101 protein-coding genes, 3 tRNA genes and 4 pseudogenes (1 of these 108 running past the window's edge) are annotated in these 113,474 nt (G+C 71.7%); 61 read left to right on the plus strand and 47 right to left on the minus strand.

The annotated features are described in order from the left end of the window. The 13 genes and pseudogenes from QC283_RS01730 to QC283_RS01790 form a co-directional block, all read left to right on the plus strand. On the plus strand, nt 1-1,178 hold the 3' portion of the coding sequence (locus QC283_RS01730; RefSeq protein ID WP_279559493.1) for an ABC transporter permease/substrate-binding protein. The gene continues 775 nt to the left of window position 1, outside the view; only the last 1,178 of its 1,953 coding nucleotides appear in the window; its start codon lies off the left edge, out of view; the stop codon is at nt 1,176-1,178. A 134-nt stretch (nt 1,179-1,312) separates the two neighbouring features. Then, nucleotides 1,313-2,215 (plus strand): ribokinase, encoded by a 903-nt coding sequence (locus QC283_RS01735; protein ID WP_279559494.1) that lies wholly within the window; start codon nt 1,313-1,315, stop codon nt 2,213-2,215. Continuing rightward, nucleotides 2,212-2,601, plus strand: coding sequence for a D-ribose pyranase (gene rbsD, locus QC283_RS01740; protein ID WP_279559495.1), 390 nt, complete (start codon nt 2,212-2,214; stop codon nt 2,599-2,601). The genes QC283_RS01735 and rbsD overlap by 4 nt, the downstream gene beginning before the upstream one ends. 420 nt (nt 2,602-3,021) lie before the next feature. After that, on the plus strand, nt 3,022-3,354 hold the full coding sequence (locus QC283_RS01745; RefSeq protein ID WP_107095243.1) for a hypothetical protein: 333 nt from the start codon (nt 3,022-3,024) through the stop codon (nt 3,352-3,354). 45 nt (nt 3,355-3,399) lie between these two features. Next, the gene (locus tag QC283_RS01750; RefSeq protein ID WP_279559496.1) at nt 3,400-3,711 is read left to right on the plus strand and encodes a pore-forming ESAT-6 family protein; all 312 of its coding nucleotides are present in this window, start codon (nt 3,400-3,402) and stop codon (nt 3,709-3,711) included. Between the two features lie 77 nt (nt 3,712-3,788). After that, nucleotides 3,789-4,178, plus strand: a complete 390-nt coding sequence (locus QC283_RS01755) for a DUF6507 family protein (RefSeq protein ID WP_279559497.1) — start codon at nt 3,789-3,791, stop codon at nt 4,176-4,178. Beyond that, nucleotides 4,175-6,055, plus strand: coding sequence for a hypothetical protein (locus QC283_RS01760; protein WP_279559498.1), 1,881 nt, complete (start codon nt 4,175-4,177; stop codon nt 6,053-6,055). The genes QC283_RS01755 and QC283_RS01760 overlap by 4 nt, the downstream gene beginning before the upstream one ends. Before the next feature lie 246 nt (nt 6,056-6,301). After that, nucleotides 6,302-7,171, plus strand: a complete 870-nt coding sequence (locus QC283_RS01765; protein WP_279559499.1) for a hypothetical protein — start codon at nt 6,302-6,304, stop codon at nt 7,169-7,171. An 808-nt stretch (nt 7,172-7,979) separates the two neighbouring features. Beyond that, nucleotides 7,980-8,849, plus strand: a complete 870-nt coding sequence (locus tag QC283_RS01770; protein ID WP_279559500.1) for an immunity 49 family protein — start codon at nt 7,980-7,982, stop codon at nt 8,847-8,849. A 19-nt stretch (nt 8,850-8,868) separates the two neighbouring features. Further along, entirely contained in the window at nt 8,869-9,135 is a 267-nt protein-coding gene (locus QC283_RS01775) for a hypothetical protein (RefSeq protein WP_279559763.1), read from the plus strand. A 30-nt stretch (nt 9,136-9,165) separates the two neighbouring features. Next, nucleotides 9,166-9,357 (plus strand): annotated as a pseudogene (locus QC283_RS01780) (EsaB/YukD family protein); the annotation flags it as partial. After that, a pseudogene (locus QC283_RS01785) lies at nt 9,303-10,148 on the plus strand (type VII secretion protein EccC); the annotation flags it as partial. The pseudogenes QC283_RS01780 and QC283_RS01785, both read left to right, overlap by 55 nt. Then, nucleotides 10,145-11,566 (plus strand): DUF6177 family protein, encoded by a 1,422-nt coding sequence (locus tag QC283_RS01790; RefSeq protein ID WP_279559501.1) that lies wholly within the window; start codon nt 10,145-10,147, stop codon nt 11,564-11,566. The pseudogene QC283_RS01785 and the gene QC283_RS01790, both read left to right, overlap by 4 nt. Nucleotides 11,567-11,581: 15 nt before the next feature. Here the strand turns inward: QC283_RS01790 and QC283_RS01795 are convergent, their stop codons facing one another. Genes QC283_RS01795 through QC283_RS01805 form a run of 3 tightly spaced genes read right to left on the minus strand, consistent with a single transcriptional unit; the run spans nt 11,582 to nt 14,729 of the window. Continuing rightward, the gene (locus tag QC283_RS01795) at nt 11,582-12,385 is read right to left on the minus strand and encodes a sugar phosphate isomerase/epimerase family protein (RefSeq protein WP_279559764.1); all 804 of its coding nucleotides are present in this window, start codon (nt 12,383-12,385) and stop codon (nt 11,582-11,584) included. 41 nt (nt 12,386-12,426) lie between these two features. After that, complete coding sequence (locus QC283_RS01800; protein WP_279559502.1) at nt 12,427-13,581, minus strand: dihydrodipicolinate synthase family protein; 1,155 nt, start codon at nt 13,579-13,581, stop codon at nt 12,427-12,429. Continuing rightward, a complete protein-coding gene (locus QC283_RS01805) occupies nt 13,578-14,729 on the minus strand; it encodes a Gfo/Idh/MocA family protein (RefSeq protein ID WP_279559503.1) in 1,152 nt (383 codons plus the stop codon). The genes QC283_RS01800 and QC283_RS01805 overlap by 4 nt, the downstream gene beginning before the upstream one ends. A 312-nt stretch (nt 14,730-15,041) precedes the next feature. On the opposite strand from QC283_RS01805, the gene QC283_RS01810 reads away from it, so the two are divergent. Both QC283_RS01810 and QC283_RS01815 read left to right on the plus strand, forming a co-directional pair. Next, nucleotides 15,042-16,088 (plus strand): LacI family DNA-binding transcriptional regulator, encoded by a 1,047-nt coding sequence (locus QC283_RS01810; RefSeq protein ID WP_279559504.1) that lies wholly within the window; start codon nt 15,042-15,044, stop codon nt 16,086-16,088. A gap of 218 nt (nt 16,089-16,306) precedes the next feature. Then, a complete protein-coding gene (locus QC283_RS01815; protein ID WP_279559505.1) occupies nt 16,307-17,107 on the plus strand; it encodes a sugar phosphate isomerase/epimerase family protein in 801 nt (266 codons plus the stop codon). Here the strand turns inward: QC283_RS01815 and QC283_RS01820 are convergent. After that, a complete protein-coding gene (locus QC283_RS01820; protein ID WP_279559506.1) occupies nt 17,091-17,789 on the minus strand; it encodes a GNAT family N-acetyltransferase in 699 nt (232 codons plus the stop codon). The genes QC283_RS01815 and QC283_RS01820 overlap by 17 nt on opposite strands. A 486-nt stretch (nt 17,790-18,275) precedes the next feature. Between QC283_RS01820 and QC283_RS01825 the strand changes: the two genes are divergently transcribed. After that, a complete protein-coding gene (locus QC283_RS01825) occupies nt 18,276-20,123 on the plus strand; it encodes a glycoside hydrolase family 3 protein (RefSeq protein WP_279559507.1) in 1,848 nt (615 codons plus the stop codon). A 158-nt stretch (nt 20,124-20,281) separates the two neighbouring features. Beyond that, nucleotides 20,282-20,977: a hypothetical protein gene (locus tag QC283_RS01830; RefSeq protein ID WP_279559508.1), complete on the plus strand. Its 696-nt coding sequence runs from the start codon at nt 20,282-20,284 to the stop codon at nt 20,975-20,977. Nucleotides 20,978-21,025: 48 nt separating this feature from the next. Here the strand turns inward: QC283_RS01830 and QC283_RS01835 are convergent, their stop codons facing one another. The 7 genes from QC283_RS01835 to QC283_RS01865 all read right to left on the minus strand — a co-directional run bounded on the left by QC283_RS01835 (nt 21,026) and on the right by QC283_RS01865 (nt 29,174). After that, nucleotides 21,026-22,450, minus strand: a complete 1,425-nt coding sequence (locus tag QC283_RS01835) for a S28 family serine protease (RefSeq protein WP_279559509.1) — start codon at nt 22,448-22,450, stop codon at nt 21,026-21,028. A gap of 120 nt (nt 22,451-22,570) precedes the next feature. After that, nucleotides 22,571-22,966, minus strand: coding sequence for a hypothetical protein (locus QC283_RS01840; protein ID WP_279559510.1), 396 nt, complete (start codon nt 22,964-22,966; stop codon nt 22,571-22,573). An 86-nt stretch (nt 22,967-23,052) separates the two neighbouring features. After that, nucleotides 23,053-26,802: an ABC transporter ATP-binding protein gene (locus QC283_RS01845; protein WP_279559511.1), complete on the minus strand. Its 3,750-nt coding sequence runs from the start codon at nt 26,800-26,802 to the stop codon at nt 23,053-23,055. A gap of 246 nt (nt 26,803-27,048) precedes the next feature. Then, a complete protein-coding gene (locus QC283_RS01850) occupies nt 27,049-27,318 on the minus strand; it encodes a hypothetical protein (RefSeq protein WP_279559512.1) in 270 nt (89 codons plus the stop codon). A 43-nt stretch (nt 27,319-27,361) separates the two neighbouring features. After that, nucleotides 27,362-28,390: an esterase-like activity of phytase family protein gene (locus QC283_RS01855; protein WP_279559513.1), complete on the minus strand. Its 1,029-nt coding sequence runs from the start codon at nt 28,388-28,390 to the stop codon at nt 27,362-27,364. 170 nt (nt 28,391-28,560) lie between these two features. Further along, the gene (locus tag QC283_RS01860; RefSeq protein ID WP_279559514.1) at nt 28,561-28,842 is read right to left on the minus strand and encodes a hypothetical protein; all 282 of its coding nucleotides are present in this window, start codon (nt 28,840-28,842) and stop codon (nt 28,561-28,563) included. Further along, nucleotides 28,839-29,174 carry a hypothetical protein gene (locus QC283_RS01865; RefSeq protein WP_279559515.1) on the minus strand — a complete coding sequence of 112 codons (336 nt, stop codon included), beginning with the start codon at nt 29,172-29,174 and terminating at the stop codon, nt 28,839-28,841. The genes QC283_RS01860 and QC283_RS01865 overlap by 4 nt, the downstream gene beginning before the upstream one ends. Before the next feature lie 162 nt (nt 29,175-29,336). On the opposite strand from QC283_RS01865, the gene QC283_RS01870 reads away from it, so the two are divergent. From QC283_RS01870 to QC283_RS01890, 5 genes are all read left to right on the plus strand, one after another. Continuing rightward, complete coding sequence (locus QC283_RS01870) at nt 29,337-30,131, plus strand: helix-turn-helix domain-containing protein (protein WP_279559516.1); 795 nt, start codon at nt 29,337-29,339, stop codon at nt 30,129-30,131. Further along, nucleotides 30,124-30,342, plus strand: coding sequence for a DUF397 domain-containing protein (locus QC283_RS01875; RefSeq protein WP_279559517.1), 219 nt, complete (start codon nt 30,124-30,126; stop codon nt 30,340-30,342). Before QC283_RS01870 ends, QC283_RS01875 begins: the two co-directional genes overlap by 8 nt. Before the next feature lie 100 nt (nt 30,343-30,442). Next, nucleotides 30,443-31,066 carry a TetR/AcrR family transcriptional regulator gene (locus QC283_RS01880; protein WP_279559518.1) on the plus strand — a complete coding sequence of 208 codons (624 nt, stop codon included), beginning with the start codon at nt 30,443-30,445 and terminating at the stop codon, nt 31,064-31,066. 129 nt (nt 31,067-31,195) lie between these two features. Beyond that, nucleotides 31,196-33,391 (plus strand): ArnT family glycosyltransferase, encoded by a 2,196-nt coding sequence (locus tag QC283_RS01885; protein WP_443032525.1) that lies wholly within the window; start codon nt 31,196-31,198, stop codon nt 33,389-33,391. 168 nt (nt 33,392-33,559) lie between these two features. Then, nucleotides 33,560-34,384, plus strand: a complete 825-nt coding sequence (locus tag QC283_RS01890; protein WP_279559520.1) for an endonuclease I family protein — start codon at nt 33,560-33,562, stop codon at nt 34,382-34,384. Nucleotides 34,385-34,388: 4 nt separating this feature from the next. Here the strand turns inward: QC283_RS01890 and QC283_RS01895 are convergent, their stop codons facing one another. From QC283_RS01895 to speB, 4 genes are all read right to left on the minus strand, one after another. Then, nucleotides 34,389-35,024, minus strand: a complete 636-nt coding sequence (locus tag QC283_RS01895; protein ID WP_279559521.1) for a class F sortase — start codon at nt 35,022-35,024, stop codon at nt 34,389-34,391. 89 nt (nt 35,025-35,113) lie between these two features. Continuing rightward, complete coding sequence (locus tag QC283_RS01900; protein WP_279559522.1) at nt 35,114-35,629, minus strand: hypothetical protein; 516 nt, start codon at nt 35,627-35,629, stop codon at nt 35,114-35,116. A 500-nt stretch (nt 35,630-36,129) separates the two neighbouring features. Continuing rightward, complete coding sequence (locus QC283_RS01905; RefSeq protein WP_279559523.1) at nt 36,130-37,827, minus strand: thiamine pyrophosphate-binding protein; 1,698 nt, start codon at nt 37,825-37,827, stop codon at nt 36,130-36,132. Continuing rightward, nucleotides 37,824-38,813, minus strand: a complete 990-nt coding sequence (speB, locus tag QC283_RS01910) for an agmatinase (protein ID WP_279559524.1) — start codon at nt 38,811-38,813, stop codon at nt 37,824-37,826. Before speB ends, QC283_RS01905 begins: the two co-directional genes overlap by 4 nt. A gap of 292 nt (nt 38,814-39,105) precedes the next feature. Between speB and QC283_RS01915 the strand changes: the two genes are divergently transcribed. Continuing rightward, nucleotides 39,106-39,894 carry a phosphatase gene (locus QC283_RS01915; protein WP_279559525.1) on the plus strand — a complete coding sequence of 263 codons (789 nt, stop codon included), beginning with the start codon at nt 39,106-39,108 and terminating at the stop codon, nt 39,892-39,894. Nucleotides 39,895-39,939: 45 nt separating this feature from the next. Here QC283_RS01915 and QC283_RS01920 read toward each other — a convergent pair whose 3' ends face one another. The 4 genes from QC283_RS01920 to QC283_RS01935 form a co-directional block, all read right to left on the minus strand. Beyond that, nucleotides 39,940-40,923: a cation diffusion facilitator family transporter gene (locus tag QC283_RS01920; protein ID WP_279559526.1), complete on the minus strand. Its 984-nt coding sequence runs from the start codon at nt 40,921-40,923 to the stop codon at nt 39,940-39,942. Nucleotides 40,924-40,928: 5 nt separating this feature from the next. After that, complete coding sequence (locus QC283_RS01925) at nt 40,929-41,801, minus strand: acyl-CoA thioesterase (RefSeq protein ID WP_279559527.1); 873 nt, start codon at nt 41,799-41,801, stop codon at nt 40,929-40,931. A 10-nt stretch (nt 41,802-41,811) separates the two neighbouring features. Continuing rightward, the gene (locus tag QC283_RS01930) at nt 41,812-42,969 is read right to left on the minus strand and encodes an acyl-CoA dehydrogenase family protein (protein WP_279559528.1); all 1,158 of its coding nucleotides are present in this window, start codon (nt 42,967-42,969) and stop codon (nt 41,812-41,814) included. Between the two features lie 97 nt (nt 42,970-43,066). Further along, nucleotides 43,067-43,678: an SACE_7040 family transcriptional regulator gene (locus tag QC283_RS01935; RefSeq protein WP_279559529.1), complete on the minus strand. Its 612-nt coding sequence runs from the start codon at nt 43,676-43,678 to the stop codon at nt 43,067-43,069. 113 nt (nt 43,679-43,791) lie between these two features. Between QC283_RS01935 and QC283_RS01940 the strand changes: the two genes are divergently transcribed. The 10 genes from QC283_RS01940 (at nt 43,792) to QC283_RS01985 (ending at nt 56,781) form a co-directional block, all read left to right on the plus strand. After that, on the plus strand, nt 43,792-45,408 hold the full coding sequence (locus QC283_RS01940) for a carboxyl transferase domain-containing protein (protein WP_279559530.1): 1,617 nt from the start codon (nt 43,792-43,794) through the stop codon (nt 45,406-45,408). Between the two features lie 37 nt (nt 45,409-45,445). Continuing rightward, nucleotides 45,446-47,377, plus strand: a complete 1,932-nt coding sequence (locus QC283_RS01945) for an acetyl/propionyl/methylcrotonyl-CoA carboxylase subunit alpha (protein WP_279559531.1) — start codon at nt 45,446-45,448, stop codon at nt 47,375-47,377. Then, entirely contained in the window at nt 47,374-48,339 is a 966-nt protein-coding gene (locus QC283_RS01950; protein ID WP_279559532.1) for a hydroxymethylglutaryl-CoA lyase, read from the plus strand. Before QC283_RS01945 ends, QC283_RS01950 begins: the two co-directional genes overlap by 4 nt. Before the next feature lie 5 nt (nt 48,340-48,344). Next, nucleotides 48,345-49,505 carry an acyl-CoA dehydrogenase family protein gene (locus QC283_RS01955; protein WP_279559533.1) on the plus strand — a complete coding sequence of 387 codons (1,161 nt, stop codon included), beginning with the start codon at nt 48,345-48,347 and terminating at the stop codon, nt 49,503-49,505. Nucleotides 49,506-49,637: 132 nt separating this feature from the next. Continuing rightward, nucleotides 49,638-50,684, plus strand: a complete 1,047-nt coding sequence (locus tag QC283_RS01960) for an ABC transporter substrate-binding protein (protein ID WP_279559534.1) — start codon at nt 49,638-49,640, stop codon at nt 50,682-50,684. A 34-nt stretch (nt 50,685-50,718) separates the two neighbouring features. Further along, entirely contained in the window at nt 50,719-51,579 is an 861-nt protein-coding gene (locus QC283_RS01965) for a siderophore-interacting protein (protein WP_279559535.1), read from the plus strand. 187 nt (nt 51,580-51,766) lie between these two features. Continuing rightward, nucleotides 51,767-53,209, plus strand: a complete 1,443-nt coding sequence (gene desA, locus QC283_RS01970; RefSeq protein ID WP_279559536.1) for a lysine decarboxylase DesA — start codon at nt 51,767-51,769, stop codon at nt 53,207-53,209. Further along, complete coding sequence (locus QC283_RS01975) at nt 53,193-54,485, plus strand: lysine N(6)-hydroxylase/L-ornithine N(5)-oxygenase family protein (protein WP_279559537.1); 1,293 nt, start codon at nt 53,193-53,195, stop codon at nt 54,483-54,485. The genes desA and QC283_RS01975 overlap by 17 nt, the downstream gene beginning before the upstream one ends. Further along, nucleotides 54,482-55,012, plus strand: a complete 531-nt coding sequence (locus QC283_RS01980) for a GNAT family N-acetyltransferase (RefSeq protein WP_279559538.1) — start codon at nt 54,482-54,484, stop codon at nt 55,010-55,012. The genes QC283_RS01975 and QC283_RS01980 overlap by 4 nt, the downstream gene beginning before the upstream one ends. Further along, nucleotides 55,009-56,781, plus strand: a complete 1,773-nt coding sequence (locus tag QC283_RS01985; RefSeq protein WP_279559539.1) for an IucA/IucC family protein — start codon at nt 55,009-55,011, stop codon at nt 56,779-56,781. Before QC283_RS01980 ends, QC283_RS01985 begins: the two co-directional genes overlap by 4 nt. Before the next feature lie 63 nt (nt 56,782-56,844). On the opposite strand, the gene QC283_RS01990 is transcribed toward QC283_RS01985, so the two are convergent. Further along, complete coding sequence (locus QC283_RS01990) at nt 56,845-58,455, minus strand: beta-N-acetylhexosaminidase (protein WP_279559540.1); 1,611 nt, start codon at nt 58,453-58,455, stop codon at nt 56,845-56,847. Nucleotides 58,456-58,544: 89 nt separating this feature from the next. Between QC283_RS01990 and QC283_RS01995 the strand changes: the two genes are divergently transcribed. The 3 genes from QC283_RS01995 (at nt 58,545) to glmS (ending at nt 61,628) form a co-directional block, all read left to right on the plus strand. Beyond that, a complete protein-coding gene (locus QC283_RS01995; protein ID WP_279559541.1) occupies nt 58,545-59,432 on the plus strand; it encodes a DUF4429 domain-containing protein in 888 nt (295 codons plus the stop codon). An 88-nt stretch (nt 59,433-59,520) separates the two neighbouring features. Continuing rightward, a complete protein-coding gene (locus QC283_RS02000; protein WP_279559542.1) occupies nt 59,521-59,778 on the plus strand; it encodes a hypothetical protein in 258 nt (85 codons plus the stop codon). A gap of 32 nt (nt 59,779-59,810) precedes the next feature. After that, the gene (gene glmS / locus QC283_RS02005; protein WP_279559543.1) at nt 59,811-61,628 is read left to right on the plus strand and encodes a glutamine--fructose-6-phosphate transaminase (isomerizing); all 1,818 of its coding nucleotides are present in this window, start codon (nt 59,811-59,813) and stop codon (nt 61,626-61,628) included. 75 nt (nt 61,629-61,703) lie between these two features. Here the strand turns inward: glmS and QC283_RS02010 are convergent, their stop codons facing one another. After that, on the minus strand, nt 61,704-62,231 hold the full coding sequence (locus QC283_RS02010; RefSeq protein ID WP_279559544.1) for a universal stress protein: 528 nt from the start codon (nt 62,229-62,231) through the stop codon (nt 61,704-61,706). Between the two features lie 295 nt (nt 62,232-62,526). Between QC283_RS02010 and QC283_RS02015 the strand changes: the two genes are divergently transcribed. From QC283_RS02015 to QC283_RS02030, 4 genes are all read left to right on the plus strand, one after another. Continuing rightward, nucleotides 62,527-62,925 carry a hypothetical protein gene (locus QC283_RS02015; protein WP_279559545.1) on the plus strand — a complete coding sequence of 133 codons (399 nt, stop codon included), beginning with the start codon at nt 62,527-62,529 and terminating at the stop codon, nt 62,923-62,925. Between the two features lie 378 nt (nt 62,926-63,303). Next, nucleotides 63,304-64,491, plus strand: a complete 1,188-nt coding sequence (locus QC283_RS02020; RefSeq protein WP_279559546.1) for a helix-turn-helix domain-containing protein — start codon at nt 63,304-63,306, stop codon at nt 64,489-64,491. Nucleotides 64,492-64,643: 152 nt separating this feature from the next. Then, the gene (gene orn, locus QC283_RS02025) at nt 64,644-65,246 is read left to right on the plus strand and encodes an oligoribonuclease (protein WP_279559547.1); all 603 of its coding nucleotides are present in this window, start codon (nt 64,644-64,646) and stop codon (nt 65,244-65,246) included. An 89-nt stretch (nt 65,247-65,335) separates the two neighbouring features. After that, nucleotides 65,336-65,408: transfer RNA gene (locus tag QC283_RS02030), tRNA-His, on the plus strand. Between the two features lie 99 nt (nt 65,409-65,507). On the opposite strand, the pseudogene QC283_RS02035 reads toward QC283_RS02030, so the two are convergent. Next, nucleotides 65,508-65,750: pseudogene (locus tag QC283_RS02035) on the minus strand (iron chelate uptake ABC transporter family permease subunit); the annotation flags it as partial. A 214-nt stretch (nt 65,751-65,964) separates the two neighbouring features. On the opposite strand from QC283_RS02035, the pseudogene QC283_RS02040 reads away from it, so the two are divergent. After that, nucleotides 65,965-66,429, plus strand: a pseudogene (locus QC283_RS02040) (siderophore-interacting protein); the annotation flags it as partial. 159 nt (nt 66,430-66,588) lie between these two features. Here QC283_RS02040 and QC283_RS02045 read toward each other — a convergent pair. The 5 genes from QC283_RS02045 to QC283_RS02065 form a co-directional block, all read right to left on the minus strand. Continuing rightward, nucleotides 66,589-67,647, minus strand: coding sequence for a LacI family DNA-binding transcriptional regulator (locus QC283_RS02045; protein ID WP_279559548.1), 1,059 nt, complete (start codon nt 67,645-67,647; stop codon nt 66,589-66,591). Between the two features lie 178 nt (nt 67,648-67,825). After that, nucleotides 67,826-69,286: a GH1 family beta-glucosidase gene (locus tag QC283_RS02050; RefSeq protein ID WP_279559549.1), complete on the minus strand. Its 1,461-nt coding sequence runs from the start codon at nt 69,284-69,286 to the stop codon at nt 67,826-67,828. Nucleotides 69,287-69,487: 201 nt separating this feature from the next. Next, nucleotides 69,488-70,405, minus strand: a complete 918-nt coding sequence (locus QC283_RS02055; RefSeq protein ID WP_279559550.1) for a carbohydrate ABC transporter permease — start codon at nt 70,403-70,405, stop codon at nt 69,488-69,490. 13 nt (nt 70,406-70,418) lie between these two features. Continuing rightward, entirely contained in the window at nt 70,419-71,411 is a 993-nt protein-coding gene (locus tag QC283_RS02060) for a carbohydrate ABC transporter permease (protein WP_279559551.1), read from the minus strand. A gap of 563 nt (nt 71,412-71,974) precedes the next feature. Then, complete coding sequence (locus QC283_RS02065) at nt 71,975-73,297, minus strand: ABC transporter substrate-binding protein (protein ID WP_279559552.1); 1,323 nt, start codon at nt 73,295-73,297, stop codon at nt 71,975-71,977. 491 nt (nt 73,298-73,788) lie between these two features. Between QC283_RS02065 and QC283_RS02070 the strand changes: the two genes are divergently transcribed. Together QC283_RS02070 and QC283_RS02075 are read left to right on the plus strand one after the other, a co-directional pair. Further along, nucleotides 73,789-74,832, plus strand: coding sequence for a LacI family DNA-binding transcriptional regulator (locus QC283_RS02070; protein ID WP_279559553.1), 1,044 nt, complete (start codon nt 73,789-73,791; stop codon nt 74,830-74,832). Between the two features lie 151 nt (nt 74,833-74,983). Then, on the plus strand, nt 74,984-76,414 hold the full coding sequence (locus tag QC283_RS02075; RefSeq protein WP_279559554.1) for a GH1 family beta-glucosidase: 1,431 nt from the start codon (nt 74,984-74,986) through the stop codon (nt 76,412-76,414). Between the two features lie 159 nt (nt 76,415-76,573). On the opposite strand, the gene QC283_RS02080 is transcribed toward QC283_RS02075, so the two are convergent. Together QC283_RS02080 and QC283_RS02085 are read right to left on the minus strand one after the other, a co-directional pair. Beyond that, nucleotides 76,574-78,010: a sensor histidine kinase gene (locus QC283_RS02080; RefSeq protein WP_279559555.1), complete on the minus strand. Its 1,437-nt coding sequence runs from the start codon at nt 78,008-78,010 to the stop codon at nt 76,574-76,576. Continuing rightward, complete coding sequence (locus QC283_RS02085; protein WP_279559556.1) at nt 78,007-78,747, minus strand: response regulator transcription factor; 741 nt, start codon at nt 78,745-78,747, stop codon at nt 78,007-78,009. The genes QC283_RS02080 and QC283_RS02085 overlap by 4 nt, the downstream gene beginning before the upstream one ends. Before the next feature lie 132 nt (nt 78,748-78,879). Between QC283_RS02085 and QC283_RS02090 the strand changes: the two genes are divergently transcribed. Then, a complete protein-coding gene (locus QC283_RS02090; protein WP_279559557.1) occupies nt 78,880-79,455 on the plus strand; it encodes a hypothetical protein in 576 nt (191 codons plus the stop codon). A 1-nt stretch (nt 79,456) separates the two neighbouring features. On the opposite strand, the gene QC283_RS02095 is transcribed toward QC283_RS02090, so the two are convergent. Both QC283_RS02095 and QC283_RS02100 read right to left on the minus strand, forming a co-directional pair. Next, nucleotides 79,457-80,326 carry a spermidine synthase gene (locus QC283_RS02095; protein WP_279559558.1) on the minus strand — a complete coding sequence of 290 codons (870 nt, stop codon included), beginning with the start codon at nt 80,324-80,326 and terminating at the stop codon, nt 79,457-79,459. Nucleotides 80,327-80,449: 123 nt separating this feature from the next. Continuing rightward, entirely contained in the window at nt 80,450-80,842 is a 393-nt protein-coding gene (locus QC283_RS02100) for a hypothetical protein (protein WP_279559559.1), read from the minus strand. Between the two features lie 299 nt (nt 80,843-81,141). On the opposite strand from QC283_RS02100, the gene QC283_RS02105 reads away from it, so the two are divergent. Beyond that, a complete protein-coding gene (locus QC283_RS02105) occupies nt 81,142-82,548 on the plus strand; it encodes a hypothetical protein (protein ID WP_279559560.1) in 1,407 nt (468 codons plus the stop codon). Nucleotides 82,549-82,662: 114 nt separating this feature from the next. On the opposite strand, the gene QC283_RS02110 is transcribed toward QC283_RS02105, so the two are convergent. Beyond that, the gene (locus QC283_RS02110; RefSeq protein ID WP_279559561.1) at nt 82,663-83,259 is read right to left on the minus strand and encodes a histidine phosphatase family protein; all 597 of its coding nucleotides are present in this window, start codon (nt 83,257-83,259) and stop codon (nt 82,663-82,665) included. A 197-nt stretch (nt 83,260-83,456) separates the two neighbouring features. Between QC283_RS02110 and QC283_RS02115 the strand changes: the two genes are divergently transcribed. The 4 genes from QC283_RS02115 (at nt 83,457) to QC283_RS02130 (ending at nt 88,693) form a co-directional block, all read left to right on the plus strand. Then, nucleotides 83,457-84,410, plus strand: coding sequence for a phosphatase PAP2 family protein (locus QC283_RS02115; RefSeq protein ID WP_279559562.1), 954 nt, complete (start codon nt 83,457-83,459; stop codon nt 84,408-84,410). After that, nucleotides 84,307-85,629 carry a hypothetical protein gene (locus QC283_RS02120; protein ID WP_443032526.1) on the plus strand — a complete coding sequence of 441 codons (1,323 nt, stop codon included), beginning with the start codon at nt 84,307-84,309 and terminating at the stop codon, nt 85,627-85,629. Before QC283_RS02115 ends, QC283_RS02120 begins: the two co-directional genes overlap by 104 nt. Continuing rightward, the gene (locus tag QC283_RS02125; protein ID WP_279559563.1) at nt 85,629-87,257 is read left to right on the plus strand and encodes a hypothetical protein; all 1,629 of its coding nucleotides are present in this window, start codon (nt 85,629-85,631) and stop codon (nt 87,255-87,257) included. Before QC283_RS02120 ends, QC283_RS02125 begins: the two co-directional genes overlap by 1 nt. Before the next feature lie 65 nt (nt 87,258-87,322). Then, entirely contained in the window at nt 87,323-88,693 is a 1,371-nt protein-coding gene (locus tag QC283_RS02130; RefSeq protein WP_279559766.1) for an AAA domain-containing protein, read from the plus strand. A 196-nt stretch (nt 88,694-88,889) separates the two neighbouring features. Here the strand turns inward: QC283_RS02130 and QC283_RS02135 are convergent, their stop codons facing one another. Both QC283_RS02135 and QC283_RS02140 read right to left on the minus strand, forming a co-directional pair. After that, entirely contained in the window at nt 88,890-89,387 is a 498-nt protein-coding gene (locus tag QC283_RS02135) for a GNAT family N-acetyltransferase (RefSeq protein ID WP_279559564.1), read from the minus strand. A gap of 201 nt (nt 89,388-89,588) precedes the next feature. Next, nucleotides 89,589-90,029, minus strand: coding sequence for an ATP-binding protein (locus QC283_RS02140; protein WP_279559565.1), 441 nt, complete (start codon nt 90,027-90,029; stop codon nt 89,589-89,591). 219 nt (nt 90,030-90,248) lie between these two features. On the opposite strand from QC283_RS02140, the gene QC283_RS02145 reads away from it, so the two are divergent. The 3 genes from QC283_RS02145 (at nt 90,249) to QC283_RS02155 (ending at nt 92,467) form a co-directional block, all read left to right on the plus strand. Beyond that, entirely contained in the window at nt 90,249-91,100 is an 852-nt protein-coding gene (locus QC283_RS02145; protein ID WP_279559566.1) for a helix-turn-helix domain-containing protein, read from the plus strand. 1 nt (nt 91,101) lies between these two features. Beyond that, entirely contained in the window at nt 91,102-91,296 is a 195-nt protein-coding gene (locus tag QC283_RS02150; RefSeq protein WP_279559767.1) for a DUF397 domain-containing protein, read from the plus strand. Between the two features lie 70 nt (nt 91,297-91,366). Further along, nucleotides 91,367-92,467, plus strand: coding sequence for an LLM class flavin-dependent oxidoreductase (locus QC283_RS02155; protein ID WP_279559567.1), 1,101 nt, complete (start codon nt 91,367-91,369; stop codon nt 92,465-92,467). Here the strand turns inward: QC283_RS02155 and QC283_RS02160 are convergent. After that, nucleotides 92,443-94,344 (minus strand): putative bifunctional diguanylate cyclase/phosphodiesterase, encoded by a 1,902-nt coding sequence (locus QC283_RS02160; protein ID WP_279559568.1) that lies wholly within the window; start codon nt 94,342-94,344, stop codon nt 92,443-92,445. The two genes, QC283_RS02155 and QC283_RS02160, sit on opposite strands and share 25 nt — an antisense overlap. A 284-nt stretch (nt 94,345-94,628) precedes the next feature. Here QC283_RS02160 and QC283_RS02165 point away from each other — a divergent pair, with 284 nt between their 5' ends. Then, complete coding sequence (locus QC283_RS02165; protein ID WP_279559569.1) at nt 94,629-96,014, plus strand: M6 family metalloprotease domain-containing protein; 1,386 nt, start codon at nt 94,629-94,631, stop codon at nt 96,012-96,014. Nucleotides 96,015-96,077: 63 nt separating this feature from the next. Here QC283_RS02165 and QC283_RS02170 read toward each other — a convergent pair. The 7 genes from QC283_RS02170 to QC283_RS02200 form a co-directional block, all read right to left on the minus strand. Continuing rightward, a tRNA-Lys gene (locus QC283_RS02170) sits at nt 96,078-96,151 on the minus strand. Continuing rightward, entirely contained in the window at nt 96,142-96,777 is a 636-nt protein-coding gene (locus QC283_RS02175; RefSeq protein ID WP_279559570.1) for a bifunctional DNA primase/polymerase, read from the minus strand. Before QC283_RS02175 ends, QC283_RS02170 begins: the two co-directional genes overlap by 10 nt. Before the next feature lie 175 nt (nt 96,778-96,952). Then, on the minus strand, nt 96,953-97,303 hold the full coding sequence (locus tag QC283_RS02180; RefSeq protein WP_279559571.1) for a hypothetical protein: 351 nt from the start codon (nt 97,301-97,303) through the stop codon (nt 96,953-96,955). Nucleotides 97,304-97,465: 162 nt separating this feature from the next. Beyond that, nucleotides 97,466-99,040, minus strand: a complete 1,575-nt coding sequence (locus QC283_RS02185) for a pectate lyase family protein (RefSeq protein ID WP_279559572.1) — start codon at nt 99,038-99,040, stop codon at nt 97,466-97,468. 406 nt (nt 99,041-99,446) lie between these two features. Then, nucleotides 99,447-100,256 (minus strand): hypothetical protein, encoded by an 810-nt coding sequence (locus QC283_RS02190; RefSeq protein ID WP_279559573.1) that lies wholly within the window; start codon nt 100,254-100,256, stop codon nt 99,447-99,449. A gap of 127 nt (nt 100,257-100,383) precedes the next feature. Continuing rightward, nucleotides 100,384-101,115: a maleate cis-trans isomerase family protein gene (locus tag QC283_RS02195; protein ID WP_279559574.1), complete on the minus strand. Its 732-nt coding sequence runs from the start codon at nt 101,113-101,115 to the stop codon at nt 100,384-100,386. Further along, nucleotides 101,112-101,981, minus strand: coding sequence for a maleate cis-trans isomerase family protein (locus tag QC283_RS02200; protein WP_279559575.1), 870 nt, complete (start codon nt 101,979-101,981; stop codon nt 101,112-101,114). Before QC283_RS02200 ends, QC283_RS02195 begins: the two co-directional genes overlap by 4 nt. A gap of 188 nt (nt 101,982-102,169) precedes the next feature. On the opposite strand from QC283_RS02200, the gene QC283_RS02205 reads away from it, so the two are divergent. Continuing rightward, nucleotides 102,170-103,141 carry a D-2-hydroxyacid dehydrogenase gene (locus QC283_RS02205; RefSeq protein WP_279559576.1) on the plus strand — a complete coding sequence of 324 codons (972 nt, stop codon included), beginning with the start codon at nt 102,170-102,172 and terminating at the stop codon, nt 103,139-103,141. Nucleotides 103,142-103,213: 72 nt separating this feature from the next. Next, complete coding sequence (locus tag QC283_RS02210; RefSeq protein WP_279559577.1) at nt 103,214-104,608, plus strand: amidase; 1,395 nt, start codon at nt 103,214-103,216, stop codon at nt 104,606-104,608. Between the two features lie 28 nt (nt 104,609-104,636). On the opposite strand, the gene QC283_RS02215 is transcribed toward QC283_RS02210, so the two are convergent. Then, nucleotides 104,637-105,056 carry a peptidoglycan-binding domain-containing protein gene (locus QC283_RS02215; RefSeq protein WP_279559578.1) on the minus strand — a complete coding sequence of 140 codons (420 nt, stop codon included), beginning with the start codon at nt 105,054-105,056 and terminating at the stop codon, nt 104,637-104,639. A gap of 238 nt (nt 105,057-105,294) precedes the next feature. Beyond that, complete coding sequence (locus tag QC283_RS02220; protein ID WP_279559579.1) at nt 105,295-105,789, minus strand: DUF3830 family protein; 495 nt, start codon at nt 105,787-105,789, stop codon at nt 105,295-105,297. 107 nt (nt 105,790-105,896) lie between these two features. Between QC283_RS02220 and ehuB the strand changes: the two genes are divergently transcribed. The 6 genes from ehuB (at nt 105,897) to QC283_RS02250 (ending at nt 110,139) form a co-directional block, all read left to right on the plus strand. Then, entirely contained in the window at nt 105,897-106,826 is a 930-nt protein-coding gene (ehuB, locus tag QC283_RS02225) for an ectoine/hydroxyectoine ABC transporter substrate-binding protein EhuB (RefSeq protein WP_279559580.1), read from the plus strand. Further along, the gene (gene ehuC / locus QC283_RS02230; protein ID WP_279559581.1) at nt 106,823-107,527 is read left to right on the plus strand and encodes an ectoine/hydroxyectoine ABC transporter permease subunit EhuC; all 705 of its coding nucleotides are present in this window, start codon (nt 106,823-106,825) and stop codon (nt 107,525-107,527) included. Before ehuB ends, ehuC begins: the two co-directional genes overlap by 4 nt. Next, nucleotides 107,524-108,174, plus strand: a complete 651-nt coding sequence (gene ehuD, locus QC283_RS02235) for an ectoine/hydroxyectoine ABC transporter permease subunit EhuD (protein ID WP_279559582.1) — start codon at nt 107,524-107,526, stop codon at nt 108,172-108,174. The genes ehuC and ehuD overlap by 4 nt, the downstream gene beginning before the upstream one ends. Next, nucleotides 108,164-108,949 carry an ectoine/hydroxyectoine ABC transporter ATP-binding protein EhuA gene (gene ehuA / locus QC283_RS02240; RefSeq protein ID WP_279559583.1) on the plus strand — a complete coding sequence of 262 codons (786 nt, stop codon included), beginning with the start codon at nt 108,164-108,166 and terminating at the stop codon, nt 108,947-108,949. The genes ehuD and ehuA overlap by 11 nt, the downstream gene beginning before the upstream one ends. A 230-nt stretch (nt 108,950-109,179) precedes the next feature. After that, nucleotides 109,180-109,938 (plus strand): IclR family transcriptional regulator, encoded by a 759-nt coding sequence (locus QC283_RS02245; protein ID WP_279559584.1) that lies wholly within the window; start codon nt 109,180-109,182, stop codon nt 109,936-109,938. Nucleotides 109,939-110,065: 127 nt separating this feature from the next. Next, nucleotides 110,066-110,139: transfer RNA gene (locus QC283_RS02250), tRNA-Lys, on the plus strand. A 60-nt stretch (nt 110,140-110,199) separates the two neighbouring features. On the opposite strand, the gene QC283_RS02255 is transcribed toward QC283_RS02250, so the two are convergent. The 3 genes from QC283_RS02255 to QC283_RS02265 all read right to left on the minus strand — a co-directional run bounded on the left by QC283_RS02255 (nt 110,200) and on the right by QC283_RS02265 (nt 113,268). After that, nucleotides 110,200-110,808 (minus strand): lytic polysaccharide monooxygenase auxiliary activity family 9 protein, encoded by a 609-nt coding sequence (locus QC283_RS02255; RefSeq protein WP_279559585.1) that lies wholly within the window; start codon nt 110,806-110,808, stop codon nt 110,200-110,202. A gap of 96 nt (nt 110,809-110,904) precedes the next feature. Then, nucleotides 110,905-112,131 carry an SPFH domain-containing protein gene (locus tag QC283_RS02260; RefSeq protein ID WP_279559586.1) on the minus strand — a complete coding sequence of 409 codons (1,227 nt, stop codon included), beginning with the start codon at nt 112,129-112,131 and terminating at the stop codon, nt 110,905-110,907. Nucleotides 112,132-112,227: 96 nt separating this feature from the next. Further along, on the minus strand, nt 112,228-113,268 hold the full coding sequence (locus QC283_RS02265; RefSeq protein WP_279559587.1) for a peptidoglycan-binding protein: 1,041 nt from the start codon (nt 113,266-113,268) through the stop codon (nt 112,228-112,230). Nucleotides 113,269-113,474: the final 206 nt, after the last annotated feature.

The raw sequence follows: 113,474 nt of genomic DNA on the forward strand, positions 1-113,474 counted from the left end.
CCATCGCCGCCGTCGTCATCGGCGGTGCCTCGCTCGCGGGCGGCACCGGCAAGGCGTCGGGCACGCTGATCGGCGCGCTGATCCTCGCGGTGCTGCGCAACGGCCTCAACCTGCTGTCCGTCTCCGCGTTCTGGCAGCAGGTCGTCATCGGTGTCGTCATCGCGCTGGCGGTACTGCTGGACACGCTGCGGCGCAAGGCGGGGGCGACCACGCCGGCGGCCGGGGCCGGCGGGGGCGGCAAGGGCAAGCAGGCACTGACGTACCTGATCGCCGCCGTCGTCGCGGTGGCCGTCGTCGGGGCGACCTCGCTCCTGCACAACGGCTCCTCGGCCGGCAAGACGCACAAGGTCGGCCTGTCGCTGTCCACGCTCAACAACCCGTTCTTCGTACAGATCAGGGACGGTGCCGAGGAGGAGGCGAAGAAGGCGGGCGTGGACCTGACGGTCACGGACGCGCAGAACGACGCCTCCCAGCAGGCCAACCAGCTGCAGAACTTCGTCAGCGGGGGCCTGTCCTCGATCATCGTCAACCCGGTGGACTCCGACGCGGCCGGTCCCGCGGTGCGCGGCGCGAACAAGGACGACATCCCCGTCATCGCCGTGGACCGCGGCGTCAACGAGGCGAAGACGGCCGCGCTGGTCGCCTCCGACAACGTCGAGGGCGGTGAGCTGGGCGCCAGGGCGCTCGCCGAGAAGCTCGGCGGCAAGGGCACGATCGTCATCCTCCAGGGCCAGGCGGGCACCTCCGCCAGCCGGGAGCGCGGGGCGGGCTTCGCGGCCGGCCTGAAGGAGTACCCGGGCATCAAGGTCGTCGCCAAGCAGCCCGCGGACTTCGACCGCACCAAGGGCCTGGACGTGATGACCAACCTGCTCCAGGCTCACCCCGACATCGACGGCGTCTTCGCGGAGAACGACGAGATGGCGCTCGGCGCGATCAAGGCGCTGGGTTCCAAGGCGGGCAAGTCGGTCCAGGTCGTCGGCTTCGACGGCACCCCGGACGGGCTGAAGGCGGTACGCGAGGGCACGTTGTTCGCGTCCGTCGCGCAGCAGCCGAAGGAACTGGGCAGGATCGCCGTGCGGAACGCGCTGCGCGCGGCCGACGGCGAGAAGGTGGACACAATGGTGAAGGTGCCGGTGAAGGTGGTCACCAAGGAGAACGTGGCCGGCTTCGAGGGCTGACACGGTTTCAGGAGAGTTGGCGGCGGGCGGTCACATCGACCGCCCGCCCTTCTCACTCGGATCCATTCGGGTCCACTCGGTTTCACTCGGTTTCACTCGGTTTCACTCGGATCATTCGGATCGGGGAGCGATTCATGTACGACTACGACCTCCTGGTCGTGGGATCGGCCAACGCCGACCTCGTGATCGGCGTCGAGCGGCGGCCGGGTGCCGGCGAGACGGTGCTCGGCACCGACCTGGCCGTCCACCCCGGCGGCAAGGGCGCGAACCAGGCGGTCGCCGCCGCCCGCCTCGGCGCCCGTACGGCCCTGCTGGCCCGGGTGGGCGACGACGACTACGGCAGGCTGCTGCTCGACTCGCAGCGGGCGGCCGGTGTCGACACGGTCGGCGTGCTGGTGGGCGGGGCGCCGACCGGCGTCGCGCTGATCACCGTCGACCCGTCGGGCGACAACAGCATCGTCGTCTCGCCGGGCGCGAACGGCCGGCTGGCACCGGGGGACGTCAGCGCCGCCGCGAGCCTCTTCCACGCCTCCCGCGTGGTCTCCACACAGCTGGAGATCCCGCTGGAGACGGTCGTGGAGGTGGTCCGGAGTCTGGCGCCGGACAGCCGCTTCGTGCTGAACCCGTCGCCGCCGCGCCCGCTCCCGCCGGAGGTGTTGGCGGCCTGCGACCCGCTGATCGTCAACGAGCACGAGGCGAAGGTCATCCTCGGCGACTCCTGTGTGAGCGAACGCCCCGAGGACTGGGCCCGCATCCTGCTGGCCAAGGGGCCGCGCTCGGTGGTGGTGACCCTGGGCGCCGAGGGCGCGCTGGTGGCGTCGTCCGAGGGTGTCTCCCGCGTCCCCTCCGTGAAGGTGGACGCCGTGGACACGACGGGCGCGGGCGACGCGTTCACCGCGGCGCTGGCCTGGCGGCTCGGCACGGGTGAGTCGCTCACCGAGGCGGCGGCGTACGCGGCGCGGGTCGGCGCGGCGGCCGTCACGAAGGCGGGCGCGCAGGCGTCGTACCCGACGGCGGCCCAGGCGGAGGCGCTGTGAAGAGGACCGGCATACTCAACCGCCACCTGTCCGGCGCCCTGGCCGAACTCGGCCACGGGGACGGGATCCTGGTCTGCGACGCGGGCATGCCCATACCGGACGGCCCGCGCGTCGTCGACCTGGCCTTCCGCGCCGGTGTGCCCTCCTTCGCGGAGGTGGTGGACGGCCTGCTCGCCGAGCTGGTGATCGAGGGCGCGACGGCGGCGACGGAAGTCCGGGAGACCAACACCGAGGCCGCCGCGCTGCTGGACGCTCACTTCCCCGCCCTCGCACTCGTCCCGCACGAGCGACTGAAGGAACTTTCCGCCGGGGCCCGGCTGGTCGTCCGCACCGGCGAGGCACGACCGTACGCGAACGTACTGCTGCACTGCGGCGTCTTCTTCTAGACCCAGCGGCCCCAGCGGCCCCAGCAGCCGCAACAGCCACAGAGCACCGAGGAGCTTCGAGGGAGCCCAGTCGAAGACCGGGCCCCCTCGGGTTTCCCCTCCCCCTCAGAACCCCCACCGATCCCCCCGGATCCCCCCAGATCCCTCGGATCCCCCCACCGGGGTGTCCTGATGCCAAGTACGACCCGCGGAGCGACGGAACGGTTGCACCGTTCCCGCGGAAACTTTTCCGGCCGTCCGCCACAGGCACGGAACGGAGGCCGTGCCTGCGTCGTACCGCCCGGGTCGCCGGGCATGGTCGGCCGGGCCATGTCCGGATCGCGTCACGTCCTGATCAACAGCGTTGCGTCCGCAATGCCTTGTGCGACAGCATGTTCGAGCAGATTTGTGATGCGTACGCGACGCACGGGGGTGACGCACGTGAAGTTCGACATGGGGTCCACGACCCTGTCGGATCTGGGCAGGAACACGGTCGGTTCGAGCACCGACCTGGGCACGCTGATCCGCATGCTGATCCAGGCGGCCGAGCCGCTGGAGGGCAAGTTCAACGGATCCGGCAAGGTCGCGTTCGACTCGTTCAAGACGCGCGCGGACGAGATCACCGCCGCGCTCAACGGGTCGCTCAGCGCGATCCTCGAAGGCCAGGGCGGTATGGACACCGCGTTCGCCACCGGTGACACCGAACAGCAGGACAACGCGCAGCGGAACATGGGCGCGGCCAACTTCGACGCGGCCCGCTTCGGCGCGCGCTAGACCGCAGGCCAGGGCAGAGGCCGAGAAACACAGGGGGTTTTGACGATGGGCCAGAATCTGGACCGCCGCTCCTACGACACCGGGGCGTCGACCGAGGTGCAGGGTGGCTTGCAGGGAATCGTCGGGCAGTTGGAGCGCGTACTGACCGACCGCGACAAGGCCGTGAAGGCCGCCATGGCCGACTTCCAGGCCGATGGCGTCTCCGATGAGTACCACGGCAAGGAAGTGCGCTGGAACCGCGCGGCCGACGAAGTGCGCAGCATCATCCAACTGGTGCGCACGACCCTCGAGGACAACGACGGGACGGCCCAGTCGACGATGGCGAAGGCGCGGGCGGCGGTCGACAACATCGGCTGACGCGGGACGCGTCGGCGGACGCGGGAGCACGGGGGAACGGGGAACGGGGAACGGGGAACGGGGAACGGGGAATCCACATGACGGGGTGGGACATCTCGCCGTCGGGCGTGCAAGGCGTCCTCAAGGAGACGGCGCAGGCGGCCGAGGGTCTGTCGAACACCGGGAAGGCTCTCCAGGAGACGCTGCCGAGTGCGGCCGGGTCCGCCGGCACGATCCAGCAGGGCGGCGTGGAGCGGAGCGGGGTCCAGGGTCCGGTCGCCGCGGCGCTGGGTGAGTTCTTCGCCGCCTACCAGGAGAAGCTGATGTACGTCGCGGTGCGCACGTCGAACTCCCTCAACGGGGCGGCCGACGCGACCAACGCGTACGTCAAAGGTGACCTGAACATGGCCGCGCGGGCGCAGGCGAACGCGCTGAAGGAACCGAAGATCGACCTGCCGGGGGCGGACGGGCAACAGGGGGGCAAGTGAGCGCGGATCTGATCGACCCGCAGAACATCCCGCAGTTCACCGGCGATCTGGAGCAACTGGGCACGGATCACATGCTGCTGACGGGGGAGGCTCTGGTCTTCCGCCAGTCGGGCGCGGACGTCCACAGCCGGTTCCAGGGCCTGTCCGCGTGCTACACGGCGCCGGAGGCGGAGCAGTTGTTCGCCACGACGGCGCCGGTGGCGGCCAAGGCGGACGAGTTCGCGGACGATCTGGAGAAGGTCGCGACGGCTCTCAGCTCGTACGAGACGGAGATCCAGCCGCTCGTGGCCAAGCTGAAGAGCCTCAAGCGACGTGCGGAAACCTTCCGGCACCAGATAGCGGGGGACGACGACTGGCGCGAGGACGAGGACAACGTCCAGCTCAACAACGATCTAATGCACGACGTCAACGCCGCCACGGCCGCCTTCTGGCTGGCGGAGATCACCTGCCACAACAAGATCACCGCACTGGTGGGCGGCTCGACACTGATCCTCGAGGACGGTGCGGAGCAGCGCTTCATGGAGCGTGGCACCAGCGTCTACGGCTTCACCGCCGACCTGCTGAACCAGTCCGGGGAACTGCCCTGGGGCAAGACCGTGGAGAAGGAGCGGCACGGGCTCGACTGGCTGGGCCACCAGGTGTGGGAGTTCGGCAAGGGATTCGTCGTCGACGGAGTGTGGGGCACGATCCGGGGCCTCGGCACCCTCGTCGGCGTCGACGGCTGGGACGCGGCGGGCGAGGCGTGGAAAGGGCTCGGCAAGCTCGCGACCGGCGTGCTCATCACCGCGGTCCCCGTCGCGGGCGTCGCCTACTGGGCGATGCCCGAGGACAAGCTGCCCTCCTACCTGCGCGACTCCCGCAACACGGTCAAGGAGGCGGGCAAGGCGCTGGTGGCCTGGGACCAGTGGGGCGAGAACCCCGCACGAGCGGGCGGCGCGGTCACCTTCAACGTGCTGACGACGGTGTTCACCGGAGGCGCCGGAGCCGCGGCGAGGAGCGGCGCGGTGGCCCGCACGGTCGGCACGCTCGGCAAGACCGCCCGGCTGGTCGACCCCATGACCTACCTGGGCAAGGCCGCGGCGTTCGGCACGGCCAAGGTCGCCGACCTCTTCGCCGGCCTGCGGGGCGTGCACGCGGGCGCCTACGACGACATCCTCTCCGGCGCGGGACGCGTCCAGCCCGACGGCAGCGTGGTGAGGGCCGCCGACGACATGCCGGTCATCCGCGACAACGTCGTGGAGTGGCCGGACGGCACCCGCCTGAACCTGGACGACGGCTCGGTCGTCCGCGCGGACGGCACGACGGCCCCGGCGAAGGTGGAACTGTCGGCGGCGGACCGGGACCTGCTGGAGCAGAACCTCCGGCACGAGGAGAGCGTGCTGGTCGGGGCGGGCGACAATGTGACAGCACACGGCGATTTTCGACCGACGGCCAGTTACGCGGAGCCGCCGCCCAGAGACGGCGGTTCCTCGTCTCCGGCGGCACACGGCCCGAGTGGTGAAGGCAGGAGCAGCCATTCCTCGGACACCTGGTATGACAGGTCGGCACACGGCTCGTCCTCCGATCACTCATCGGGAGACCCGCAGCACTCAGGATCCACCGGAACCGCGCCCCATGGTGGACCTGACGGTGGCGGTGGCGGCCAGAGAGAGACTCAGTCCGATGGCAACCAACCAGCAGTGAGGGAGTGGAAGGCCAGCGACGACATTGTGGGTACGGCCCGAGGCAGGACCCTCCTGTACCCCAACTACCGTCACGAACTGAGTGGGGTGCGTGGTGGTTCACCGGACACGGAAAATACCGTGATCCTTCCCGGAGACAAGGCCATTGGTTCGCCAGGACATCGCGGAAATCGCCGCTGGCCGAGCACACTTTGAGCCGGACACTCAACGCTACGTCGTCAACGGCAGGCGGTACGCCATCGAACCCCATGGTCGAGTATTCCCGGTCAGCGGACCTGGATTCGTTCAGATGAACCGAGTCGAGTACACGGCTCTGAAGCACATCATGCGGGCCCAGGGAGACATGAGTAAGCTGCAGACCATGTTCAGTAAAGCGCCTCAATTCCGGGAGAACCCAGAGGCTATACAGAAGGCGCTGACCCTCTACCGGAAGTACTACTCGTGATGTACCACTTGATGGTTCGCGTCAATGACGCGCCGAAACGCCTTCCCCTGATTCTCGCCGAGGTGTTTCACGTCGCGTTGGAACAGACGGATGTGTCGGCAGAAGCAGAGTGGGAGGACCGAAACTGGGATGCCATCGTCACGTGCGAGTACGAGCGCCTGCAAGGCGACTTGAACTGGTCCCTGAGTATCTACGCAGCCCACGAAGTCGAGGCGCAACCAACAGAAGAGGAGCTGGCCTCGTCAGTGGCCCAGCACCTCTCCGCATCGGTTTTCACTTTCTGGGATGCCAAGTTCCCTTGGATCCGAAAGGCGGCCCTGCCGGACGGCGGCTTCACGCTGGCACGGGTGCTGCAACTGGAGGGCGATAGCCCGGCTTTTATGATCGACGCCACGGAATCGACAATTCCGGACTTCCCGAATGTCCCCGTAATGCAATTCCCGGAAGCAGTGCGCGCATATAAACTTCCCACCCCGATCACCGACTCGCTAGAAGGAGCAGAGCCCCGGAGGGAAACGTCCGATCTTGTCAGTCTCTTGGGAAGTTGGGAGCGCCTGTGCTCACGGCTCCGTTCCGGCTGCCCCCCGCACGGATGGTTTCCGGCAGACCTGTATCGCGAAGACCTGGAACACCGAGACCGCCTCGGAGGAGCAGTGGACAGACTTTCCCCGGAGAACACGGCGCGCGAGGTCGCAAACGCTTTGGAGCAACTCGATGAGGACTACCGGCATTTCACCATTGATGATGGCGGCACGGAACTCGCCTCAGCATTGAACGAGGGAATCACGGGCTTTCCTAACCTGCCGTGGTACTGGCGCCGTCGCCCGCTCGTCTGCCTTGGTCCGCGAACGTCGAGGAACAGGTAGGTCCGGCCGATGAGGAGACTCGCGCCCCATGACAGCCATCAGGGCCCGACTTCTTCCCGATCCGGAGAGCGTCTGGTTCACCCGTCCACTGGACGGTCACGTGAGCGGCGCGAGTGCGTAGGAACTACATATGAGCCATGAGCTCGAATTTTTCCTGCGCATCTACTTCTGGTTCCCTTGATGGCCGCCACACAACGCATCGACATCGACGACCCAGAAGTGGACATGGACGACGCACAACGCCTGCTCCACCGAGAAGCCCTTTTCACCGGGGAGGTGACAGAACACCTAGGGGGCAATCTTGTAAGTCTGGACGCATATGTGGCAGGAATTCAATGCGGCCTGTCACGCGAGTGGCATAAGGACGGAACTCCGCGATCGGAAAGCACCGTGCGCGAGGGTCTACCTCGCGGAGAATCCAAAGAGTGGCACTCGAACGGAACACTGGCGTCACGCAAAGTATTCGATGATGACGGTCTCACACTCCGAGAGGAATACCGGTGGGACGAAGACGGCCGGCCGACGCGAAGTTGGCGTCTTGACGACCACTTGCGGTAGCCCTGAGCAGGTTCCCGACCTTCGGGACGCATTGCGTCTCCATATTTTCGACGACGTGGTTTCGCGGAGGGCGGTACTCGATGGCACGGGACCTGATCAAGGCATCGCTGTACGGGTTCGACGCGTCGGCCACCTCACTCAGGATATCCCGTTTCATGAGTGCCTCGCTGATCGATGTCGACTTCAATGGGCCCACATACGCTGGGCACCAGATGAAACAGTTCGACCTCACGAAATGAGGAAACCGTTCATGTCAACGAGGGTTTCGCGGCCACCGGAAGAAGGAAGTCACCCGGATCCGGACGGACTGCGGCAGAAAACCAATGCGCGCACCCTCAAAGACATCGAAGGCCTGGAGGAGTACCCGGACAGCCTCGGCATGACGTTCAACCGGGCGCTTCACAGGGCCGCGTTCCTGTGTACCGAGGACCCCACCGCCAGCGAGCTGGAGACCTGGGAGGCCTGGGTCATGGCCATGCAGGTCGGGTCTGCCCTGTTCGCCTCGGCGACCGCTCCCGAGGGTTCCACCGTCGAGTGCATGATCGGTCATGAGGTGCGGACGATCCCCGCCGTGGGGGTCACGCACTTCGTCGACGCCGGGACCTGGCTGGAAGCGTTCTGGCTCGCGGTCGTGTGCCGGGACCAGGCACGGATGACACAGTTGTGCCAGGTACCGATCGAGACGCTGCGCGCCTCAGGCGCCGTCTTCGAGGAGTACATCTACCACTGGGTGGATGTACTCCAGACGTACTGGCTGGAGCGGCCCGGCCTCGGGGACAAGCTCGTCGCCACATTCGACGCCACCGACCCGGACCGGCTGCGGTTCATGGACCGCGAGATGATGCTCAAGGTCCTTAACCCGCCGGTCAATCTGTTCTACCGCTTCGTCAGCCAGGACACCGACAAGTTTAACGAGGCCCTCGTCCAAGGGCTCGAACTCCACAAGGAGTACTGGAATGCGAGCGAGGAACGCCAGGAGACGGGTGACGGCGACATCCCTCTCGCGATCCTCGCCCTCACCTGCCTCGCCTATGACGCCGGGCGGTCCATCGAGGTCGAATCGGAGTATCTGCCCGAGGACCTGCTCAAGCGCGCCTGGCTGGGCGAATTTCCCACGTGACACGAGGTAGATGATCAGCATGTCCGCCCAGGACTACGACAGCCAGCTCCTCGAGTCCGTCTCCGTACGGCGACGACGGCTGCGGGACGCCCTGTTGTTCGGAGTGGAGCGGCAACGGCGGGCCATGGACGAGCGGGTGGGCAAGGTGGTCGCGGGGATGGTGATCGCGGCCGTGCTGTGCGCGGGGTGCGTGGGGTGGTCGTTCGTGTCGCACCGGTTGATCGGACAGAGCAGCCCATACTCTTCCGGCGTTTCCACGCCTTCCGATAGTCCTTCAAGCCGGTGATAGGTTCGCGAACGTGATGTCTACGGGGCCTTGAGCAGGGAAACGGCCGATGGGCCGGCGCTGTTGAGCCGGGTCACGCTCGTCGGTGAACGGCGACGTGTCGACCTCGTGCTTCCGGCGCGGGAGCCGGTCGGGCTGCTGCTGCCCGAGATCATGCGGTTGCTGGACGACCGCGCGGAGGGGCGGCCCGCCCCGCGTCACCTCGTCACCGTGGACGGGGCGAACCCGCCGCCCCGGTGCGGGTGCTGCCGGCCCGGCTGCCGACGACCCGGCTGCCCTCGCCGGCCGCCGAGCCGCGGCGGATACCGGTCGGCCTCGACCAGGACGCCCTCGCCCCCGCGCTGCTCGACCTCTTCGGCGGCGACCAGCACCTGCTGGTCCTCGGCGACAACGAGTGCGGCAAGACGAACCTGCTGAAGCTGATCGTCGCGGGGCTCGTCGAGCGGTACTCCGACGACGAACTGGTCTTCGGTGTCTTCGACCCGCGCCGCGGCCTGCGCGGCGTCGTCCCGGAACCGTACCGGGGCGGCTACGCCCACAACGCCACGCTCGCCGCCGCCCTCTCCACGGGTATCGCCGCCGAACTCGACAAGCGGCTGCCGGAAACCGCCGACCCGGACGCGCCCGAGACCGGCGAACCCGCCTTCCGGGGCCCGCGGATCGTCATCCTCATCGACGACTACGACATCCTCACCACCGCCGGACAGCAGCCCCTCGCTCCCTTCCTGCCGTACATCTCCTCCGCACAGGACATCGGCCTGCACTTCGTCCTCGCGCGCCGCACCGCGGGAGCCTCCCGCGCGCTGTACGAGCCGCTCCTGACCACCCTGCGCGAGACGGGCACCACCGCCCTGGTGATGAGCGGCGACCGCACCGAGGGGCAGCTCTTCCCCGGCCTGTACGCCTCCCAGCAGCCGCCGGGCCGGGGCGTCCTGGTTCGCCGCGGCCGACGTCACCAGCTCGTCCAGACCGCGCTGACCGTGCTGACCGAGGCCGGAGGGGAAGAGTCGTGACCAAGGACGTCATCGCCCTCACCCCGAGGATGCCGGACACCTGGGCCCTGCTGGCCGGCCTGTACGCGGCCGGTCCCGAAGCGGCCGTGGCCGCCGGGTCCCGGGATGCCGTGCTGCGTCTGTGCACCCCGGCCGGCAGACCCCTCGTGTCCGTGGAAGCCCCGCTGCTCGTCCAGGTCCCCGGGGAGGCCGAACGGCTGCTCGGGCGGGACGTGCCCGTGCCGTTCTGGTGGACCGAGGTCCGGGCCTCCGGCGCCGTGCCCGAGGCCGAACGACTGGCGGCATCGGTGTGCGGGCGGCTCGCCCTGCTGCTGGGCGGCAGCACCTGGCCCGGGCCGGCGGCTAGCACCGAGGTCGTGGACGTGCGCACGGCCGTCGCGCCGGACGACGGGCAGCCGGTCGTCGACGTCCTCACCGACACCACGTCCGTCGTCCTGGCCGACCGCCCCGTCCTGGCCCTGACCACCTGGCTGTCGGAGGTGCTGCGCGGTACCTCCGAGTCGGGCCGTGCGCTGCAGATCGTCACCCCGCCGTCCGTCCGGCTCAGCGCCCCTGCCCGCGCCACCCTCCTCCAGGTGCCCAACCGCTGGGTCGTCCAGGACCCGGAACAGGGCTACTACGACGGGCTGTCCGGAGCGGTGCTGCGCTGGCGGGACGGGACGTTCACGCCCGTGCCCGGGGCGGACGGCACGGCCCCGGTCGCCGAGGCGTTCGGCCGGACGGGCCCCACGGGGGACCGACAGCTCGTCGTGGCGTTCCGTACGACGCTCCCCGCGCACGAGGACATCGTCCTGGGCGAAGCGCTCGAGGCGGCCTGGCGCGCGCTCACCGGTTCGGCCCCGGCCGGCTGGGGCACCGCGGAACCCGTCAACCTGCCCTGGTCACCGCACCGGCTGACCGATCTGGCCCGTGACCGGGCGCCCGAGCCGACCCATCTGCTCGTGACGGGGCATCCCGGCCGGCCGGCGCTGGCGTGGATCCGGGTCACGCGGACCACCGCGGGCGTCGAGCAGGACATGACGCTCGTCCTCGGGTACGGCGAGGGTGAGGAACCGCCCCTGGAGGCGATCACGGCCCTCGCCGAGACCCTCGTCGTGGAACACGGCCTGACGACGATGCTGGCCTCGGTGCGGCGGGCCTCCCGCGATCTCACCACGCCTCCCGTGCTCCAGGCACCGCCCGTCCCGGTCTCCTTCACTCTGGGCGCGCGGGACGTGCGGGGCATCGGGCTCACCCATGCCCGTCGCCCGCCCGTCGACGTGCGGCCCGTCGCCCTGGGGCCCGCCGCCGAACCCGCGCTGCACTACCCACTGGGCGACGGGTCGGACGCCGGCGCCCTCGTCGGGCTGCGCCGACTGGCGGCGCATCTGCGGGCCGGTGTGCCGGGGTCGGGGTCGGGGTCGGAGGCGGGGGCCTGACACCGTGCTCCGGGGCTACTCCTGGCCCACGTGTTCCACGAACCGGGCCGCCGTCTCGGCGAGTACCTCCCGTCCGTCCCGTGCCCACAGCCCCTCGTTGAACAGCTCGACCTCGATCGCGCCGGTGTAGCCGGCCGCCTCCACGTACCCCTTCCACTCCCGCATGTCGATCGCGCCGTCGCCGATCTGGCCGCGGCCGTTGAGGACGCCCTCGGGCAGGGGGGTGGTCCAGTCGGCGAGCTGGAAGGTGTGGATGCGGCCCTGCGCGCCCGCCCGCGCGATCTGTTCCGGCGCCCGGTCGTCCCACCAGATGTGGTACGTGTCGACGGTGACGCCGACCTGGTGGGCCGGGAAGCGTTCGGCGATGTCCAGGGCCTGGGTGAGGGTGGAGACCACGCAGCGGTCCGAGGCGAACATCGGGTGCAGCGGCTCGATGGCGAGGCGGACGCCGTGCTCCTCGGCGTACGGGGCCAGTTCCGCGAGCGCGTCCGCGATGCGTTCACGGGCGGCGCCCAGGTCCTTGCTGCCCGCCGGGAGGCCGCCCGAGACCAGGACCAGGGTGTCGGTGCCGAGGGTGGCCGCCTCGTCGACGGCGCGGCGGTTGTCGGCCAGGGCCTTCGCGCGCTCGTCCGCGTCGACGGCCGTGAGGAAGCCGCCGCGGCACAAGGTGGTGACGGTCAGGCCCGCGTCGCGGACCAGTTTCGCCGCCGCCTCGACACCGTGGGCCTGGACCGGTTCACGCCACAGGCCGACGTTGCCGACGCCCAGGTCGCGGCAGGCGGCGGTCAGTTCGGGCAGCGAGAGCTGCTTGACCGTCATCTGGTTGATGCTGAAACGCGTCAGGTCGGGCGTCGTGTCGCTCACTGGTCCACTCCGTACAGGCTCAGCAGGTTCCGCATGCGCTCCTCGGCCAGTTTCGGGTCCGGGAACAGGCCGAGACCGTCGGCGAGTTCGTAGGCGCGGGCGAGGTGGGGCAGGGAGCGGGCCGACTGGAGGCCGCCGACCATGGTGAAGTGGCTCTGGTGGCCGGCCAGCCAGGCCAGGAGGACCACGCCCGTCTTGTAGTAGCGGGTGGGGGTCTGGAAGAGGTGGCGGGAGAGCTCGACCGTGGGGTCGAGGAGGGCGCGGAAGCCCTCCGTGTTCCCCGTGTCCAGGACGCGGACCGCCTCGGCCGCCAGCGGGCCCAGCGGGTCGAAGATGCCGAGCAGGGCGTGGCTGAAGCCCTGCTCGTCTCCGGCGATCAGCTCGGGATAGTTGAAGTCGTCGCCGGTGTAGCAGCGCACGCCGTGCGGGAGGCGGCGGCGCAGGTCGATCTCCCGCTGGGCGTCCAGGAGGGAGACCTTGATGCCGTCGACCTTGTCGGGGTGGGCGGCGATGACCTCCAGGAAGGTGTCGGTGGCCGCGTCGAGGTCGTCCGACCCCCAGTAGCCGTCCAGGGCCGGGTCGAACATCGGGCCGAGCCAGTGCAGGATCACCGGTTCGGTGGCCTGGCGCAGGAGGTGGCCGTAGACGTCCAGGTAGTCGTCCGGGCTCTGCGCGGTCGCGGCCAGGGCGCGGGAGGCCATCAGGATGGCCTGGGCGCCGGACTCCTCGACCACGGCGAGCTGTTCCTCGTAGGCCCCCCGGACCTCGGCCAGGGTGCCGGTGGTGAGCTGGTCGGTGCCCACGCCGCAGGCGATGCGGCCGCCGCACGCCTTCGCCTCGGCGGCGGACCTGCGGATCAGCTCCGCCGCGCCGGCCCAGTCCAGGCCCATGCCGCGCTGGGCGGTGTCCATCGCCTCGGCGACGCCGAGTCCGTGGGACCACAGGTGGCGGCGGAAGGCGAGGGTGGCGTCCCAGTCGACGGCGGCGGGTCCGTCGGGCGTGGTGTCCGCGTAGGGATCGGCGACGACGTGCGCGGCCGAGAAGACCGTACGGGAGGAGAAAGCGCTTCCTGAGGAGAGAGCGGGAGGCGGCTCGGTGCGGGGTTCGTAGGCGCGCAGGGTGCCGTTCGCGCCGGGCAGGTGGAGGGTCACAGCGAGATCTCCGGTACGTCGAGGCGGCGGCCCTCGGCCGACGACCTCAGGCCCAGCTCGGCGAGCTGCACGCCGCGGGCGCCGGCCAGCAGGTCCCAGTGGTAGGGGGCGTCGGCGTAGACGTGGCGCAGGAACAGTTCCCACTGAGCCTTGAAGCCGTTGTCGAAGTCGCCGTTGTCCGGGACCTCCTGCCACTGGTCGCGGAAGACCTCGGTGGCCGGGATGTCCGGGTTCCAGACCGGCTTGGGGGTGGCGGAGCGGTGCTGGACCCGGCAGTTGCGCAGGCCCGCGACCGCGGAGCCCTCGGTGCCGTCGACCTGGAACTCGACCAGTTCGTCGCGGTTGACGCGCACGGTCCAGGAGGAGTTGATCTGGGCGATCGCGCCGCCGTCGAGTTCGAAGACGCCGTACGCGGCGTCGTCGGCGGTGGCGTCGTAGGGCTTGCCGTTCTCGTCCCAGCGCTGCGGGACGTGGGTGGCGGTGAGGGCCTGGACGGACTTCACGCGGCCGAACAGCTCGTGCAGGACGTACTCCCAGTGCGGGAACATGTCGACGACGATGCCGCCGCCGTCCTCCGCGCGGTAGTTCCACGAGGGGCGCTGGGCGTCCTGCCAGTCACCCTCGAAGACCCAGTAGCCGAACTCGCCGCGCACGGACAGGATCCGGCCGAAGAAGCCGCCGTCGATGAGGCGCTTGAGCTTGAGCAGGCCGGGGAGGAAGAGCTTGTCCTGGACGACGCCGTGCTTGACGCCCTTCGCCCGGGCGAGACGGGCCAGCTCCAGGGCGCCGTCCAGGCCGGTGGCGGTGGGCTTCTCGGTGTAGATGTGCTTGCCCGCGGCGATCGCCTTCCTGATCGCCTCCTCGCGGGCGGAGGTCACCTGGGCGTCGAAGTAGATGTCCACGGTGGGGTCGGCGAGGACCGCGTCCACGTCCGTCGAGACGTGCTCCAGGCCGTGCCGCTCGGCCAGCGCCCTCAGCGCGTGCTCGCGGCGGCCGACGAGGACCGGCTCGGGCCACAGCACGGTGCCGTCGCCGAGGTCGAGGCCGCCCTGTTCCCGGAGGGCCAGGATGGAGCGGACGAGGTGCTGGCGATAGCCCATGCGTCCGGTCACACCGTTCATGGCGATACGCACCGTCTTGCGTGTCACGTCATTCCCTTCGTACGGCGATGAGGCTGCGGTACAGCGGTGGTACGGCGGCGGTCGACAGCGATGCGGCGGCGGTGCGACAGCGATACGACAGCGGTACAGCAAGCGCTTTCTATGTACGACGAAGCTAGCCTGTGAACGGTGGTCTGGACAAGACCGTGTTCCGGGCGAGTTGTTCGAGTGGGCGAACGGCGGCGGGCGGTGGCCGTAAGGTCACCCGGGACTGCCGGGGACAGCCGGCTGGGGACGGATTGCCGGGGCAGCCGGCTGCGACGGCGTTCGGTACACACGGGCGAGGCGGAGGACGAGGACATGACGGTGACACTGGCGGACGTGGCGGCCCGCGCCCAGGTCTCCCCCGCGACGGTGTCGCGCGTGCTGAACGGGAACTACCCCGTGGCGGCCTCCACCCGGGAGCGGGTGCTGAAGGCCGTCGACGACCTGGACTACGTACTCAACGGGCCCGCGAGCGCGTTGGCGGCGGCGACGTCCGACCTGGTGGGCATCCTGGTCAACGACATCGCCGACCCCTTCTTCGGCATCATGGCCGGCGCGATCCAGTCCGAGATCGGCGGGCCGGGCGGCAGAGCGGGCGGCGAGAGACTCGCCGTGGTCTGCAACACCGGCGGCGTCCCGGAGCGCGAACTGACCTACCTCACCCTGCTGCAACGGCAGCGGGCGGCGGCCGTCGTGCTGACCGGCGGGGCGATGGAGGACGCGGCGCACCAGGCCGCCGTGGCGGCGAAGCTGCGCAAGCTGGCCGACGCCGGGACGCGGGTGGTGCTGTGCGGACGGCCGCCCGCGCCGGCCACCGGGGCGATCGCCCTGACCTTCGACAACCGCGGGGGCGGCCGGGAACTGACCGATCACCTCATCGGGCTCGGCCACCGGCGGCTCGGTTACATCGCGGGCCCCGAGGAGCGCACCACGACCCGGCACCGGCTGGAGGGGCACCGCGCCGCGCTCGACGCGCACGGCATCGAGGAGGACCCCCGCTGGACGGTCCACGGCCGCTACGACCGGCGGTCCGGTTACGAGGCCACGCTCGAACTCCTGCGCAGGGACCCGGACCTGACCGCCGTCGTCGCCGCGAACGACTCCGTGGCACTGGGCGCGTGCGCCGCGCTGCGCGAGTCCGGGCTGCGGATCCCGGACGACGTGTCCGTGGCCGGCTTCGACGACCTGCCGTTCAGCATCGACGCGGTGCCCGCGCTGACGACGGTACGGCTGCCGCTGGCGGAGGCGGGTGCGCGGGCGGGGCGGATCGCGATGGGGCGGGAGGAGGCACCGCCCGGGGGGATCGCCACGGTGCGGGGGGAGTTGATGGTGCGGGGGTCCTCCGGAGTGCCGCGTCCGTAGGTACGCCGTGTTTTCTGGGCGGCCCGCGTCGGTGTGGGCCTCGCTGGGGGCTGCCGCCCCCAGGCCCCCGCTTCGGCCTGGACGGCCTCGTCCTCAAACGCCGGACGGGCTGGGTCGGCCACCGCCACGCCCCTGAGCAGGCGCCGGCCGGGCCGGGGGCGGCGACACCCGGCCGGCGGGAGGAGTGGCGGAGGCGGTGGCGGGTACGCTCCGTGGTCATGAAGCTGGCGTTCTCCACCCTCGGTGTCCCCGGCCTGCCCCTGACCGACGTGCTGGGTCTCGCGACCGCGCACGGCTACCACGGTGTCGAGTTGCGCGCCCACCCGGAGGAACCGGTGCACCCGGGCCTGACTCCCGACGAGCGGGCCGCGGTCGCGGCCGGGTTCAAGACGGCCGGTGTCGAGCTGCTGGGCCTCGCGGGGTACGCGCGGGTCGCCGCCCCGGGTGACGACGACGCCGTGATCGCCGAGATCCGCGGCCTGCTGGACCTGGCCCGCGACCTGGGCGCCCCGTACGTCCGGGTCTTCCCCGGCGGTGGCACGGAGCAGAGCTCGCAGGAGGCCGACGCGACGGCCGCCCGGCGGCTGGGCACCGCCGCCGAGTACGCCGCCGACCTGGGCGTACGCCTCCTGCTGGAGACCCACGACTCGCATCGCACCGGGGCGGACGCGATGCGCGTCCTCGGTCTGGTCGGGCACCGCCGGGTCGGCGCCCTGTGGGACGTGATGCACACCTGGCTGGGCGGCGAGCAGCCCGCGGAGAGCTATCTGGCCCTCGCCCCGCACCTCGGGTACGTCCAGGTCAAGGACATCGCCTCCGCCGACGACACGACCCCTCTGCCGCTGGGCGCCGGTGTGCTGCCGCTCACCGAGGTGGTGGACGTCCTGTCCCGGCACGGCTGGGACGGCTGGCTGTGCTGGGAGTACGAGAAGCGGTGGTACGAGTCGGCCGCCCCGTTGCCCGAGCTGCTGGACGCCGGCCGCGAACACCTCGCCCGGCTGCTCAGCGACGCGGCGTGAGCGTGAGCGGGGGCGGGGACGCGGACGCGGACGCGGACGGAGACGGCGGCCTCGGGGACGGGGACGCCGCGCACCGCACCCGGTGCTCCAGCCGGTCCCGGCACCCGGGCCATTCCGCCGCCGTCACCGAGTAGATCGCGGAGTCGCGCAACCGGCCCTCCTCGCCCGGCGCCCAGGAGCGGGACCAGTTGCGCAGGACGCCCTCGAAGCGGGCGCCGACCGACTCGATCGCGGCGCGGGAACGGCTGTTGCGGGCGTCGGTCTTGAGGTCGACCCGGGACACGTGCCAGACCTCGAAGGCGTGGCGGAAGAGGAGGAGCTTGGCCTCGGCGTTCACACCGGTGCCCTGCGCCGAGCGGGCCAGCCAGGTGAAACCCACCTCGATCGCGTCGAGGGTGTCGTCCGTCAGCCAGGAGCGGGGTTCCCAGTAGGCGGTGGCGCCGACCGCCCGGCCGGTGGCGAGGGACACCTGCGCGTAGGGCGCCAGCCGTCCCGTGGCCGCCCTGGCCAGCTGGGCGTCGATGTAGGCGCCGACCTCGTCGGCCCGGGGCACCCACGTGAACGCGTAGGTGCCGCGCTCCTCCTCCGCCGCCACCGCGAGGTCGGCCGCGTGCCGCGGGCCCAGCGGCTCCAGTCGTACCAGCGTGCCCTCGAGGGCGGGGCCCTTCAGTGCGAACGTCATCCCACGGATCCTTCCGCCGTTCACGGGCGGCCGTCCAACGATTTCCGGCTGGCCGGGCGGGTGCGCCGCCCTCTCGCGCCCGCTGCCCTCCGCGCTCACGCGCCCCCGCGACCCCACGGGTACCGACTTCGGGAAAACCGGCCGATCCGGGAACCCGTCCCCCGCCCCGGTCGTCCAATCCGCACGCTGCCGGAGAGTCTTCGCGGTGCGGTGTCGGCCTCGCTGCTGGCTGCGATCGCTGACCACCCTCTCCAGCCGTACCGCGGCCGGCAGCGCCGCCGTCGGCGCTGCCCCCTCCCTGGCGCCGACGGCGGCCCCTCCCGGTTCGCGCCTCGCGGGCTTCTCCGGTTCGTCCGTCACCGCTTCGGACGACTCCTGTGCGCTCCCTTGACTGGCAGAAACTTCCCGGATATTGGTGACTCCTTGGAAGTTTCCTTCAGCAGCTCGCCAGCGATTCCCCAGCGGATCACTCCGGAAGGAGCGCACGTGCACCACAGCAGCACGGCCGGCCCGGGAAGCACCGCACACCCCTCCAGACGTACCGTCCTCACCGCGACCGCGGTCGTCACCGCGGCCCTGGCGGCCGGCGGCGGCACCGCGCACGCCGACGCCCGCGGGCCCGACGACGACCGGCTCCGCGCCCTCATCTCCCGCATGACGCTGGAGGAGAAGGTCGGCCAGCTCTTCGTCATGCGGGTCTACGGCCACTCCGCCACCGACCCCGACCAGGCCGACATCGACGCCAACCTCGAGGAGATCGGCGTCCGCACCGCGGCCGAGCTGGTCGCCAAGTACCGGGTCGGCGGCGTCATCTACTTCGCCTGGGCGCACAACACCCGCGATCCGCACCAGATCGCCGACCTGTCCAACGGCATCCAGAAGGCGTCGCTCGAGCTGCCGCGCGGCCTTCCGATGCTCATCTCCACCGACCAGGAGTACGGGATCGTGGCCCGCGTGGGCGAGCCCGCGACCCTCTTCCCGGGCGCGATGGCCGTCGGCGCGGGCGGGTCGCGGTCCGACGCCCGTACCCTCGGCCGGGTCGCGGGCGCCGAGCTGCACGCGATGGGCATCCGCCAGGACTACTCCCCCGTCGCCGACGTGAACGTCAACCCGGCCAACCCCGTGATCGGCGTACGCTCCTTCGGCGCCGACCCGCAGGCGGTGGCGGAGATGGTGGCCGCCGAGGTGGCGGGGTACCAGCGGTCCGGGGTCGCCGCGTGCGCCAAGCACTTCCCCGGGCACGGCGACACCGCCACCGACAGCCACACCGGCATCCCCGTGATCACGCACGACCGCGGGCAGTGGGAGGAACTGGACGCGCCGCCCTTCCGCGCGGCGATCGACGCCGGTATCGACGCCATCATGACCGGCCACCTCATGGTCCCGGCGCTCGACGACTCCGGCGACCCGGCCACCCTCTCCCGCCCCATCCTCACCGGCATCCTGCGCGAGGAACTGGGCTACGACGGGGTCGTGGTCACCGACTCCCTCGGCATGCAGGGCGTACGGACCAAGTACGGCGACGAACGGGTGCCGGTGCTCGCGCTGAAGGCCGGCGTGGACCAGTTGCTCAACCCGCCGCACCTGGACCTCGCCTGGAACGCGGTCCTGTCGGCCGTACGGGAGGGCGAACTCACCGAGGCCCGGCTCGACGAATCGATCCTGCGCGTGCTGCGGCTGAAGGCGAAGCTGGGGCTGTTCCAGGACGCCTACACCAGCCGTCGGGACGTCGACCGCACCGTCGGCACCCGGGGGCACCTGGCCGCGGCCGACCGGATCGCCGAGCGGACCACCACGCTGCTGGTCAACGAGGGGCGGCTGCTGCCGCTGTCCCGGCGGAAGCACCGCAAGGTGCTCGTCGTGGGCGCCGACCCGGCCTCGCCCTCGGGCACGACCGGGCCGCCCACCGGCGTTCTCGCGGGTGAGCTGACGGGGCTGGGCTTCGCGGCCACCGCCCTGTCCACGGGTACCGCACCGTCCGCCGCCGTCATCGACCGCGCGGTCGCGGCGGCCGGGGACGCCGACGCGGTGGTGGTCGCCACGTACAACGTCACCGCGGGCAGCGGTCAGCGCACCCTGGTCGCACGGCTGCTGGAGACGGGGAAGCCGGTCGTCGCGGTCGCCGTCCGCAATCCGTACGACGTGGCCCAGCTGCCGGACGTCCCCGCCCACCTCGCCGCCTACTCCTGGACCGACGTCGAGGTGCGCGCGGCGGCCCGGGTGATCGCCGGGCGGGTGAGGCCGCGCGGGAAGCTGCCCGTGCCGGTGGTGCGGGCGGACGATCCGGAGACGGTGCTGTTCCCCCTCGGGCACGGGCTGTCGTACCGGTCGTAGGGCTGTCCCCACGACGGTCGTAGAACGGTCGTAGGACGTAGCGCGGTCTACGCCACGCGCCGGGGGCGCTCCCGGCGCCCGTGCGCAATGCACCCCCGCGCGTCTGGCGTGCCCCGCCTCGGCGGGTCACGCTGGACCGGGGACCCGGGGGGATGGCGATGCGTGAGAGATGGGCCGTGGGGGTGTGCTGCGCGCTGTCGGCGCTGTGCGCCGTGCTGCTGACGGGCTGCCAGAGCCCGTCGGGCCCGGCAGGCGGGGACGGCGGCGCGAACGGGAACGGGACCGCGAACGGTACCGCGAACGGGGACGGGCTGCTCGGCGGGGAGGCCGGGTCGGGCGACGCCCCGGCCTCCGTCCGGCCGTCCGGGTACGGGGCGGTGTTCCTGGCGATCGACGAGTGCAGCTCGTTCGGGACGGTCAGCTTCACCGAGGTGCCGTGCGGCAGTGAGCGGGCGGCGGCGCGGGTCGTGGCACGGGAGGACGGCCGTGCGGACGACGGGCCGCCGTGCCCCGCCACCACCGACTTCGTGCTGCACATCAGCGAGCAGCGTCCCTCCGCCGACGAGGACGGCGACGGGGCCGTGCCCCAGGGCTACGCCTGCATGCGGGCGCTCCAGCCGCCGCACCCCGGCGATCCGGGCGGCGGGGGCGGGCCGCGCACCATCGTCGGCGACTGCGTCTACGACGCCGGGAGCGGCAAGGTCCGCGAGACCGCGTGCGACGGCGAGGGCAAGAGGAAACCGCAGTTCGAAGTGGTCGAGGCGGTCGCCGCCCGGGCGGACTGCCCCGCCTCGACCGCCCTCTACGTCCGCCTCGGCGGCGAACGCCCGGTGGGCTGCGCCCGGCCGCTGTGAGTGCCTCGAAGGCCCACGTCTCACCGGCGGCCGGGCACGGCCACCGTCCTACGGGCGCAGCGTCGGCTCGCGCTGCACGTCCCGCTCGTCCAGCTCGGCGTCGAACGTCGCCAGCGGCCTGGCCGCCGACGGGTCCTCCTGGACCTTGGCGGAGGCGACGCCCGCCCAGTCGAGGATGCGGGCCGTGGCGAGGGCCTTCTCGCCGGGCACCAGACCTGCGACGTTGGCGCCGTGGTTCATGCCCGGCGCGGTGAGGACGTAGGAGTCACGCGCGCCGTGCCCGAGGCGGAAGGGCTCGGCACCCCACGGGTCGTTCTCGCCGTACACGAACAGCATCCGGTCGGCGTTGTGCCGCACCCAGCGGTCGACGTCCCGCATCGCCCACGGCTCGAACCTCATGTCGATCGACCGGGGCACGAAGTTGCGCGGCGGCTGGTAGCCGTAGCGGATGTACTTCTTCTCGACGTGCGGGAAGTGGATCGTCGGCGCGCCCAGCTGCGTACCCGCCTGGTAGTAGTACGGCGTGTACGGGGCGAGGCCCTGGTCCGTGTAGAAGGAGAAGCCGGAGATCGTGTCGACGGAGTTCCAGATCTCGTCGTCCGTCGCGTTCTTCGCGTCGGCCGGGATGCCCGCGCAGTCCTTCACGGTGCTGTACTGCCAGAAGCCCCAGACGTAGTCGAGGACGACGGCCTCGTACGCGCGGTCGAGGCTGCCGATGGTGTCGAAGGTGTAGCCGTTCTCGGCCGCGTACGCCTCGTACTTCTCCTTGAGCGGCGCCCGGCGCACCAGTGCCTCGCGCTGTACCCCGTTCAGCCGGTCGCGGCACTCCTCGGTGCCGACGCGGGCGAAGAAGCGGTCGTAGGCGGAGTCCTCGCGGTTGATCACGTCGTTGGGGGCGACGTAGGCGACGACGCCGTCCATGTCGCGCGGGTAGAAACGCTCGTAGTAGGTGGCGGTCATGCCGCCCTTGGAGCCGCCGGTGGAGATCCAGTTCTCGGAGTAGAGCGGCTTGAGCGCCTTGAAGATGCGGTGCTGGTCGCTGGCCGCCTGCCAGATGTCCAGCTTGGACCAGTCGGCCGGCTCGGGCCGGGACGGGGTGAAGTAGCGGTACTCCATGGAGACCTGGTTGCCGTCCACGATCTGGGTCGGCTCGCGGCGGCTCGGGGTGGTGGAGACGCTGTAGCCGCCGGTGTAGAAGACCGTCGGGCGGTTCACGTCCTTGTGCAGCACGGTGATCCGCTGCTGGAACGTGCCCTTGTAAGGGCGCCGGTGGTCGACCGGCTGGGTGTAGTTGAGGACGAAGAAGCGGTAGCCGGTGTACGGCTTCTCCTCGATCAGGCTCATGCCCGGTATGGACAGCAGCCTGTCCTTGATGTCGACGGCCTTCGGCTCGGCGGCGGTGGCCGCGCCCGCCGTGCTGACGGTGCCCACGAGCACCACGAGCGCCAGCAGCCATCTGAGCGCCTTGCGCATGCACCCTCCCTGTGAAACAGATGTGCGCCGGAAGCTATCGGAGCGGGACACCCGCACACCAGGGGAGTTGGAGAATGAGTTGTGGAGAACGAGTTGTGGAGACGGCCGGCGGGAGCCGGCTCAGCAGAGGATCCAGCCGGAGCCGGCCGAGCGGCCGGACACCGTGCCCTTCACCCGCACGCAGCGCTTCCCGGCGTGCACGGTCACCGGCCCCGCCCGGTAGGCGAACCGTCCCGCGTCCACGACCGGTCGGCCGCCGCGCGCCTGGACGCTGACGGACATCTGCCGCTTGGTGCCGGGTTTATTGGGGACGGTGACGGCGCAGACGTAGCCGCCGCGCTTGTAGACGAGGACGGACCCGGTGGCGAACGGCAGCGTGCGCGCCTTGCGGCCCGGGCACGCCGCGGCGGCGGCCTGTGCCTCCTGCGGCACCGCGACGGCGAGCAGCCCGGCCACGGTCAGCACGGCCGTGCCGAGCGCCAGCCGCCGGCGTATTCCAACACCACCCTGGCCCACTGCGGTCCCCTCCGCCTCCGTCGTACGGCGATCACCGACGTACGGGTGTACGGACGCGCGGCGTGTGTCGAATGGTTGCGCGAGTGTCAGTGCAGCGCGCCGACCGGCTCCTCCGGTTCGGTCGCGCCGACGAAGGTCCGCCACAGTCGCGCGTACCGTCCGCCGAGGGCCAGCAGCTCGTCGTGCGTGCCGTCCTCGGCGACCCGTCCGCCGTCCATGACGACGACGCGGTCGGCGCGGGCGGCCGTGGTCAGCCGGTGTGCGACGACGAGCGTCGTACGGCGGCCCGCGATGCGGTCGGTGGCCTGGTTGACCTGGGCCTCGGTGGCCAGGTCGAGGGCCGCCGTCGCCTCGTCGAGGAGCAGTACGTCGGGGTCGACCAGCTCGGCTCGGGCCAGCGCGATCAGCTGCCGCTGGCCGGCGGAGAGGTTGCGGCCCCGTTCGGCCACCTCGTGGAGGTAGCCGCCCTCCAGCGTGGCGATCATCTCGTGCGCGCCGACCGCTCGCGCCGCCGCCTCCACCTGGGCGTCGGTGGCGTCGGGGCGGCCGTAGGCGATGGCGTCCCGGACGGTACCGGGGAACAGGTACGCCTCCTGCGGGACGACTCCCAGGCGGTGCCGGTAGGAGGTGAGGTCGAGGGTGCGCAGGTCCTGCCCGTCGGCCGTCACCCGTCCGCCCGTCGGGTCGTAGAACCGGGCGACCAGCTTGACCAGGGTCGACTTGCCCGCGCCGGTCTCACCGACGAAGGCGACGGTCTGCCCGGCGGGAATGCGCAGGTCGATGCCGGTGAGCGCCGCGTCCGCGTCGTCGGCGCCCCCGTACGCGAAGTGCACGTCCTCGAAGGCGATCTCGCCGCGCAGGGCCGTGACGTCGAGCGGCTTGTCGGAGGCCTCGGTCGAGGTCGGCTCCCGCAGCAGTTCCTGGATGCGGCCGAGGGAGACGGACGCCTGCTGGTAGCCGTCGAAGACCTGGGAGAGCTGCTGGACGGGCGCGAAGAACAGGTCGATGTACAGCAGGTACGCCACCAGCGCGCCGGTCGTCAGCGTCGCGTTGTCGATCCGCGTGCCGCCGACGATCAGTACGGCGGCGGTGGCGGAGGAGGCCAGCAGCTGTACGAACGGGAAGTAGACCGAGATCAGCCACTGGCCCCGGATGCGGGCCTGCCGGTAGCTGTCGCTGCGCTCGGCGAACCGCCGCCCGCCGTCGTGCTCGCGCCGGAAGGCCTGCACGATCCGCAGCCCGGCCACCGACTCCTGGAGGTCGGCGTTGACCGAGGAGACCCGTTCCCGGGCCAGTTCGTACGCCTTCACGCTGGCCCTGCGGAAGAAGTAGGTGGCGATGATCAGCGGCGGCAGGGTCGCGAAGACGATCAGCGCGAGCTCCACGTCGATCACCAGCAGGGCGACCATGATGCCGAAGAAGGTGACGACCGAGACGAACGCGGTGACGAGTCCCGTCTGCAGGAACGTCGACAGCGCGTCCACGTCCGTCGTCATCCGGGTCATGATCCGGCCGGTCAGCTCGCGCTCGTAGTAGTCGAGGCCGAGCCGCTGGAGCTGGGCGAAGATCTTCAGCCGGAGCGAGTACAGGATCCGCTCCCCCGTCCGGCCGGTCATGCGGATCTCGCCGGTCTGCGCCGTCCACTGGGCGAGCACGGCGAGCAGGCCGAGCAGCGAGGCCGCCCAGACCGCGCCGAGGGCGGTCTGTGTGACGCCCTCGTCGATGCCGTGCCGGATCAGCACCGGCAGCAGCAGGCCCATGCCGGCGTCGACGGTGACGAGGGCGAGGCTGATCAGCAGCGGGGTGCGGAAGCCGCGCAGCAGGCGGCGCAGGCCGTACGACTCCTCCGGTTCGACGGCCCGCGTCTCGTCGATGCCCGGGGTCCCGTCGGCCGGGGGCAGCGCGTCGACCTGGGCGAGCAGCTCCGGCGTGGCGGGGGTCCCGGCGAGGGCGGTGTCCTTCGGCACGCGGTCGCCGGTCCACAGCCGTGGGGTGAGGCCGCGCTCGGCGTCGAACTCGGCGTCCAGCTCGTCGCGGACGGAGGTGTCCTCGGCGGGTGCGGCGGGCCGGGCGTGGCCCGGTGACACCCCGCCCAGCTCGTCGGGGTCGGTGAGCAGGCGCCGGTAGAGGGCGGAGCGCTCCTGGAGTTCCTCGTGGGTGCCGAGGTCGGCGAGGCGGCCCCGGTCGAGGACGGCGATGCGGTCGGCGAGGTTCAGGGTGGAGCGGCGGTGGGCGATGAGCAGCGTGGTGCGGCCCCGCATGACCTGCTTCAGCGCGTCGTGGATCTCGTGCTCGACGCGGGCGTCGACGGCGGACGTGGCGTCGTCGAGGACCAGCAGCCGGGGGTCGGTGAGGATCGCGCGGGCCAGGGCGACGCGCTGGCGCTGGCCGCCGGAGAGGGTCAGGCCGTGCTCGCCGACGGCGGTGTCGTAGCCGTCGGGCAGCTCGGTGATGAACCGGTGTGCCTGCGCGGCCCGGGCGGCGGTCTCGATCTCCTCGTCGGTGGCGTCCGGGCGGCCGTAGGCGATGTTGCCGCGCACGGTGTCCGAGAAGAGGAAGGAGTCCTCGGGCACGAGCCCGATGGCGGCCCGCAGCGAGTCCAGGGTCAGCTCGCGCACGTCGTGGCCGCCGATGAGGACGGCGCCGCGCGTCACGTCGTAGAAGCGCGGCAGGAGCAGCGAGACCGTGGACTTGCCGGAACCGGAGGAGCCGACCACGGCGAGGGTCTCGCCCGCGCGGATCTCGAAGGAGAGGCCGTCCAGGACCGGCCTGCTCTTCCCGGGGTCCGAGTCCGTTCCTCCGTAGCCGAAGGCGACGTCGTCGAACTCGACGGTCGCGGGCGCGTCGGCGGGCAGGTCCGTGGTGCCGTCCTCGATCCCGGGCTCGGTGTCGATCAGTTCCAGGACGCGCTCGGTGCCGGCGCGGGCCTGCTGGCCGACGGTGAGGACCATGGCGAGCATACGAACCGGGCCGACGAGCTGGGCGAGGTAGGTGGAGAAGGCGACGAAGGTGCCGAGCGTGATGTTCCCGCGTACGGCCAGCCAGCCGCCGAGGGCGAGCATGGCGACCTGGCCGAGGGCGGGGACGGCCTGGAGCGCGGGGGTGTAGACGGCGTTCAGCTTGATCGTCCGCAGCCGCCCGGCGAAGAGCCTGCGCCCGACCTCCCGGAGCTTCCCGGTCTCCTGCTCCTCCTGCCCGAAGCCCTTCACCACGCGTACGCCGCTCACCGAGCCGTCGACCACGCCCGCGACGGCGGCGGCCTGGGCCTGCGCGTACCAGGTGGCGGGGTGCAGGCGGGTGCGGCTGCGGCGGGCGATGAACCACAGTGCGGGGGCGACGGCGAGGGCGACGAGCGTGAGCGGCAGGGACAGCCACGCCATGATCACCAGGGAGATCAGGAAGAGCAGTACGTTCCCGATGGTCATCGGGAGCATGAACAGCAGGCTCTGGATCAGCTGGAGGTCGCTGGTCGCCCGCCCGACGACCTGCCCCGTGGACAGCTCGTCCTGGCGCTGCCCGTCGAGCCGGGTGATCGTCCCGTACATGTCGGTGCGCAGGTCGTGCTGGACGTCGAGGGCGAGCCGTCCGCCGTAGTAGCGGCGGATGTAGGTGAGGACGTAGACGACGACCGCGGCCCCTATGAGGAGACCGGCCCAGACGGCCATGTCCTTGGTCTTGTCGCCGATCACGTCGTCGATGATCACCTTGGTGATCAGTGGGACGAGGGCCATGACGGCCATGCCGCCCAGCGAGGCGCCGAGGGCGAGGACGACGTCCTTGGGATAGCGCCAGGCGTAGCCCGTCAGTCGTCGTGCCCATCCCCGTTGCGCGTCCACGCCGTGCCCTCCGGTCGGTCGTCCTGATCGGTCTGGTCGATGGGTTCCGTGTGGTCTGTCCGATCCACCCGACTGATCCACCTGATCTACCGCAAGGCACCAACACGGGGGAGCGGGGATTTCATCCCGTTGCAACAAAGTTCACGGCGCGCCCGGCCTGGGTAGTCAGTGCCACGCGGAGCCCGGTGGGGCCGGGCTGGAGGGGAGAGTCATGGCGGACAGCGACGCGTACCGGTGGGGGCAGTTCTATGCGGGCCTGCACATGCTGCGAGTGCTCGCCGGGGAGGACGGGAAGCTGGACGCGGCACGGTTCGAGGCCGCGAAGCGGCCGCAGTACGTCTTCGGCCACCGGCTGGTGAAGACGTACCGGCACCTGGGCATGGCCAAGCGCCGGGGCGTGGCGTACGCGGACGCGGCGGCGGAGGTGTTCCGGGCGTTGGCGGGCTCCACCCGGCCGCCGACGCGCCGCCCGCCGCGCAGGGTGAGGCACAGCAGAGCGACTTCCTGCGCGGCCACGGCATCCAGAAGGCGGAGTACGACGCCGCCTACAAGAAGCTGCTCACCTGACGCGTACGCGCAGCTCGTAGAGGCGGGTCGTCTGTACGGCGTTCTGGTTGTCGTCGCTGACCAGGAGGACGTTCAGACGGCCCTTGGCGTGGCCCGTGACCGTCATGCCCTCGATGTTGTCGAGGAGGGGGTTGGGCTGGGGCTGCTTGGCCGTGGCGCCGAGGGAGGGGCAGTCGGCGAGGTCGGCGAGGAGTCTCTTGCCGAAGGTGGCGCCGCGCCGGTCGGCCAGGTAGAGGCGGACCGTGTTGCCGACGCCGGAGGTGAATCCGCGCTCCAGGACGAGCAGGCGCCCGTCGGGGGCCGCGGTGACCTCGGAGACGCCGAGACCGGCGTCGGTCCGGTAGCTGTACTGGGCGCCGAGCCGGAAGTCGCCGTGCCGCGTCCGCTGCCAGCTCTGGAAACGGACCAGATCGGCCGGGTCGCCGGCGAGCGGGTATTCCATGGAGGCGATCAGGGTCCGGCCGCCGGGGAGGAGGGTGAGCCCTTCGAAGCTGCCGTTGACCTGGGCGCGGCCCGCGGGGGCCGTGCGGAGGGCGTCCGGCACGGGGAGGCGGCCGAGGATCTCGCCGGTGCGGGAGTAGCGGCGGACGGACGGCTCGGTCTCGGAGGAGACGAGGTAGGTGCCGGTGGGGGTCCCCCCGCTCGAGCGGAGCCGAGAGTGGGGGAGGTCGACGACCAGCCCCTCGGAGTCGAGGGGCGCGCCGTTCTCGTCGGCGAGCGGGATCACGCCTCGCGGCTTCAGGGTGCGCGCGTCCAGCCGGAACAGGGCGGACCGGTCGGAGAGGGCGGCGACGGCACCGCGTCGGTCGCGGGCGAGGGCGGAGAGGTTGCCGACGTAGGTGCCGTCGTGGGTGGTTTTGTCGAGGGCGTCGGAGAAGCCGGTGAGGGAGACGGAGGGCGAGCAGTCGTTCCTCGGCGGCCTGTCCTGCGCGGCGGCGGGTCCGGCGGCGGTCAGGCAGCCGGCCGCCGCGAGGCCCGCGGTGAGGGTGGCGAGGGCGGTGCGGAGGGTTCTCGGGCGCATGCGCGTCACCCTAGGGCGGAGGGGTGGACGGAAGTTGACCGCTTTCCGAAGTGTGCGTGCGGGTCGTTTCGAGGTGTCGGGCGCGATGGTGCCCGGGTGCCTCCGCAGGACGTCGTCCTTCGACGAGACCCCGGCACTCCGGAACCGGCCGGTCGCGTGACGGCCCGCGTTCAGCGTGACCGCATGCCCCGGCTCTGTGCGATGCGGTGCACGTCCGTCAGCGCCTCGCCCATCCGGGTCACGAGGAAACGGAGCTGCTCGGGCGTCGCCCGCGCGTCGGTGAGCAGGTCGGCGGCGTGTTCCAGCAGGTCCTCGGCCATGGCGAGTTGGGTGGTCTCGATGACGTCGGCGATCCGTGACAGTGGTCCGCCGCCGTCGGTCAGCAGGTAGCAGGGCTTGCCCTCGGAGCCCGTCCAGGGCAGCAGCCGGGGCGGGCGCGCGCCGTCGCTCATCGGGCCGCCTCCACGCCGTGGATGCCACGCGGTCCAAGGTCGACGCCGTGCACCGCGCACCACAGCGCGCGCCGCCGGGCCCGTTGTCGCCGGGTACGCCGGGTCTCCTCGCGTCGCTCGTGGGCGAGGAGGTAGGGGCGTACGAGGGCGTTGTCCTCGCCGCGCAGGGCGGGCGTGCCGACGCGGCGGACGGTGGCGTCGGCGAGGTACGGGGGTGCGGTGTGCTCGGTGCCCGGCGGGCGTCGTCGGCGTCGCCGGCCCGGGCCCGGCAGGAGGAGGCCGAGCAGCGGAAGCAAGGGCGGCGCGGCGAGGCGGGCGATACGGTGACGCATGTCGTCGGCTCCGTTGTGGTCGGTGGCCATGCCCCCGGACCGGTGCGACGGTCGCGGGGATCTCGCTCTGTGTAGCGATACGCGTACAGAGTGGAACGTCCGGAGCTAGGCTCGCCAGGGGTACGGATGTGACAGCGCCTTCGTCACACGGGAGTCGAACGGATGGGCAACATCTACGGCGACTGGCTCAAGCAGCAGCGCGAGGCGGCCGACTTGACGCAGCAGCAGCTGGCCGACATGGCCATCATGACGCGGTCGCACATCGCCCATATCGAGGCGGGGAGGCGGGTGCCGTCGAAGGAGGACGCGCGGCGGCTGGACACGGCCCTGAACACGGGGGATGTGTTGTGCAGCTTCCTTCCGGAGGAGGAGGCGGCGGTCGCGGACTACTTCGAGGCAGCACGGTTGCTGGAATCACAGGCGGTGGCGATCCGGGAGTCAGCCGTGACGTTCGTTCCCGGACTTCTGCAAACGCGGACGTACGCACGCGCCGTTCTCGGCACCACTTACCCTCCGTTGACCGACGAGGAATGTGACAGACGCCTTGTCACACGCCTCGAGCGGGCGAAGATCCTCGATGACCCGATCACTCCTGTCTTCTGGGGGCTGCTGGACGAGGCGCTGCTGTATCGCGTGGTGGGCGGCCGGGAGGTCATGGCGGGCCAGCTCGCCCATCTCGCCCGGCTCGTGGAGAGCGGGCGTATCCGGCTCCACGTGATGCCCCGACGCCAGGGTGCGTATCCGGTCATGCAGAGCATGCTGAGCCTGATGTGGTTCGAGGACCAGCCCCCGGTGGCGTACTCGGAAGGGATCCAAGTCGCCAAGATCCACGACAGTCCAGCCGTCGTCGAGCGGTTGCAAGGCGCCTACTATCACGCGTTGGGTGACGCGCTGTCGCTACGCGAATCGCTTGCCCTGCTCAAGTCGTCAGCGAAGGACTACGAAACCAATGCCTGAGCCCCTCATTCCGAACGCGGCCGATCTCGTGGGCTGGCGCAAGTCCACTCACAGCGGCAACGAAGCCGGCAGCTGCCTGGAAATAGTCGACGATCACCCCGCAGGAATACCCGTTCGTGACTCCAAGGTGCCGGACGGGGGGGTGTTGGTGTTCTCGGCGGTCGGCTGGTCGTCGTTCATCACGGCGCTCAAGGGACCCCCCTCCCCCTAAAAAGCGTGAACTTTCCGGCCCAACTGTCCTCAAGTCGCTCATCTGAGTGGCCCAAGGACGAACGCCCTCAAAAGTTCACGCTTTTCCGGACCATAGGTGCATGAGCCCGGCCCCCTGGCACGACCGCGACCCTCTCAGCACCGGACATGTGATCCGTACGACGCGCGCACTCATGCGCACCGACGGACTGAACGTGTCCATCCCCTCCATCGCCCACGCTTGCGGCGTCTCGCGCAACTACCTCTACTCGAACTGGAAGACCGCCTCCGCGCTTCATCTGCGCGCACTGACGACCGAACTCGCGCACGCCTTCGACGCCGCGGACCGCACGCACCCCAGTGACGGCACCGTCCGGGGGATCGTCGAGCACCTGACCCAGGTCGTACGCGGCGTCCGACGCCATCCGACGACAGCGGCCGTCGCCCGTACCTCCTCCAGGGCGCTCGCCCAGGCGCACACAGCGACCGACGGTCCCCTGGCGCAGCTGGTGACGGAGTATGTCAGCGATCTGCTGTACCCCCTCGCCCCGCACGGCGGAGTATGGAGCGACCTCGCGCTCCATTCCAGGCCCTGGAAAGTCATGTGGATCGCCCGGCCGGCCGCCCTCTGCCCCGAGGCCGTCGGCGACCCGGACTGGGAGGCCATCCTGGACGGGGCCTTCGCCGACCTGCTGCGCGACCTGCTCGCCCCCTGGTCCACTCCCGAGCGACCCGGACCCGAATAGCCCGGCCCCAATGACCCCGGGCCCAGAATTCACAGTTCGGATTCACAGCTCGGCTTCCCGGCCCGGATTCACAGCGCATCCCCAGGCGGACCACAGTCCGTGCCCATCGGCCGTGGACACGGTGGCGTGGTGACATCTGCCACCGCTTCACCGCACACGGCCACCGAGCCGCCCGTACCGTCGCCCCCCGCACGCGGCGCGCCACGATGGTCGCTGCCCGCCCTGTCGGCGATCCTCGCCCTGGCGGCCGGCCTGTACTCCTGGAACCTGTCCGGGGCCGACCTGAACAGCTTCTACAGTGCCGCCGTGCTCAGCGGCACCGAGAGCTGGAAGGCGTGGTTCTTCGGCTCGCTCGACGCGGGGAACTTCCTGACCGTCGACAAGCCGCCCTTCGCCCTGATGGTCATGGGCCTGTCCTGCCGCGTCTTCGGCTACGGGACCTGGCAGATGATGCTGCCGCTGATCCTGGCCGCACTGGCGACGATCTGGATCCTGCACTCCTCCGTGAAGCGGGTGTGGGGCCACGGCGCGGCGGCGATCGCCGCGCTGGTGCTGGCGCTGACCCCGATCACCGTCGCCATCAACCGGGACAACAACCCCGACACACTGCTGGTGTTCCTGATGGTGGGCGGGGCGGCACTCGGTCTGCGCGCCGTCCGCAACGGGCGGCTGCTGCCCCTGCTGGGCGCGGCGGCCTGCTTCGGGCTCGCGTTCAACACGAAGATGCTCCAGGGCTACATCGCACTCCCGGCGGTCTTCGCCGTGTACGCGTACGCGACGGACCTCGGCTGGGCGAAGCGGATCAGGAACCTGGTGCTCGCCGCGGTCGCCCTGGCCGTCTCCAGCTTCTGGTGGGCGGCGGCGGTGTCCCTGGTTCCCGCCTCCGAGCGGCCGTACATCGGCGGTTCCACGGACGGCACGGCCTGGGACCTGATCACGGGCTACAACGGGCTCGGCCGGGTCTTCGGCGGCGACGGCAACATGGGCGGAGGAGGAGGCGGAGGCGGCGGCTTCTCGGGCGCGGCGGGCATCGGCAGGATGTTCAACGACGTGCTCGGCGGCCAGATCTCCTGGCTGCTCCCCTTCACGGGCATCGCGCTCGCCGGCGGCCTGGTGCTGTGCGGCAGGGCGCCCCGTACCGACCCGACGCGCGCCGCACTGGTGCTCTGGGGCGGCTGGACGGCCGTGCACTACCTGACCTTCGCCATGGCCGAGGGCACCATGCACCCGTACTACACGACCGCGCTCGCGCCCGGCATCGCGGCGCTGTGCGGGGGCGGCGGTGTCATGCTGCTGCGCGCCTTCCGGGCGGACCGGCGGTGGGTGTGGGTGCTGCCCCTCGCCCTCGGAGTCACGGGTGTCTGGGCAGTCGTGCTGCTGCGTCGCGCCCCGGGCTGGAACACCTGGCTGTGGCCGTCGATCGCGGTGGTGACGGCGCTGGCGATCACGGGGCTGCTCGTCTTCCGTCCGGGGCACCGGGTACGGCTGCTGGCGGTGTCGGTGGCCGCGGCCGTCGTCGCCGGGGTCGCGGGTCCGGCGGCGTACGCCTGGTCGGTACCGTCCGGTTCGGGCGGCGGCATGGGCGGCACCAACCCGACCGCCGGTCCGCCGACGGGCGGCGGGACGGGCGGCCCGGGCGGCGGGGGCGGGTTTCCTGGTGGCGGAGGCGGAGGCGCCGGCCGGGACGGGTTCCCGGGCGACAGGAACGGCGAGGGGCCAGGCGGTCAGCCGCAGGGCGCCCAGGAGGCCCCGCCCAGCGGCACCTTCCCAGACGGTGGCGAAAACGGCCAGGCTCCCCGGGACGCCGGTGAAACCAGCGACACGCCCCCGAACGGCACACCCCCGAGCACCGACACCCGCACGGGCAACGGCACGGGCGACCGGCCGGACGGTGCCAGTGGCTTCGGCGGCGGCATGGGCGGCGCGAGCAGCGAACTGATCGCCTACCTGAAGAAGCACCAGGACGGCGCCACATGGCTGCTGGCGGTGTCGAGTTCACAGAGCGCCGCGCAACTCATCCTCAGCAGCGGCGAACCGGTCATCTCCATGTGGGGCTGGTCCGGCAGCGACAACGCCATGACACTCCCCCGACTCAAAGAGCTGGTGAAGAACGGCGAGTTGCACTATGTCCAGGTCGGCGGCGGCATGGGCGGGGGCTCCGGGGCCGGCTCCCAGGTGACCCAGTGGATCCAGGAGCACGGCACGGCCGTCGAGGAGAGCGAGTACGACGCCGCCGCCTCGTCCGGCTCCTCCGAAGACGATTCCACCTCGCAGGCGGAAAACACGTCGGCCGTATACCGGTTGGACCCGTCGGACGTCACCTGAGCCTCAGCACACCCACCACACCGGGCACATCCGGCACAGCGTCCCCCGGCCATCCGGGCCGGGGGACGCCGTCACGGAATCGTCACCCTCCGTACACCCCGCCTCCCACATGTCCATGTCACGCTCGTCGAACCGCTCCACTCAACCCGCGTAGATCGGACACCCCACATGCTCGCGATACGCATACGGCGCCGGAAAGCGGTGGCCCTTGCCACGGCGGCCGTCCTCGCCGGCCTCACCGCGCCCTCCCTGACCGCGACTGAGGCCACGGCGACGACAGCCACGGCCTCGGACTCGGCCTCGGACTACGACTCGACGTACTACGAGGACGCGGTCGGCAAGACGGGCGACGACCTCAAGTCCTCACTCCACACGATCATCAGCGACCAGACGAAGCTCTCGTACTCGGCGGTCTGGGACGCGTTGAAGACCACCGACCAGGACCCGGCCGACAGCGGCAACGTGGTCCTGCTCTACTCGGGCCTCTCCCGCAGCAAGTCGCTGAACGGCGGCGACAGCGGCGACTGGAACCGGGAGCACGTGTGGGCCAAGTCCCACGGTGACTTCGGCACCGCGACCGGTCCCGGCACCGACATCCACCACCTGCGTCCCGAGGACGTCCGGGTCAACAGCGTCCGGGGCAACAAGGACTTCGACAACGGCGGCGACGGTTTCACCGACAGCGGTGGCAGCCTCACCGACTCCGACTCCTTCGAGCCCCGCGACGCCGTCAAGGGCGACGTGGCCCGCATGATCTTCTACATGGCGGTCCGCTACGAGGGCGGCGACGGCTGGGCCGACCTGGAGGTCAACGGCAGCGTCGACAACGGCAGCAGCCCGTACATCGGCAAGCTCTCCATACTGAAGGCGTGGAACGACGAGGACCCGCCGGACGCCTTCGAGGAGCGCCGCAACCAGGTCATCTACGACTCCTACCAGCACAACCGCAACCCGTTCGTCGACCACCCGGAGTGGGTCGAGGCGATCTGGTAGGCGGTCAGCCCACGAGGTCGGCGTAGACGATGATGTTGTCCGGGCGGTGACCGTCGGTGATCTCGCCGCCGCAGGTGATCAGGCGCAGCTCGGGGCGGTCGGTCCTGCCGTAGACCTTCTCGGTGGGGAACGCGTCCTTGTCGACCTGTTCCAGCGCGGTGACGGCGAAGACCGCGCGGGTGCCGTCCTCGCGGGTGACGTCGATCGTGTCGCCCGGCTTGATCTCGTCGACGTTCTTCATGACCGCCGGGCCCTTCACCGTGTCGAAGTGGCCGACGAGGACGGCCGGTCCCGTCTCACCGGGAGTCACGCCGTTCTCGTACCAGCCGATGCGGTCGGCCTGGGCGACGGGGGGGACCTCGATGGTGCCGTCGGCGTTCAGGCCGAGCCTGAGCAGTGGGGTGGTGTCGACTCCGGCGGCGGCGATGGTGACCCCGACCGGTACCGAGGCGGGCATCGCGGCCGGGGCGGACCCGCTCGGTGCGGGGGACGCCGCGGGTGCGGCGGGTGCGGCGGCGGACGTGGTGATCTTCGGGGGTGGGGTGGCCGCGTGTCCGTCCGCCCCGCAGCCGGCGAGCGCGGCGGCGAAGGGCAGGACGAGCAGGGCCGTGGCCAGTCGGCGTCCGGCGGGCAGGCGCATGTCGTTCTCCTGAAGTCCCCGGCCCGGTCCACCGCACACACGCGTGCGCGCGTGCGGTGAACCCGGGCCGGGGCGCGGGTGCGTGCGGCTCAGCGGGTGGGGGCCGGCCGGCGTCGGCGCAGTGCGACGAAGGCGACACCGGCGGCGCCGAGGGCCGCGGCCGCTCCGCCGACCGTCACCAGCGGCGAGTCGCCGCCGTCGGACGCCTCGTAGCCCGCCGCGACGCCGCCCTTCGGGATCACGGAGGTCTGCGTGGTTCCCGCCGGGACCGTCCGGACCGTCCGGTCCGTCCCGCCGGTCTGGCCGGAGCCGTCGGCCTGGTAGGCGAAGCTGCACCCCTCCGGCAGGCGCGGGAACGAGGTGACCGACGCCGGGTGGCCGCCGCCCTCCATGTTCGTCCGCAGCCGCGGACTGACGCTGTTGGGCTGGAGGATCTCCGCCAGGAAGCCCGCGCTCGCGGGCAGCTTCGGATGCGTACGGTTCAGCGACAGGCCTGGGATGAACCCCTCCTCGCCCGCCCCCTGGAAGCGGACGGACGGCCCGGAGGGACTGATCGACAGGATCGCGGTGGTGCCGGCACCGATGCTCTGGCTCTTCGTCGCCACGCACCGGACCGGCGTCACAGGACCCTGTCCGCCGGAACCCTCGTCGGGCGCCGAGGCCGTCGGACTGGGAGAGGCGGAGGTCGGCGCGGAAGTCGGGACGGAGGTGGACGCCGGGGGTGAGGACGGGGCCGCCGTGGGGGAATCGGAAGCCGAGGGCGAGGCGGACGTGGACGGCGAGGCGGTGACGGAGGGCGAGGCCGTCGCGGAACCGGTCGGCGTGGGAGTGGGAGAGGTATGGGCGACGGCGGTCGCCGCGGAGGCGAGGACGACGCCGGTCACCGCGAGGGTGCCGACGGCTCCGCGGAGCACGCGACGACGGCTGGAGGACGGGGACGAAGCAACAAAATGGGGCACAGCGGGCTTTTGCAAGGAAGGCTCACCTTTCGGATTGGCGCGACCCATTGAGGCTATAAACCGCCAACCAGAGGAACCGTGTGTTCCGCGTCACAGAACTGTCACAGGCCACTCGAAGCCCGGGTGTGGCCTGTCGCGAGCTGCTGTCAGCCCGGACGCGAGCCCAGATGCGTCGGTGCGAACATGCGCAGTACTGCGGGGAGGACGACGACCGAGGGGCCCGGTGTCCCCAGCGCCTTCGCCAGGTCCGCCTCCAGGGTCTCCGGGGACGTGCGCACGCCCGGCACACCGAAGGACTCCGCCAGTGCCACGTAGTCGGGGCGGGTCAGTTCCGTCGCCGTCGGCTGCCCGAAGGCGTCCGTCATGTACTCGCGCAGGATGCCGTAGCCGCCGTCGTCGACGATGAGCCAGGTGACGTTCAGGTCGTACTGGCGGGCGGTGGCCAGTTCGGCGACGGAGTACAGGGCGCCGCCGTCACCGGACACCGCGAGGACGGGATGGGTGGGATCGGCGGCCGCGGCTCCCAGGGCCGCCGGGAAGCCGTAGCCGAGGCCGCCGGCGCCCTGGGCCGAGTGCATGGTGTTGGGGGCCTTGGCGTCGAAGGCCGACCACGCCCAGTAGGTCAGGATGGTCATGTCCCAGAAGGACGGGGCGCCGGACGGGAGGGCCCCCCGGACGGCGGCGAGGACGTCCTGTTCGAGGGTGAGCTCCTGGGAGGCGATGCGCTCGCGGACCTTGTCCAGTACCGCCCGTACGCGCTCCGGGGCCGCCTGGTCGGTGCGCTCCTCGACCGTCTCCAGCAGCGCCTGGAGGGCGAGGCGGGCGTCGGCGTGGATGCCGAGGGCCGGATGGTTGGACTCGAGTTTGCCGAGGTCGGCCTCGATCTGGACGAGGCGGCCGCGTGGTGTGAACGTGTGGTAGTTCGAGGAGAGTTCGCCGAGGCCGGAGCCGACGACCAGGAGTACGTCGGCGTCCTCGAGGAAGTCCGTCGTGTGGCGGTCCTCCAGCCAGGACTGGAGGGAGAGGGGGTGGGTCCAGGGGAACGCGCCCTTGCCGCCGAAGGTCTGGACGACGGGGGCCTGGAGCCGCTCCGCCAGTTGCCGCAGCTTCTTCGACGCGTCCGCGCGGACCACTCCCCCGCCCGCGATGATCGCGGGGCGTTCCGCGCGCGACAGCAGGTCGGCGGCGACCGCCGTCAGTTCGGGGCGCGGGGGCAGTTCCTCGGGGAAGGTGTCGCCGCCCGTCACCACCGGGATCGACGTCGGGGCCGACAGGACGTCCTGCGGGATCTCCACCCACACCGGCCCGTGCGGGACGGTCAGCGCCGACGTCCACGCCTCGGCGATCGCGGACGGGATCTGGGACTGGGCGCGGACCGTGTGGACGGATTTCACCACGCCCCGGAAGGACGCCGCCTGGTCCGGGAGTTCGTGCAGATAGCCGCGGCGGCCGCCGCCCAGGCCCGCCGTCGGGACCTGGCTGCTGATCGCCAGCACGGGAGCGGAGGCCGCCCGCGCCTCCTGGAGCGCGGCCAGCGAGGTGAGCGCGCCCGGCCCGGTCGACAGCAGCAGCGGGGCCGCCTCGCCGGTGATCCGGCCGTACGCGTCCGCCGCGAAACCGGCGTTGTTCTCCACCCGCAGGCCGATGTAGCGCAGGTCGGAGCGGCGCAGCGCGTCGAACACACCGAGGGCGTGCTGGCCGGGCAGGCCGAAGACGGTGGTCGCGCCGAGCGAGGCCAGCGTCTCCACGACCAGGTCTCCGCCGTGGCGGCCGCCGGGAGGGTTCAGCGCGGCCTCCGTCTGGGCGGCGGTCGGACGGAGTACCAGGTCGTGGTCGTGGGTCACTTGGTCTCGGTCTCCTGGTCCGTCGCGCGCGCCCGGGCGATCTGGCGGCTCATGATGGTGGTCAGTTCGTAGGCGGTGTGGGACGCCGCCACCGACGTGATCTCCGCGTGGTCGTACGCGGGGGCCACCTCGACGACGTCGGCCGACACCAGGTTGCAGGATGCCAGGCCGCGCAGGATCTCCAGCAGCTCGCGGGAGGTCATACCGCCGGCCTCGGGGGTGCCGGTGCCGGGGGCGTGGGCGGGGTCCAGGCAGTCGATGTCGATGGAGATGTAGAGGGGACGGTCGCCTATGCGCTGCCGGAGCTGGTCGGCGACCTCGTCGGCGCCGCGGCGGTAGACGTCGGCGGAGGTGACGATGCCGAAGCCCATCTTCTCGTCGTCGGTGAGGTCCTGCTTGCCGTACAGGGGGCCGCGGGTGCCCACGTGGGAGAGGGCCGACGTGTCGAGGATGCCCTCCTCGACCGCGCGCCGGAACGGGGTGCCGTGCGTGTACTCGGCGCCGAAGTAGGTGTCCCAGGTGTCCAGGTGGGCGTCGAAGTGGAGCAGGGCGACCGGGCCGTGCTTCCTGGCGACCGAGCGGAGCAGCGGCAGGGCGATGGTGTGGTCGCCGCCCAGGGTCATCAGGCGGGCGCCGGTGCCGAGGAGGTCGTCGGCGGCGGCTTCGACGGTCTCGACGGCCTCGTTGATGTCGAAGGGGTTCACGGCGATGTCGCCGCCGTCCGCGACCTGGGCGAGGGCGAAGGGGAAGGCGTCCTGGGCCGGGTTGTACGGGCGCAGCAGGCGGGACGCCTCGCGGATGGCGTTGCCGCCGAAGCGGGCGCCCGGCCGGTACGAGACGCCCGAGTCGAACGGCACGCCCACCACGGCGACGTCGGCGGTGCCCACCTCGTCCAGGCGGGGCAGCCGGGCGAAGGTCGCGGGCCCGGCGTACCGGGGGACACGGGAGGAGTCGACGGGGCCGCGGGGCGTCTCGTTGCTGCTCATGTACTGCCTTCCTTCTTACGCTTCGTCGCGTATGTACTACTGTCGTCCGACTCTACTGGTGAGCGAGACGGCCGGTGACGACCGGTTTCGGGGTGCGTCCGTACCGCGCCCGCCGGTCCGGGTCGCAGACTAGGGGGCGGGAAGGCGACCGCACATGTACGTTCCGTCCATACGCCTCCTCGGGACTGTCGGGACTGGAGGAAACGTCCATGCCGCCGACCGGACGGGTGACCCACGTCCCAGCGTGCGACATGCCCGAGACGCCGACTGGCGGCTGCCTCACAATGGAGCCATGCCGATACCCGGGACACCCAGCCGCGCCGAACTCGCCGAACACCTCGTCAGAACGCGTATCGCGGGCGACGTCGCCACTCCCCGCGAGAACAATCTCTCCCACTACCGGAAGCTGGCGAACGGCGACCGCAACTTCTGGCTCGGCCTCGAGCTGGGCGACCGCTGGAGTGACGAGCAGGACGTGCTCGCGGTGATGGCGGAGCGGGTCGGCGTCAACGACGACCCGGAATACCGGTACGGCCAGGACACCATCGACCCCGAGCTGACCGTGGCCGCGCTGGAACGCATGGCCGGGCGGCTGCGCAAGGCGGCCGACGGCGGGCAGCGGGTGCTGTTCGCGACCGGTCACCCGGGCGGCCTGCTCGACGTGCACCGCGCCACGGCCGACGCACTGCGCACCGCCGGCTGCGAGATCGTCGTGATCCCGGAGGGGCTGACGACGGAGGAGGGGTACGTCCAGCAGTTCGCGGACGTGGCCGTGCTGGAGCACGGTGCCTCGCTGTGGCACACCCACTCCGGTGAACCGATGAAGGCCATCCTGACCGGTCTGGAACGGGCGGGCCGCCCGCTGCCCGACCTGGTGGTCGCCGACCACGGCTGGGCCGGTTACGCGGCTCAGCACGGCCTCGACTCCGTCGGCTACGCGGACTGCAACGACCCGGCGCTCTTCGTCGCCGAGTCCGAGGGCACCCTCCAGGTCGCGGTGCCGCTGGACGACCACGTGGTCAGCCCGCGCTACTACGACCCGATGACGGCGTATCTGCTGACGGAGGCGGGGCTGAAGTAGCCCGGCCCGCCCGCCCCGCCCCGCCCGTCCCGTCCCGTCGGCCCGTCACGGCCACGGGTTCAGTCCCTCCGAGCGGCGCTGCGCGAACCCGGGCGTCGGGTCCAGGTAGACCCGGCGCACCACCGGGAACTCCTCCCGCAGCCGCTGCTCGGCCCGCTCGCACGCCCACTCGATCTGCGCGGCCGTCGCCACGTCCCGGAAGTCGACCTTGGCGGCGACCAGCGCCTCCCGCGGACCCTGCACGAGAGTGGTCAGCTCCAGTACGGCCTCGATGTGCTCGACGGCCACCAGTTCCGCCCGGATCCGGTCGCGCACGGCGCGGGGCAGCGGGCGGCCGATGAGGAACTCGGCGTTGGAACGGCCGAGCACCCAGGCGACGTACAGCAGCAGGGTGCCGATGCAGAGCGAGGCGACGCCGTCCCAGACGCCGGAGCCGGTGAGCTGCCCGCCGAGCAGGCCGGCCGCGGCGAGCAGCAGTCCGACGAGGGCGGCGGAGTCCTCCATGACGACCGCCTTCACGGCGGTGTCGGGGGTGCGGCGCAGATAGCGGCCGAAGGGCACCTTGTAGTGGCGGGCCTCGCCGCGCGCCTGTTTCAGGCCGGTGCGCAGGGAGTAGCCCTCCAGGAGGAAGGCGACGGCCAGGACGATGTACGCGATCAGCGGGTCGCCGGGTTCCTCGCCGTGGGTGAGGGCGTGGACGCCGTCGTACAGGGCGAAGACCGCGCCGCCGACGAAGGTGGCGACGGCGGCGAGCAGCGCCCAGATGTAGCGCTCGGGGCCGTGGCCGAGGGGATGGTCCTCGTCGGCGGGGCGGGTGCTGCGTTTGAGGGAGGTCAGCAGGAGGACCTCGGTGACGGTGTCGGCGACCGAGTGCGCGGCCTCCGACAGCATCGCGCTGGACCCGCTGAGCACGCCGGCCACCGCCTTGGCGATGGCGATGCCCAGATTGGCGAGGGCGGCGACGAGCACCGTGAAGGTGCTGTCACCGCCGCCCGTCGTGTCCCGTGCTTCCCGTGCAGGTTGCGCCATGCCCCTCAGTGTTCCCGAGGGACGCGGACCACGCCTTCCTGGATGACCGAGAGGGCGAGCCGCCCGTCCTGGGTGTAGATGCGGGCCTGGCCGAGGCCCCGGCCGCCGGACGCGGACGGCGACTCCTGGTCGTACAGCAGCCACTCGTCGGCGCGGAAGGGCCGGTGGAACCACATCGCGTGGTCCAGGGAGGCCCCGACGACGTCCCCGACGGCCCAGCCGCCGCGGCCGTGCGCGAGCAGGACCGAGTCGAGGAGGGTCATGTCGGAGACGTAGGTGGCGAGGACGACGTGCAGCAGGGGGTCGTCGGTGAGTTTGCCGTTGGTGCGGAACCACACCTGGGAGTGCGGCTCGCGCGGGGTGCCGAAGTCGCCGAAGGGCGGGTCGTCGACGTAGCGCAGGTCGACGGCCGCGCGGGCCTGGAGGAAGCGTTCCACGGTCTCGGCGGGCAGGTGCGGGTAGCTCCGCAGCCGGTGCTCGCCGGTGGGGAGGGTCGCCGGGTCCGGGGCGGGCGGCATCGGGGCCTGGTGGTCGAGGCCCTCCTCGTACGTCTGGAAGGACGCCGACAGACCGAAGATCGGCTTGCCGTGCTGGACGGCGACCACGCGGCGGGTGGTGAAGGAGCGGCCGTCGCGCAGTCGGTCGACGTCGTAGACGATGGGGGCGCCGGGGTCGCCGGGGCGCAGGAAGTACGCGTGCAGGGAGTGCGCGTGCCGGTCGGCGGGGACCGTGCGCCCGGCGGCGACCAGCGCCTGGGCGGCCACCTGCCCGCCGAAGACCCGGGGGACGACGGCCCAGCGGGAGTGGCCGCGGAAGATGTCCTCCTCGATCCGCTCGAGGTCGAGCAGGTCGAGGAGGGACTGGAGTGCTTCGCTCATGCCCTGAGGGTCACAGGCCCATGTTCTTCGCGATGATCATCTTCATGACCTCGCTGGTGCCGCCGTAGATGCGGTTGACGCGGTTGTCCGCGTACAGGCGGGCGATCGGGTACTCGTTCATGTAGCCGTAGCCGCCGTGCAGCTGGAGGCAGCGGTCGATGACGCGGTGGGCGACCTCGGTGCAGAACAGCTTGGCGCTGGCGGCCTCGGCGGGGGTGAGCTCACCGGCGTCCAGGGCCTCGGTCGCGCGGTCGGCGACGGCCTCGGCGGCGTCCACCTCGGCCTGGCAGGCGGCCAGCTCGAACTTGGTGTTCTGGAAGTGGGCGACCGGCTTGCCGAAGACGGTGCGCTCCCGCACGTACTGCGTGGCGAACCGGACGGCGGCCTTGGCCTGCGCGTAGGCGCCGTAGGCGATGCCCCAGCGCTCCGAGGCGAGGTTGTGACCGAGGTAGGAGAAGCCCTTGTTCTCCTCGCCGAGGAGGTCCTCGACGGGCACCTTGACGTCGACGAAGGCCAGCTCGGCGGTGTCGGAGGTGCGCAGGCCCAGCTTGTCCAGCTTGCGGCCCACCGAGTAGCCCTCGGACGTGGTGTCCACGGCGAACAGGGAGATGCCGTGGCGGCGGTCCTCGGCCGTGGGGGCGTCGGTGCGGGCGCAGACGATCACCTTGTCGGCGTGCACGCCGCCGGTGATGAAGGTCTTGGCGCCGTTGAGGACGTAGTGCGTGCCGTCCTCGGAGAGCTTGGCGGTGGACTTCATGCCCGCGAGGTCGGAACCGGTGCCCGGCTCCGTCATCGCGATGGCCCACATCTCCTCGCCGGTGACGAACTTCGGCAGATAGCGCTTCTTCTGCTCGTCGGTGGCCAGCATGTTGATGTAGGGCAGGGCGAGCAGCACGTGCACGCCGGAGCCGCCGAACTGGACGCCCGCGCGGGCGGTCTCCTCGTAGAGGACCGCCTCGAACTTGTGGCTGTCCATGCCGGCGCCGCCGAACTCCTCGGGCACGTTGATGCCGAAGATGCCCAGCTCACCGAGCTTGTAGTAGAAGTCGCGCGGCGCCTGGCCCGCGGCGAACCACTCGTCGTAGACGGGGACGACCTCGGCCTCGATGAAGGCGCGCAGGGTCTCCCGGAACGCCTCGTGGTCCTCGTTGAACACCGTACGGCGCACCGCGCCACCTCCAGGGTACGTATCTAAGCGCTTGCTCAGACTTCACCGTACCGGCGGGTAGCCAGGGGCGTCCAGAGTCGGCGGTACGTAACCCTCGTCACTCCCCGCGCTCCTCCCCGGCCACCGCCGCGAACGCCCCGCGCGCCATCCGGTGCAGCAGCGACGCCGTCACCGCGCGGCCCGGCAGGGAGCCGGGGCGGCCCAGGTGCGGGGTGGAGTTCAGGAGGCCGAAGACGGAGTGGACCGCGGAGCGGGCGGCGGGCTCGCCGACGGCCGGGTAGACCTCGCGGAGCACCCCGACCCACAGCTCCACGTACTGCCGCTGCAACTGCCGCACCATCTTGCGGTCGGCGTCCCGGAGGCGGTCCAGCTCGCGGTCGTGCAGGGTGATGAGCGGGCGGTCGTCGAGCGCGAAGTCGATGTGCCCCTCGATGAGCGAGTCGAGGACCGCCGCGGAGCCGGTCGCCTCGCCGGCCTCCGCCAGCCGCCGCTTCGCCCCGGTCAGCAGGGAGTCGCTGATCCCGACCAGCAGCTCGGCGAGCATCGCGTCCTTGCCGGCGAAGTGCCGGTAGAGGCCGGGACCGCTGATGCCGACCGCGGCGCCTATCTCGTCGACGCCGACACCGTGGAAGCCGCGCTCGGCGAAGAGCCGGGCGGCCTCCTTGAGGATCTGCTCGCGGCGGGTGGGGGCGTCGGTTCTCGTGGCCATGGGGTCGATTCTAGACAGGCGGGTTAGCGCTCGTTAACCTGAGGGAAATGCGTTAACGCTCATTAACCGATCGGCCCATCGGCCGATCGACCATCAGGTGAGGGGACCGCGGGATGCACGAGGCACCGGAGCTGACGACGGCGGCGGATCCCGCGTCGGAGGCCTTTCGGGCCAACGAGGAGGCGCACCGCGTCCTCGTGGAGGAGCTGCGCGCCAAGCTCGCGGCGGCCCGGCTCGGCGGCGGCGAGCGGGCCCGGGCCCGGCACACCGCGCGCGGCAAGCTGCTGCCGCGCGACCGTGTGGACACGCTGCTCGATCCGGGCTCGCCGTTCCTGGAGCTGGCGCCGCTCGCGGCCGACGGGCTCTACGACGGGCAGGCCCCGGCCGCCGGCGTCATCGCCGGGATCGGCCGGGTCAGCGGCCGGGAGTGCGTGATCGTCGCCAACGACGCCACCGTCAAGGGCGGCACGTACTACCCGATGACCGTGAAGAAGCATCTGCGGGCGCAGGAGGTGGCGCTGGAGAACCGGCTGCCGTGCCTGTATCTCGTGGACTCCGGCGGCGCCTTCCTGCCGATGCAGGACGAGGTCTTCCCGGACCGCGAGCACTTCGGGCGGATCTTCTACAACCAGGCCCGGATGTCCGGCGCCGGCATCCCGCAGATCGCCGCCGTCCTCGGCTCCTGCACGGCGGGCGGCGCGTACGTCCCGGCGATGAGCGACGAGGCGGTGATCGTCCGCGGGCAGGGGACGATCTTCCTGGGCGGTCCGCCGCTGGTGAAGGCGGCCACCGGCGAGGTGGTCACGGCGGAGGAGCTGGGCGGCGGCGAGGTCCACTCGCGGGTGTCCGGGGTGACCGACCACCTGGCCGAGGACGACGCGCACGCGCTGCGGATCGTGCGGCAGATCGTCTCCACGCTGCCCGGGCGCGGCCCGCTCCCCTGGGGTGTCGAGCCGGCCGTCGAGCCGAAGGTGGACCCGCGGCAGATGTCCGGCGCGGTCCCGGTCGACTCCCGCACCCCCTACGACGTCCGCGAGGTCATCGCGCGGGTGGTGGACGGCTCCCGGTTCGCCGAGTTCAAGTCCGAGTACGGGCAGACCCTCGTCACCGGCTTCGCCCGGATCCACGGCCACCCGGTGGGGATCGTCGCCAACAACGGCATCCTCTTCTCCGAGTCGGCCCAGAAGGGCGCCCACTTCGTCGAGCTGTGCGACCAGCGCGGCATCCCGCTGGTGTTCCTGCAGAACATCTCCGGGTTCATGGTCGGCAGGGACTACGAGGCCGGGGGCATCGCCAAGCACGGCGCCAAGATGGTGACGGCGGTGGCGTGCACGCGCGTGCCCAAGCTGACGGTCGTCGTCGGCGGGTCGTACGGCGCGGGGAACTACTCGATGTGCGGGCGGGCGTACTCGCCGCGGTTCCTGTGGATGTGGCCGGGGGCCAAGATCTCCGTCATGGGCGGCGAGCAGGCCGCGTCCGTGCTGGCCACGGTCAAGCGGGACCAGCTGGAGGGGCGGGGCGAGGAGTGGCCGGCCGAGGAGGAGGAGACCTTCAAGGCGCCGATCCGCGCGCAGTACGAGCACCAGGGGAACGCCTACTACGCGAGTGCCCGCCTGTGGGACGACGGGGTGATCGAGCCCGCCGACACCCGGCAGGTGCTGGGTCTGGCCCTGACCGCGTGTGCCAACGCGCCACTGGGCGAGCCCCGGTTCGGCGTCTTCCGGATGTGAGGAGGGGACTTCGATGGGAAGCGCGATGGGGAGCTTGATGTTCGACACGGTACTGGTGGCCAACCGCGGTGAGATCGCGGTGCGTGTCATCCGGACTCTGCGCTCGATGGGCGTGCGCTCGGTGGCGGTCTTCTCCGACGCCGACGCGGACGCGCGGCACGTGCGGGAGGCCGACGAGGCGGTACGGATCGGCCCGGCGCCGGCGGCGGAGAGCTATCTGTCCGTCGAGCGGCTGCTGGAGGCGGCGGCGCGGACGGGGGCGCGGGCCGTCCATCCGGGGTACGGCTTCCTCGCCGAGAACGCCGGTTTCGCGCGGGCCTGCGAGGAGGCGGGGCTGGTCTTCATCGGACCGTCCGCCGACGCCATCGCCCTGATGGGCGACAAGATCCGCGCCAAGGAGACGGTGCGGGCGGCCGGGGTGCCGGTGGTACCGGGCAGCAGTGGCAGCGGGCTGACCGACGCGCAGCTCGCCGACGCGGCCCGCGAGATCGGGACGCCGGTGCTGCTGAAGCCGTCGGCGGGTGGTGGCGGCAAGGGCATGCGGCTGGTGCGGGACGCGGCCGTGCTCGCCGACGAGATCGCCGCCGCCCGCCGCGAGGCCCGCGCCTCCTTCGGCGACGACACGCTGCTGGTGGAGCGGTGGATCGACCGGCCCCGGCACATCGAGATCCAGGTCCTGGCCGACGGCCACGGCAACGTGGTGCACCTGGGCGAGCGCGAGTGCTCGCTGCAACGCCGCCACCAGAAGATCATCGAGGAGGCGCCGAGCGTGCTCCTCGACGAGGCGACCCGCGCCGCGATGGGCGAGGCGGCCGTGCAGGCGGCGCGCTCGTGCGGCTACCGGGGCGCGGGCACGGTCGAGTTCATCGTGCCGGGCAGCGATCCCTCCCAGTACTACTTCATGGAGATGAACACCCGCCTCCAGGTCGAGCACCCGGTGACCGAGCTGGTCACGGGCCTGGACCTGGTGGAGTGGCAGCTGCGGGTGGCGGCGGGCGAGCCGCTCGGGCTCGGGCAGGAGGACGTACGGCTGACCGGGCACGCGGTCGAGGCCCGGCTGTGCGCGGAAGACCCGTCGCGCGGCTTCCTCCCCTCCGGCGGCACGGTGCTGCTGCTGGACGAGCCCGAGGGCGTCGGGGTGCGCACCGACTCCGGGCTCAGCGAGGGCGGCGAGGTCGGCAGCCTCTACGACCCGATGCTGTCCAAGGTGATCGCGTACGGTCCCGACCGCGCCACCGCGCTGCGCAAGCTGCGGGCGGCCCTCGCGCGGACGGTGACGCTGGGCGTGCAGACCAACGCCGGGTTCCTGCGCCGGCTCCTCGCCCACCCGGCGGTGGTGGCGGGCGAGCTGGACACCGGGCTGGTGGAGCGGGAGGTCGACGGCCTGGTCCCCACCGACGTACCGGAGGAGGTGTACGAGGCGGCGGCGGCCGTACGGCTGGACGCGCTGCGTCCGCGCGGCGGCGGCTGGACGGACCCGTTCTCGGTGCCGAGCGGGTGGCGCATGGGCGGCGAGCCGAAGTCCGTCACCTTCCACCTGCGGGTCACCGATCCGGTGGAACACACCCCGCGCGGCACGCACACCGTCACCGAGGACCACGTGTCGGTGACCCTGGACGGCGTCCGGCACACCTTCCACCGCGCCGCCGACTGGCTGGGCCGGGACGGCGACGCCTGGCACGTGCGCGACCACGACCCGGTCGCCGCCTCGCTGACCGGCGCCGCCCACGCGGGCGCCGACTCGCTGACCGCGCCGATGCCGGGCACGGTGACGGTGGTGAAGGTCGCCGTCGGCGACGAGGTGAGCGCGGGGCAGAGCCTGCTGGTCGTGGAGGCCATGAAGATGGAGCACGTCATCTCCGCCCCGCACGCCGGCACGGTCGCCGAGCTGGACGTGGCGCCGGGCACGACGGTCGCCATGGACCAGGTGCTGGCGGTCATCGCCCCGGCAGAGGAGGAGACGTCGTGAACGCCCCCGAACTGGGCCTGCCCATGGCCGTCCCGGCGGGCGGCCTGCCCGCCCGCGTCCGGATCCACGAGGTCGGCGCGCGCGACGGCCTGCAGAACGAGAAGGCGACCGTCCCGGCGGTGGTGAAGGCGGAGTTCATCCGCCGCCTGGCCGGTACGGGCCTGACCACCATCGAGGCGACGAGCTTCGTGCACCCCGAGTGGGTGCCCCAGCTGGCGGACGCGGAGGAGCTGTTCCCGGCGGTCGCGGACCTGCCGGTCGACCTTCCCGTCCTGGTGCCGAACGAACGCGGACTGGACCGGGCCCTGGCGCTCGGCGCCCGCCGCGTCGCGGTCTTCGCCAGCGCCACGGAGTCCTTCGCCCGGGCCAACCTGAACCGCACGCTGGACGAGGCCCTGGCCATGTTCGAGCCGGTGGTGGAGCGGGCGAAGGCGTCGGACGTCCACGTCCGCGGCTACCTCTCCATGTGCTTCGGCGACCCGTGGGAGGGCGCGGTCCCCGTGGAGCAGGTGGCGAGGGTCTGCCGGGCCCTGCTGGACATGGGCTGCGACGAACTGAGCCTGGGCGACACGATCGGGGTGGCGACCCCGGGGCACGTCAGCGCGCTGCTCACCGCGCTCACCGCGGCAGGCGTCCCCGTGGACACCCTCGGCGTCCACTTCCACGACACCTACGGCCAGGCCCTGTCGAACACGTACACCGCCCTGCGGCACGGCGTGACGACCGTCGACGCCTCCGCCGGCGGACTGGGCGGCTGCCCCTACGCGAAGTCCGCCACCGGCAACCTCGCCACCGAAGACCTCGTGTGGATGCTGCGCGGCCTCGGCATCGACACCGGGGTCGACCTCGGCTCTCTGGTCGCCACCAGCGTCTGGATGGCCGCCCACCTGGGCCGACCCAGCCCGTCCCGCACCGTTCGGGCCCTCGCGGGTCCGGGCGACGACTCCCACAAGGAGCACTGACGACCATGGACCACAAGCTCTCTCCCGAGCTGGAGGACCTCCGCCGCACGGTGGAGGCGTTCGCGCACGACGTCGTGGCACCCAAGATCGGCGACTTCTACGAGCGGCACGAGTTCCCGTACGAGATCGTCCGGGAGATGGGCCGCATGGGCCTGTTCGGCCTGCCGTTCCCGGAGGAGTACGGCGGCATGGGCGGTGACTACCTGGCCCTCGGCATCGCCCTGGAGGAGCTGGCCCGGGTCGACTCGTCGGTGGCCATCACACTGGAGGCGGGCGTCTCGCTGGGCGCGATGCCGATCCACCTGTTCGGCACCGAGGAGCAGAAGCGGACGTGGCTGCCCCGGCTGTGCTCCGGCGAGACGCTCGGCGCGTTCGGCCTGACCGAACCCGACGGCGGCTCGGACGCGGGCGCGACGCGTACGACGGCCCGCCTGGACGAGGCGACGGACGAATGGGTCATCAACGGCACCAAGTGCTTCATCACCAACTCGGGCACGGACATCACGGGCCTGGTGACGGTCACGGCGGTCACCGGCCGCGGGCCGGACGACCGGCCCCTGATCTCGTCGATCATCGTCCCGTCCGGCACCCCGGGCTTCACGGTGGCCGCGCCGTACTCGAAGGTCGGCTGGAACGCCTCGGACACGCGTGAGCTGTCCTTCTGTGACGTCCGGGTCCCGGCGGCGAACCTGCTGGGCGAACGGGGCCGCGGCTACGCCCAGTTCCTGCGCATCCTCGACGAGGGGCGGATCGCCATCGCCGCGCTGGGCACGGGGCTCGCGCAGGGCTGTGTGGACGAGTCCGTCAAGTACGCGAAGGAACGTCACGCCTTCGGCCGGCCGATCGGCGCCAACCAGGCCATCCAGTTCAAGATCGCCGACATGGAGATGAAGGCCCACACGGCCCGGCTCGCGTGGCGCGACGCGGCCTCCCGGCTGGTGGCGGGCGACCCGTTCAAGAAGGAGGCGGCGCTGGCCAAGCTGTACTCGTCGACGATCGCGGTGGACAACGCCCGGGACGCCACGCAGATCCACGGCGGCTACGGCTTCATGAACGAGTACCCCGTGGCGCGTATGTGGCGGGACGCGAAGATCCTGGAGATCGGCGAGGGCACGAGCGAGGTCCAGCGGATGCTGATCGCGCGGGAGTTGGGCCTGGTGAGCTGAGGTACGGCCGGTGGGGACGGGGTCGGTCGCGGCCCCGTCCGCAGCCCACCCCCTGGACAAGATCTGAGGTTAGGCTAACCTACCTTCGACTTGTCCCGCGGATGCTCCGCACCGTTCGAAAGCAGCCACGCCATGTTCAACGCCAGAGCTACCCACCCGACCCGCCGCGGAATCCTCGCCGCAGGCGGTGCCGTCGGCCTCGGCGCCGTGCTCGCGGCCTGCGGTGACGACGACGCGGACAGCGGTGGCTCCGGCAAGGAGGCGGGGGCGGCGGGGTCCGGCCCCTGGTCCTTCAAGGACGACCGCGGCACGACCGTGAAGCTGGACAAGGTGCCGACGAAGATCGTCGCCTTCACCGGTGTCGCCGCCGCCCTCCACGACTACGGCGTCCAGGTCGAGGGCGTCTTCGGGCCCACCACGACCAAGGACGGCAAGCCCGACGTCCAGGCCGGCGACCTCGACGTGGACAAGGTCACCGTGCTCGGCAACGAGTGGGGCAAGCTCAACGTCGAGAAGTACGCCGCCCTCGCCCCCGAGGTGCTCGTCACCACGACGTTCGACACCGCGGGCACCCTCTGGTCCGTCCCGGAGGAATCCAAGGACAAGATCGCCAAGCTGGCCCCGAGCGTCGCGGTCTCCGTCTTCGACCGCCAGCTCACCCAGCCGCTCCAGCGCATGTGGGAGCTGGCCGATTCGCTCGGCGCGGACATGAAGGCGAAGAAGGTCACCGACGCCAAGGCCGCCTTCGAGAAGGCCGCGGCCCGGCTGCGCGCCGCCGCCAAGGCCAAGCCCGAGATCAGGGTGCTGGCCGGCTCCGCGAGCCCGGAGCTCTTCTACGTCTCCGGCACCAACCTCTCCGTCGACCTGGAGTACTTCAAGGCCCTCGGCGTCAACTTCGTCGAGCCCTCCGAGGAGGCCAAGAAGGCGACCGGCGGCTGGTTCGAGAGCCTGAGCTGGGAGAACGTCGACAAGTACCCGGCCGACGTCATCATCATGGACGACCGCGCCTCGACCATCCAGCCCGCGGACATCACCGAGGGCACCTGGAAGCAGCTCCCCGCGGTCAAGGCCGGCCAGGTCATCTCCCGCTCCCCGGAGCCGATCCTGTCGTACGACAAGTGCACGCCGCTGCTCGACAACCTGGCAGAGGCGATCGAGAACGCCAAGAAGGTCGGCTGACCTCTCGCCCCCTCCCCTCCTCCCGGAGCACTCCATGACGACGGCCGTAGCCGCCCCGTTCCGTTTCTTCTCCCTCCAGGTCGTACGGACGAGGCGGCTCGGCCCGTCTCTGGCCCGGGTCACCTTCGCGGGGCCCGACCTGCGCGGCTTCCACTCCGACGGACAGGACCAGTCGCTTTCGCTGTTCCTGCCGCACCCGGGGCAGGAGGAGCCCGCGGTGCCCATCGAACTCGGCGACGGCTGGTGGCAGGGGTGGCGTGAACTGCCGGACGACGTGCGGGCGGTGATGCGCTCGTACACGCTGCGGGCCCTGCGCCGGGACAGCGACGGTGACACCGTCGAGATCGACATCGACTTCGTACTGCACGGCGTCGGACCGGAATCCCCGGTCCAGCCGGGCCCCGCCTCCCGCTGGGCCGCCGACGCCGCCCCCGGCGACCGGGTCGTCCTGCTCGGCCCCGCGGTCGCCGACAACAGGGCGATCCGCTTCCGGCCGCCCGAGGACACCGACCTGGTGGTCGTCTGGGGCGACGAGACCGCCGTGCCGGCCGCCTGCGCCATCGTCGAGTCGCTGCCGGCCGGCACCCGCGCCCGGGTCTGGCTGGAGGTGCCGCACGCCGAGGACGCGCAGGAGCTGAGGACGGCGGCGGACGCCGAGATCAACTGGCTGGTCAAGGACGTCACCAGCGGACCCGAGTCGACCCTCGCCACCCTCCGCGCGGCCCAACTGCCGTCCGCCGAGCACCCGTACGTCTGGATCGCCGGCGAGTCCGGCCGCGTCAAGCGACTGCGCCGGCACTTCGTGGGCGAACGCGGCGTCGACCGCCGCCGCGTCACCTTCGTCGGCTACTGGCGCCAGGGCCTGACGGAGGAACAACTCCGCGAACAGGGCTGACGCCCGCCCCTCAGGATCTCGGACACCTCAACTCCCCGCCCCCGTCGCACAGATGGGACGCGAGTGACGGCAGTCACGCAGCGGCACGCGTTTGAACAGAGTTGGTTAGGTTAGGCTAACCTAAGTCGAAGCCAGGGCTCCGCCCTCTCCCGTCCCTCTCGGACCGTCCCCACCGGAGGACCCCCACATGCGCTCGCACCTGCTCAACGACACCACCGCGGAGCAGTACCGCCGCTCCGTGACCGAAGGAGTCGAGCGGGTGGCCGCCAGAATCGCCACCACCGACCGTCCGTTCACCGGTGTCACGGTCGACGCCCTCTCCCCCCGCATCGACGAGATCGACCTCGACAAGCCGCTGCACGACACGGCCGCGGTCCTCGACGAGCTGGAGGACGTCTACCTCCGCGACGCCGTCTACTTCCACCACCCCCGCTACCTCGCCCACCTCAACTGCCCCGTCGTCATACCGGCCGTACTCGGCGAAGCCGTCCTGTCCGCCGTCAACTCCTCCCTGGACACCTGGGACCAGTCGGCCGGCGGCACACTCATCGAGCGGAAACTGATCGACTGGACCTGCGCCCGGATCGGCCTCGGCCCGGCGGCCGACGGCGTGTTCACCTCCGGCGGCACCCAGTCCAACCTCCAGGCGCTGCTGCTGGCCCGCGAGGAGGCGAAGACGGACAACTTCGCCGACCTGCGCGTCTTCGCCTCCGAGGTCAGCCACTTCAGCGTCAAGAAGTCCGCGAAACTGCTCGGCCTCGGCCCCGACGCCGTCGTGTCGATCCCCGTCGACCACGACAAGCGCATGCGGACCGTCGCCCTCGCCCGCGAGCTGGAGCGCTGCGCGGCGGACGGCCTGGTCCCCATGGCCGTCGTCGCCACCGGCGGCACCACCGACTTCGGCTCCATCGACCCGCTGCCCGAGATCGCCGAACTGTGCGAGCAGTACGGCGTGTGGATGCACGTGGACGCGGCCTACGGCTGCGGACTGCTCGCCTCCCTGAAGTACCGGGACCGCATCGACGGCATCGAGCGGGCCGACTCGGTCACCGTGGACTACCACAAGTCCTTCTTCCAGCCGGTGAGTTCCTCGGCCGTGCTGGTGCGGGACGTGGCCACCCTGCGCCACGCCACCTACCACGCGGAGTACCTCAACCCGCGCCGCATGGTGCAGGAACGTATCCCCAACCAGGTGGACAAGTCCCTCCAGACCACCCGCCGCTTCGACGCGCTCAAGCTGTGGATGACGCTGCGCGTGATGGGCGCCGACGGCATCGGGCAGCTCTTCGACGAGGTGTGCGACCTGGCCGCCGAGGGGTGGAAGCTGATCGCCGCCGACCCGCGCTTCGACGTCGTGGTCCAGCCGTCGCTGTCCACCCTGGTCTTCCGCTACGTACCGGCGGCCGTCACCGACCCCGCCGAGATCGACCGCGCCAACCTGTACGCCCGCAAGGCCCTGTTCGCCTCCGGCGACGCCGTGGTCGCGGGCACCAAGGTGGCCGGACGCCACTACCTGAAGTTCACCCTGCTCAACCCCGAGACGACCACGGCCGACATCGCCGCCGTCCTCGACCTGATCGCCGGCCACGCCGAGCAGTACCTGGGAGAGTCCCTTGACCGCGCTTCCTGAGTCCACCACGACGTCCACCACGACGTACGACTTCGTGGGGATCGGCCTCGGCCCCTTCAATCTCGGCCTCGCCTGCCTGACCGAACCCATCGCCGAACTCCGCGGCGTCTTCCTGGAGTCCAAGCCGGACTTCGAGTGGCACGCCGGCATGTTCCTGGACGGCGCCCACCTCCAGACGCCGTTCATGTCGGACCTGGTCACCCTCGCCGACCCGACGTCCCCGTACTCCTTCCTCAACTACCTGAAGGAGAAGGGCCGGCTGTACTCGTTCTACATCCGGGAGAACTTCTACCCGCTGCGCGTCGAGTACGACGACTACTGCCGCTGGGCCGCGAACAGACTGAGCAGCGTCCGCTTCAGTACGACGGTCACGGAGGTGACCTACGACGAGCGGGAGGAGCTGTACGTCGTCGCCACGACCGACGGCGACACCTACCGCGCCCGCCGCCTCGTCCTCGGCACCGGCACCCCGCCGCACATACCCGACGCGTGCCGGGGCCTGGCCGGCGACTTCCTCCACAACAGCCGCTACATGCGGCACAAGGCCGAGCTCCAGAAGAAGGAGTCGATCACGCTGGTCGGCAGCGGCCAGTCCGCCGCCGAGATCTACTACGACCTGCTGAGCGAGATCGACGTCCACGGCTACCGGCTCAACTGGGTGACCCGCTCCCCGCGCTTCTTCCCCCTCGAATACACCAAACTCACGCTGGAGATGACCTCACCGGAGTACGTGGACTACTACCACGCGCTGCCGGAGGACACCCGCTACCGCCTCACGGCCGAGCAGAAGGGCCTGTTCAAGGGCATCGACGGCGACCTGATCAACGAGATCTTCGACCTGCTCTACCAGAAGAAGCTCGGCGGCCCGGTCCCCACCCGCCTGCTCACCAACTCGGCGCTCACCAGCGCCCGGTACGCGGACGGCACGTACACGCTCGGCTTCCGGCAGGAGGAACAGGGCAAGGACTTCGAGCTGGTCTCGGACGGCCTGATCCTCGCCACCGGCTACAAGTACGCCGAACCGGAGTTCCTGAAGCCGGTCCGCGACCGCCTGGTGTACGACACCCACGGCAGCTTCGACGTCGGCCGCAACTACGCCGTCGACGTCACCGGACAGGGCGTCTTCCTCCAGAACGCCGGCGTCCACACGCACAGCATCACCAGCCCCGACCTGGGTATGGGCGCATACCGCAACAGCTGCATCATCCGGGAGCTGCTCGGCACCGAGTACTACCCGGTCGAGAAGACCATCGCGTTCCAGGAGTTCTCCGTATGACCTTCACGTTCCGCCCCCTCGACCCGCTGAAGGACGCCGAGCTCCTGCACACCTGGGTCACCCACCCCAAGGCCGCCTTCTGGATGATGCAGGGCGCGAAGCTGGAGGACGTCGAGCGCGCGTACATGGAGATGGCCGCCGACGAGCACCACCACGCCCTGCTCGGCCTCAAGGACGGCGAGCCCGCCTTCCTGATGGAGAAGTACGACCCCGTCCACCGCGAACTGGCGGGCCTGTACACCCCGCAGCCCGGGGACGTCGGCATGCACTTCCTCACGCCGCCGACGGACCGGCCGGTACGGGGGTTCACCCGCTCCGTGATCACCGCCGTCATGGCGCACCTCTTCGAGGACCCCGCCACCCGGCGGGTGGTCGTCGAACCCGACGTCCACAACACGGCCGTACACGCCCTGAACGAGGCCGTCGGCTTCGTGGCGGAGCGCGAGATAGACAAGCCCGAGAAGCGGGCCCTGCTCAGTTTCTGCACCCGGGAGCGGTTCCTCGCGGCGACGGCGGTGTCCGCATGAGCCTCGCCGACGCCGTCTCCCACCTCTCCCCCGAGCGCTGGGAGCAGGCCAACCGCCTCCTGATCCGCAAGGCGCTGGCCGAGTTCACGCACGAGCGGCTGATCACGCCGGAACACTCCACGGGCGACGCGTACGTCGTCCGCTCCGACGACGGCGAGACCGAGTACCGCTTCACCGCCACCGTCCGCGCCCTGGACCACTGGCAGGTGGACGCCGCCTCCATCACCCGCCACCGCGACGGCCGGGAACTCCCGCTGGCCGCGCTGGACTTCTTCATCGAGCTGAAGGAGTCGCTGGGGCTGAGCGACAAGATCCTGCCCGTCTACCTGGAGGAGATCTCCTCCACCCTCTCCGGCACCTGCTACAAGCTGACCAAACCGAAGCTCACCTCCGCCGAGCTGGCCGGCAGCGACTTCCAGGCCGTCGAGACCGGGATGACCGAGGGCCACCCCTGCTTCGTCGCCAACAACGGGCGGCTCGGCTTCGGCGTCCACGAGTACCTGTCGTACGCCCCCGAGACCGCGAGTCCGGTCCGGCTGGTGTGGCTGGCCGCGCACCGCTCGCGGGCGGCGTTCACGGCCGGTGTCGGGATCGAGTACGAGTCCTTCGTACGCGACGAGCTGGGCGAGTCGACGGTCGAGCGTTTCCACGGCGTGCTGCGCGAGCGCGGCCTGGACCCGGCCGACTACCTGTTCATCCCGGTCCACCCCTGGCAGTGGTGGAACAAGCTCACCGTCACCTTCGCCGCCGAGGTCGCCCGCGGGCACCTGGTCTGCCTCGGCGAGGGCGACGACGAGTACCTGGCGCAGCAGTCCATCCGCACCTTCTTCAACACCTCGCACCCCGAGAAGCACTACGTGAAGACGGCCCTGTCCGTCATCAACATGGGCTTCATGCGCGGCCTGTCGGCGGCGTACATGGAGGCGACCCCGGCCATCAACGACTGGCTCGCCCAGCTCATCGAGGGCGACCCGGTGCTGAAGTCGACGGGTCTGTCGATCATCCGGGAGCGGGCGGCCGTCGGCTACCGGCACCTGGAGTACGAGCGGGCCACCGACCGCTACTCGCCGTACCGCAAGATGCTGGCGGCGCTGTGGCGTCAGAGCCCGGTGCCGTCCCTGAAGGACGGCGAGACGCTGGCCACCATGGCCTCCCTCGTCCACGTCGACCACGAGGGCGCCTCCTTCGCGGGCGCGCTGATCGAGCGGTCGGGGCTCGCGCCCACCGAGTGGCTGCGGCACTACCTGCGGGCCTACTTCGTGCCGCTGCTGCACAGCTTCTACGCCTACGACCTGGTCTACATGCCGCACGGGGAGAACGTGATCCTCGTGCTGGAGGACGGGGTGGTGCGGCGCGCGGTCTACAAGGACATCGCCGAGGAGATCGCGGTGATGGACCCGGACGCGGTGCTGCCGCCGGAGGTCTCCCGCATCGCGGTGGACGTGCCCGAGGACAAGAAGCTCCTGTCGATCTTCACGGACGTCTTCGACTGCTTCTTCCGCTTCCTCGCCGCGAACCTCGCCGGCGAGGGGATCGTGGAGGAGGAAGCCTTCTGGCGCACGGTCGCGGAGGTCACCCGTGAGTACCAGGAGTCGGTGCCGGAGCTGGCCGAGAAGTTCGCCCAGTACGACATGTTCGCGCCCGAGTTCGCGCTGTCCTGCCTCAACCGGCTCCAGCTGCGTGACAACGAGCAGATGGTGGACCTCTCGGACCCGTCCGGCGCGCTCCAGCTCGTCGGCAACCTGAAGAACCCGATCGCGGGCCTGTAGCGCGGGCCCCGCACAGACGGGCGGGCACCCCGGAGACGGTCCTCCGGGGTGCCCGTCGGGTTTCTACGCCTGAGGTGGCCAGGGCACCTGCGGCGACCGGTAGTAGTCGATCCCGAGCGCCTCCCAGCGCGGCGCCTGCTCGGCGAGCCGCACCTTGTACGTGTCCCAGTCGTGCGTCCGCGCCGGGGACCAGCCCAGCTCGGCGACGCCCGGCAGCCGGGGGAAGGCCATGAAGTCGAGCTGGCCCGGGGTCCCCAGGGTCTCCGTCCACATCGGCGCCTCGACACCCCGGACCGCGGCGGCCGGGGCGCCCGTCAGATAGGCGGCCGGATCCCAGTCGTAGGACCGCCGCACCTCCACGTGGCCCGCCCAGTCCAGGCCCAGCGGGGTGTCCTCGGTGTACTTCATGTCCAGGTACGTCCGGTCGGCCGGGGACAGGATCAGCCCGGTCCCGTTCCGCGCCACCTCGGCGACCCGGGCCTTCTCCTCGGCGCTGGTGCCGTCCAGGCCCCAGTACTGGACGAGCGCGCCCTCGGCCGGGCCCGCGGCGGCCAGCTGGTGCCAGCCGACGACCGTCTTGCCGTACTCGGCGACGATCGGCTGCACCCGGTCCATGAACGTCACGAAGTCCTCGTGCGGGGTGGAGTGCGCCTCGTCGCCCCCGATGTGGAGGTAGCGGCCCGGGGTGAGCGCGGCGAGCTCGCGCACGACGTCGTCGACGAAGTCGTACGTGACGTCCTTGTCCACGCACAGCGTGGAGAAGCCGACCTCGATGCCGGTGTAGAGCGGGGGCGCCACGCCGTCGCAGTTCAGCTCGGCGTAGGAGGCGAGGGCCGCGTTGGTGTGGCCCGGCATGTCGATCTCCGGGACGACCTCCAGGTGGCGGGAGGCGGCGTAGCGGACGATCTCCTTGTAGTCGTCCTTGGTGTAGTGGCCGCCGGGGCCGCCGCCGGCCTGAGTGGAGCCGCCGTACGTCGCCAGGCGGGGCCAGGAGTCGATGGCGATGCGCCAGCCCTGGTCGTCGCTGAGGTGCAGGTGGAGCTTGTTGTACTTGTAGAGGGCGATCCGGTCGATGTAGCGCTTGACCTCGTCGACGGTGAAGAAGTGCCGTGAGACGTCGAGCATGGCGCCGCGCCAGCCGTAGCGCGGGGTGTCCTCGATGGTGCCGCCCGCGACCAGCCAGGGGCCGCTCTGCACGGAGTCCTTCTCGACGGCGGCGGGCAGGAGCTGGCGGAGGGTCTGGACGCCGTGGAAGAGGCCGGCGGCCTCGCGGGCGGTGATGGTGACGCCGTCGCTCCCGCTGTCGAGGCGGTAGCCCTCGTCGCCGTACGGGCCCTCGGCCAGGCGCAGCCGGATGCCGCCGTGGCCGTGGGAGGTGACGGGGAGCCGGTAGCCGGTGGAGGGCCGCAGGATCTCGGCGAGGTAGTCGCCGATCCGGCGGGCCTCGCGCGAGTCGTCGACGCGGATGTGGGTTGAGCGGGTGACGCGGTACGGGGCGCCGCCCGGGTCGACCGAGGCGGGGGCCGGGATCACCCCGTCCAGGGGGGTCGCGACCGTCTTCCGGACCGGTCCGGCGCCGGATGTCATGGCGCCGACCGCCGCCACCAGCAGCAGCGATCCCAGCAGCCGGGGCAGGCGGGGAGTCGTTCTGTGGTGCCGTCGGTGAGGTCTCACGTGCGCTCCCTTCACGATGGTGCACATATGGCTGCGGACCACTGTCCCTCACAACGGCCGTACGCAGAAGCGGGTGGAACAATCCCCGCATGGCGGAAATCATCCAGAAGGACGGAACGTGGATCTTCGACGGCGACACCCTGCGGCTGACTCCCGGACGGGACAAGAACGTCAGCCTGCTCCGCAAGGAACTGGGTGAACTGCTCGTCCCCCTCGCGGCGTTGGCGGGCATATCCTTCGAACAGGGCAAGAAGTCGGGGCGGCTGCGGCTGCGCCTGCGGGACGGCGCCGACCCGCTGCTGCACGCGACCGCCGGCCGGCTGGCCGAGCCGCACGACCCCTACCAGCTGACCGTGGAGTCCGACCGGTACGGCGTCGCCGAGTACTTCGTGGACGAGGTGCGCAACGCCCTGCTCCTCGACCAGGTTCCGTCCGGCCCGGTGGACGCGTACCTGCTGCCCGGCCCCTCGGTCCCGCTGTCGGTGTCCGCCGGGGACGGTGTCGCCGGCTTCGACGGTGAGCGGGTGCGCCTGGAGTGGAAGTGGCAGGCGGAGGACGCCAAGTCGGCCGGGGGCCCGCGCACCCTGCCCCTGTCGGACATCGTCGCGGTGGAGTGGCAGCCGACGGTCGGCCTGGAGAACGGCCACCTCCGCTTCACCGTGCGGGCCGCGCCGACCAAGGCGCCGCCCAAGTACGACCCGAACGCGGTGGAGCTGTGGGGCTTCAAGAGGGACCCGCTGATGGCGCTGGTGGCCGCGGCCGTGCAGGCCCGTCTCCCGCACCCGTCCGCACCGGCCGCCCCGGACGACGCCCCGCCCGCCGGGGACGCGCCCGCTCCGGCCCCCGCCGCCCCCGCCGAGGACGACCACGACGCGCTGCTGCGGCGGCTGCGTGAACTGGGAGAACTGCACCGCTCCGGAGTGCTGACGGACGAGGAGTTCGGCCAGGCCAAGCAGGCGGTACTGAAGCGGATGTAGGCGTACCCGTGGACGCACACCGAGAAGGCCTGCCCGAAATCGGGCAGGATTCTTGCGAAACCCTCCCCCGTACCTCAGGATCTACCGAGTGCACGACGAACTCGTTGATCATCTGACGCGGTCCACACCCCTGAACCGGGGCGAGGCACTGCGCGTGATCCAGGACGTGCTCGCCTACTTCGACGAGACGACCGAGGAATTCGTCCGTCGCCGCCACCGTGAGCTCCAGGCCCAGGGCCTGGTGAACGCGGTGATCTTCGAACAGATCGAGGCGGACCTGAAATACCGGGCGGTCGCACCGCCGGAGCTGTCGCTCCGGCAGCTGCGCCGCATCGTCTACGGCTGAGAAGCCGAAGAGGACACGAGGTTTACGTATACATGTGCGGAATCGTCGGATACATCGGCAAGCGTGACGTCGCGCCCCTGCTGCTGGAGGGCCTCCAGCGCCTGGAGTACCGCGGCTACGACTCGGCGGGCATCGTCGTCACGTCCCCGAAGGCGGCCGGCCTGAAGATGGTCAAGGCCAAGGGCCGGGTCCGCGACCTGGAGGCCAGGGTCCCGGCACGCTTCAAGGGCACCACCGGCATCGCCCACACCCGCTGGGCCACCCACGGCGCCCCGTCCGACGAGAACGCCCACCCGCACATGTCGGCCGACAACAAGGTCGCCGTCGTGCACAACGGCATCATCGACAACGCCGCCGACCTGCGCCGCAAACTCCAGGCGGACGGCGTCGAGTTCCTCTCCGAGACCGACACCGAGGTCCTCGTCCACCTCATCGCCCGCTCGGAGGCGGTCAAGCTCGAGGACAAGGTCCGCGAGACCCTCCGGGTCATCGAGGGCACGTACGGCATCGCCGTGATGCACGCCGACTTCCCCGAGCGCATCGTCGTCGCCCGCAACGGCTCGCCGGTCGTCCTCGGCATCGGCGAGAAGGAGATGTTCGTCGCCTCGGACATCGCCGCGCTGGTCACCCACACCCGCCAGATAGTCACCCTCGACGACGGCGAGATGGCCACCCTCAAGGCCGACGACTTCCGCACCTACACCACCGAGGGCACCCGCACCACCTCGGAGCCCACCACCGTGGAGTGGGAGGCCGCCTCCTACGACATGGGCGGCCACGACACCTACATGCACAAGGAGATCCACGAGCAGGCCGAGGCCGTGGACCGTGTGCTGCGCGGCCGGATCGACGACCGCTTCTCCACCGTGCACCTCGGCGGCCTGAACCTGGACGCCCGCGACGCGCGTGCCGTGCGCCGGGTGAAGATCCTGGGCTGCGGCACCTCGTACCACGCGGGCCAGATCGGCGCCCAGATGATCGAGGAGCTGGCCCGCATCCCCGCGGACGCCGAGCCCGCCTCCGAGTTCCGCTACCGCAACGCGGTCGTCGACCCCGACACCCTGTACATCGCCGTCTCCCAGTCCGGTGAGACGTACGACGTGCTGGCCGCCGTGCAGGAGCTCAAGCGCAAGGGCGCCCGCGTCCTGGGCATCGTCAACGTGGTCGGCTCGGCGATCGCCCGCGAGGCCGACGGCGGCATGTACGTGCACGCCGGGCCCGAGGTCTGTGTCGTCTCCACCAAGTGCTTCACCAACACCTGCGTCGCCTTCGCGCTGCTGGCCCTGCACCTGGGCCGCACCCGCGACCTCTCGGTCCGCGACGGCAAGCGGATCATCGAGGGCCTGCGCAAGCTGCCCGCGCAGATCTCCGAGATGCTGGAGCGGGAGGAGGACATCAAGAAGCTGGCCGCGCAGTACGCCGACGCCCGCTCGATGCTCTTCATCGGCCGCGTGCGGGGCTACCCGGTCGCCCGCGAGGCCTCCCTGAAGCTGAAGGAGGTCTCCTACATCCACGCCGAGGCCTACCCGGCCTCCGAGCTGAAGCACGGCCCGCTCGCCCTGATCGAGCCGGCCCTGCCGACGGTCGCGATCGTGCCGGACGACGACCTGCTGGAGAAGAACCGCGCGGCCATGGAGGAGATCAAGGCCCGCAGCGGCCAGATCCTCGCCGTCGCCCACCAGGAGCAGGAGAAGGCCGACCACACCATCGTCGTCCCGAAGAACGAGGACGAGCTGGACCCGATCCTGATGGGTATCCCCCTCCAACTCCTCGCCTACCACACGGCGCTGGCCCTGGGCCGGGACATCGACAAGCCCCGCAACCTCGCCAAGTCGGTGACGGTGGAGTAGGGCGGAGCGTCCTTCTCGGCAGGACATCCGGAGCGGCCCCCGGCACACGGGGGCCGCTCCGGCACGTCGGGCGCCTCAGGGAATGACCACCACGGGCCGCTTCGCGCGCTTGGCGAGCCGGCCGGCGACGGAACCGAAGAGACGGCCCACCAGGCCGTGGCTGGAGCCGACGACGATGGCGTCCGCCTCGTACTCCCGCCCCACCTCCTCGAGTTCGTGGCAGATGTCGCCGCCGCGCTCGACCAGGATCCAGGGCACCTCGGTGAGGTAGTCCGCGCACGCCAGCTCCAGACCCAGCACCTCGGTGCGGTGATCCGGTACGTCGACGAAGACGGGGGGCTCGCAGCCGGCCCACACGGTGGTGGGCAGCCGGTTGGCGACATGCACGATGACCAGGCCGGAGCCGAGCCGGCGTGCCATGCCGATGGCGTACGCGAGGGCACGCTCACTGGAGGTGGAGCCGTCGAAGCCGACGACGACACCGTGCTTGAAGGCTGGGTCGCACGACTGGCGTGGCTCTTCGGCCGCCAGGGGCTCGGCCGCCGTAGGTTCGGCGACGGGCCGCTTGCGGTCCGCGGGTTCGAAGAATTCGTGACCGGCCATGGCTGTCTCGGCGTTTTTATCCTCTATGGGGGACAACAGTGTGCGGCGGAGCTGTGTGTCCGGGAATCATCTTCCCAAGCCCATACCCCCAAGGGTACGGCGCCACGCCTCCTTCGCCCAGATCCCGCGCGAGGTCCGCCGCGGGTTCCCCGGAGCATGCCCGAGGGGGCGCCCGTCACGCAATGGTTGCTGCGTTGTACAGGCGGTTCGCACGGGAATCAACTGTCCGTGATCAGTCGTGACCGACGCGTCGCGCGGGCGTTGATCTCCATGCCGCCAGCCCCAGGGAGCCCGCATGTCCGGACCGCACCAGCCCGCCGAGCCGCCGTCCGGTACTCCTCACACGCCCGCCGCCCCTGACACGCCCGACGGCCCTGGCGCCCCCGACGGCCCGGAACCGGTCGCGCCGCTCCGGGACGGCGTCACCGACCTCGTCCGCTGGGCGGCCTTCAGCTGCTTCCTCGTCCCGGTCGTGCTCCTCTGGTACGGCACCTCCTTCGCCGGCACCGCCGGTACGGCCCTCGGTCTGGCCGCCGTCACCGGTGCCTGCCGTCTGCTGCTGCGCCGGTCCGAGCGTGTCGCGGCCCGGCCGCCCGGCGACGCTCGCACGGGACGGGCCGGGCGCCGGCACCGGGCCGGACGGCCGGCACGGCGGGGCGGACGGCACGCTGGGCAAAAGACACCGGTCGACTGACCGGTTTCCGCGCACGCGTCCGCTTCTTTTCAGCCAACTTCCACCGGTGACTCATCCCTGGTCCCCACCACCCCCAAAACCCCGTTTCACCTGCACGGAAAGGGTCCCGAGGACCCCGCGCACCCTATGGGGATTGGCCACTGACACAAGGCGCACTTCCCTGGGGCGCCCCAGAGTGCAACGCTTCGTGATCGACTGCTTCACGCCAAGTTGCCATGTCGATAATGTCCCAAGTGCCGAACCGGCCACCTCGGCTCGACGGGACGCAGTAGATTCGATCTTGACTGTCTACGGCGGGGGACTCGTGCAGGACCGAGGGGAAACGTGCAGGAGCGACACAACCGAGGAGCCGCGACCACCGAGGGGGGCTTAGCAGTTATGAGCCACGACTCCACTGCCGCGCCGGAAACCACGGCCCGGAAGCTCACCGGGCGACGCCGCAAGGAGATCGTCGCGGTGCTGCTGTTCAGCGGCGGCCCCATCTTCGAGAGTTCCATACCGCTGTCGGTGTTCGGGATCGACCGCCAGGACGCCGGCGTGCCGCGCTACCGGCTGCTGGTGTGCGCCGGCGAGGAGGGCCCGCTGCGGACCACGGGCGGCCTGGAACTCACCGCGCCCCAGGGCCTGGAGGCGATCTCACGGGCCGGCACCGTGGTGGTGCCCGCCTGGCGGTCGATCACCTCGCCGCCACCGGAGGACGCGCTCGACGCACTGCGCCGGGCACACGAGGAGGGTGCCCGCATAGTCGGGCTGTGCACCGGCGCCTTCGTGCTCGCGGCGGCCGGGCTGCTGGACGGCCGCCCCGCCACCACCCACTGGATGTACGCGCCGACGCTGGCCAAGCGCTATCCGTCGGTGCACGTCGATCCGCGCGAGCTGTTCGTGGACGACGGCGACGTGCTGACGTCGGCGGGCACGGCGGCCGGCATCGACCTGTGCCTGCACATCGTGCGCACGGACCACGGCAACGAGGCGGCCGGCGCGCTGGCCCGCCGCCTGGTGGTCCCGCCGCGCCGCTCGGGCGGTCAGGAGCGCTACCTCGACCGGTCTTTACCGGAGGAGATCGGCGCCGACCCGCTCGCCGAGGTCGTCGCCTGGGCGCTGGAGCACCTCCACGAGCAGTTCGACGTGGAGACCCTGGCGGCCCGCGCGTACATGAGCCGCCGTACCTTCGACCGCCGTTTCCGCTCACTGACGGGCAGCGCGCCGCTGCAGTGGCTGATCACCCAGCGGGTGCTCCAGGCGCAGCGTCTGCTGGAGACGTCCGACTACTCGGTGGACGAGGTCGCGGGCCGCTGCGGCTTCCGTTCGCCGGTGGCCCTGCGCGGTCACTTCCGGCGCCAGCTCGGTTCGTCCCCGGCCGCCTACCGTGCCGCGTACCGGGCCCGCCGCCCGCAGGGCGACCGGCCGGTGGACCCGGAGTCGTCCGGTGGCCCACGGCACAGCGCACCGCCGGAGCCGGTCCCGCTGTCAGCGGAGAACGCGGTCCCGTTCCAGTCCCGCCGCACAGCGGCACCGCTGCCCGCCGCGGCGGCGAGCCTGCCGGGGCAGCGCAGCGCACCCTGAATCCGTGAAACGCCGGACGGGCCTTCCAGCCCGTCCGGCGTTTGAGGACGAGGCCGTCCAGGCCGAAGCGGGGGCCCGGGGGCGGCAGCCCCCGTGACGCCCACACCGACGTCGGGGGCCCGGCGAACCGACACCGGCCGTAGGCTGTCCGCATGAACGATCGCATGGTGTGGATCGACTGCGAGATGACCGGCCTCTCGCTGTCCGACGACGCGCTCATCGAGGTTGCCGCCCTCGTCACCGACTCCGAGCTGAACATCCTCGGCGAGGGTGTCGACATCGTCATCCGTCCGCCGGAGCGGGCCCTGGAGACGATGCCGGAGGTGGTGCGTCAGATGCACACCGCGTCCGGCCTGCTCGCGGAGCTCGACGGCGGCACGACGCTGGCGGACGCCGAGGCACAGGTCCTGGCGTATGTGCGGGAGCACGTGAAGGAGCCGGGCAGGGCCCCGCTGTGCGGCAACTCGGTCGGCACCGACCGCGGCTTCCTGCTGAGGGACATGGCGACACTGGAGGACTACCTCCACTACCGGATCGTCGACGTCTCCTCGATCAAGGAGCTGGCCCGCCGGTGGTACCCGCGGGCGTACTTCAACAGCCCCGAGAAGAACGGCAACCACCGCGCGCTCGCCGACATCCGCGAATCCATCGCCGAACTGCGTTACTACCGGGAAGCGGTCTTCGTCCCGCAGCCGGGACCCGACACCGACACCGCGAAGGCGATCGCCGCGAAGCACGTCGTGACCGCCCGGTAAAAGGCGTGCGCAAGCACCCCTTCGGACCCTGTACACTTTTTCTCAGCCGGTCGGGGAAACCGCCTCGCGGGATTCCAGTACCGGCCTTGGTGGGTGTAGCTCAGTTGGTAGAGCACCTGGTTGTGGTCCAGGTGGCCGCGGGTTCAAGTCCCGTCACTCACCCTGAAACGTCAGCCGGTGGCCTCGCGAGAGGCCACCGGCTGACGGCGTTGTGGGGGCGCCCCGCCGCCCCCTTCCGGCAGGAGACGGGCCCCGCCCGTCCTAGAACCCGCGCCGGCTCTCCCGCGCCAGCAGCACCAGCAGATACGCGCCGCCTACGCACACGGTGACCGCGCCGGTCGGCAGGAGCACGTCCGGGACGGCGTGCTGCGCCGCGAGGTCGGCGGCGAGCAGCAGCACCGCGCCGACGAGCGCCGAACCGGCGAGGTCGACGGAGGCGCCGTGGCCGGTGAGGCGGCGGGCGATCTGCGGCGCGGCCAGCGCGACGAACGCGATGGGGCCCGCCCGCCGCCTGCGGATGCTGGAGGACCGGCTGGAGCGGGCACGCGCCGACTGGGCGGCCGGGACGGTGCACGTGGTGCGGGGTGGCAAGCACCTGGCGCGCACCCGGCATCACCTGCCCGCCGCGCAGTTGTCCGAATCGCAGTGGCGTGAGCGCTGGGAGGCGGCACGCTGGTTTGTGCAGGCGGACGGAGAGAGCGGCAAACGGTTCGGGAACGAGGGCGTCGGGACCTGCCTGCTCACCGGGCCGGGCAGCGTGTCCGTCGCCGCCGCCCTCGACGACGCCGGACGCCGGCCACGGCTGCGTGTCGCGGAAGGCGACGTCCCCGCCGCGGTCCTGCGCGAGTGCGTCCAGGCACCGGAGCGGATCGACTGGACGGCGGGGCCCGCCGACGTCGCCGTCGCCGCGAAGGCCCTCGCGTACCGGACCGACCGCGAGGCCGCGCACCTGCTCACGGAGCTGGCCGGCTGGGCGGCGACGGCGATCGTCGTCGAGGCCTCCCGTCCCGACGGTCTGAGCCCGCACGCGGCCGAGGCGGCCCTGCAGGCGTACGCCGCGACCGGCGGCCCCCTGCGCGACTCCGCCGCGATCGCCGCTCTCGCGGAGCGGACGGGCTGGTACGTCGACCGTGTCATCGCCCTCGGCTGGGGCACGGAGGCCACGGTACTGCGCCGCGCCTGACGCGCCACGGGCCCGGCCCTCCCACCCGCCGCGCCTCCCACCCACCGCGCCTCCCACACGTCAGCCGGTGACCTCGCGAGAGGTCACCGGCTGAGAGGTTCCGCCGAGGGGGCCGGCCCCGTCAGGACGGCCCGCGTCCCGTCCCCGGTCCGTGCGCCGTCATGACGACGCCCGTTCCATCAGCTCCGTCGCCAGCACCGTCTGGTGCCGCTGCTCCGGCCCCCGCGAGGTCGCCGGACGGCGGTCCGCGATCTCGGTCAGCAGCAGGTCTATCATCGCGCGGCCCATCTCCTCGATGGGCTGCCGCACGCTGGTCAGCGGCGGCTCCATGTGGCGGGCGATGGCCGAGTCGTCGTAGCCGACCAGCGCCACGTCGTCCGGGATGCGCCGGCCCGCCTCGCGCAGGGCCTGCCGGGCGCCGGCCGCGGTGACGTCCGAGGCGGCGAAGACCGCGTCCACGTCGGGCCGGCGGCGCAGCAGTTCCGCCATCGCGCGGCGCCCGCCCTCCTCGCTGAAGTCCCCCGCCGCGATGAGCTGTTCGTCCGCCGGATGGCCGGCGTCGCGCAGGGCGTCGCGGTAGCCGTCGACGCGCCTCTGGGCGCCGTAGACGTCGAGGCGGCCGGTGATGTGCGCGATCTGGCGGCGGCCGCGGGACAGCAGGTGCTCGACGGCCGAGCGGGCGCCGCCGTAGTTGTCCGAGTCCACCGACGCCAGCGGCTCCCGGGCCGAGCGCGGACCGCTGATGACCGCGGGGATCTCCAGCTGGGCCAGCATGTCGGGCAGCGGGTCGTCGGCGTGCACCGACACCAGCAGGACGCCGTCCACCCGGTGCGCGGCCAGGTACTGGGCGAGCCGCTGCCGCTCCCGGTCGCTGCCCGCGAAGATCAGCAGCAGCTGCATCTCGGTGTCGGAGATCTCCGCGCCGACGCCCCGCAGCATGTCCGAGAAGTACGGCTCGGCGAAGAAGCGGGTCTCCGGCTCGGGGACCACCAGCGCGATCGCGTCGGTGCGGTTGGCGGCCAGGGCGCGGGCGGCGGTGTTCGGGACGTAGCCGAGTTCGGCGACGGCCGCCTCGACGGCCGCCCGGGTCGTGTCGCTGACCCGGGGCGAGCCGTTGATCACCCGGGAGACGGTGCCACGGCCGACACCGGCCCGGGCGGCGACCTCCTCCAGGGTCGGACGTCTGACGCCCCGGCTCCCCCCACCCTTGACCGCCATGGTCGTCGCCTTCCCTTCGCAGCTGTCCGGCCTGGAATGTAACAGCCCCGGCGCTGCCCTCCCCGACCCCCGTTGTCCGTGCCGGGGCCGGGACGGTCCTCCCCCGCCGTGCCGGCGGCGGACGAGGGGCGCGGCCGGCGGGTGGCGGCGCTCCCCTCGGCGGAGGCGGACCGGTGCGTCAGCCCTGTCCGCCGGCCGCGGCCGGCAGCGCGTTGTGCCGGATGACGTCGGCGTACCAGTGGGCGCTCGTCTTCGGGATGCGGCGCTGGGTGGAGTAGTCGACGTAGACGGCGCCGAAGCGCTTGGAATAGCCGTACGACCACTCGAAGTTGTCCAGCAGCGACCACAGGAAGTACCCGCGGACGTCCGCCCCGTCGGCGATGGCCCGCCGGACGGCGTCCAGGTGGGAGTGGAGGTAGGCGACGCGCTGCGGGTCGTTCACCCGGCCCTCGGGGGAGATGTAGTCGTCGAAGGCGGCACCGTTCTCGGTGACCATCAGCGGCAGCCCCGGGTGGGACTTCGCCAGGCCGGTCAGCAGGGTGTGCAGCCCGTCCGCGTCGATGGCCCAGTTCATCGCGGTGACGTCGTCGTTGGCGAGGTGGAAGGCGACGTCCTGGGCGCCGGTCCACGGGGTGTGGTCGCTCGCGCCGTGGCCGTCGTTCTTGGTGGCGCCGGCGCCGTCCGCGGGCCGGGAGACGACGGTCGGCGAGTAGTAGTTGACGCCGAGCACGTCGATGGGCCGGGAGATCTCGGCCAGGTCGCCGTCGCGGACCAGCTCGTTCCAGTCGACGAGGTGCGACGTGTCGGCGATCAGGTCCTCGGGGTAGGCGCCGTCGAGGATCGGGCCGGTGAAGACCCGGTTGCCGACCGCGTCGATCCGGCGGGCCGCCTCGATGTCCCCGGGGGTGTCGGTGAGGGGGCGGACCTGGTGCAGGTTGAGCGTGATGGAGGTCTGCGCGGACGCCGGCAGGATCGTGCGCAGCGCGCCGACCGCGCGGCCGTGGGCCAGGTTGAGGTGGTGGGCGGCGCGCAGGGTGGCGGCGGGGTCGGTGCGGCCGGGGGCGTGCACGCCGGAGCCGTAGCCCAGGAAGGCGCTGCACCACGGTTCGTTGAGGGTGGTCCACACACCGACGCGGTCGCCGAGGGCGCGGGCCATGATGCCGGCGTAGTCGGCGAACCGGTCGGCGGTGTCGCGGTGCGGCCAGCCGCCGGCGTCCTCCAGCTCCTGCGGCAGGTCCCAGTGGTAGAGGGTGGCGACGGGGGTGATCCCCGCCTCCAGGAGTTCGTCGGTCAGGCGGCGGTAGAAGTCCAGGCCGCGTTCGACGGCGGGGCCCCGGCCGGTGGGCTGGACGCGGGACCAGGAGACGGAGAAGCGGTACGCCTTCAGGCCGAGGTCCTTCATCAGCGCCACGTCGTCGCGGTACCGGTGGTAGTGGTCGGCGGCGATGTCACCGGTGTCGCCGTTGCGGACCTTGCCGGGGGTGTGGCTGAAGGTGTCCCAGATGGAGGGCGTGCGGCCGTCCTCGGCGGCGGCGCCCTCCACCTGGTAGGCGGCGGTGGCGGTGCCCCAGACGAAACCTGTCGGGAAGGAGGTGTCGGAGGCCGACTGGGCAGTGGTCTCGGGTCGTACGGCGGTCATGGTGAGAACGCTCCCAAATGGCGTGGAGAAGGACCGGGCAGTGGGCCCGGTGGGGTGGGAAGGCGGGGCCGGCCGCGGGGTCGGTGCGCGGGGAGGGGCCCCGGCCCGGCAGGACCCGCGTGCGGGGCGGGCCTGCCGGGTGCGGCGGACGGGCCCGCGTGCGGGGCGGGCCCGTCCGGATACGGCGGTCGGTGTCCGGTGTCAGCCCTTGACGGCGCCCGCCATGATGCCTCCGACGATCTGCTTGCCGAAGACCACGAAGACCACCAGCAGCGGCAGCGTGCTGATCAGCGCTCCGGCCATGACGATGCTCTGGTCGGGGGTGTAGGAGGCGCTGAGCTGGCCGAGCGCCACCTGGAGGGTGGGGTTCTCCTGGCTCAGGGCGAGGAACGGCCAGAAGAAGTCGTTCCACGCCTGGACGAAGGTGAGCATGCCGAGCACCATCATCGCGGGCCGGGCGACGGGCAGGACGACGGCCCAGACGATGCGGAAGTTGCTCGCCCCGTCCACCTTGGCCGCCTCGATGAGTTCGTAGGGCAGGGCCTCGATCAGGTACTGGCGCATGAAGAAGACACCGAAGGCACCGACCAGGGTCGGGAAGATCACCGACTCCAGCTCTCCGCCCCAGCCGATGTCCGACATCATCATGAACAGCGGCACGACGCTCAGCTGCGGCGGGATGGTGAGGGTGGCGATGACCGCGGTCATCAGCGCGCCGCGGCCGCGGAAACGCATCTTGGCGAAGGCGTAGCCGGCCAGCGTGCAGAAGAACAGCGTGGCCACGGTGATGCTCGTGGACACGATGACGCTGTTGACGATGGCCTTGCCGAGGTTGGCCTGTTCCCAGGCCGCTTCGATGTTGCTCCACAGTCTGCCGCCCGGGATGAACGGCGGCGGGCTGTCGAGGACGCGCTGCTGGTCGTGGGAGGCGGCCACCAGCGTCCAGTAGAGGGGGAAGAGGGAGCCCAGGCCGACGACGGCGAGGGCGACGTAGGTGAGCGGGCCGCCCTTCAGCTGCTGGCCGGCGCCGATCTTGAGGCGGCGGCCCTTGGCAGCGGGGGCGGGAGGCGGAGCCGGTGTGGGGCTCGACGAGGTCTTGAGGGGGCTTGTCGTGGTCATCGTGTCGCTCCCGTCAGGCCGCGCTCTTGCGCACGTACCGGCTGACGATCCAGTTGATCAGGGCGATGAGCAGCAGCAGGACGAGCATCGCCCAGGCCACGGCCGCGGCCGGGCCGAGGTGCCCCAGCTTCCATCCGTAGTTGAAGAGGTAGATGCTGAGCGTCTCGTACTGGTGTTCACTGCCGCCGACGGAACCGAGCGTGCCGCCCTGCAGCAGCAGCGGCTCACCGAACAGCTGCATCGAGCCGATGGTCGAGATGACGATCGTGAACAGGATCGTCGGCCGCAGCGAGGGGATGGTCACCTTGATGAACTGCTGCCAGCGCGACGCGCCGTCGATGGAGGCCGCCTCGTACAGGTCGCTCGGCACGGCCTGCATGGCCGCCAGGTAGATCAGGGCGTTGTAGCCGGTCCAGCGCCAGATCACCATGACCGCGATGGCGATCTTGGACGACCAGTGCCCGTTGCCCCAGTCGATGCTCTCGACACCGACGAGGCTCAGCACCCAGTTGAGGAGGCCGCCGTCGGCCCGGAAGACCAGGGCGAAGACGAGGGCCGCGGTCGCCACCGAGGTGGCGTACGGGGTGAGGATCACCGTGCGCCAGAAGGTGCTGGCGCGCAGCTTGTAGTTGAGCAGGTGGGCCAGGCCGAGCGCGACCAGCAGCTGCGGGACGGTCGAGATGACGCCGATGATGAAGGTGTTGGAGACGGACGTCCAGAACTCGGAGTCCTGGAGGATGGTGGTGAAGTTCTCCAGGCCCACCCATTCGGACTGGTCGAGACTGGTCATCTCCACCCGGTGCAGGGCGATCCAGCCGGTGTAGAGGAGCGGGTAGAGCCCGAACGCGCCGAAGATCAGGAAGAACGGGGCGATGTACGCGTACGGGGACGCCTTGTCGTCGAGGCGCCACAGGCGCGCACGCCATGTGCTGCGCCCTTTGGACGCGGTGCCGGAGCCGCCGGTGGGCGGGGTGTGGGCACCCCGTGTGGGGGTTGTCGTTGCCACGGAGGGAGTCCTTCCCTGGGAGGTCGGGCCGGGTAGGGCGAGGAGACGGGACGGCGGGGCGGGCGCCCGTCCCGCCCCTTCCTCCGCCCCGCGCGGACCGGCACGGTGCCGGGCGGGCCGTACGGAGGCCTGAGGTGGGTGCGGCCGGAGCCCCGGCGCCGGGTGCCGGGGCACGCGGGCCAAGGTGACCGGGGTCGGGCGGGAACGCGGCCGGCGGGACGGAATGGTGCGGAGGCCGGGAGGACGGGGCTCGGGCCCCGGGCCGTGTGGTCACCGGGGCCTTGTACGGATGCGGGCGGGATGGTCCTCGGGGGCGTTCGACCCCGGGGACCGGCCCTCCCGCGCGCTCCCGGCGGGCCGGGGCACCCTCCCGTGTCGGGGAGGAACGCGCGTGGGCGGGTGCCCGTGCCTCGGGAGTGCCTCCGGACACCGGGCAGCAGACCCGCCGCGGACGGCCGGATCTGCTGCGGACGCCCCCGCCCGCGGGCGGGGACCGCCGTCATGCCGGGGCCCCGCGGGCGCGCGGTGCGGGCGGCCGGTGGAGCCGCCCGCACCGGCCGGGGTCAGCCGATGGCCTTGTCGATCGTCTCGGTCGCGGCATCCCAGGCCTTGTCCGGGTCGGTGCCGCGCTGCTCCATGTTGTTGATCTGCGTGGAGATCGAGTCCTTGATCTGGCCGTCCTTCGCGCCGAGCACGGCCACCGGGATGCTCTTGGCCTCCTCGGCGTAGAGCTGGCCGACCGGGGCGTTGTTGAAGTACGGGAGCTTGCCGTCCTTCACCTCGGGGAGCTCGTACGCGCCCTGGTTGGACGGGAAGATGCCGACGGCCTTGAACACGGCGGCCTGCTGCTCGGGCGCGGTCAGCCACTTGACCAGCTCGGTGGCCTCCTTGACGTGCTTACCGCTCTTGGGCACGGTCAGGAAGGAACCGCCCCAGTTCGCCGCGGTCTTACCGGGCGCGCTGGTGATGTCCCACTTGCCCTTGTAGTCGTCACCGGAGTAGGTCATGATCTGGTTCGCCATCCAGGCGGGGCACACGACGCTGGCCACACTGCCCGAACGCAGCGCCGCCTTCCACGGGTCCTGGAACTGCGGCAGGCCCTGGCTCAGCTTCTTGTCCGCGGCTTCGGCGGCCAGGTCCCAGGCCTTCTGCACCGTGGGGTTTTCCTTGTAGATCGGGTCGCCCTCGGCGTTGTAGTACTGCTGCTCGGAGGAGCTGACGACGCCGTTGAACATGGCGCTCGCGGAGTCCATGAAGAAGGTGCCCTCGGGGGCCTTCTCCTTGTACTGCTCACCGAGCTTGATGTAGTCCTCCCAGCCGCCGTCGACCGCCTTGCCGACCTCCTCGCGCTCGGTCGGCAGACCCGCCTTCTCGAAGAGGTCCCTGCGGTAGCACAGCGACATCGGACCGATGTCGGTACCGGCGCCGATGACCGCGCCGTCCTTGGTGGTGGCCTGCTTGGCCTTCCAGTCGAGCCACTGGCCGACGTCGATCGAACCCTTCAGGTCGACGAACTTGTCCGCCTGGGTGTCGACGACCTCCTTGATACGGGCGACTTCGACTCCGACGACGTCCCCGAGGCCGCTGTCCGAGTTCAGCTGCTGAAGGAGCTTCGGGTAGTAGTCCTGCTCGTTGGAGGTCGTCTCCTCCTCCACCTTGATGTTCGGGTGGAGCTCCTCGTACTTCTCGAACAGGCCGGCCTCCTTGTAGCCGAACTGCCCGTAGTCCGACACCTTGAGGGTGATCTTCCCGTCGGATTCCGAGGAGTCCGAGGAGTCCGAGTCACTGCTGCAGCCGGTCAGCAGCAGCGCGGAGGCCGTCAGGACCGACGTGGTCAGGACCGCTGCGCTGCGGCCGCGACCGCCGCCGGTTCGGGTGATACGCATTCCACTACTCCTTGTTCCAGTGGGAACGGGATCTCAGGAATCAGACCGCCGGGATCGACGGTCCAGACCTGCCCTCTCGGTTCGAGCAGCGGCCAGCCCGGGGCAACGCGGTGCGCGATGCGAAGATGCTGGTCAACGATGTGCCAAGCGAGGTGGAGGGAAGGGCCGATGGTGCTTCGGTCCACACGGGAGCCAGTCCCGGAACTTCGTGGGACCGCTCCCACGCGGCTTGCCCCGAAGACTGGTTGGTGCCGGGCCAGGTGTCAAGACTTGAAAACGGCGTTGTTGCCCAAGCGTGTTCCGCGCGTCATGGGAATGTGTCGCACCGTGCCCCGCGCCCGTGGGGACAACAGCTCGTGACATCCCGAATTCGCGCAGGTCACAGGCGAGTTAACCAACAGGGGAGGGCTCGCGGGAGCCCGTTCGGGAGTCACCGGACATTTCTGGGCCAGAATGAGGCCAGCCCCCCACAGAGCACCGGAAGGTGAACGATGCGCCCTGCCGAACCGCCGCCCCCCGCCGCGGACGTCCGGCGCCCGACCCTGAACGCCGTCGCCGCCCGCGCCGGCGTCGGCCGCGGCACGGTCTCCCGGGTCATCAACGGGTCGCCCAAGGTCAGCGACCGCTCCCGCGCGGCCGTGGAGCAGGCCATCGCCGAGCTCGGCTACGTCCCCAACCCGGCCGCCCGCTCCCTGGTCACCCGGCGCACCGACTCCGTGGCGCTCGTGGTCCCCGACGCCGAGACGCGGTTGTTCTCCGAGCCGTACTTCTCCGGCATCATCCGGGGGGTGTCCGCCGGGCTCGCGAGCGCCGGGATGCGGCTGCTGCTGGTGATGGTGCGCGACGAGAAGGAGTACGCGCGACTCGCCCCCTATCTGTCCGGGCAGCACGTGGACGGGGTGCTGATGGTCGCGGTGCACAGCGACGACACGCTGCCCGACCAACTGGAGGCGCTCGCCATCCCGACCGTGCTGGCCGGCCGGCGCGGTGACCGGGAGACATTGGGGCACGTCCGCGCGGACAACCGCGGCGGCGCCGGGAGCGCCGTCCGGCACCTGCTGGCGGGCGGCCGGCGAGTCGTCGGCACCATCACCGGACCACTGGACATGGAGGCCGCCCGGGAGCGCCTCGCCGGATACCGCGACGCCCTGCGGGACGCGGGTGTCGCGGTCGACGAGGACCTGGTCGCGGACGGCGACTTCACCGAGGAGGGCGGACGCGCGGCCATGCGGGAACTGCTGCGCCGGCGCCCCGGCCTGGACGCGGTGTTCGCCGCCTCGGACGTGATGGCCTCCGGCGCCGTACTGGAACTGCGCGCGGCGGGCCTGCGGGTGCCCGACGACGTGGCCGTGGTCGGGTTCGACGACTCGATCGTGGCCCGGCACATCGACCCGCCGCTGACCAGCGTCCGCCAGCCGCTGGAGGAGATGGGCCGCAGCATGGCGGACCTCCTCCTGGACGAGATCGCCGAACGCGGCTCGGGGCACCGCGGAGTGGTCCTGGCGACGCGGCTGGTGGTACGGGAGTCGGCCTGAGGGGACCTTGCCGCCGCGCCTCGACGGGCCGTGGGAGCGACGGGCGACGGGCGACGGGACAAGTGGTGGGGGAAGTGCGGTCACGGAGTGGGCTTTTATTGTGGGAGCGCTCCCATGCATAATGAGGTACCCGACCCGTGGGAGCGATTCCATGCCTGAACCACGTCCTGTCTCCTTCCCTCCCGCCTTCCTGTGGGGCGCCGCGACCTCGGCGTATCAGATCGAGGGCGCGGTGCGCGAGGACGGCCGCACCCCTTCGATCTGGGACACCTTCAGCCACACGCCGGGGAAGACGGCCGGTGGCGAGAACGGTGACATCGCCGTCGACCACTACCACCGCTACCGCGAAGACGTGGCGCTGATGAAGGACCTGGGACTGGGCGCCTACCGCTTCTCCATCTCCTGGCCCCGCGTGCAGCCGACCGGCCGCGGCCCCGCCGTCCAGCGCGGCCTGGACTTCTACCGCCGCCTGGTGGACGAGCTGCTGGCCGCCGGGATCAAGCCGGCCGTCACCCTCTACCACTGGGATCTGCCGCAGGAGTTGGAGGACGCGGGCGGCTGGCCCGAGCGGGACACCGCCTACCGGTTCGCCGAGTACGCGCAGATCGTCGGCGAGGCGCTCGGCGACCGGGTGGAGCAGTGGATCACGCTCAACGAGCCGTGGTGCGCCGCCTTCCTCGGCTACGCCTCCGGTGTGCACGCCCCCGGCCGTACCGACCCGGCCGCCTCGCTGCGCGCCGCGCACCACCTGAACCTGGCGCACGGCCTCGGCACGGTGGCACTGCGTTCGGTGATGCCGGCCCGCAACTCGGTGGCGATCAGCCTCAACACCTCCGCCGTCCGGCCGCTGTCGCAGCAGCCGGCGGACCTGGCGGCGGCGCGGAAGATCGACGACCTGTCCGGCGGGATCTTCCACGGCCCGATGCTGCACGGCGCCTACCCGCAGACGCTGCTGGAGGCGACGGCACCGGTCACCGACTGGTCGTACGTCGAGGACGGCGACCTGGGGCTGATCCGCCAGCCGCTGGACGCGATCTGCCTCAACTACTACACGCCCACCGTGGTGTCGGCGGCGGACGCGGACTCGCGCGTCCGCAGCTCCGGCGGACACGGCGAGAGCGACCACTCGCCGTGGCCGGCCGCGGACGACGTGGCGTTCCACCAGCCGCCGGGCGAGCGTACGGAGATGGGCTGGAGCGTGGACCCGACCGGCCTGCACGAACTGATCATGCGGTACCACCGTGAGGCTCCCGGCCTGCCGCTGTACATCAGTGAGAACGGTGCCGCCTACGACGACAAGCCCGGCGCGGACGGCACGGTGCACGACCCCGAGCGGGTCGCCTACCTGGACGGCCACCTCCGGGCGGTCCGCCGGGCCATCACCGACGGCGCCGACGTCCGCGGCTACTACCTGTGGTCCCTGCTGGACAACTTCGAGTGGGCCTACGGCTACGAGAAGCGGTTCGGCGCGGTGTACGTCGACTACGCCTCCCAGGAGCGCATCCCGAAGTCGAGCGCCCTCTGGTACGGGCGGGCGGCCCGCACGGGGTCGCTGCCGCCGGTGGAGTCGGCCGCCGAGTAGCCCCGTCCGGGGAGGACGGGGAAACAGGGGGACGGGGAAAACAGGGGGACGGACGCGGGGCGCGGCAGCCGACGGGGGGTGCCGCGCCCCGTCCGCGGACCCGGAGCCGGCCCGGCCACCGGACTGCCCGCCGGCCGACGCGGGAACTGGAACGCGATGTCAACGACCGGTCGACGTCACCTGAGTGGTCGGGGCCGGCCGGGGCTGCCTACGGCGGCGTACGGCCCCCCGGTGTCCGCGCCGCCGTACCGGCGCCGCCCGCCCGTCCAGCTGGATCCAGATCCGCACCTCGGTGCCGCCGAGGACGGAGGAGCCGATCCGTACGTCCCCGCCCGTCGACTCCGCCAGCCGGCGCACGATGTCCAGGCCGAGTCCGGTCGACCCGTCGCTGCCGGAACCCCGGCCGCGGGCCATCGCCGCTTCGGGGTCGGCTATGCCGGGGCCCGCGTCCGAGACGAGCACGATCACCGCGTCCTCGCCGTTGTGCAGGTCGACCGCGAAGGCCGTGCCCTCGGCGGTGTGCCGGAAGACGTTGCCGAGCAGGGCGTCGAGGGAGGCTGCCAGGTCGGCGCGGGCCACGGGTACGCGCACCGGCCGGTCGGCGCCGGCCACCCGCCACTTGCGGCCCTCGTCCTCGGCGAGCGCGGACCAGAACGCCATCCGTTCCCGGACCACCTCGGCCGCGTCGCACCCGGCGCCGGGACCGGCCGCGGCCGTCTGCGGCTTGGCGTCCCGGGCGGTGCGGATGATCGTGTCGACCTCGCGTTCCAACTGCTCGACGGCGGCCCGGGTCTGTTCGGCGGCCGGTCCCTCGCCGAGCGAGGCGGCGTTGAGCCGCAGCACGGTCAGCGGGGTGCGCAGGCGGTGGGACAGGTCGGCGGCCAACTCCCTCTCGTTGGCCAGGAGCTGGACGACCTGGTCGGCCATGGAGTTGAACGCGACCGCCGCGAGCCGCAGTTCGTTGGGCCCCTCCACGGGCACCCGTGCGCCCAGTTTGCCCTCCCCCAGTTCGTGCGCGCCCTCGACCAGGCGCCGCGCGGGCTGCACCATCCGTACGCCCAGCCGGTCGGCGACCGCGACCGAGCCGACGATCAGGGCCGCGCCGACCGCCGCGAGCACCGCCCAGGCCGTGCCGACGCCGTTGGTGACCTCGGACTCGGGGACGTACACCTCGACGACGGCGATCTCTCCCGAGCTGAGCGCGACCGGCTGGAGCAGCGTGGAGCCGCCGGACACCTCCGTGGTGGAGGCGCGTCCCATCTCGCGTACGGCGGCGATGTCCTCGTCGGTGGCGCGCTGCCGGCCGATGTCGGCACCGCCGCGCGCCGTGCCGTCCGGGCCGCCGCTCTCCTCGCCGGCCGCCGGTATGTGCACGGCCATCCCGGCGTCCGAGCCGGCGGAGGCGACGACACGCTCCAACTGCTCGCGGTCGGTGGTGATGGACAGTGCCGGGGCGACGGCGGCGGCCTCCCGTTCCGCGTTGGAGAAGGCGCGGTCGCGGGCCATCTCCCGGATGACCAGTCCGAGCGGGACCGCGAAGGCGACCACGACCATCGCGGTGACCGCGAGCGACACCTTGACCAGGGCCCACCTCATCGTGGCGGCTCCACTCCGGGCGGACCGGCGGCCGGGCCGGCGGGCGGCTCCGTGGGCGGCTCCAGTTTCACGCCGACACCGCGCAGGGTGTGCAGATAACGCGGCCGGGCGGCGGTCTCGCCGAGCTTGCGCCGCAGCCAGGACAGGTGGACGTCGATGGTCTGGTCGTCGCCGTAGGACTGCTGCCAGACCTCGGCGAGCAGTTCCTTGCGGGGGACGACCACTCCCGGCCGGCCGGCCAGGAAGGCGAGCAGGTCGAACTCCCGGCGGGTCAGGTCGAGCCGTACGCCGTTCAGTTCGGCCTGGCGGCGCAGCGGGTCGACGGTGAGGCCGCCGACCCGGATGACGGTCGACGGGGCCGCCTGAGCGGGTCCGGTCCGGGCGCGGCGCAGTACGGCCGCCATCCGGGCCGACAGGTGCTCCACGGAGAACGGCTTGGTGAGGTAGTCGTCCGCTCCCGCGTTCAACAGCCGTACGATCTCCGTCTCGTCGTCCCGGGCGGTGGCGACGATCACCGGTACGTCGGTGATGCCGCGCAGCATCTTCAGCGCCTCGGAGCCGTCCAGGTCGGGCAGTCCGAGGTCGAGGATCACCACGTCGAAACGGAAATGGGCGACCTCGCGCAGCGCCTCCAGCGCCGTACCGACGCTGCGCACGGTGTGCGAGGCGTCGGTCAGGTGCCGGATGAGCGCCGAGCGTACGAACTGGTCGTCCTCGACCACGAGCACACTTGCCATGGGCGGCACCGTACGCCATGCGGTCGAGGCCGGTGCGGGCCTGTGGACAACCACGGCCCCGCCCCCGGGTTGGCCTCGTTCCGTCTCCGTTCCGCTTCTGTCGGGCGACACGTGTGTGACGCGTGAGGCAGTATGGCCGCGATGCGCAGAGGACTCGTACACGTACTCGCCTGGCTCCTCGCCACCGGCGCCGCGGTCACGCTGTCGTGGTGGGGTGTCCACACGGTGATGGCGGGCACGGCCTACGACCGGCCCCGCGCCCTGCCCATCACGGCGGCCGACGCGTCCGTGCGCGACTCGCGGGAATCGGACGCGGCAAAGGGCGACGGCGGCTCGGAGTCGCTGGCCTCCTCCACCAGGCGGCCGTCCCCGTCGGGGAGTCCGTCGCCGACGCCGAGCGGCACACCCCGCGAGCCGAGGCCCGCTCCGTCGCGGACGGCGACGGCCACCGCTCCCGCCGCTCCCGATCCGTCCCCGACCGCGTCCGGCCGGGTCAGGAGCTACGACACCGAGGGCGGCCGTGCGGTGTTCGACCTCGGTACGTCGTCCGCGTCCCTGGTGTCGGCGACGCCGGGCGCGGGCTGGTCGATGCAGGTGTGGAAGACGGAGTCCTGGATCCGGGTGGAGTTCACCTCCGGCGCGGACCGGGTGTCGGTGTTCTGCACCTGGCACGACTCGGCGCCCCGGGTGGAGATCGGGAACTACTGAGTCACCGGAAGACGGACGGGGGCGGCGCCGGGGAGGCCACCGCCGCCGCGTCCTCCACGGGTGCGGCGCCGCCGGTGAAGTCGGTCAGCGCGCGGCCGTGCTCCACGCGCGCCGGCTGCGGGTCACAGGCGGCGCGGCGGGTGAGTTCGGCGACCGGCAGCGGGTGGTCGCAGGCGACGAGGACCGCGTTGCCGAAGCGTTTGCCGCGCAGCACGGCGGGGTCGGCGACGAGGGCGAGTTCCGGGAAGCGGTCGGCGGCGGTGGCGATCTGGCCGCGCAGGTGGGCGAGCGGCGGGCCGTCGGCGAGGTTGGCGGCGAAGATCCCGCCGGGCGCGAGCGCGCGCCGGACTTCGTCGAGGAACTCGGTGGACGTCAGGTGGGCGGGGGTGCGGGCCCCGCTGAACACGTCCGCGATGACCAGTTGTGCCCAGCCGTCGGGCACCTTGGCCAGCCCGGCGCGGGCGTCGGTGGAACGCACCCGGATCCGCGCGCCGGGGTCCAGGGGAAGCTCCCGGCGGACCAGTTGGACGAGGCCGGCGTCCTTCTCGACGACCTGCTGGGTGGAGCGGGGCCGGGTGGCGGCGATGTAGCGGGCGAGGGTGAAGGCGCCACCGCCGAGGTGTACGGCCTGGAGGGGTCTGCCGGCCGGGGCGGCCAGGTCGATGACGTGCCCGAGGCGGCGCTGGTACTCGAAGGACAGGAACGCCGGGTCGTCGAGGTCGACGTGCGACTGCGGGGCGCCGTCGATCAGCAGCGTCCAGGCCCTGGTGCGTTCCCGGTCGGGGACCAGCTCGGCGAGCCCGCCGTCGACGTTCTCGGTGACGGTTTCGACGGCAGCGCGCCCGCGACGGGCGTTCCTGGACTTTCCCATCGGTCCATTATCGGCGCACCCGCGGGACGCCCTGCCGGCTGTCCCGGCACCCGGCACCCGGCGTCTCGGGTCCGGCACCCGGCGCCCCCGCGCACCGCGGCAGTCCGGCGGCACCGCGGCAGCTCAGCGGCAGCTGTCCGCGGCCTCGATCAGCCGGGCCGCCTCGCCCAGCGCGGCCCGCAGCACGGCGGGGTCGGTGGCCAGGTCGGCGTCGCCCGGCGGCAGCAACCAGTCCGAGCCCTCCACGGGGGGCTCGGGAGGCTCGGGAGCCGGGTCGACGTGCGGTCCGCGGCCGTCCGTCTCCGTGCAGGTGCTTCCCGGCACGTCCCAGGCGGCGGCCGTGCCCGGGGGTACCAGGAACCCCAGGGTGTCGCAGCCGTCGTCGTGGATCACCGGGCCCACCCCCTCACCGGTGCCTCGCCTGAGGATGTCGACCGCCTCCAGACCCTGCCGGGTCGGCACGGTGACGACGTCGCAGGCGTCGCAGGGGTGATCGCTGATCCGTCCGGTATCCATCCCGGCCTCCACCACGGAACTCCTCCTTGGACGAGCGGATCGGGAGTCGGGAGCCTCCCGGTCCACAGGGTTCAACGCCTCGGACCGTCAACGGCTACGGCACGAATCAGCCGCAAAGGATGGCACTTCATGGCGGATCGTGCGTGAGATATCCGGTTTGTAGCCAAACACCGCGTGGCCGCTCCGTCACAGCCGGTACGTTCTTGCTCGCCGGAAGCAGGGCTGACAGACGGAGAGATCCGCACAACCCGTCCCTGTCCCGGCATGTGGTTCGCAGGTTCGCACGAGAGGACCCGGCCATGGCGTCGTCAATGGTGACCTCCGCCCAGCCCGAACGGCCCCAGCGGCCGAACCTGGCCTTCCGGCGGTTGCGCGGAAAACGCTCGCCGGCCGAGTTCGCGGCGGCGGTGCGCAGGGCCGCGCGTGAGATCGGCGAGCGGGTCAGCTGTGACGCGCGCTACGTCGGACGGGTCGAGGCGGGCGAGATCCGTTGCCCGAACTACGCGTACGAGCGGGTGTTCCTCCACATGTTCCCCGGCCGGACGCTCACCGACCTGGGGTTCGCGCCCCGCTCGTCGGTACGCGGACGCCGGACCCGCACCGCGAGTGAGACGAGAGGGGCGGACGAGCCGTATGAGACGCAGGACACGCAGAACCCGTACGACAGGCATGACAACGACAACGAGGAGAGCGACGTGCTGCGTCGCGCATTCATGACGAGCGGTGCCACGGCGGCCGCCGCCTCGCTGGGCCCCCTGGGGCTCGCCCTCGACGCCGCGGCGGCACAGCGCCCCGTGCGGCGGGCCGGGGCGGGCGACGCGGGCGCCCTGGAAGACGCCGTCCGCCGGATCCGGCTGCTCGACGACCGGCACGGCGCGGACGGTCTCTACCGGCGCGCGGCAGCCCCGCTGCGCACGGCGTACGCGTTGCTGGACGCCGGAGCGACCCGGCAGGCGACGGCGGACCGGCTCTACTCGGGCGCCGGTGAGCTGGCGATCTCCGTGGGCTGGCTGGCGCACGATTCCGGACGCTTCGACGACGCGCGCTCGCACTACGCCGAGGCCCTCGCCACTTCCCGGATGACCGGCGACGCGGGCCTGGAGGCGCACGCCTTCTGCAACATGGCGTTCCTGGCCCGCGACGCCGGCCGGCCGCGCGAGGCGGTACGGGCGGCCCAGGCCGCGCAGCGCGCCGCCCGGCCGCTGGGCTCGGCCCGGCTGATGTCCCTGCTGGCGCTGCGCGAGGCGGGCGGCTGGGCGGGGCTCGCCGACCGCGTCGGCTGCGAGCAGGCGCTGGCCCGCGCCCAGGCCTTCTACGTACGAGGTTCCTCGGACGCCGACCCCGAGTGGATGAGCTTCTACGGCGAGGCCGAGCTGGAGGGGCTGGAGGCCCAGTGCTGGTCCACCCTCGGCGACTGGCCCCGGGCGGCCCGGCACGCGCGTCGGGCGGCCGGACTGCAGGACCCGCACTTCACCCGCAACCTCGCGCTGTACTCGGCGGAACTGGCGGACGACCTGGCCCGCGGCGGTCGCCCCGACGAGGCGGCGGGGGCGGGTATGCGGGTCCTGGACCTCCTGGGCGAGGTCCAGTCGTCCCGCATCCACACGATGCTGGCCGGCACGGCCCGGGTGCTCCTCCCCCACCGCCGCGCCTCGGGCGTATCGCCCTTCCTGGACCGCCACGCGTCCCTGCCACGGACGGCGTGAGCGCCGTCCGCACACGGCCGGGGGCAGTCCTGCCGCCTTCTCAGGGCGGCGCCCGCGCCCCCCGGCCACGCGTCGGCCCCCGCACCGGTCGGCGGCGGCGTCAGCCCGCCGACGTCAGCCCGCCAAGTGCCCCAGGTCGTTCCAGCTCTCCAGCGCCGGCTCCCCGTACGCCCATCCCAGCACCGACAGCGACGTCGGATTCAGCCGTATCCGCGCCGCGAAGTCCAGCGGCAGCCCCAGCCACCGCGCTCCGATCGACCGGAGTATGTGCCCGTGGGCGAAGACGAGGACGTCGCGGTCCGCCTCACGCGCCCACGCCACCACCTCGTCCGCGCGCGCGGTGACGTCCGCCAGGCTCTCGCCCTCCGGGACCCCGTCCCGCCAGATCAGCCAGCCGGGCCGGACGGCCTGGATCTCGTCCGGCGTCATGCCCTCGTACGCCCCGTAGTCCCACTCCATCAGCGTGTCCCAGGTCCGGGCGCGCTCGCCGAAGCCGGCGAGTTCACAGGTCTCCCGCGCGCGGACCAGCGGGCTGGTGCGTACCTCGACCCCGGGCAGCCCTTCCAGCGGCGCCCGGTGCAGCCGCTCGCCGAGCAGTTTGGCGCCGCGCCGGCCCTCTTCCAGGAGCGGCACGTCGGTCCGGCCGGTGTGTCTGCCGGACAGCGACCACTCCGTCTGTCCGTGCCGGGCCAACAGGATGCGCGGTGCCATGAAGGGGCCTTTCCGGGAGAAATGTCGGAGGAGACGTCTCCATCATCGCGCACGTCGTGCGCGGGCAACCCGGCGGGCGATGTGGGCGTCTTCCAGGTCCGAGGGCGCTCCGTGAAGCGGGCGCACGAAGGCCGTAGAGTGGCACGCCCGTGTCCGTTCCGAGGCGCGCGCGAGAACGAAGGGGGAGGGCGATCGGATTGCCGCACACCGAGACACCGGGCACCGAGGCTGCCCCGAAACCTCGGCCGCGCTGGTGGACCGAGCTGCCGCTCATCGTCCTCGTGTACGCCTGCTACTCCGCGGGCCGCCTCCTCGTCCGGGGCGACGTCTCCGACGCGGTCGACCACGGTCTGGCCATCCTGCGCATAGAGAAGGTGCTCTTCCTCAACGCGGAGCACCCGCTCAACGACCTCTTCACCAACAATCCCTGGATCGGGATACCGGCCGACTTCTGGTACGCGTCGCTGCACTACGGGGTCACCCCGGCGATCCTGATCTGGATCTTCCGCTCGCGCACCGTGCGCTACCGGGCCGCCCGCACCTGGCTGATGACGTCCACGTTCATCGGCCTCATCGGCTTCACCCTGCTGCCGACCTGCCCGCCCCGCCTGCTGGACGCGAGCCACGGCTTCGTCGACACGATGGCCCAGTACAGCTCGTACGGCTGGTGGGGCGCCGAGGCGAGTGCGCCGCGCGGCCTGGGCGGGCTGACCAACCAGTACGCGGCCATGCCCAGCCTGCACGTGGGCTGGGCCGTGTGGTGCGGCGTGATGCTGTGGCGCTACGGCGGGACGCGCACGGCGAAGGTGGCCGGCATCGTCTACCCGCTGGTGACCGTGATCGTGGTGATGGGCACCGCGAACCACTACTTCCTCGACGCGGTCGCGGGCGTGGCCGTGATGGGCGCGGGACTGTTGCTGACGCCGTTCGTGCTGCGGAGCGCGGACCGGGTGCGGGCCCGGTTGGTGACCCGCTTCACCCCCGCCGCGCAGGCCCCGGCCGGCACGAGTTCCGCGATTGTCAGTGGTGGATGCCAGACTTCCGCGGGTGAGCGATTTCCACGGCAGCGCGAGCAGCGGTTCGGAGCGGGAGCCGAGCCGGACCCCGCCCCCTCGGACGCGGGGGACGAGACTCCGGCACCGGCTCGCTGAGCTGCGCGGTCCCGACGTACCGGCCAAGGCGCTGGACGCGCGCGCCCTGGCCGCCCTCGCCGCCAACCCCGGGTGCCGCCGGCGCGCGATCCTCGACGGTGCCGGGGTGGACAAGGGCCTGCTCGCCGGCGCGCTGGGCTCGCCGTCGGTCTTCGGACAGTCGCAGTTCGCCTTCACGCGGGGCAACGCCTTCGAGGCCCGGGTGAAGGCGGACGGCGGCGCGGAGCTGCTGCGACTCGTGCACGAGAAGCTGGACCGGGACGCCGAGCCGCCCGCCGGCGCGCACGTACCGGACCTGTCCGCGACCGGCCCCGAGGGCCGCGCGGCCCGCACGTCGCTGGCACTGCGGGAGGCCACCGGCACACCCGCTGCCCCCGAGTCATCCGGCACACCAGGTGCGCCCGGCACCTGGACGCTCCTCGACCACCCGATGCTCGCCCTCGATGTCGCCGGTTCCCCCGCCTTCCTGGAGCCGGACGCCGTCGTGGTGCATCCGGACGGCAGCTGGACGGTCGTCGAGATCAAGTCCTTCCCCATGCTGGACGGCTCCGCCGACCCGGCGAAGGTCGGCGCCGCCGCCCGGCAGGCCGCGGTGTACGTGCTGGCCCTGGAGCGGGTCGCCGCCCGGCTGGACCCCGCCCCGCGCGTCCGCCACCGGGTGCTGCTCGTCTGCCCGAAGGACTTCTCCAACCTGCCCACCGCGTCCGCCGTCGACGTGCGCAAGCAGCGCGCGGTCACCGACCGCCAGCTGGCCCGTCTGACCCGCATCGAGGACATCGCCGACACGCTCCCCGAGGGTGTCTGCTTCTCCCCCGAGCTGCCGGCCGAGGAGCTGACGGCGGCGGTCGAGTCGGTCCCGGCGACGTACGCGCCCGAGTGCCTGTCCGCCTGCGAGCTGGCCTTCCACTGCCGCGGCCGCTCCCGCGAGGCCGGCGCGGTGACCTCGCTGGGCCGCCCGGTACGGGCCGAGCTCGGTGGTCTGTCGACGGTGGAGGACGTGCTGGCGGCGGCCCACGGGGAGGCCGGCGACCCGGACGATCCGGCGGTGGCCGCCCTTCGCCGGGCGGCCCGGCTACGTGCGGAGGCGCTCGCGACGGCCGGCATCAGAACCGGCGGGAGCGCCATCAGTGGCACCAGCGGATACGACGGATACGACGGCATGGGGCTCGGCGCCGGCGGGCTCGGCGGCAGCGAAGCCGGTGGGAGCGAGGTGCCCTGATGTCACTGATCACCACGCTCGCCCGTCTGGAGGCCGTGCGCACCGGCCGTGCCCAGCCCGCCGCCACCGTCCGGCACCGGCACCTGTCCGACCGTCCGCTTGTCTTCGTACCGCTGATCACCGCCGGTGAGGCCGGTGCCCCGCTCGGCGCGCTGGTCGGCACCGACCGGGACGCGCCGCATCTGCTGGTCGTCCCGCAGCCCCGCGACCGCGACCTGCGCTTCGCGTTCCTGGCCGAGCTGGCCGGCATCGTGCTGCCACACGTCGAGTCGTACGCCGACAGTGTCGAGACCGCCGAGCGCACCGAGACCGACCCCGAGTCGGGCAAGCGGGTCAAGGTCGAGGTCGATCTGTGCGCGGACGCCGCGCAGCTGATCGTGCCGAGCCGGGCCGGTATCGACTTCGTGCGGCTGCTGGGCCGGTCGATGCGTTTCCGGCGTACGGCGGAGCAGGACCCGGAGACGCCGCACCCCGCGCCGCCGAGGGTGCCGCTGCTCGGCCGGTGGCTGACCCACTACGGCGAGCGGGCCCGGGTACCCGGCTCCTCCCTCCTGCTGGCCATGACCGACCTGCTGGGCCGGCAGTGGGCGACCGGGCAGTCCACGCTGGAGGACCAGCATCTGGGGGCGCTGCTGGCCTGGATCGCCCCGGAGGCCGACGGTGCGGGACTGACCGGCGCACAGGCCGCGCACCGTGCGGAACTCGCCCGCGACGCCGACGGCCAGCTGCTGTGCCCGCCCGCGGGCCCGGCGACCGACCCCGCCTTCGACAACAAGCTGCTCGCCCCCGCCATCGAGCGTTACGACCGTGCCCGCACCGCGCTCGCCGCCGCCGAGGACGGCCTGGAGGCCGACGAACGGCTCGGCGCGCTCAGTGCCGCCGAACAGGAGATCCGCACCCTGGTCGAGAGCCGTACGCGGCCCACCTGGGACACGGTGTGGCGGGGCCTTGACCTGCTGCGGGAGCTGCCCGCCGGCGCCCATGTCGAGGACCGCTGGACCCGCGACCGCTGGTCGTTCACGTCCCACCGCGACCGCATCCTGTCCGGTGAGCCTCCGCAGCCGCGCCGCGACGACGCGGTGACCGCGGCGAACAAGCTCGCCACCCGCGAGCGCGAACAGGCCCGGCTGGAGGCCCAGGAGGCGCTGGACGATCCGCTGGTGATGGCCGGGCGGCGGCTGTCCGGTGAGGCGTTCACCGGTGAGGTCACCGACGTGGTGATGGCGTACAGCGAGAGCAAGCGGCCCAGTCCGCGCCCGCTGGTCACGGTCCGCACGGACGACCGCCCGCACCTGGGCGAGCGCGTGAAGGTCTACCGGTCACTGGGCGGCAAGCCGCAGGCGGCGGAGTACGTCGGACCGGCCGACGGGGGCGGGGCCGAGGACGGGGACGAGGGCGCGCTGGTCCTGCGGATCGTCGACAAGATGGGCCGCGGCAAGGAGCCGGAGGCCGGGTCGGTGCCGGAGAAGGGCGACCTGGTCTGTTTCACCCTCTTCGAGCACGAGCAGCGGGGCGGGGCGAAGCTGCCCGACCCGGACCGGACCCCGTGGACGCACGGCGGCCCGCCCGGTGAGACGGCCGCCGTGCCCGAGTCGGCCGACGCCCAGACGGAGGAGGACGTCCTATGACCCCCGAGGCCCCCACGGTCCCCGTCGACGACCAGGCCGTCCCCATGGACGACCAGGCCGTCCCCATGGACAACCAGGCCGTCCCCGTCGACGGCCTGGCCGCCGCCTCGGCGTTCGACCCGGGCGCCGAGGCCGCCCGCGCCACCGCCGCGATCCTCCACGACACCCTGCACGGCACCGAACGCGGTGTCGTCGTCGACTCCCCGCCGGGCGCCGGCAAGTCCACGCTCGTGGTGCGGGCGGCGCTGGAGCTGGCCGAGGCCGGCCACTCCCTGATGGTCGTGGCGCAGACCAACGCCCAGGTCGACGACCTGGTCCTGCGTCTCGCCGAGAAGGACCCCGACCTGCCGGTGGGCCGTCTGCACAGCAGTGACGCCGACCCGTACGACAAGGCACTCGACGCGCTGGCGAACGTACGCAAGTCGGCGAAGGCCGCCGACCTCGCCGGGCAGGCCGTCGTCCTGTCCACGGCCGCGAAGTGGGCGCACGTCAAGGTGGACGAGCCGTGGCGGTACGCGATCGTCGACGAGGCGTACCAGATGCGCTCGGATGCGCTGCTGGCGGTCGCCGGACTCTTCGAGCGGGCGCTGTTCGTGGGCGACCCGGGTCAGCTGGACCCGTTCGCGACCGTGGGCAGCGAGCAGTGGGCGGGCCTGTCGTACGACCCGTCGGCATCCGCGGTGACGACACTCCTCGCCCACAACCCCGCGCTCCCCCAGCACCGGCTGCCGGTGTCGTGGCGCCTCCCGGCGTCGGCGGCGCGGCTCGTCTCCGACGCGTTCTACCCGTACACGCCGTTCCGCAGCGGCACGGACCACGGCGACCGGGCCCTGGGCTTCGCGGTGGCGTCGGACGGCTCGGGCCCCGACCAGGTGATCGACGAGGCCGCCCGCTCGGGCTGGGGCCTGCTGGAGCTGCCCCCACGGCACACCCCGCGCACCGATCCGGAGGCGGTGCGGGCGGTGGCGGCGGTGGTCCGGCGGCTCCTCGACCGGGAGGGCGCGGCGACCTCCGAACGCTCCCCCGACCCCGCTCCTCTGACCGCCGACCGCATCGCCGTCGGCACGGCGCACCGGGACCAGGCGGCCGCGGTACGGGCCGCGCTGGCCGACCTCGGGGTGACCGAGGTGACCGTCGACACGGCCAACCGGCTCCAGGGCCGCGAGTACGACGTCACCGTCGTCCTCCACCCTCTCTCCGGCCGCCCGGACGCCACCGCCTTCCACCTGGAGACGGGCCGCCTGTGCGTCCTGGCCTCCCGGCACCGGCACGCGTGCATCGTGGTCTGCCGCGAGGGCGTGAGCGGACTGCTGGACGACTACCCGTCCACGGAGCCGGTCCAGCTGGGCACGCTGGTGAAGTTCCCGGACGGCTGGGAGGCGAACCACGCGGTCCTGGCCCACCTGGCGGAGCACCGGGTGGCCTGGCGCCCTTGACCCGGAGCGGAACGCGCCGCGCGTGCGGGCCGCCGTGGAGGCGAGCAGGTGCGGGGGCGGGCGGGGGACTCTCGCCACGGCGAGGACGCTTCGGCCATTTTGTCCTCGGAGTGCTCATTTGAGAGGCCGGTGAACATTCCGCGGGAATCGTTCACGCTTTCCGTCAGGGTGTGCGGGGGTGCGGGCCGGTGCCGGATCAGCGCACCGGGAAACCGGTGTCGTGAGGTCCGGCCACCTCACGGCGGTAGACCTGCCGGGAGCCGCCCTCGGGGCCGGGCCCGGTGACCTCGGCGGGGCGGAAACCCAGGCGCTCGTAGAAGACACGGGCGCCACTCTCCACCGCTCCGGGGTGATCGGCGCCGAAGGTCACCACCTCGACGGTGCCCGGCCCTCTGACGAACCGCCGCACCGCCTCCGTCATCAGCCGCTTGCCGACTCCCAGCCCCCGTGCCTGCCGGTCCACCACCAGCCAGTGCACATGGTGGACCGATGCGTCCACCCCGAACAGCAGTCCCCCCAGAAGTTCGCCGGGCGCCGGAGATTCGGCGACGAGCGCCATGGAGTGCCGTACGTGGTCCTCGACGGCGCGATGGAAACCGGGGTCGTCCACCATCGGGCCGAACCAGTGCTCCACCTGGGCCGCGAGACCGACAAAGCCGGGGAGATCAGCCGGCTGTCCGAGTCTGACGATCATCGGGGCAGTGTGCCAGACCCACGAGGGCCGACCCCGAACGGGCGTTCCGTAGCGGCATCGAGATCGAGTTGGTCGTACGCGACGGTGATCCCGACTCGCCCGTCGCCCCCCCTGGGCGCCCGCCGTCCTGAACCGGGCGCCCAACGCCACGGGCGCCGCCGCTCCTGGACCTTCGAGCTTTCGAGACCGCCGAGACCTGGTTCACTCACGCCGTGCGTGTCCCGCCGGCTGCGGGGCCGTCCCCAGCTCGCACCACACGTACTTGCCCCGGTTGCCGAACCGGGAGAGCGGCTGCCAGCCCCATACGTCGGAGCAGGCCCTGACCATCGCGAGCCCCCGCCCGTCCTCCCGTTCCAAGGCCCGGTCGAACGGCTGCGGCGGCTCCGGCGGCGACGGGTCCGCGTCCCAGGCCCCGAGCCGGAGAACTCCCGTCCCGGACCAGCGCACCCGGAGAGCGGCGGGCCCTTTGGTGTGCCGTACGGCATTACCGACCAGCTCGGTCGCCAGCAGCTCCGCGACGTCGACGAGGCCGATCAGCCCGTGCATCGTCAGGATCAGACGGAGGGTGCGGCGACAAACGGTGACGGCGCGAGGGTCGTTCGGGATGTAGAGGGAGTACTCCCACGGATCGTTTTCGGGCATGCGGGCTCCTTCGGAGATGGGGACGGGAGAGTGGGCTCGCGGTGTCGATGCCGCACCGTCACGGCAGGACGGAGCGGTGCGCTTCCGGCGCCCCGGCGTTGCGCATCGTGTGCGCCGCGTCACTGAAAGTAGGGCATAGTTTTATTACTCAGCAACCCGATCGCGTAACCTTGCCGCGAACGAGCTACCCGAGGGCGCCCGTTGGGCGAGGAGGAAGTTGTGCCGCCGAGACGCACACCCACGGCACGTCAGGAGCGCCTGGGGGCCGAGCTGCGAAAGATGCGAGAAGCCGCAGGACTCAAGGCGACGGAGGCGGCAGCCCTTCTCGGCGTGAACTCCGTCCAGATCAGCCAGATCGAGTCCGGAATCTCCGGGGTGAGCGAGGAACGCCTCCGGCGCCTTGCCGCGCACTACACCTGCCCGGACGAGGAGTTGGTCTCGGCGCTGGCGGTGATGGCATCGGTCCGTACACGCGGTTGGTGGGAGGAGTACCGGGGCTCACTTCCCCACTCGTTCCTGGACCTCTCGGAGTTGGAGCATCACGCCTCCCTCCGGTGGGACGTGGACTTCCTGCACATCCCAGGGCTCCTGCAGACCCCGGACTACGCTCGTGCCCTCTTCTCCTACGTGAACCCTCACTTCTCGGCGGATGAGATCGAGCGCTGGGTGGAGCACCGGATGAAGCGCAGGATCATCATCGAACAGCCGCGGCCGATCCCCTACGAAGCCGTCGTTCACGAAGCGGCCCTGCGCATCAAGGTCGGCGACAGCACCGCGATGAGGGCTCAGCTCTCCCATGTCCTGGACCTCTCCGCGTCCGACCACGTCACCCTGCGCGTCATCCCTTTCACCGTGGACAGGTTCGCCGGCGCCGGGAGCGCGATGGTGTACGCAGGCGGCCCCGTTCCCAAGCTGGACACAGTCGTCCGCGACGCACCCCACGGCACCGTCTTCGTCGACGCCGCGGCACAACTGAGCCACTTTCGAGCACTGTTCCGTAGGGTGAGAGAGGTGGCGTTCGAACCCGAGCGTTCCCGTGACTTCGTTCACCAGCTTGCGAAGGAGCTGTGACCTGATGACCCCCGGCGCCTGGAAGAAGTCGTCCTACTCCGGCGGGGGCGAAGGCAACGCCTGCGTAGAGGTCGCCCACCGCCACCCCCACACAGCCGTCCGCGACTCCAAGGCCCCCACCCGGGCCACGCTCACCTTCCCCACCCCCGCCTTCACCGCCTTCCTCACCACCCTCAAGGCCCCCGCCGGGGAATAACCGGAGACCTCCTCCTGTTACGTCGCGCAGCGAACCACAGCGAATGTCACGACACAGGAGGCACCCCACCATGGCCGCAGACACCGCAGAGGAGATCCGGGGCACGGCCCACGGCACCGCGCCCGTCCCCCTCTCCGTACTGGACCTGGTGACCGTCGGCGCCGGCCGTACCGCCACCGACGCGCTGCGGACCAGCGTGGACATCGCACGCCTCGGCGAGGCCCGCGGTTTCCACCGGTACTGGGTCGCCGAGCACCACTCCATGCCCGGCGTCGCCTCCTCCTCGCCCGCGGTGATCCTGGCCCACCTGGCCGCCCACACCGACCGCATCCGGCTCGGCTCGGGCGGTGTCATGCTCCCGAACCACGCGCCGCTCGTGATCGCGGAGCAGTTCGGCACGCTGGAGGCCATGGCGCCGGGCCGCGTCGACCTCGGGCTGGGCCGCGCCCCCGGTACCGACGGGGCCACCGCCGCCGCCCTGCGCCGCACCGACCGTCTCAACGAAGGTGCCGACGACTTCCCGCAGCAGCTCGCGGAGCTGATCCGCTTCCTGGACGACGACTTCCCCGACGGGCACCCGTACCGGCGTATCCACGCCGTGCCCGGCCCCGTGCAGGCGACCTCCCCGGGTGGCGTGCAGTCCGCGCACCGGCCGCCGGTCTGGCTGCTCGGCTCCTCCGGTTTCAGCGCGCGGCTGGCCGGCACGCTCGGGCTGCCCTTCGCCTTCGCGCACCACTTCTCGGCGCAGAACACCGTCCCGGCGCTGGACCTGTACCGGGAGTCCTTCCGGCCGTCCGCCGTCCTCGACGCCCCCTACGCCCTCATCGGCGTCTCGGCGCTCGCGACCGACGACGAGAAGGAGGCCCGCCGGCAGGTGCTGGCCGCCGCGCTGAACATGGTCCGGCTGCGTACCGGGCGCCCGGGGCTGGTGCCGACGCCGGAGGAGGCCGAGGCGTACGACTTCAGCCCGATGGAGGAGGAGTTCGTGGCGTCCTGGAACTCCAACGTCATCCACGGGACCCCGGACGAGGTCCGGTCCGGCCTCGACGACCTCCAGAAGCGCACCGGCGCCGACGAGCTGATGCTCACCGCCAACGCCCACGGCGGCGACGTGCGCCTGCGCTCCTACGAGCTGATCGCCGACGCCTACGGTTTGCCGGCGCCGGCCTGAAGCCCGGCCGCCCCGGGTCCGGTGGGGCCCAGCAGTGCGGAGATACGATCCGGCGCCACCGGTCGGGAGTACAGCCAGCCCTGACCGGTGTCGCAGCCGATGCGGCGCAGGCGGGTCGCCTGGTCGGAGGTCTCCACGCACTCGGCGGTGACGGTCAGCCCGAGCCGGTGGGCGAGCTGGACCATCGCCTCGACGATGACCTCGTCGGCCGGGTTGGCCGAGGACGTGTCGGCGGTATCGGCGGCGGCATCGGCGGCGACGCCCGGAACCCCGTCGTACTGGAACCCCCGTACGAACGCGCCGTCCAGCTTCAGCACCGACACCGGCAGCCGGCTGAGGTAGGCCAGGTTCGAGTAACCGGTGCCGAAGTCGTCGATGGCGATGTGGACACCCATGTCACTGAGCGCCTTGAGGACCTGGAGGGGGCGGCCCGCCGAGCCCATCACCGCCGACTCCGTCAGCTCCAGCTGGAGCAGGTGCGGGGCCAGGCCCGTCTCCTCCAGGGTCGCCGCCACGTCCGCCACCAGGTCGGAGTCCCAGACCTGGCGGACCGCCACGTTGACGCTGACGAAGATCGGCGGATCGTCGGGGTGGGCCAGCTGCCAGCGTCGGGCCTGATGGCAGGCCGTGCGCAGGATCCAGCGGCCGAGGGGAACGATAGAACCGTCCTCCTCCGCCAGTGCGATGAACCGATTCGGCGCCAATACGCCGAACTGAGGATGATTCCAGCGGATGAGCGCCTCGACGCCCCGCACCCGGCCGTCCTCCATGCCGACCAGCGGCTGGTACTCCAGGGCGAACTCGCCGCGCTCGATGGCCGGACGGAGCGTGGCGGCGAGGGCCTGGCGGGTCATGCGGCTCGCGTTGCGCTCGGGGTCGAAGAGCGTCCAGCGGGCCCGGCCGTCGGCCTTGGCCCAGTACAGGGTCGTGTCGGCCGCCTGCATCAGGGCGGTGGGGGTGGTGCCGACGGTATGGCGCTCGACGACGCCGACCGACGCGGTGATCGAGAGGCGGCGGTCGGATACCTCGAAGGGCGCCTGGAGGGCCGTCAGGACCGATTCGGCCAGGTCGGCGAGCTGGTCGGTGCCCGTGGAGTCCTCCACGAGGAGGGCGAACTCGTCGCCGCCGAGCCGGGCCACCAGCGGAGCACCGGACCGGGTGTGCGCGGCGTCCTCCGCGCACCGGGTGAGGCGTTCGGCCACGGCGGCCAGCAGCCGGTCGCCGACGCGGTGACCGAGGGTGTCGTTGACCGCCTTGAAGCCGTCCAGGTCCAGGTAGCACACGCCGATCCGGCCGGTGCCGCCGTGCTCGTCCGACTCCGCCTCCAGCGCGGCCGTCAGACGCTCGAAGAACAGCGCGCGGTTGGGCAGCCGGGTCACCGGGTCGTGCATCTGGAGGTGGCGCAGCCGGGCCTGCAACTCGCGCCGGGCGCTGATGTCGGCGACCGACAGCAGCAGGCCGTCCCGCTCCTGACCGGGTTCGGCCAGCGGCGCGAGCGTCACCTGCACCCACAAAGAGTGCCCGTCGGCCCGCTTGAGCCGCCGGGTGCAGCGCAGCCGGGGCTGCCGGCCCCGCAGCACCTCGCGGTAGGCGTGCCAGGTGCCGGCGTCGGAGGCGAGGTCGACGAGGTCGGCCGCCGCGCGGCCGGCCAGCGCGGCCGGGTCGGTGCCGAGCAGGGTGCCCAGCGTGTCGTTGGCGCCGACGACCATGCCCTCGGCGTCGACGACGGCCATGGCCAGGGGGGCGGCCGTGAACGCCGAGCGGTAGGCCGGGGACCCCGCACAAGGAGTACGAGGTGCCAGGCATGTGTCACTCTCTGTGACGGCTGACCGGTCGAGGTCTGCCGCGGGCGCCGGCCCTTCGGAGGTTCCGTTCACCGCTCGCTCCCGCAGTGCCTCGATCTCTGTTCGTGCTCTGTTCGTGCAGGAAAGTGTGCCGATCATAGAGGCTGCCACCGGGCCCTTCCAGCCGCCGTTCCGCGTTCGGAACCAAGTGATCTCTCTGACAGGTCGTTTCCGCTCACACCTGGACGGGTTCTACACGCCCCCGACCAGTTGTGACGTTCTGTGAGTGTCCTGGAGACGTCGGGCCGGAGGCCGCCGGTGAAATTCCGGGCGACTCACCCATCCGGTGCAGGCGAACAGTGCGTAGTACGACAAATATGCACAAGCTGAGTGCGGTGTCCCGTCAACCGCACCCGGAGGTCCATGTGCCGCGCCAGCTCCCCCTGAGGCGACTTCCCCGGGAGGCACTCAAGGGGCTCGGCGCGGGCCGCCGGGCGGCGGGCAAGCCCCGCTCCAGGCTGCGCAGCACGGCGGCGGTGTGCACCACGATGTCGGCGCTCGCCGCGACCTCCCTGGTCACCGCCCCCTCGGTCGCCGAGCCCTTCTCCCCCGAGCCCTGCGCGCTCCAGCGCACCGACGCGCACCACTCCGAGGGCCTGGACACCTGGAACGCCGCCTATCCGCGGCCCGTCCGCGCCCTGGACGCCGTGATGGTGTTCCTCTCCTTCCCCGACTCCCGGCCGCTGGCCTCGCCCGCCGAACTCGCCGCCGACCACTTCCCGGCCACCACCCGCTTCTTCCAGCGCGCCTCGTACGGCACGTTCACGCTCCGCCCGCACCCGCTGAGCGCCTGGATCCCCATGCCGCGGCCGTCGACGGCGTACGACATACAGCGCGACTGGAGTCCCGAGCACCGGGCCGCCTATCTGCGGGACGCGCTCCACGCCGCCGACCGGCGCGTCGACTTCTCCCGCTACGACGTCGTCTACTTCGTCGCCGACCCGGACGCGCCCGGCGTGGACTCGGACGCCACGAAGGTCGTCAACCTGAACACCCCGATGCGGGCCGACGGCACCGACATCCGGCGGGTCGTCACGGTCTTCGAGAACCATCCGCCGGACCGGCTGGTCCTGGCCCACGAGACCGGGCACGTCTTCGACCTGCCCGACCTGTACCACCGGCCCGTCGACGGCAAGGGCGACTGGGACACCCACGTCGGCGACTGGGACCTGATGGGCAGCCAGTTCGGACTGGCCCCCGACCTCTTCGGCTGGCACAAGTGGAAGCTGGGCTGGCTGCAGCCCCGGCAGGTGGCGTGTGTGCGGGGCGGCGGGCCCACCCGGCTGACGCTGGAGCCGCTGGGGGCGGGGCCTGGGGTGGTGGTGACGGGCGCCGCCGGGGCTCCGGCCTTCGGTCTCGGCCGGGGCACCAAGCTCGCGGTGGTGCGCACCGGAGCGGACAGCGTGCTCGCCTTCGAGGCCCGGGGGCCGGTCGGCAACGACGCCGCCGCCTGCCGGGCGGGGGTGCTGGTGTACCGGGTGCGCAGCGGGGCGGAGTCCGGGGGCGGGCCGATCGAGGTGATCGACGCCCACCCGGACACCGAGGCCTGCTGGGAGGACTCGGTCTACCCCCCGCTCGCCGACGCCCCGGTGAGCCTCGGCGAAAGCTTCACGGTGCCGGGAGAGGGCGTACGGGTGGAGGTGGCGGGACGGACGGTGTCGGGGGCGTGGACGGTGCAGGTCACGCCGGGGTGGGACGGATGACGTCCGGACGCCTCCGAGCATGCGGGAAGGCCCTCGCCTGGGCGAGGGCCTTCCCGTTGTCTGTGCGCCGCCAGGGACTCGAACCCCGGACCCGCTGATTAAGAGTCAGCTGCTCTAACCAACTGAGCTAGCGGCGCCTGCTGACGTCGTAGACTTTAGCACCCTGGTCGGCGGAGGGAAAAATCGAAATACGGACGGCGGCACGGGCCGCCCGTACGGCCGCCCAGAGCAGGATCTCGGGACCCGGCAGCCACGGCCGGCGCGTGTCGGGCGCCACCAGCCAGCGGGAACCGGAACGGACGGGACCGCCCACGGGCGCCGGCCCGGCCGCGGAGCCCACCGGCGCCGGTACGGTCACCGCGTCCCCGGCACCGTGGCACAGCAGCGGCGGCACCGCGCCCGTACGGCCGCCCTCCCGGCCACGCGCGCTCCACTCCTCCCACTCCAGCAGCGACGGCAGCCGCTGGGCCGTGCCCGGCGCGGCGAACAGCAGCATCCGGCCCCGGAACTCGGCCACCGGGCCCGACCCCGGACCCTCGTCCCACATCTGGTCCAGCATCCGCCGCCCGAAGATCGCGGGGGCGCTCACCACGTCGAAGGCGGAACCGCAGGGCAGGACGACCGGTGCCCCGGGCCGCTCCTCCCAGAACGCGAGCGTGCTGCGCGGGTACGCGCCCGCCGAGGCCAGCCAGACGGCGCCGTCCGAGGTGACGTCCGAGACACGGGGGGTGGCTTCCAGGGCGACATCGCGTGTGCTGCTCATACCGCATACATCTACCGCCCGTGAGGGTGCGGCTCCGGTGAGTTGCGGGAAACCGGGACAGGAGCAAGGCGAAAGGAGTACCTTGCCCACCCACTTGGCATATGCGTGAGGACTGATCGCCGTGGACCGAGCGGCGTGGAGCGATCGGCTGATCGGCGGGGACCGAGCGGCGGGGCTAGTCGGTGTGTGCGCCGCCGCGCATCAGGTCCCGCCCGAACTCCACCATCTTCTTGGCGTAGTCCTCGGTCCACTCGGCCCGCTCGGCGATGTCCGCGGCCGTCAGCCGGTCGAACCGCCGGGGATCGGCCAGCTGCGCCGCCGCCATCGCCTGGAACTCCATCGCCCGGTCCGCCGCCGCCCGGAAGGCGTGCGTCAGCTCCGTCGCCCGGTCCAGCAGCGCCCGGGGGTCGTCGATCGACTCGAGGTCGAAGAAGTGCTCCGGATCGGCGGCCGCCTCCGCCGGCTCGAAGAGCAGGGGCGCGGGGCGTAGCCGCGGTTCGTTCCGACGCGGCGTGGGCTCCGCCATGTCTTCTCCTCCTCGTACGTACGGCGGCCCTCCCCGTGGACGGGGCACTCCCGGTGGAGTGGGCCACCGTCCATTGTCCCGCGCCCGTGCAAGAGGGCGAGGACCTGCCGGTACGTGTGTACCGGCACGTCCTCGCCCACTCTCGCGGGGCCGCGCCGTTCGCTATCCGGCGTAGGTCTCGAACTCGGCGACCCTCGGGGTGCCGGCGGAGCCGGTGATCTCGAAGGTGATCTTCTTCAGCGACGTCCGGGCGAAGTCGATGACGCCCGCTCCGCTGCCGGAGGCCAGCACGGAGCCCGTGTCGTGGTTGATGACCCGCCAGGCTCCGATGTCACCCTCGGAGCCCGAGGCCTCCCGGATGTTGATCTTGGAGACCGTCGTGGCGGAGCCCCACTTCACGGAGACGGAGCCGGTCGAGCCGGACGGGGACCAGTAGGTGCTCATGTCGCCGTCGCGGACGTTGCCGTAGCTCGTCCCGTCGGCCTTGGAGGAACCGTCGGCGCCCGCTCCGATGCTGAGGTTGGTCCCGGTGGGCGGGTCAGTGGGGTCGGGGTCGGTCGGGTCCGGGTCCGGGTCGGTGGGGTCCGGGTCCGTGGGGTCGGGGTCGGTCGGGTCCGGGTCCGGGTTCTGCGGCGTGCAGCTGCCGTCCGACACCTTCAGGCCCTTGCCCGCGCCCGCCGTCTGGCTCACGACGCCCGGCACGCAGTCGGCCGCGTCGAGGCTGTAGGAGTACGGGATGCTGACACTGGTGTTGGACTGCGGGTCGGGCCCGGCGGGGTTGGTGTCGCCCTCGCGGTCGGACCAGGTCACGTTGTCGAAGATGTTGCCGCTGACCTGCCAGTAGCCGGCCTGGTCCGTGTAGAAGGTGCCGAGGACGTCCTTGGAGTCCTCGAAGTAGTTGTTGTCGACCTTGGCCTTCGCGCCGGCCCGGGAGTTGATGCCGGACTCGTTGAGGCTCACGTAGTGGTTGTTGTAGATGTGCGCGATGCCGCCGCGCAGCAGGGGGGCGCGGGAGTCGATGTTCTCGTACAGGTTGTGGTGGAAGGTGACGTAGCCGTTGGAGCGGTCGCTCTCGCTGGAGCCGATGAGGCCGCCGCGGCCGGAGTTGCGCAGGGTGCTGTAGGACAGGGTGACGTACTTGGTGTCGTCCTTCATGTCGAAGAGGCCGTCGTAGCCCTCCGACTCGCCGCCCGACGCCTCCAGGGTGGTGTGGTCGACCCAGACGTTGCGGACGCCGCTCTCCATCCCGATGGCGTCGCCGCCGTTGGACGTGGGCGAGCCCGACTTCTTGACGTTCCGGACCGTCACGTTCTGGATGATGATGTTGCTGGACTCCCGTATGTGGATGCCCAGTTGGTCGAAGACGGCGCCGCCGCCGACCCCGACGATCGTGACGTTGCTGATCTGCTTCAGCTCGATCTTGTCCGCGGCGGTGCTGCAGCTGTCACCCGACACCTTGGTGGTGTTGCCGTGGTTGATGGTGCCCTCGACCTCGATGGTGATCGGGGTGCTGCTGCTGGCCCGGCCGCACAGGGCCTGGTGGATCGCGGTCCCGGTGGTCGCCCGGACCGTCTCTCCGCCGGCACCGCCGGTCGTGCCGCCGTTCTGGGTCGCGTAGCCGGTGGCGCCACTGGCCGCTGCCGCCGCCTGGGGCATCGACAGCACCACACCGGTCGCGGCGGCGACGGCCAAGGTCGCCAGCGCCGCGTTGAGTCGCAGCGCGACTGGTCGTCTCATCCTCGGTCTCCCCATTCGCTTTCACATGCCGGAATGACCAACCTGTCGCGGTCATGTCAATACGACAGGTCGGAAAGCGCTTTCTCGCCGTGAATATAGGGTTCACCCCAGGGGCTCGCAAGGGTTACGGCACGTTCAAACTACGGACCTTTGTACATGTGGGTGAACGCATGACACCCACCGGCGGGCTCGCCCCCACCGCCGCCACAGGTCCGATGTGCACCCCGGACCGAGCTGCGGTACGATCATCCTGCCTGATCAAGGGGGCCAACCCCCCGGAGCGGGCAGTGCGTTGGTGGTCCAAGGAAAGACGCCCCACTTCCCGTGGGGAAATGCAGGTGCAAGGCCTGCCCAGCGCTCCACGAGAACCCCGGCCCCGCTCCAGCGGGACCGGGGTTCTTCCGTGTCAGCCGAGCTTGGCCGCCTGCGCGTCGATGACGGCGGTCGGCTGCTCGAAGGACTCGCCGCGGCTGACCGCCGCGATGTTGAAGGACGAGAACCCGGCGAGCGTGGTCCCCTGCCGCAGCACGACGACCTTCGTCTCGACGGGTTCACCGTCCATCTGCGTCCCCACGGTCCAGGCGACGGCGTCCTCACCGGCCGCGAGCTTCTCCTCGCCGACCTTGGTGACCTGCTGCTTCTCACCGCCGACCGACATGCCGAAGCCCCCGGCGCACTTCTTGCCGGCCTCCCGCAGCGTGCCGAGGGTCCGCTCCGCCCCGTCGGCGTCGTAGGACCAGAGAGAGGTCATCGTCTTCGTGATGTCGAGGGAGTCGATGGTCGCCTCCTTCGCCTCCTCCTCCGTCATGCCCGCCAGCTCCTCCATCGAGGGCATGCCCTTCTTGGCCGCCGCGGACTCCTGGACGACGAGCCGCTGGGTGCTCGCCGCCGGCGTGCCCACGGGCAGCGCCGACAGCACCCGGGCGACGGGCTCGCACTCGGCCTGCTCGACGGTGAGGGTCCCGGGCTCCGGCACGTCGTCCTTCGCCGGCTTCTCGACCTGGTGGTCCTTCAGGTCGTCCGCGCTGACGACCAGCTTCTCCAGTTCGCCGGCGGTCAGGGCCTTCGCCGCCGGCTTGTCGGACCCGCCGCCGGCCTTCGCCCTGGTGTCGCCGCCGTCCCCACCGTCCTGGTCACCTCCGCCGCAGGCGGTGACCGCCAGGGCGAGGGTGACCGCGGAAGCGGTCAGGACGGTACGGCGTATGGCGGTTCGCATGGTGCATCTCCTGTTTTCAGCACTCCGCGCCCAGGTTCGGCGCGGAGTTCACAGGAGCAAGACCATCAAAACCGGAACGGGGTTGTGCGGGCCCAGCGGGGAAGGCGTGCCAAGGCGTGCCCCTCTCTCAGGCCTGTACCACCGGCTCCCGGGTGAACAGCGCGCCCAGCTCGGGCGCGTTGACCCTGCGGTCGGCCAGACGCAGGGCCTCCCAGACGGTGACCTGGTTCGCGGTGAGGACCGGCTTGCCCAGCTCCTTCTCCAGGGCCGGGATGTGGGCCACCGTGTGCAGGGCCGTGTCCGGGAGGAGGACCGCGTCCGCGTCCGGGCGGTCGGCGGCGCGGGCCAGGGCCAGCACCTCCGACTCGGTCCAGGTGCCGACCTCCGCCGCCGTGATGACGCCGGAGCTGACGACGTCGACCGTCTCGATACCGGCGGCGGCGAGGAAGTCCGCGAAGAGCCGCGCCACGTCGTCCGGGTAGGTCGCCCCGATGGCGACCCGCCGCGCCCCGATCTCCTTAGCCGCTCGCACGAAGGCGAAGGAGGTGGAGGAGGCCGGCAGACCCGCCGCCTGGGCGAGGGCCCGCACCTGTTCCTGCGCGCCCTCCCAGCCGTGCACGAAGCTTCCGCTGGTGCAGGCCCACACCACGGCGTCGGCGCCGGCCAGCCGCAGCTCCGCCACGCCCGCCGCGAGCCGGTGCGCCGAACCCATCTCGCGCAGCGCGTCGACCCGGTGCGCGTCCTCGCCGATGTCCGTGTGCACCAGGTCCACCCGGATGTCGCTGCCCAGGAGCTGCTCGATGCGTGGATAGTCGTCCTCGCCGGAGTGGCCCGGGTAGAGGAACCCCAGTGCTGTCATGTCCAACCTTCCTGCTGCTGTTCCGTGTCCGGGCCGTCACCGACGCCCGGCATGTCCGCCACCGCGGGCCCGACCGGACCCGCCACCGCGGGACCCACCGGCCCCGGCACCGTGGGGCCGGTACGCGCGGACGGATCGGTCAGCGCCTGATACGGCCCCACCGCAGGGGTACCCAGTCGGCGCAGTGCCGCCCACATCGTCACTTGGTTGGCCGAGATCACCGGGATCCGCAGCTCGGCCTCCAGCTGCGGGATGACGTCGTAGGTGGGGAGGTTGGTGCAGGAGATGAACAGGGCGTCCGCCGTCCCCTGGCGCGGGACCGCCTGGCGTGCCATGTCGGCCACGTCGCGGTACGGGACCCGCCAGATGTGCCGGGTCAGCCCCATGAAGGCGCAGCCGGTGATGGCGACGCCGGCCTCGGCGACGTACGCCTCCAGCGCTCGGGTCACGGACACGGTGTACGGCGTCACCAGCGCGACCCGGCGTACGCCCAGCTCGGTCAGCGCGTCCAGCAGCGCGCCGGAGGTGGTCACGGACGGGACCGCGCCCGCCCAGGTCATCGCCTCGCACATCGCGCGTTCACCGGCGATGCCGCCGACGAAGCTGCCCGAGGTGCAGGCGTAGGCGACGACCTCGGGCGCGATGGCGTTGAGGGTGCGCACCGCCTCGCCGAGCGTCTCGTGCTCGCTGACCAGCCGGGCGAGGTCCAGACTGACCTCGACCGGCACAAAAGGGGTTCGCGTCATGTGCAGCGACACGTCGTCGGGCACCCACCGCCACAGCTCGCGGTCGAGTGCGAAGTCGAACGGGGCGACCACGCCGACCCCGCGTTGCGGAGCTGGTCCGCCGAGAAAGGAGATGTCCATGGCACGCACCGACCTCACACTGAGAAAGGGGAGGACAACGCACCGTTACGCACGGCCGTGTTGACGAAGGTAGGTTCCGGTGCGAGCGTGGTCAATCCGCCCGCGTCATTCCCAGGTCAACAGCCGGTTGACTTCCCCGTCAACTCCTGGACCGCACCCGCTTCCGCCGACCGGAGACAGACCTGCCGATGACCACGTCCACGCCCCTGCCTACGCACCCGCCCACGCTCCTCGTCCTGGACGCCGAGCCGCTCCCCCGCCTGGGCCGGCTGACGGGCCGGGCCCGGATCGAGCACGCCGACGAGACGACTCTCGCCGAGCGGCTGCCGCACGCCGACGTCCTGCTCGTGTGGGACTTCGCCTCGCACGCCGTACGCAAGGCCTGGCCCGGTGACGGTCCCCGCCCTCGCTGGGTGCACACGGCGAGCGCCGGCGTGGACCATCTGATGTGCCCGGAGCTGGCCGGGTCGGACACGGTGGTGACCAACGCGCGCGGTGTCTTCGACCAGCCGATCGCCGAGTACGTCGCCGCGCTCGTCCTGGCGATGGCCAAGGACCTGCCGACGACGCTGCGGTTGCAGGGCGAGCGGACCTGGCGGCACCGCGAGTCGACGCGGGTGGCCGGAACCCGGGCCTGCGTGGTGGGCTCCGGACCGATCGGCCGGGCGATCGCGGGGACGCTGAAGGCGCTCGGCATCACCACCGCGCTGGTCGGCCGCACCCCCCGTACCGGCGTCCACGGGCCCGCCGAGCTGGACCGGCTGCTGGCCCGCGCCGACTGGGTGGTCGCGGCGGCGCCGCTCACCGACGACACGCGGGGCATGTTCGACGCGCGGCGGTTCGGGGTGATGCAGCCCTCCGCCCGCTTCGTGAACGTGGGCCGGGGACAGCTGGTCGTCGAGGACGATCTCGCCGAGGCGCTGACGCGGCGCTGGATCGCGGGCGCGGCCCTGGACGTGCTGAACGACGAGCCGCTCGCGCCCGACAGCGCGCTGTGGCGGGTACCGGACCTGATCATCTCGCCGCACATGAGCGGGGACACGATCGGTTGGCGGGACGAACTGGGCGCGCAGTTCGTGGAGTTGTACGAGAGCTGGGCGGCGGGCGAGCCGCTCGCGAACGTGGTCGACAAGAAGCGCGGATACGTGCCCGGACACTGACGTCCCGGGAAACGGCATCTCGGGGAACGACGTCGCAGGAACAACGGCCCAGGAAACGCGGGAGGGTGCTGCATGACCGACCTCACCGAGCTGACCGCGGTACAGCTCGTCGACGGTTACCGCAAGGGTGTTTTCAGCCCGGTGGAGGTGACCCGGGCGGTTCTGGAGCGGGCCGAGCGGATCCAGCCGGAGCTGAACGCGTTCGTCCGGCTGACCGGCGAGGAGGCGCTCGAGGGGGCCCGGCGGGCCGAGGAGCGGTGGCGGCGCGGGGAGCCGTGCGGTCGGCTGGACGGGGTCCCGGTCACGGTGAAGGACATCCTGCTGACGCGCGGTCGTCCGACGCTGCGCGGCTCCCGGGCCGTCTCGCCGGACGGCCCCTGGGACGAGGACGCGCCCTCCGTCGCCCGGCTGCGGGAGCACGGCGCCGTGTTCGTCGGCAAGACGACGACACCCGAGTTCGGCTGGAAGGGCGTGACCGACTCGCCGCTGTCCGGCGTCACCCGCAACCCGCACGACCCCGGCCGCACCGCGGGCGGCTCCAGCGGGGGCGCGGCGGCGGCCGTCGCGCGCGGGGCGGGGCCGCTGGCGCTGGGCACGGACGGCGGCGGCAGCGTGCGCATCCCGGCGTCCTTCTGCGGCATCTTCGGCCTGAAACCGACGTACGGCCGGGTCCCGCTCTACCCGGCGAGCGCGTTCGGCACGCTCGCGCACGTCGGCCCGATGACGCGGGACGCGGCGGACGCGGCGCTGATGCTGGACGTCATCGGCACCCCGGACGCCCGGGACTGGTCGGCGCTGGGCCCGGCGCCCGGGTCGTACACCGAGGCCCTGTCCGGCGGCGTGCGGGGACTGCGGGTGGCGTACTCGCCGTCGCTCGGCGGGCAGGTGGCGGTGCGTCCGGTGGTGGCCGAGGCGGTCCGGCGGGCGGTGGAGCGGCTGGCGGAGCTGGGCGCGTACGTCACGGAGGCCGATCCCGACTTCGCGGACCCGGTGGACGCCTTCCACGCGCTGTGGTTCAGCGGGGCGGCGCGCGTGGTCCAGCACCTGAGGGCGGGTCAGCGGGAGCTGCTCGACCCGGGGCTGCGGGAGATCGTCGGCGCGGGGGCGCGGTACTCGGCGCTGGAGTACCTGGCCGCGGTGGACGTGCGGATGGAGCTGGGCCGGCGGATGGGCCGTTTCCACGAGGCGTACGACCTGCTCGTCACGCCGACGCTGCCGATCACGGCGTTCGAGGCGGGCGTCGAGGTGCCGAAGGGCTCGGGGCACCGGCGGTGGACCGGGTGGACGCCCTTCACCTACCCGTTCAACCTGACCCAGCAGCCGGCGGCCACCGTGCCGGCCGGGACCGACGGGGACGGACTCCCCATCGGCCTCCAACTCGTGGCGGCCCGCCACCGCGACGACCTGGTCCTGCGCGCCGCGCACGCGCTGTACGGGGCGGACCCGTCCCCCGTGCCCCTCGTATAGGCCCGCCCCGGGTACACGGCCGGTCAGGCTAGTCCGCGGGCCACACCCCCGGCTTGTACTTCGGGTTCGGGGACTGGTCCGGGTGCAGGCACCGCCAGGTGTCCGGGCCCACGATCCCGTCCACGGTGATCCCGCAGGCGCTCTGGATCAGACGCATGGCCTTGTAGGTGTCCGCGCCGAAGTACCCGTCCTGGTTGATCAGCTTCCGGCCGCTGTGCAGGTCGTTCTGCGTGTTCCACAGGCACTGGGCGTGTTTGACGGCCGACGAGTAGGAGTCGCTGCGGGTCAGCTCCGGGTGGCTCCCGCTGTACGGGCATGTTCCGGCCACCGGCAGCACCCGCCCGAGTTCCGTCTCACCTGCCGCCGGGACGCTGTTCGCCGAACTCGCGAGCGCCGCGACGGCGCCCAGTGCGACAGCGGCACTACCGATCTTCAACCGAATGCGCATGACGTGTCGGCTCCCCCTGGGGTCTCGGTTCCGGACGTGCGGCTCAAGTGTCGGCGCGCTCCGCGCGGCGGGGAACCTATAACGTTCGAGGCCGCTCCGTAGGGCCGCCGGCCGGGCGGGGCACGGCGGCCCTGCCCGGCCTGCCGGGCGGGACCCGGCGGACCGGCAGCCGAGGGGGCACGGCGCTCTCGTGAGGCACCGTCACCCTCTCGCGGCCGCCCGCCGAAGGCGTCACGCGCTAGGCCCGCCGGAAGCTGAGCGTCTCCCCCGCCGCTCCCGTGCGCCACAGGTCGTTGCAGGCCTCGGCCATCTCGGCCAGGCCTTCGACGACCTGGCCCCAGACGGTGCCGGGCACCCAGCCGACGTCGCCGTTGAGCAGCAGGTTGTTGCGTTCGTAGAACAGGGCGAGGTCGACGAGGGTGGTGCCCGCGCGGACCTCTCGGTCGTAGCCGTACGCCTTGGTGCCCAACTCGGCGCCCGCGAAGGCGAAATAGCACAAGTCGCCCGGAATGGGCGTCACGGTCGGGTTCTCCAGCGGTGGTTCGGATGCCGCGAAGGGCGGGAAAAGGGCGTAGATCTCGTTACGCGCGTATTTGGCGTGATACACGTCGCCGCCGAGTGGGAGCGCGTCCCACACGGCCGCGCAGGTGACCGGAGCCCGGTCCTCAAGCAGTTGGGCCGTGCACGTGATTCCGCGCTTGACCAGCGAGACTTCGATGAAGCGATCTGCCATGCCCTCCATGGCAGTGCCCAACGCCGCCGCGGTCAAGGGCGCCGGGCCGAGGTATCGGACTGAAAAAGATCGGCATAACCTGCCCGGCATCGGGTAGCTGCGCGCCCATGGCTCCACCACACAGAACCCCTCCATGGGGTATATCCGACCAAAGGCCCAGGACGGCCGGGCCCACTCGCCGGTCGCTGCTCGCGGGGGTCGCGGCGCTCGGTGCGTTGGGGGCCGCCGGCTGCTCACGGGTGGCCGCCGGGTCCGGCGTGGAAGGCGGCGACCTTCTCGACCGGCTCAAGGCACAGGGCGTGGCCCGGCTCGGCATCGCGGGCGAGATCCCCTTCGGCTACATCAACAAGGACGGTGAGCTGACCGGCGAGGCCCCGGAGCTGGCGAAGGTCATCTTCAAGCGGCTCGGAGTGGACCGGGTGCAGCCGGTGCCGACGGAGTTCGGCTCCCTCATCCCGGGTCTGGCGTCGCAGCAGTTCGACATCGTGGCGGCCGGTATGTACATCAACCCCGACCGCTGCCAGCAGGTCATCTTCTCCGACCCCGACTACCAGATGCTCGACGCGTACATCGTGCGCAAGGGCAATCCGCTCGGGCTGCACAACTACAAGGACGTCTTCGAGAAGAAGGCCAAGTTCGCGACCGGCACCGGCTACGCCGAGATCGCCTACGCGGTGGAGCACGGGATCAAGGAGGACGACATCCTGATCGTCCCCGACCAGGTGGCCGGCCTCAACGCCGTCGAGTCCGGGCGCGTGGACGTCTTCGCGGGTACGGCGCTGACCGTCCGCGAGGTGGTGAAGAAGTCCGCCAAGGCCGAGGCGACCGAGGCCTTCTCGCCGATCATCGACGGCAAGCCGAAGGTCGACGGCGGCGGTTTCGCCTTCCGTCCGACCGAGACGAACCTGCGGGACGCCTTCAACGTCGAGCTGCAGAAGCTCAAGAAGAGCGGTGAGCTGCTCCGCATCCTCAAGCCCTTCGGTTTCACCGAGAACGAGATGACCGATCTGACCGCGAAGGAGCTCTGCGGCGGATGACCTCGGGACTGTGGGAACTCGTACTCCAGGGTGTCTGGGTCACGATCCAGCTGCTCGTCTTCAGCTCACTGCTCGCGGCGGGCGTCTCCTTCGTGGTCGGCGTCGCGCGCACCCACCAGCTGTGGATCGTCCGCTTCCTGGCGGGCGTCTACACCGAGGTGTTCCGCGGGACCTCGGCGCTGGTGATGATCTTCTGGGTGTTCTTCGTGCTGCCGCCGGCCTTCGGCTGGCAGCTGGTGCCGATGTGGGCGGGCACGCTGGCGCTGGGCCTGACCTACGGGGCGTACGGCTCCGAGATCGTGCGCGGCGCGCTCGGCGCGGTCGACCCGGCGCAGAAGGAGGGCGGCATCGCCCTCAGCTTCACGCCCTGGCAGCGGATGAGGCTCATCATGCTGCCGCAGGCGGTGCCGGAGATGATCCCGCCGTTCTCCAACCTGCTGATCGAGCTGCTCAAGGGCACCGCACTGGTGTCGATCATGGGCATGGGCGATCTGGCGTTCAGCGGCAACCTGGTGCGCCTCGCGCTGCAGGAGAGCGCGGAGATCTACACGTACATCCTGCTGATCTACTTCGTGATCGCGTTCCTGCTCACGCGGGTGATGCGCGGTCTGGAGAAGAAGCTGAAGGCGGGCGTCGGTAAGACGGCCCCGAAGCGCACGGCCGCCGCCGCCGAGCCGGCCGGGATCGGGGGTGTCCGATGAACTGGGACTGGAGCGCGGTCTCCGACTTCATGCCGCACTTCTGGGACGGACTGCTGGTCACTCTGCAGATCCTGGTCCTGGGGTCGCTGGTCTCCTTCGTCCTCGGACTGGTGTGGGCGCTGCTGATGCGGGTGCCCTCCCGCTGGGTGACCTGGCCGGTCGGCGTGGTCACCGAGTTCGTCCGGAACACGCCGCTGCTGGTGCAGCTGTTCTTCCTCTTCTACGTGCTGCCCGAATGGGGTGTGACCGCCTCGGCGCTCACCACCGGTGTGCTCGCCATCGGACTGCACTACTCGACGTACACGATGCAGGTCTACCGGGCCGGCATCGAGGCGGTGCCGGTCGGCCAGTGGGAGGCCGCGACGGCGCTGAACCTGCCACTGGGGCGGACCTGGTCGGCGGTGATCCTCCCGCAGGCGATCCGCCGGGTGGTGCCCGCCCTCGGCAACTACGTGATCTCCATGCTGAAGGACACGCCGCTGCTGATGGCGATCACGGTGCTGGAGATGCTCGGCGAGGCACGGCTGTTCTCGCAGCAGAACTTCCAGTTCACCGAGCCCCTGACGGTGATCGGCGTGGCCTTCATCGTCATCTCCTACCTGGCCTCCCTTGCCCTGCGAGCCCTGGAGCGACGCCTTGCCCACTGACACTCTCCCCAATCCCGAGAAGAGCCCCGAGCGCAGCTCCGGCGAGCTGATACGCCTGGAGCAGGTCACCAAGAGGTTCGGTGAGAACACCGTCCTCGACCACCTCGACTTCTCCGTCGACGCCGGCAAGCACGTCACCCTGATCGGCCCGTCCGGGTCGGGCAAGACGACGATCCTGCGGCTGCTGATGACGCTCCTCAAGCCCGACGAGGGCACGATCACCGTGGACGGGCAGAAGCTCTTCCCGGCGACCGAGAAGGAGCGGCGCGAGGTCCGCAAGCAGATCGGGATGGTGTTCCAGCAGTTCAACCTGTTCCCGAACATGAGCGTCCTGCGCAACATCACCGAGGCGCCGGTCACGGTCCTCGGCATGTCCAAGGACGAGGCGGTGGAGCGCGCCAAGGGCCTGCTCGACATGGTGGGCCTGGCCGACAAGTGCGACGCCCGACCCGCCCAGCTCTCCGGCGGCCAGCAGCAGCGCGTGGCGATCGCCCGGGCGCTGGCGATGCGGCCGAAGGTGCTCCTCCTCGACGAGGTGACCTCGGCGCTCGACCCGGAGCTGGTCGCGGGCGTCCTCGACCTGCTGCGCGACATCGCCCGCACCACGGACATCACCATGCTCTGTGTGACCCACGAGATGAACTTCGCCCGGGACATCTCGGACCAGGTCCTGATGTTCGACGCGGGCCGGGTCATCGAGACCGGCCCGCCGGAGAAGATCTTCAGCGAGCCGGAGCACGACCGGACCCGGGAGTTCCTCAGCGCGGTGCTGTGACGCGGGTACTACGTGGCGTTGTCGCCCCAACACCCGAGGTCGGGGCGTTGGGGCACGCCACTGGCATATGCCAGTGAGCCGGCGCGGCAGTTGGGGGCGCTGGAATTGCGCCAACACCCCCTCACGACAGGCCGCTTGGCGGCTATCGTGAAGGGGATCCGCTGTCCGGATCGGGGGCACAGGCAGGGACAGGGGCAGGGCCTACCAGCGAAGCGCAGGGGGAGACCACCGTGGCGCTGCAGCACAAGCCGACCGCGCCGCACCACTCGGCCCAGGACGCCCTGCGCGTCCTGGAGACGGTGACGCGGCAGACCACCGGAGTCACCGACACCGAAATCGCCCGGCAGACCGGCTTCGACCCGGAGCGCCTGACCCCGCTCCTGCGCATGCTGCGTCGCGAGGGCTACGTCGAGCAGACCGCCGACGGCGCGTACGTCGCCGGGGAGGCCCTGGCCCGACTGGGCTCGGCCCACGGCCGCGAGCAGGCCGTGCGTGAAAAGCTCCAGCACACCCTGGACCGGCTGCGCGACTCGGTGGGCGCCGCCGTCTACATCAGCCGGTACGTCGACGGCGAGGTCAGCGTCACCCAGTACGCCGACGGCCCGGCCACGCCCCGGGTGAACGAGTGGGTGGACTTCCGTGTCTCGGCGCACGCCACCGCGGTCGGCAAGAGCCTGCTGACCCAGTTGGACCACGCGGGCCGCCGCGACCACCTCGCCCGGCACAAGATGGCCCGCCTGACCTCGCGCACCATCACGAGCGACCGCCTGCTGCTGTCCCGGCTGGAGTCCCAGCCGCCCACGGTGCCGGTCCTCGACCTCCAGGAGTACGCGGTGGGCACGGTCTGCGCGGCCGTCCCGATCACGGCCGGTTCCGCCGTGGGCTGCCTGGCCGTGTCCCTGCCGGTCGAGCACGCCCACCGGCTGCGCCGGGCCGCGGACGAGCTGAACCGGAGCGCGGCACCGGTGCTGCTGTCGCTGGCGATCTAGACCGACCGCGGACGGCCGGCGGCTGGCGGGCGGGTGATCGGCGGACGGCGGGTGGTCGGGAGCACTGCTTGGGACCGGGTAGTATTTTCGTCGTCGCCGGCCGCGGGAAGCGGACGGCGGGAGTCATGCGCCGTTAGCTCAGTTGGTTAGAGCAGCTGACTCTTAATCAGCGGGTCCGGGGTTCGAGTCCCTGACGGCGCACAGCAGGAGGGCCCCCTCGCCCAGGCGAGGGGGCCCTCCGTCGTTGCCCGGCCGCTCGCTTTAGAAGGTGACGTCCGAGCACGCGTAGAACGCGTTGGCCGTGTCGGCGACCGTCCACACCGCGACGATGACGTGGTGCCCGCTCAGCCCGGACGGCAGCGTGCCGCTGTGGGAGAGGGTGGCCGGCGGCTGCTTGCCGCCGTAGGGCACCGTGAAGAACGGCGTGAGGTTGAGGTCGGACCGGGACAGGTTGTGGTTCTGGTTCCAGCCCGGCTTGGTGACGTAGTACCTGAAGTCGGTCGTGGCGTGCCGGGCGGTGAACTGCCAGCGGAAGGTGTAGTTCTGTCCGCCGTTCACCCGGGTGGTCGGCCATGCCTGGCCGTTCGGCGTCTTCGGGCTGTCGAGCTGGGCGAACCGGGTGTTGTTCCCGGAACATATCCGCCCGTCGGCCGGCCCGCCCGCTGGGAAGCCCTTGGGGCCCTCGACGCTGTGCGGCTCCCACTGGATGGCGCCGCAGCCGCTGACGGTGCCGTTCTGGCAGACCTTCTGCCGGCTGACCGGCAGGTCGGTGTAACCGTGGCCGCTCGCGGCTCCGCCGGACGAGAGCACGAGGGCTCCGGTGGTCGCCATGCCCACCGCGACGGCGGACAACTTGGTCCTGGTACGCATACCGCTGCTCCTGTGACGTGGGGGAGGTTCAGTGAGCCGTGCAGGTCTAGACCAAGTCCCAGATTATTGCCAGGAGTTGAACATGTCCATACCAATTCAAGAACCCGGTCGGTGCTCCCTGTCCCCCCGCCCCGCGCAGAACGCCACCGTCAGGTCCTTCACCAGCACCTTGCGCTCGTAGTCGTCGAGTTCGACCAGCCCCCGCATGGTCAGCCGGGTCACCGTGTCCTCCACCGAGTCCACGACCGACGTGAGCACGCTCGCCCGCTGCGCGGCGTCCAGGGCCGCGATCCGGCGCCGGTGCATCTCGGCGGCGACCTCCGGGGCGTACTCCGCCCGGACCGGCCGCACCGAGAACACCTCCAGGCCGACCGGCGCCGCGTCCGCCGCCACCAGCCGGGTCAGCGTCTCGCCGGCCACGTCCGCGGAGCTGCGGACCGTGCCGAGCGGCTCCACCGGGACCCGGGCCAGCGCCGCCTCGACGCACTCGCGCAGATACGTCTCGTGGTCCTCGACGCCCAGCGTGGCCCGCGCGGTGTCCCGCACCCGCCACACCACCAGCGTCACCGCCCTGAGCGCCACCCCGTTGCCGTCGGCCGCGGGCATCGGCTCGCTGCGCCAGTGCCGCAGCCGCACGTCGACCCGGCGGCGCAGCAGCAGCGGGTTGACCCACATCAGGCCGGTGCGCCGGACGGTGCCCCGGTAGCGGCCGAACAGGCCGAGCACCCAGGCCCGCCCCGTCCGCCCCCGGGCCAGCCCGCCGAACCCGAACAGCCCCAGCGCCCCGGCGGCCGCGTACGCCGCCCACTGGGCGGGCCCGAGCCCGGCACCCGCGTACGCCGGCAGCCCCAGCGCCTCGGCCGCCAGCGGCGGTACGACCCCGGCCCACCAGGAGGTGACCGCGCAGCCCGCCGCCCCGCAGGCCCCGGCGGCCACGCCCGCGGCGCCGGGCAGCACCCGCGCCGGACGCTCCCTCAGCTCCGGGCTGACGCTCGGCACCGGGCGCGAGCGCGCGGCGACCGGCCGACGGGCCCCGGTCCGCTCCCCCGCGCCCGGTCTGCGGCCGGCGACCGCGGGCCGCGGCGGCGACGGAGCCGGCGCCGGATCGAGGTCGTCGCGGAACAGCAGATGGACGGGGATCTCGGTGGTGGCCTCGTTGTGGATGAGCCGGACGGACCGGTGGCCGCCCTCCGCCGCCCTCCCGGGTTCCGGCTCGGAACCGGGGCCGGGGCCGGGGCCGGGCTCAGGGCCGGAGCCGGAGCCGATGTGGGGAGCGGCCGGCGGCCCGATGAGGGCCGGGTCCGTGGAAGAGGTCGTACTCATGCGTGCTCCAGCCTCCGCGCCAGACGCGTCATGAACGGGGAACGCGGGATCGTCGCGGGATCACCGCGGGCGGACGGTGGGTCAGGAAAAGAGGCGTCAGGAGAAGAGGCGTCGCCAGGTCTCCGGACCCGGATGGCCGTCCGCCGCGCCGCCCCGCCAGCCCTGGGCGCGCTGGAAGGCCTCGACACCACGCCGGTCCGCCTCGCCCCAGCGCGGACCCGGTCCGGTCGTGTAGTACGCGCCGAATCCCTTCTCCACCAGCCGCCTGCCGAGCCGGGTGACGTACGGGTTGTCCGCGCCCGGCCGGAACATCGCCCGCCCGGGGTATCCGGCGACCCCGTGCGAGGCGGGGGCCGCGGCGGGGCCGTTCGCCGCGCTCGCCGTGACGCCCTTGTACCGGTAGGGCAGGTACTTGGCGGAGTCGCTCCAGTAGGCGTAGGGCGTGGACTGCTCGCGGGTGTGCGGCGGGGTCTGCTCGTAGGCCGTGTAGGAGGTGTGCGTGTCGTCCGTCCAGCCGCCGAAGATCACCACATGGGAGCCTGTCTGCGGGTCGGCCGCGTTGTGGAACAGCAGGATGTCGCCGGGCTGGAGCTGCTCCTTCGTGATGCGGTCGGCGAACGTGCCGAGGCTGCCCGTCCATTCGTTCGTGGGCAGCTTCCAGGCCATCGACACGTAGCCCGAGCAGTCCTGCCGGTAGCCGTCGGACCAGTAGGCGGTCACGCTGTAGGGCACTTTCGCGGTGACCCAGGTCTTGGCCCGGCTGATGATCTCCGTACGGGTGATCGCGGCCAGTCCCGCACCGGCCGGCGGCCCCGCCGGCCGGCCGGCCGGGCCGTGCAGCGGGGCCCGGGGCCCCTGCGGGGTGTCCGGTACGTCATCATCCGCCGCGACGCCCGGCCGGTGCGCCGCGTGGGCGGCGACGGCCGGGACCGCCGCCGCCTGGCCGGCGCCGAGCACGGAAGCCGCGGCGGCGGCGGTGGCCGTGGCGGTCGCCACGATCAGCGCGCGGTGGGCCGCCGCCGGATGGGCGGGTGCGCGGCCGGCCGGCGAATGCGGCAGGACGCGGCGCCAGTGACGGCAACCAGGGCAGTCGCAGTCGCTCGCGGGGTCGATCTCCTCGAATACGGGAGCCTCCATGCGATTCCCCTCACACTCCCGGTGAAAATGTCCACGACGGGGCACTTCGGTACATGTCGGTCAGTTTCTCAACTGTCTTCTTCACGCGCATGTTGACGGTCCGAATGATGTACACGGGCGGCGGCCCCGCTCCCCGGGGGCTCCCGGAGAGCTTCCGGGGAAGCCCCAGGGCCCCGGGAGCGGTCCGGAGCACTGTCCGGCATCCG

It is taken from the genome of Streptomyces sp. DH41, from assembly GCF_029813785.1.
Taxonomy (GTDB): Bacteria; Actinomycetota; Actinomycetes; order Streptomycetales; family Streptomycetaceae; genus Streptomyces.

Coding starts and splice junctions, on each gene's coding strand:
- QC283_RS01735 (WP_279559494.1), top strand. CDS start 1,313: ATGTACGACTACGACCTCCTGGTCGTGGGATCGGCCAACGCCGACCTC.
- QC283_RS01750 (WP_279559496.1), top strand. CDS start 3,400: ATGGGCCAGAATCTGGACCGCCGCTCCTACGACACCGGGGCGTCGACC.
- QC283_RS01755 (WP_279559497.1), top strand. CDS start 3,789: ATGACGGGGTGGGACATCTCGCCGTCGGGCGTGCAAGGCGTCCTCAAG.
- QC283_RS01770 (WP_279559500.1), top strand. CDS start 7,980: ATGTCAACGAGGGTTTCGCGGCCACCGGAAGAAGGAAGTCACCCGGAT.
- QC283_RS01775 (WP_279559763.1), top strand. CDS start 8,869: ATGTCCGCCCAGGACTACGACAGCCAGCTCCTCGAGTCCGTCTCCGTA.
- QC283_RS01795 (WP_279559764.1), bottom strand. CDS start 12,385: ATGACGGTCAAGCAGCTCTCGCTGCCCGAACTGACCGCCGCCTGCCGC.
- QC283_RS01810 (WP_279559504.1), top strand. CDS start 15,042: ATGACGGTGACACTGGCGGACGTGGCGGCCCGCGCCCAGGTCTCCCCC.
- QC283_RS01815 (WP_279559505.1), top strand. CDS start 16,307: ATGAAGCTGGCGTTCTCCACCCTCGGTGTCCCCGGCCTGCCCCTGACC.
- QC283_RS01820 (WP_279559506.1), bottom strand. CDS start 17,789: ATGACGTTCGCACTGAAGGGCCCCGCCCTCGAGGGCACGCTGGTACGA.
- QC283_RS01830 (WP_279559508.1), top strand. CDS start 20,282: ATGCGTGAGAGATGGGCCGTGGGGGTGTGCTGCGCGCTGTCGGCGCTG.
- QC283_RS01835 (WP_279559509.1), bottom strand. CDS start 22,450: ATGCGCAAGGCGCTCAGATGGCTGCTGGCGCTCGTGGTGCTCGTGGGC.
- QC283_RS01855 (WP_279559513.1), bottom strand. CDS start 28,390: ATGCGCCCGAGAACCCTCCGCACCGCCCTCGCCACCCTCACCGCGGGC.
- QC283_RS01860 (WP_279559514.1), bottom strand. CDS start 28,842: ATGAGCGACGGCGCGCGCCCGCCCCGGCTGCTGCCCTGGACGGGCTCC.
- QC283_RS01865 (WP_279559515.1), bottom strand. CDS start 29,174: ATGCGTCACCGTATCGCCCGCCTCGCCGCGCCGCCCTTGCTTCCGCTG.
- QC283_RS01870 (WP_279559516.1), top strand. CDS start 29,337: ATGGGCAACATCTACGGCGACTGGCTCAAGCAGCAGCGCGAGGCGGCC.
- QC283_RS01875 (WP_279559517.1), top strand. CDS start 30,124: ATGCCTGAGCCCCTCATTCCGAACGCGGCCGATCTCGTGGGCTGGCGC.
- QC283_RS01880 (WP_279559518.1), top strand. CDS start 30,443: ATGAGCCCGGCCCCCTGGCACGACCGCGACCCTCTCAGCACCGGACAT.
- QC283_RS01890 (WP_279559520.1), top strand. CDS start 33,560: ATGCTCGCGATACGCATACGGCGCCGGAAAGCGGTGGCCCTTGCCACG.
- QC283_RS01895 (WP_279559521.1), bottom strand. CDS start 35,024: ATGCGCCTGCCCGCCGGACGCCGACTGGCCACGGCCCTGCTCGTCCTG.
- speB (WP_279559524.1), bottom strand. CDS start 38,813: ATGAGCAGCAACGAGACGCCCCGCGGCCCCGTCGACTCCTCCCGTGTC.
- QC283_RS01915 (WP_279559525.1), top strand. CDS start 39,106: ATGCCGATACCCGGGACACCCAGCCGCGCCGAACTCGCCGAACACCTC.
- QC283_RS01920 (WP_279559526.1), bottom strand. CDS start 40,923: ATGGCGCAACCTGCACGGGAAGCACGGGACACGACGGGCGGCGGTGAC.
- QC283_RS01925 (WP_279559527.1), bottom strand. CDS start 41,801: ATGAGCGAAGCACTCCAGTCCCTCCTCGACCTGCTCGACCTCGAGCGG.
- QC283_RS01935 (WP_279559529.1), bottom strand. CDS start 43,678: ATGGCCACGAGAACCGACGCCCCCACCCGCCGCGAGCAGATCCTCAAG.
- QC283_RS01940 (WP_279559530.1), top strand. CDS start 43,792: ATGCACGAGGCACCGGAGCTGACGACGGCGGCGGATCCCGCGTCGGAG.
- QC283_RS01945 (WP_279559531.1), top strand. CDS start 45,446: ATGTTCGACACGGTACTGGTGGCCAACCGCGGTGAGATCGCGGTGCGT.
- QC283_RS01955 (WP_279559533.1), top strand. CDS start 48,345: ATGGACCACAAGCTCTCTCCCGAGCTGGAGGACCTCCGCCGCACGGTG.
- QC283_RS01960 (WP_279559534.1), top strand. CDS start 49,638: ATGTTCAACGCCAGAGCTACCCACCCGACCCGCCGCGGAATCCTCGCC.
- QC283_RS01965 (WP_279559535.1), top strand. CDS start 50,719: ATGACGACGGCCGTAGCCGCCCCGTTCCGTTTCTTCTCCCTCCAGGTC.
- desA (WP_279559536.1), top strand. CDS start 51,767: ATGCGCTCGCACCTGCTCAACGACACCACCGCGGAGCAGTACCGCCGC.
- QC283_RS01980 (WP_279559538.1), top strand. CDS start 54,482: ATGACCTTCACGTTCCGCCCCCTCGACCCGCTGAAGGACGCCGAGCTC.
- QC283_RS01985 (WP_279559539.1), top strand. CDS start 55,009: ATGAGCCTCGCCGACGCCGTCTCCCACCTCTCCCCCGAGCGCTGGGAG.
- QC283_RS01995 (WP_279559541.1), top strand. CDS start 58,545: ATGGCGGAAATCATCCAGAAGGACGGAACGTGGATCTTCGACGGCGAC.
- glmS (WP_279559543.1), top strand. CDS start 59,811: ATGTGCGGAATCGTCGGATACATCGGCAAGCGTGACGTCGCGCCCCTG.
- QC283_RS02010 (WP_279559544.1), bottom strand. CDS start 62,231: ATGGCCGGTCACGAATTCTTCGAACCCGCGGACCGCAAGCGGCCCGTC.
- QC283_RS02015 (WP_279559545.1), top strand. CDS start 62,527: ATGTCCGGACCGCACCAGCCCGCCGAGCCGCCGTCCGGTACTCCTCAC.
- QC283_RS02020 (WP_279559546.1), top strand. CDS start 63,304: ATGAGCCACGACTCCACTGCCGCGCCGGAAACCACGGCCCGGAAGCTC.
- orn (WP_279559547.1), top strand. CDS start 64,644: ATGAACGATCGCATGGTGTGGATCGACTGCGAGATGACCGGCCTCTCG.
- QC283_RS02045 (WP_279559548.1), bottom strand. CDS start 67,647: ATGGCGGTCAAGGGTGGGGGGAGCCGGGGCGTCAGACGTCCGACCCTG.
- QC283_RS02050 (WP_279559549.1), bottom strand. CDS start 69,286: ATGACCGCCGTACGACCCGAGACCACTGCCCAGTCGGCCTCCGACACC.
- QC283_RS02055 (WP_279559550.1), bottom strand. CDS start 70,405: ATGACCACGACAAGCCCCCTCAAGACCTCGTCGAGCCCCACACCGGCT.
- QC283_RS02065 (WP_279559552.1), bottom strand. CDS start 73,297: ATGCGTATCACCCGAACCGGCGGCGGTCGCGGCCGCAGCGCAGCGGTC.
- QC283_RS02070 (WP_279559553.1), top strand. CDS start 73,789: ATGCGCCCTGCCGAACCGCCGCCCCCCGCCGCGGACGTCCGGCGCCCG.
- QC283_RS02075 (WP_279559554.1), top strand. CDS start 74,984: ATGCCTGAACCACGTCCTGTCTCCTTCCCTCCCGCCTTCCTGTGGGGC.
- QC283_RS02080 (WP_279559555.1), bottom strand. CDS start 78,010: ATGAGGTGGGCCCTGGTCAAGGTGTCGCTCGCGGTCACCGCGATGGTC.
- QC283_RS02085 (WP_279559556.1), bottom strand. CDS start 78,747: ATGGCAAGTGTGCTCGTGGTCGAGGACGACCAGTTCGTACGCTCGGCG.
- QC283_RS02090 (WP_279559557.1), top strand. CDS start 78,880: ATGGCCGCGATGCGCAGAGGACTCGTACACGTACTCGCCTGGCTCCTC.
- QC283_RS02095 (WP_279559558.1), bottom strand. CDS start 80,326: ATGGGAAAGTCCAGGAACGCCCGTCGCGGGCGCGCTGCCGTCGAAACC.
- QC283_RS02100 (WP_279559559.1), bottom strand. CDS start 80,842: ATGGATACCGGACGGATCAGCGATCACCCCTGCGACGCCTGCGACGTC.
- QC283_RS02105 (WP_279559560.1), top strand. CDS start 81,142: ATGGCGTCGTCAATGGTGACCTCCGCCCAGCCCGAACGGCCCCAGCGG.
- QC283_RS02110 (WP_279559561.1), bottom strand. CDS start 83,259: ATGGCACCGCGCATCCTGTTGGCCCGGCACGGACAGACGGAGTGGTCG.
- QC283_RS02125 (WP_279559563.1), top strand. CDS start 85,629: ATGTCACTGATCACCACGCTCGCCCGTCTGGAGGCCGTGCGCACCGGC.
- QC283_RS02130 (WP_279559766.1), top strand. CDS start 87,323: ATGGACAACCAGGCCGTCCCCGTCGACGGCCTGGCCGCCGCCTCGGCG.
- QC283_RS02135 (WP_279559564.1), bottom strand. CDS start 89,387: ATGATCGTCAGACTCGGACAGCCGGCTGATCTCCCCGGCTTTGTCGGT.
- QC283_RS02140 (WP_279559565.1), bottom strand. CDS start 90,029: ATGCCCGAAAACGATCCGTGGGAGTACTCCCTCTACATCCCGAACGAC.
- QC283_RS02155 (WP_279559567.1), top strand. CDS start 91,367: ATGGCCGCAGACACCGCAGAGGAGATCCGGGGCACGGCCCACGGCACC.
- QC283_RS02165 (WP_279559569.1), top strand. CDS start 94,629: ATGCACAAGCTGAGTGCGGTGTCCCGTCAACCGCACCCGGAGGTCCAT.
- QC283_RS02175 (WP_279559570.1), bottom strand. CDS start 96,777: ATGAGCAGCACACGCGATGTCGCCCTGGAAGCCACCCCCCGTGTCTCG.
- QC283_RS02180 (WP_279559571.1), bottom strand. CDS start 97,303: ATGGCGGAGCCCACGCCGCGTCGGAACGAACCGCGGCTACGCCCCGCG.
- QC283_RS02185 (WP_279559572.1), bottom strand. CDS start 99,040: ATGAGACGACCAGTCGCGCTGCGACTCAACGCGGCGCTGGCGACCTTG.
- QC283_RS02190 (WP_279559573.1), bottom strand. CDS start 100,256: ATGCGAACCGCCATACGCCGTACCGTCCTGACCGCTTCCGCGGTCACC.
- QC283_RS02195 (WP_279559574.1), bottom strand. CDS start 101,115: ATGACAGCACTGGGGTTCCTCTACCCGGGCCACTCCGGCGAGGACGAC.
- QC283_RS02200 (WP_279559575.1), bottom strand. CDS start 101,981: ATGGACATCTCCTTTCTCGGCGGACCAGCTCCGCAACGCGGGGTCGGC.
- QC283_RS02205 (WP_279559576.1), top strand. CDS start 102,170: ATGACCACGTCCACGCCCCTGCCTACGCACCCGCCCACGCTCCTCGTC.
- QC283_RS02210 (WP_279559577.1), top strand. CDS start 103,214: ATGACCGACCTCACCGAGCTGACCGCGGTACAGCTCGTCGACGGTTAC.
- QC283_RS02215 (WP_279559578.1), bottom strand. CDS start 105,056: ATGCGCATTCGGTTGAAGATCGGTAGTGCCGCTGTCGCACTGGGCGCC.
- QC283_RS02220 (WP_279559579.1), bottom strand. CDS start 105,789: ATGGCAGATCGCTTCATCGAAGTCTCGCTGGTCAAGCGCGGAATCACG.
- ehuB (WP_279559580.1), top strand. CDS start 105,897: ATGGCTCCACCACACAGAACCCCTCCATGGGGTATATCCGACCAAAGG.
- ehuC (WP_279559581.1), top strand. CDS start 106,823: ATGACCTCGGGACTGTGGGAACTCGTACTCCAGGGTGTCTGGGTCACG.
- ehuD (WP_279559582.1), top strand. CDS start 107,524: ATGAACTGGGACTGGAGCGCGGTCTCCGACTTCATGCCGCACTTCTGG.
- QC283_RS02255 (WP_279559585.1), bottom strand. CDS start 110,808: ATGCGTACCAGGACCAAGTTGTCCGCCGTCGCGGTGGGCATGGCGACC.
- QC283_RS02260 (WP_279559586.1), bottom strand. CDS start 112,131: ATGAGTACGACCTCTTCCACGGACCCGGCCCTCATCGGGCCGCCGGCC.
- QC283_RS02265 (WP_279559587.1), bottom strand. CDS start 113,268: ATGGAGGCTCCCGTATTCGAGGAGATCGACCCCGCGAGCGACTGCGAC.